Origin of the sequence: Achromobacter spanius (assembly GCF_003994415.1) — a bacterium.
GTDB lineage: Bacteria > Pseudomonadota > Gammaproteobacteria > Burkholderiales > Burkholderiaceae_B > Achromobacter > Achromobacter spanius_C.
The window spans coordinates 1,193,970-1,306,878 of sequence record NZ_CP034689.1; the positions used below are offsets into that span (position 1 = coordinate 1,193,970).

The 112,909-nt window shown below is 64.4% G+C and carries 102 protein-coding genes, 3 tRNA genes, 4 pseudogenes and 1 riboswitch (2 of these 110 only partly in view); of the genes and pseudogenes, 59 read left to right on the forward strand and 50 right to left on the reverse strand.

What is annotated here, in order from left to right:
- Positions 1–39: the end of a sugar kinase gene (locus ELS24_RS05355; protein WP_127183604.1), read on the forward strand. It extends 900 nt beyond the left edge of the window; 39 of the gene's 939 nt are visible here — the last part of the coding sequence; the start codon falls outside the window, past its left edge; its stop codon occupies positions 37–39.
- Positions 40–226: 187 nt separating this feature from the next.
- Positions 227–355 (forward strand): hypothetical protein, encoded by a 129-nt coding sequence (locus tag ELS24_RS31495; RefSeq protein WP_006226408.1) that lies wholly within the window; start codon positions 227–229, stop codon positions 353–355.
- An 84-nt stretch (positions 356–439) separates the two neighbouring features.
- On the opposite strand, the gene ELS24_RS05360 is transcribed toward ELS24_RS31495, so the two are convergent.
- Positions 440–1,402: a LysR family transcriptional regulator gene (locus ELS24_RS05360; protein WP_127183605.1), complete on the reverse strand. Its 963-nt coding sequence runs from the start codon at positions 1,400–1,402 to the stop codon at positions 440–442.
- 225 nt (positions 1,403–1,627) lie between these two features.
- Between ELS24_RS05360 and ELS24_RS05365 the strand changes: the two genes are divergently transcribed.
- Entirely contained in the window at positions 1,628–2,563 is a 936-nt protein-coding gene (locus ELS24_RS05365) for a glycosyltransferase family 2 protein (RefSeq protein WP_050448941.1), read from the forward strand.
- Here the strand turns inward: ELS24_RS05365 and ELS24_RS05370 are convergent.
- From ELS24_RS05370 to ELS24_RS05435, 14 genes are all read right to left on the reverse strand, one after another.
- On the reverse strand, positions 2,560–3,336 hold the full coding sequence (locus tag ELS24_RS05370) for an ABC transporter ATP-binding protein (protein ID WP_127183606.1): 777 nt from the start codon (positions 3,334–3,336) through the stop codon (positions 2,560–2,562). The two genes, ELS24_RS05365 and ELS24_RS05370, sit on opposite strands and share 4 nt — an antisense overlap.
- Positions 3,336–5,129: an ABC transporter permease subunit gene (locus ELS24_RS05375; protein WP_127183607.1), complete on the reverse strand. Its 1,794-nt coding sequence runs from the start codon at positions 5,127–5,129 to the stop codon at positions 3,336–3,338. Before ELS24_RS05375 ends, ELS24_RS05370 begins: the two co-directional genes overlap by 1 nt.
- Positions 5,126–6,166, reverse strand: coding sequence for a branched-chain amino acid ABC transporter permease (locus tag ELS24_RS05380; RefSeq protein ID WP_100852972.1), 1,041 nt, complete (start codon positions 6,164–6,166; stop codon positions 5,126–5,128). Before ELS24_RS05380 ends, ELS24_RS05375 begins: the two co-directional genes overlap by 4 nt.
- A gap of 18 nt (positions 6,167–6,184) precedes the next feature.
- Positions 6,185–7,336: an ABC transporter substrate-binding protein gene (locus ELS24_RS05385; RefSeq protein ID WP_050448937.1), complete on the reverse strand. Its 1,152-nt coding sequence runs from the start codon at positions 7,334–7,336 to the stop codon at positions 6,185–6,187.
- Positions 7,337–7,520: 184 nt separating this feature from the next.
- Positions 7,521–8,249 (reverse strand): SDR family NAD(P)-dependent oxidoreductase, encoded by a 729-nt coding sequence (locus ELS24_RS05390; RefSeq protein ID WP_050448936.1) that lies wholly within the window; start codon positions 8,247–8,249, stop codon positions 7,521–7,523.
- A gap of 35 nt (positions 8,250–8,284) precedes the next feature.
- Positions 8,285–9,070, reverse strand: coding sequence for a cyclase family protein (locus tag ELS24_RS05395; RefSeq protein WP_100852969.1), 786 nt, complete (start codon positions 9,068–9,070; stop codon positions 8,285–8,287).
- Positions 9,071–9,162: 92 nt separating this feature from the next.
- Positions 9,163–10,404, reverse strand: a complete 1,242-nt coding sequence (locus tag ELS24_RS05400) for an SDR family NAD(P)-dependent oxidoreductase (protein WP_127183608.1) — start codon at positions 10,402–10,404, stop codon at positions 9,163–9,165.
- Positions 10,401–11,570 carry a thiolase family protein gene (locus ELS24_RS05405; RefSeq protein WP_127183609.1) on the reverse strand — a complete coding sequence of 390 codons (1,170 nt, stop codon included), beginning with the start codon at positions 11,568–11,570 and terminating at the stop codon, positions 10,401–10,403. Before ELS24_RS05405 ends, ELS24_RS05400 begins: the two co-directional genes overlap by 4 nt.
- Positions 11,567–13,201, reverse strand: a complete 1,635-nt coding sequence (locus ELS24_RS05410; protein ID WP_127183610.1) for an AMP-binding protein — start codon at positions 13,199–13,201, stop codon at positions 11,567–11,569. The genes ELS24_RS05405 and ELS24_RS05410 overlap by 4 nt, the downstream gene beginning before the upstream one ends.
- Positions 13,202–13,210: 9 nt before the next feature.
- Positions 13,211–13,702: an aromatic-ring-hydroxylating dioxygenase subunit beta gene (locus ELS24_RS05415; protein WP_050448931.1), complete on the reverse strand. Its 492-nt coding sequence runs from the start codon at positions 13,700–13,702 to the stop codon at positions 13,211–13,213.
- The gene (locus tag ELS24_RS05420) at positions 13,699–15,018 is read right to left on the reverse strand and encodes an aromatic ring-hydroxylating dioxygenase subunit alpha (protein WP_127183611.1); all 1,320 of its coding nucleotides are present in this window, start codon (positions 15,016–15,018) and stop codon (positions 13,699–13,701) included. Before ELS24_RS05420 ends, ELS24_RS05415 begins: the two co-directional genes overlap by 4 nt.
- Before the next feature lie 31 nt (positions 15,019–15,049).
- A complete protein-coding gene (locus ELS24_RS05425; RefSeq protein ID WP_050448929.1) occupies positions 15,050–16,027 on the reverse strand; it encodes a PDR/VanB family oxidoreductase in 978 nt (325 codons plus the stop codon).
- Between the two features lie 42 nt (positions 16,028–16,069).
- On the reverse strand, positions 16,070–17,614 hold the full coding sequence (locus ELS24_RS05430) for an indolepyruvate oxidoreductase subunit beta family protein (RefSeq protein ID WP_050448928.1): 1,545 nt from the start codon (positions 17,612–17,614) through the stop codon (positions 16,070–16,072).
- 13 nt (positions 17,615–17,627) lie between these two features.
- Positions 17,628–19,853 carry an indolepyruvate ferredoxin oxidoreductase subunit alpha gene (locus ELS24_RS05435; RefSeq protein WP_127183612.1) on the reverse strand — a complete coding sequence of 742 codons (2,226 nt, stop codon included), beginning with the start codon at positions 19,851–19,853 and terminating at the stop codon, positions 17,628–17,630.
- A 369-nt stretch (positions 19,854–20,222) separates the two neighbouring features.
- Here ELS24_RS05435 and ELS24_RS05440 point away from each other — a divergent pair, with 369 nt between their 5' ends.
- The 6 genes from ELS24_RS05440 to ELS24_RS05465 all read left to right on the forward strand — a co-directional run bounded on the left by ELS24_RS05440 (position 20,223) and on the right by ELS24_RS05465 (position 26,443).
- Positions 20,223–20,729 (forward strand): MarR family winged helix-turn-helix transcriptional regulator, encoded by a 507-nt coding sequence (locus ELS24_RS05440; protein ID WP_050448963.1) that lies wholly within the window; start codon positions 20,223–20,225, stop codon positions 20,727–20,729.
- A gap of 200 nt (positions 20,730–20,929) precedes the next feature.
- Positions 20,930–22,501: an ABC transporter substrate-binding protein gene (locus ELS24_RS05445; protein WP_127183613.1), complete on the forward strand. Its 1,572-nt coding sequence runs from the start codon at positions 20,930–20,932 to the stop codon at positions 22,499–22,501.
- A 64-nt stretch (positions 22,502–22,565) separates the two neighbouring features.
- Positions 22,566–23,555 carry an ABC transporter permease gene (locus tag ELS24_RS05450; RefSeq protein ID WP_127183614.1) on the forward strand — a complete coding sequence of 330 codons (990 nt, stop codon included), beginning with the start codon at positions 22,566–22,568 and terminating at the stop codon, positions 23,553–23,555.
- On the forward strand, positions 23,555–24,469 hold the full coding sequence (locus tag ELS24_RS05455) for an ABC transporter permease (RefSeq protein WP_050448924.1): 915 nt from the start codon (positions 23,555–23,557) through the stop codon (positions 24,467–24,469). Before ELS24_RS05450 ends, ELS24_RS05455 begins: the two co-directional genes overlap by 1 nt.
- 7 nt (positions 24,470–24,476) lie before the next feature.
- On the forward strand, positions 24,477–25,457 hold the full coding sequence (locus tag ELS24_RS05460) for an ABC transporter ATP-binding protein (RefSeq protein ID WP_050448923.1): 981 nt from the start codon (positions 24,477–24,479) through the stop codon (positions 25,455–25,457).
- Positions 25,454–26,443, forward strand: a complete 990-nt coding sequence (locus ELS24_RS05465) for an ABC transporter ATP-binding protein (RefSeq protein WP_050448922.1) — start codon at positions 25,454–25,456, stop codon at positions 26,441–26,443. Before ELS24_RS05460 ends, ELS24_RS05465 begins: the two co-directional genes overlap by 4 nt.
- 52 nt (positions 26,444–26,495) lie before the next feature.
- Here the strand turns inward: ELS24_RS05465 and ELS24_RS05470 are convergent.
- Positions 26,496–27,013: pseudogene (locus tag ELS24_RS05470) on the reverse strand (hypothetical protein).
- 307 nt (positions 27,014–27,320) lie between these two features.
- On the opposite strand from ELS24_RS05470, the gene ELS24_RS05475 reads away from it, so the two are divergent.
- Positions 27,321–28,247, forward strand: a complete 927-nt coding sequence (locus tag ELS24_RS05475; protein ID WP_050448920.1) for a DMT family transporter — start codon at positions 27,321–27,323, stop codon at positions 28,245–28,247.
- 86 nt (positions 28,248–28,333) lie between these two features.
- Positions 28,334–30,007, forward strand: a complete 1,674-nt coding sequence (gene ettA, locus ELS24_RS05480) for an energy-dependent translational throttle protein EttA (RefSeq protein ID WP_050448919.1) — start codon at positions 28,334–28,336, stop codon at positions 30,005–30,007.
- A gap of 48 nt (positions 30,008–30,055) precedes the next feature.
- Here the strand turns inward: ettA and ELS24_RS05485 are convergent.
- A protein-coding gene (locus ELS24_RS05485; protein ID WP_428839657.1) for an IS3 family transposase occupies positions 30,056–31,404 on the reverse strand; the annotation gives its coding sequence in 2 pieces (ribosomal slippage) (positions 30,056–30,934 and positions 30,937–31,404; 1,347 coding nt in all).
- A 317-nt stretch (positions 31,405–31,721) separates the two neighbouring features.
- Here ELS24_RS05485 and ELS24_RS05490 point away from each other — a divergent pair.
- Positions 31,722–32,255: an isochorismatase family protein gene (locus ELS24_RS05490; RefSeq protein WP_127183615.1), complete on the forward strand. Its 534-nt coding sequence runs from the start codon at positions 31,722–31,724 to the stop codon at positions 32,253–32,255.
- Between the two features lie 191 nt (positions 32,256–32,446).
- Positions 32,447–32,671 carry a glycine zipper 2TM domain-containing protein gene (locus tag ELS24_RS05495; RefSeq protein WP_039882797.1) on the forward strand — a complete coding sequence of 75 codons (225 nt, stop codon included), beginning with the start codon at positions 32,447–32,449 and terminating at the stop codon, positions 32,669–32,671.
- A 74-nt stretch (positions 32,672–32,745) separates the two neighbouring features.
- Here the strand turns inward: ELS24_RS05495 and minE are convergent, their stop codons facing one another.
- From minE to ELS24_RS05515, 4 genes are all read right to left on the reverse strand, one after another.
- A complete protein-coding gene (minE, locus tag ELS24_RS05500) occupies positions 32,746–33,003 on the reverse strand; it encodes a cell division topological specificity factor MinE (RefSeq protein WP_050448917.1) in 258 nt (85 codons plus the stop codon).
- Between the two features lie 3 nt (positions 33,004–33,006).
- Positions 33,007–33,822 carry a septum site-determining protein MinD gene (minD, locus tag ELS24_RS05505; RefSeq protein ID WP_050448916.1) on the reverse strand — a complete coding sequence of 272 codons (816 nt, stop codon included), beginning with the start codon at positions 33,820–33,822 and terminating at the stop codon, positions 33,007–33,009.
- Between the two features lie 155 nt (positions 33,823–33,977).
- Positions 33,978–34,898, reverse strand: a complete 921-nt coding sequence (gene minC / locus ELS24_RS05510) for a septum site-determining protein MinC (protein ID WP_127183616.1) — start codon at positions 34,896–34,898, stop codon at positions 33,978–33,980.
- A gap of 162 nt (positions 34,899–35,060) precedes the next feature.
- A complete protein-coding gene (locus ELS24_RS05515) occupies positions 35,061–36,830 on the reverse strand; it encodes a glutamine--tRNA ligase/YqeY domain fusion protein (protein ID WP_050448962.1) in 1,770 nt (589 codons plus the stop codon).
- 136 nt (positions 36,831–36,966) lie between these two features.
- On the opposite strand from ELS24_RS05515, the gene ELS24_RS05520 reads away from it, so the two are divergent.
- Positions 36,967–38,310 (forward strand): cytochrome ubiquinol oxidase subunit I, encoded by a 1,344-nt coding sequence (locus ELS24_RS05520; protein WP_127183617.1) that lies wholly within the window; start codon positions 36,967–36,969, stop codon positions 38,308–38,310.
- Positions 38,307–39,359, forward strand: coding sequence for a cytochrome d ubiquinol oxidase subunit II (locus ELS24_RS05525; protein ID WP_127183618.1), 1,053 nt, complete (start codon positions 38,307–38,309; stop codon positions 39,357–39,359). The genes ELS24_RS05520 and ELS24_RS05525 overlap by 4 nt, the downstream gene beginning before the upstream one ends.
- 308 nt (positions 39,360–39,667) lie before the next feature.
- On the opposite strand, the gene recQ is transcribed toward ELS24_RS05525, so the two are convergent.
- Together recQ and ELS24_RS05535 are read right to left on the reverse strand one after the other, a co-directional pair.
- Positions 39,668–41,497 (reverse strand): DNA helicase RecQ, encoded by a 1,830-nt coding sequence (recQ, locus tag ELS24_RS05530; RefSeq protein WP_050448912.1) that lies wholly within the window; start codon positions 41,495–41,497, stop codon positions 39,668–39,670.
- Positions 41,498–41,606: 109 nt separating this feature from the next.
- On the reverse strand, positions 41,607–42,935 hold the full coding sequence (locus ELS24_RS05535; protein WP_127183619.1) for a fimbrial protein: 1,329 nt from the start codon (positions 42,933–42,935) through the stop codon (positions 41,607–41,609).
- A gap of 218 nt (positions 42,936–43,153) precedes the next feature.
- Between ELS24_RS05535 and ELS24_RS05540 the strand changes: the two genes are divergently transcribed.
- The 5 genes from ELS24_RS05540 (at position 43,154) to ELS24_RS05560 (ending at position 48,775) form a co-directional block, all read left to right on the forward strand.
- Positions 43,154–43,855 carry a response regulator gene (locus ELS24_RS05540; RefSeq protein WP_050448961.1) on the forward strand — a complete coding sequence of 234 codons (702 nt, stop codon included), beginning with the start codon at positions 43,154–43,156 and terminating at the stop codon, positions 43,853–43,855.
- Complete coding sequence (locus ELS24_RS05545; protein WP_127183620.1) at positions 43,855–45,465, forward strand: sensor histidine kinase; 1,611 nt, start codon at positions 43,855–43,857, stop codon at positions 45,463–45,465. Before ELS24_RS05540 ends, ELS24_RS05545 begins: the two co-directional genes overlap by 1 nt.
- Positions 45,466–45,580: 115 nt before the next feature.
- A complete protein-coding gene (gene ruvB / locus ELS24_RS05550; protein WP_050450393.1) occupies positions 45,581–46,654 on the forward strand; it encodes a Holliday junction branch migration DNA helicase RuvB in 1,074 nt (357 codons plus the stop codon).
- A gap of 97 nt (positions 46,655–46,751) precedes the next feature.
- Positions 46,752–47,717, forward strand: a complete 966-nt coding sequence (locus ELS24_RS05555) for a threo-3-hydroxy-L-aspartate ammonia-lyase (RefSeq protein WP_050450394.1) — start codon at positions 46,752–46,754, stop codon at positions 47,715–47,717.
- 137 nt (positions 47,718–47,854) lie between these two features.
- Positions 47,855–48,775, forward strand: coding sequence for a complex I NDUFA9 subunit family protein (locus tag ELS24_RS05560; protein WP_127183621.1), 921 nt, complete (start codon positions 47,855–47,857; stop codon positions 48,773–48,775).
- Here ELS24_RS05560 and ruvA read toward each other — a convergent pair.
- The 6 genes from ruvA to ELS24_RS05590 form a co-directional block, all read right to left on the reverse strand.
- Entirely contained in the window at positions 48,772–49,344 is a 573-nt protein-coding gene (gene ruvA / locus ELS24_RS05565) for a Holliday junction branch migration protein RuvA (protein WP_127183622.1), read from the reverse strand. The genes ELS24_RS05560 and ruvA overlap by 4 nt on opposite strands.
- Before the next feature lie 141 nt (positions 49,345–49,485).
- Positions 49,486–50,034 carry a crossover junction endodeoxyribonuclease RuvC gene (gene ruvC / locus ELS24_RS05570; RefSeq protein WP_127183623.1) on the reverse strand — a complete coding sequence of 183 codons (549 nt, stop codon included), beginning with the start codon at positions 50,032–50,034 and terminating at the stop codon, positions 49,486–49,488.
- Positions 50,034–51,623: a bifunctional phosphoribosylaminoimidazolecarboxamide formyltransferase/IMP cyclohydrolase gene (purH, locus tag ELS24_RS05575; protein WP_050450398.1), complete on the reverse strand. Its 1,590-nt coding sequence runs from the start codon at positions 51,621–51,623 to the stop codon at positions 50,034–50,036. Before purH ends, ruvC begins: the two co-directional genes overlap by 1 nt.
- 104 nt (positions 51,624–51,727) lie before the next feature.
- A complete protein-coding gene (locus tag ELS24_RS05580) occupies positions 51,728–51,967 on the reverse strand; it encodes a helix-turn-helix domain-containing protein (RefSeq protein ID WP_006217670.1) in 240 nt (79 codons plus the stop codon).
- A gap of 36 nt (positions 51,968–52,003) precedes the next feature.
- Positions 52,004–53,029 (reverse strand): tRNA dihydrouridine synthase DusB, encoded by a 1,026-nt coding sequence (gene dusB, locus ELS24_RS05585; RefSeq protein WP_050450399.1) that lies wholly within the window; start codon positions 53,027–53,029, stop codon positions 52,004–52,006.
- A 153-nt stretch (positions 53,030–53,182) separates the two neighbouring features.
- On the reverse strand, positions 53,183–54,349 hold the full coding sequence (locus ELS24_RS05590) for a UbiH/UbiF/VisC/COQ6 family ubiquinone biosynthesis hydroxylase (protein WP_127183625.1): 1,167 nt from the start codon (positions 54,347–54,349) through the stop codon (positions 53,183–53,185).
- A 91-nt stretch (positions 54,350–54,440) separates the two neighbouring features.
- Here ELS24_RS05590 and ELS24_RS05595 point away from each other — a divergent pair, with 91 nt between their 5' ends.
- Positions 54,441–54,905, forward strand: a complete 465-nt coding sequence (locus ELS24_RS05595) for a TM2 domain-containing protein (protein WP_127183626.1) — start codon at positions 54,441–54,443, stop codon at positions 54,903–54,905.
- A 7-nt stretch (positions 54,906–54,912) separates the two neighbouring features.
- Here the strand turns inward: ELS24_RS05595 and ELS24_RS05600 are convergent, their stop codons facing one another.
- Complete coding sequence (locus ELS24_RS05600; protein WP_127183627.1) at positions 54,913–56,256, reverse strand: aminopeptidase P N-terminal domain-containing protein; 1,344 nt, start codon at positions 56,254–56,256, stop codon at positions 54,913–54,915.
- Positions 56,257–56,391: 135 nt separating this feature from the next.
- Positions 56,392–56,557, forward strand: a riboswitch (yybP-ykoY riboswitch).
- A 79-nt stretch (positions 56,558–56,636) separates the two neighbouring features.
- On the opposite strand from ELS24_RS05600, the gene ELS24_RS05605 reads away from it, so the two are divergent.
- From ELS24_RS05605 to ELS24_RS05625, 5 genes are all read left to right on the forward strand, one after another.
- Positions 56,637–57,644, forward strand: coding sequence for a sodium:calcium antiporter (locus ELS24_RS05605; RefSeq protein WP_050447312.1), 1,008 nt, complete (start codon positions 56,637–56,639; stop codon positions 57,642–57,644).
- 459 nt (positions 57,645–58,103) lie between these two features.
- The gene (locus ELS24_RS05610) at positions 58,104–58,442 is read left to right on the forward strand and encodes a hypothetical protein (RefSeq protein WP_127183628.1); all 339 of its coding nucleotides are present in this window, start codon (positions 58,104–58,106) and stop codon (positions 58,440–58,442) included.
- 429 nt (positions 58,443–58,871) lie between these two features.
- Positions 58,872–61,676: a magnesium-translocating P-type ATPase gene (gene mgtA / locus ELS24_RS05615; RefSeq protein WP_127183629.1), complete on the forward strand. Its 2,805-nt coding sequence runs from the start codon at positions 58,872–58,874 to the stop codon at positions 61,674–61,676.
- A gap of 62 nt (positions 61,677–61,738) precedes the next feature.
- On the forward strand, positions 61,739–62,845 hold the full coding sequence (locus tag ELS24_RS05620; protein ID WP_127183630.1) for a porin: 1,107 nt from the start codon (positions 61,739–61,741) through the stop codon (positions 62,843–62,845).
- Positions 62,846–62,943: 98 nt separating this feature from the next.
- Positions 62,944–63,816 carry a cytochrome c oxidase assembly protein gene (locus ELS24_RS05625; RefSeq protein WP_127183631.1) on the forward strand — a complete coding sequence of 291 codons (873 nt, stop codon included), beginning with the start codon at positions 62,944–62,946 and terminating at the stop codon, positions 63,814–63,816.
- 31 nt (positions 63,817–63,847) lie between these two features.
- Here the strand turns inward: ELS24_RS05625 and galU are convergent, their stop codons facing one another.
- A complete protein-coding gene (galU, locus tag ELS24_RS05630) occupies positions 63,848–64,699 on the reverse strand; it encodes a UTP--glucose-1-phosphate uridylyltransferase GalU (RefSeq protein ID WP_050447308.1) in 852 nt (283 codons plus the stop codon).
- Between the two features lie 57 nt (positions 64,700–64,756).
- On the opposite strand from galU, the gene ELS24_RS05635 reads away from it, so the two are divergent.
- Positions 64,757–66,280: a M48 family metalloprotease gene (locus tag ELS24_RS05635; protein ID WP_050447307.1), complete on the forward strand. Its 1,524-nt coding sequence runs from the start codon at positions 64,757–64,759 to the stop codon at positions 66,278–66,280.
- A gap of 54 nt (positions 66,281–66,334) precedes the next feature.
- Here the strand turns inward: ELS24_RS05635 and ELS24_RS05640 are convergent, their stop codons facing one another.
- From ELS24_RS05640 to ELS24_RS05650, 3 genes are read right to left on the reverse strand one after another with little or no spacing between them, the layout of a single operon-like run.
- Positions 66,335–67,435: a YheT family hydrolase gene (locus tag ELS24_RS05640; RefSeq protein WP_127183632.1), complete on the reverse strand. Its 1,101-nt coding sequence runs from the start codon at positions 67,433–67,435 to the stop codon at positions 66,335–66,337.
- 17 nt (positions 67,436–67,452) lie between these two features.
- Complete coding sequence (locus ELS24_RS05645) at positions 67,453–67,875, reverse strand: YybH family protein (protein ID WP_050447305.1); 423 nt, start codon at positions 67,873–67,875, stop codon at positions 67,453–67,455.
- Positions 67,876–67,915: 40 nt separating this feature from the next.
- Positions 67,916–68,134 (reverse strand): zinc-finger domain-containing protein, encoded by a 219-nt coding sequence (locus tag ELS24_RS05650; RefSeq protein WP_050447304.1) that lies wholly within the window; start codon positions 68,132–68,134, stop codon positions 67,916–67,918.
- 311 nt (positions 68,135–68,445) lie between these two features.
- Here ELS24_RS05650 and ELS24_RS05655 point away from each other — a divergent pair, with 311 nt between their 5' ends.
- The 3 genes from ELS24_RS05655 to ELS24_RS05665 all read left to right on the forward strand — a co-directional run bounded on the left by ELS24_RS05655 (position 68,446) and on the right by ELS24_RS05665 (position 71,388).
- On the forward strand, positions 68,446–69,195 hold the full coding sequence (locus tag ELS24_RS05655; protein WP_164741219.1) for an AzlC family ABC transporter permease: 750 nt from the start codon (positions 68,446–68,448) through the stop codon (positions 69,193–69,195).
- Positions 69,192–69,527, forward strand: coding sequence for an AzlD domain-containing protein (locus ELS24_RS05660; protein ID WP_050447302.1), 336 nt, complete (start codon positions 69,192–69,194; stop codon positions 69,525–69,527). The genes ELS24_RS05655 and ELS24_RS05660 overlap by 4 nt, the downstream gene beginning before the upstream one ends.
- A gap of 382 nt (positions 69,528–69,909) precedes the next feature.
- A complete protein-coding gene (locus ELS24_RS05665; RefSeq protein WP_127183633.1) occupies positions 69,910–71,388 on the forward strand; it encodes a DEAD/DEAH box helicase in 1,479 nt (492 codons plus the stop codon).
- Positions 71,389–71,464: 76 nt separating this feature from the next.
- Here the strand turns inward: ELS24_RS05665 and ELS24_RS05670 are convergent, their stop codons facing one another.
- Positions 71,465–71,848 carry a thioredoxin family protein gene (locus ELS24_RS05670; RefSeq protein ID WP_127183634.1) on the reverse strand — a complete coding sequence of 128 codons (384 nt, stop codon included), beginning with the start codon at positions 71,846–71,848 and terminating at the stop codon, positions 71,465–71,467.
- A 64-nt stretch (positions 71,849–71,912) separates the two neighbouring features.
- On the opposite strand from ELS24_RS05670, the gene ELS24_RS05675 reads away from it, so the two are divergent.
- The 3 genes from ELS24_RS05675 (at position 71,913) to ELS24_RS05685 (ending at position 74,558) form a co-directional block, all read left to right on the forward strand.
- Positions 71,913–72,722 carry an EI24 domain-containing protein gene (locus tag ELS24_RS05675; protein WP_050447300.1) on the forward strand — a complete coding sequence of 270 codons (810 nt, stop codon included), beginning with the start codon at positions 71,913–71,915 and terminating at the stop codon, positions 72,720–72,722.
- Positions 72,723–72,753: 31 nt separating this feature from the next.
- A complete protein-coding gene (locus ELS24_RS05680) occupies positions 72,754–73,569 on the forward strand; it encodes a competence/damage-inducible protein A (protein WP_050447299.1) in 816 nt (271 codons plus the stop codon).
- A gap of 125 nt (positions 73,570–73,694) precedes the next feature.
- Positions 73,695–74,558 (forward strand): IclR family transcriptional regulator, encoded by an 864-nt coding sequence (locus tag ELS24_RS05685; protein ID WP_050447298.1) that lies wholly within the window; start codon positions 73,695–73,697, stop codon positions 74,556–74,558.
- Between the two features lie 76 nt (positions 74,559–74,634).
- Here ELS24_RS05685 and ELS24_RS05690 read toward each other — a convergent pair whose 3' ends face one another.
- Complete coding sequence (locus ELS24_RS05690; RefSeq protein ID WP_050447297.1) at positions 74,635–75,612, reverse strand: tripartite tricarboxylate transporter substrate binding protein BugD; 978 nt, start codon at positions 75,610–75,612, stop codon at positions 74,635–74,637.
- Positions 75,613–75,995: 383 nt separating this feature from the next.
- Between ELS24_RS05690 and ELS24_RS05695 the strand changes: the two genes are divergently transcribed.
- Entirely contained in the window at positions 75,996–76,574 is a 579-nt protein-coding gene (locus ELS24_RS05695; protein WP_050447296.1) for a phasin family protein, read from the forward strand.
- A 157-nt stretch (positions 76,575–76,731) separates the two neighbouring features.
- Here the strand turns inward: ELS24_RS05695 and ELS24_RS05700 are convergent, their stop codons facing one another.
- The 5 genes and pseudogenes from ELS24_RS05700 to ELS24_RS05720 form a co-directional block, all read right to left on the reverse strand.
- Positions 76,732–77,775 (reverse strand): quinone-dependent dihydroorotate dehydrogenase, encoded by a 1,044-nt coding sequence (locus ELS24_RS05700; RefSeq protein ID WP_050447325.1) that lies wholly within the window; start codon positions 77,773–77,775, stop codon positions 76,732–76,734.
- Between the two features lie 64 nt (positions 77,776–77,839).
- A complete protein-coding gene (locus tag ELS24_RS05705; RefSeq protein ID WP_050447295.1) occupies positions 77,840–78,574 on the reverse strand; it encodes an arginyltransferase in 735 nt (244 codons plus the stop codon).
- Between the two features lie 40 nt (positions 78,575–78,614).
- Positions 78,615–79,387 (reverse strand): annotated as a pseudogene (aat, locus tag ELS24_RS05710) (leucyl/phenylalanyl-tRNA--protein transferase).
- The gene (locus ELS24_RS05715; RefSeq protein ID WP_050447293.1) at positions 79,384–79,965 is read right to left on the reverse strand and encodes an NUDIX hydrolase; all 582 of its coding nucleotides are present in this window, start codon (positions 79,963–79,965) and stop codon (positions 79,384–79,386) included. Before ELS24_RS05715 ends, aat begins: the two are co-directional and overlap by 4 nt.
- Before the next feature lie 10 nt (positions 79,966–79,975).
- Complete coding sequence (locus ELS24_RS05720; protein ID WP_050447292.1) at positions 79,976–80,908, reverse strand: LysR family transcriptional regulator; 933 nt, start codon at positions 80,906–80,908, stop codon at positions 79,976–79,978.
- Between the two features lie 130 nt (positions 80,909–81,038).
- Between ELS24_RS05720 and ELS24_RS05725 the strand changes: the two genes are divergently transcribed.
- Positions 81,039–81,440, forward strand: coding sequence for a DoxX family protein (locus tag ELS24_RS05725; RefSeq protein WP_127183635.1), 402 nt, complete (start codon positions 81,039–81,041; stop codon positions 81,438–81,440).
- A 21-nt stretch (positions 81,441–81,461) separates the two neighbouring features.
- On the opposite strand, the gene ELS24_RS05730 is transcribed toward ELS24_RS05725, so the two are convergent.
- The 3 genes and pseudogenes from ELS24_RS05730 to ELS24_RS05740 form a co-directional block, all read right to left on the reverse strand.
- Positions 81,462–82,052: a DUF2946 family protein gene (locus ELS24_RS05730; RefSeq protein WP_050447290.1), complete on the reverse strand. Its 591-nt coding sequence runs from the start codon at positions 82,050–82,052 to the stop codon at positions 81,462–81,464.
- Positions 82,053–82,054: 2 nt separating this feature from the next.
- Positions 82,055–82,414, reverse strand: a complete 360-nt coding sequence (locus ELS24_RS05735) for a hypothetical protein (protein WP_370641163.1) — start codon at positions 82,412–82,414, stop codon at positions 82,055–82,057.
- Positions 82,415–82,502: 88 nt separating this feature from the next.
- Positions 82,503–83,551: pseudogene (locus ELS24_RS05740) on the reverse strand (cyclase family protein).
- 66 nt (positions 83,552–83,617) lie between these two features.
- On the opposite strand from ELS24_RS05740, the gene ELS24_RS05745 reads away from it, so the two are divergent.
- Both ELS24_RS05745 and ELS24_RS05750 read left to right on the forward strand, forming a co-directional pair.
- Complete coding sequence (locus ELS24_RS05745) at positions 83,618–84,394, forward strand: IclR family transcriptional regulator (protein WP_127183636.1); 777 nt, start codon at positions 83,618–83,620, stop codon at positions 84,392–84,394.
- Entirely contained in the window at positions 84,391–85,368 is a 978-nt protein-coding gene (locus ELS24_RS05750; RefSeq protein ID WP_050447286.1) for a Bug family tripartite tricarboxylate transporter substrate binding protein, read from the forward strand. Before ELS24_RS05745 ends, ELS24_RS05750 begins: the two co-directional genes overlap by 4 nt.
- Before the next feature lie 67 nt (positions 85,369–85,435).
- Here the strand turns inward: ELS24_RS05750 and ELS24_RS05755 are convergent.
- From ELS24_RS05755 to ELS24_RS05765, 3 genes are all read right to left on the reverse strand, one after another.
- Positions 85,436–85,509 (reverse strand) — tRNA-Cys (locus tag ELS24_RS05755).
- Between the two features lie 55 nt (positions 85,510–85,564).
- Positions 85,565–85,640: transfer RNA gene (locus ELS24_RS05760), tRNA-Gly, on the reverse strand.
- Positions 85,641–85,755: 115 nt separating this feature from the next.
- Positions 85,756–86,835 (reverse strand): GlxA family transcriptional regulator, encoded by a 1,080-nt coding sequence (locus tag ELS24_RS05765; protein ID WP_127183637.1) that lies wholly within the window; start codon positions 86,833–86,835, stop codon positions 85,756–85,758.
- Between the two features lie 293 nt (positions 86,836–87,128).
- On the opposite strand from ELS24_RS05765, the gene ELS24_RS05770 reads away from it, so the two are divergent.
- From ELS24_RS05770 to ELS24_RS05815, 10 genes are read left to right on the forward strand one after another with little or no spacing between them, the layout of a single operon-like run.
- Complete coding sequence (locus tag ELS24_RS05770) at positions 87,129–88,406, forward strand: serine hydroxymethyltransferase (protein WP_050447284.1); 1,278 nt, start codon at positions 87,129–87,131, stop codon at positions 88,404–88,406.
- A gap of 29 nt (positions 88,407–88,435) precedes the next feature.
- Positions 88,436–89,437 (forward strand): dipeptidase, encoded by a 1,002-nt coding sequence (locus ELS24_RS05775; protein WP_050447282.1) that lies wholly within the window; start codon positions 88,436–88,438, stop codon positions 89,435–89,437.
- Positions 89,434–89,955 (forward strand): 4-vinyl reductase, encoded by a 522-nt coding sequence (locus ELS24_RS05780; protein WP_050447281.1) that lies wholly within the window; start codon positions 89,434–89,436, stop codon positions 89,953–89,955. Before ELS24_RS05775 ends, ELS24_RS05780 begins: the two co-directional genes overlap by 4 nt.
- Before the next feature lie 8 nt (positions 89,956–89,963).
- A complete protein-coding gene (locus ELS24_RS05785) occupies positions 89,964–92,027 on the forward strand; it encodes an NADH:flavin oxidoreductase (RefSeq protein ID WP_127183638.1) in 2,064 nt (687 codons plus the stop codon).
- 2 nt (positions 92,028–92,029) lie between these two features.
- The gene (locus ELS24_RS05790; protein WP_127183639.1) at positions 92,030–93,931 is read left to right on the forward strand and encodes a (Fe-S)-binding protein; all 1,902 of its coding nucleotides are present in this window, start codon (positions 92,030–92,032) and stop codon (positions 93,929–93,931) included.
- Positions 93,928–95,034 carry an electron transfer flavoprotein subunit alpha/FixB family protein gene (locus ELS24_RS05795; protein WP_127183640.1) on the forward strand — a complete coding sequence of 369 codons (1,107 nt, stop codon included), beginning with the start codon at positions 93,928–93,930 and terminating at the stop codon, positions 95,032–95,034. The genes ELS24_RS05790 and ELS24_RS05795 overlap by 4 nt, the downstream gene beginning before the upstream one ends.
- The gene (locus ELS24_RS05800) at positions 95,027–95,788 is read left to right on the forward strand and encodes a hypothetical protein (RefSeq protein WP_050447277.1); all 762 of its coding nucleotides are present in this window, start codon (positions 95,027–95,029) and stop codon (positions 95,786–95,788) included. The genes ELS24_RS05795 and ELS24_RS05800 overlap by 8 nt, the downstream gene beginning before the upstream one ends.
- Before the next feature lie 9 nt (positions 95,789–95,797).
- Complete coding sequence (locus ELS24_RS05805) at positions 95,798–97,075, forward strand: aromatic ring-hydroxylating oxygenase subunit alpha (protein ID WP_230693398.1); 1,278 nt, start codon at positions 95,798–95,800, stop codon at positions 97,073–97,075.
- Positions 97,076–97,084: 9 nt separating this feature from the next.
- Positions 97,085–98,200: a hybrid-cluster NAD(P)-dependent oxidoreductase gene (locus ELS24_RS05810; protein WP_050447275.1), complete on the forward strand. Its 1,116-nt coding sequence runs from the start codon at positions 97,085–97,087 to the stop codon at positions 98,198–98,200.
- Between the two features lie 16 nt (positions 98,201–98,216).
- Complete coding sequence (locus ELS24_RS05815) at positions 98,217–99,281, forward strand: GlxA family transcriptional regulator (protein WP_083447390.1); 1,065 nt, start codon at positions 98,217–98,219, stop codon at positions 99,279–99,281.
- A 14-nt stretch (positions 99,282–99,295) separates the two neighbouring features.
- Here the strand turns inward: ELS24_RS05815 and fdhA are convergent, their stop codons facing one another.
- The gene (gene fdhA, locus ELS24_RS05820; protein WP_127183642.1) at positions 99,296–100,492 is read right to left on the reverse strand and encodes a formaldehyde dehydrogenase, glutathione-independent; all 1,197 of its coding nucleotides are present in this window, start codon (positions 100,490–100,492) and stop codon (positions 99,296–99,298) included.
- Between the two features lie 247 nt (positions 100,493–100,739).
- Here fdhA and ELS24_RS05825 point away from each other — a divergent pair, with 247 nt between their 5' ends.
- Genes ELS24_RS05825 through ELS24_RS05840 form a run of 4 tightly spaced genes read left to right on the forward strand, consistent with a single transcriptional unit; the run spans position 100,740 to position 105,890 of the window.
- Positions 100,740–101,984 (forward strand): sarcosine oxidase subunit beta family protein, encoded by a 1,245-nt coding sequence (locus ELS24_RS05825; RefSeq protein WP_050447273.1) that lies wholly within the window; start codon positions 100,740–100,742, stop codon positions 101,982–101,984.
- 15 nt (positions 101,985–101,999) lie between these two features.
- On the forward strand, positions 102,000–102,278 hold the full coding sequence (locus ELS24_RS05830) for a sarcosine oxidase subunit delta (protein ID WP_127183643.1): 279 nt from the start codon (positions 102,000–102,002) through the stop codon (positions 102,276–102,278).
- Entirely contained in the window at positions 102,275–105,295 is a 3,021-nt protein-coding gene (locus ELS24_RS05835) for a sarcosine oxidase subunit alpha family protein (protein ID WP_127183644.1), read from the forward strand. Before ELS24_RS05830 ends, ELS24_RS05835 begins: the two co-directional genes overlap by 4 nt.
- A complete protein-coding gene (locus tag ELS24_RS05840; RefSeq protein ID WP_050447267.1) occupies positions 105,285–105,890 on the forward strand; it encodes a sarcosine oxidase subunit gamma in 606 nt (201 codons plus the stop codon). Before ELS24_RS05835 ends, ELS24_RS05840 begins: the two co-directional genes overlap by 11 nt.
- Positions 105,891–105,964: 74 nt before the next feature.
- On the opposite strand, the gene ELS24_RS05845 is transcribed toward ELS24_RS05840, so the two are convergent.
- A tRNA-Gly gene (locus tag ELS24_RS05845) sits at positions 105,965–106,040 on the reverse strand.
- A gap of 68 nt (positions 106,041–106,108) precedes the next feature.
- The gene (locus ELS24_RS05850) at positions 106,109–106,762 is read right to left on the reverse strand and encodes a cytochrome b (RefSeq protein ID WP_050447266.1); all 654 of its coding nucleotides are present in this window, start codon (positions 106,760–106,762) and stop codon (positions 106,109–106,111) included.
- A 338-nt stretch (positions 106,763–107,100) separates the two neighbouring features.
- Between ELS24_RS05850 and gspG the strand changes: the two genes are divergently transcribed.
- The 8 genes and pseudogenes from gspG to ELS24_RS05890 all read left to right on the forward strand — a co-directional run.
- A complete protein-coding gene (gene gspG / locus ELS24_RS05855) occupies positions 107,101–107,529 on the forward strand; it encodes a type II secretion system major pseudopilin GspG (RefSeq protein WP_127183646.1) in 429 nt (142 codons plus the stop codon).
- A gap of 25 nt (positions 107,530–107,554) precedes the next feature.
- Positions 107,555–108,001: pseudogene (locus ELS24_RS05860) on the forward strand (lytic transglycosylase domain-containing protein).
- A 1-nt stretch (position 108,002) separates the two neighbouring features.
- On the forward strand, positions 108,003–109,196 hold the full coding sequence (locus ELS24_RS05865; protein WP_050447263.1) for a type II secretion system F family protein: 1,194 nt from the start codon (positions 108,003–108,005) through the stop codon (positions 109,194–109,196).
- A 41-nt stretch (positions 109,197–109,237) separates the two neighbouring features.
- Positions 109,238–110,836: a GspE/PulE family protein gene (locus tag ELS24_RS05870; protein ID WP_050447322.1), complete on the forward strand. Its 1,599-nt coding sequence runs from the start codon at positions 109,238–109,240 to the stop codon at positions 110,834–110,836.
- Positions 110,817–111,572 (forward strand): hypothetical protein, encoded by a 756-nt coding sequence (locus ELS24_RS05875; RefSeq protein ID WP_050447261.1) that lies wholly within the window; start codon positions 110,817–110,819, stop codon positions 111,570–111,572. Before ELS24_RS05870 ends, ELS24_RS05875 begins: the two co-directional genes overlap by 20 nt.
- On the forward strand, positions 111,560–112,087 hold the full coding sequence (locus ELS24_RS05880) for a hypothetical protein (protein WP_127183647.1): 528 nt from the start codon (positions 111,560–111,562) through the stop codon (positions 112,085–112,087). Before ELS24_RS05875 ends, ELS24_RS05880 begins: the two co-directional genes overlap by 13 nt.
- Positions 112,084–112,656 carry a hypothetical protein gene (locus ELS24_RS05885; RefSeq protein ID WP_127183648.1) on the forward strand — a complete coding sequence of 191 codons (573 nt, stop codon included), beginning with the start codon at positions 112,084–112,086 and terminating at the stop codon, positions 112,654–112,656. Before ELS24_RS05880 ends, ELS24_RS05885 begins: the two co-directional genes overlap by 4 nt.
- Positions 112,656–112,909, forward strand: the 5' portion of a protein-coding gene (locus ELS24_RS05890; RefSeq protein WP_127183649.1) for a hypothetical protein. 214 nt of this gene lie beyond the right edge of the window; only the first 254 of its 468 coding nucleotides appear in the window; the start codon lies at positions 112,656–112,658; the stop codon falls past the right edge of the window. Before ELS24_RS05885 ends, ELS24_RS05890 begins: the two co-directional genes overlap by 1 nt.

The window sequence follows — 112,909 nt, forward strand, 5'->3', positions numbered from 1 at the left end:
GAACAGGTTCGGGAACGGCTGAAATCGCCAGGCGGCTGAACACCGTCCGGCAGGAAGAAGCGGTAACGGGGACAGGTTCAGTTCCGATCCTGATCGTCCCTTTTCCCTGCCATTGGCGCAGCCTTTGAATTTCAGGCTAAAATGCCAAGTTATCCGAATTTTTTCCGCCAGCCAGATTTCCGGTTGTGCGGTGACTTTTTTCCGCAAAATCAACAGGAGAATCAACATGGCTGAACGCAAACGCGTGCGTCGTAACACCCTGGAACGCCGTTGCCTGGGCAAGGCCTTCAAGCGCTTGTTCGTCAAGTCGCCCAAGGGTGTTTTCAAGATGCTGGAAAAGATCAAGCGCGTCTAATCAACGCTCCTGGTTTTGAAAAATCCCCGCAGGGCTCGCGCCTTGCGGGGATTTTTCTTTGTGGAAACGCTGCGGCGTTTCGCGTCAACCGCCCGCCGGCCCCAGTTTCGGGGTGATGAAATCCATGAACGCGCGCGTCTTCGCGGGTTGGATGCTTGACGGGAACACCACGTAGATCGAGATCGGGTCCACGGACCAGCCCGGCAGCACCCGCTTGAGCGAGTTGCGTTTGATGATCGGATCCAGCGCCTGGCAATGCGGCATGCGCGTAATGGCCAGGTCCAGCCCGGCCAGCATGCCGGCAATGCTCATGTTGTTGGCCGCCAGGTGGCCGCTGACCGGCACCACTTCGCTGACCGAGCCGTTGTGCAGCGTCCAGTTCGAATGGGCGTCGTCGATGGTGGTGCGCAGGCACTGGTGTTGCGTCAGTTCGCCGGGTGTCTTGGGTTCGCCGTGGCGTTCCAGGTAGCGGTCGGACGCATACAGGTAGTTGTCCAGCGACACCAGTTCCTGCACCACGGCGCCGGTCGGACGCCCGGAGGCGCCATTGCCATTGCCCGGGTCGATCGCGCCCGTGGAAAAATCCGAGTCCCGGCCAAAGCGCAGCACCACGTCAAACGGCGTGCCTTGGGCGTCGGACGCGGTCATCATGCTCAGGTCGAATTCGCATTCCACGTCCGGGTAGCGGTCGGTGAAGTCCTTGATGGTTTCGGGCAGCAGCCAGATCGCCAGGCTGAAAGGCATGGACACGCGCAGGTTGCCCGACGGGCCGCCCGACAGTGACAGCAGTTGTTCGTGCGCCAGCCGCGCCTCGTCAATCAGCCCTTGGCAGCGGCGCATATAGGCCGCGCCCGCCTCGGTCAGGTCCAGCCGGCGCGTGTTGCGGTTGATCAGCCGCAGGCCGATGGCGCGTTCCAGTTCGCTGATGCGCCGCGACAGCGTGGACGTGGGCATATCCAGCGCGCGCGCCGCCAGGCTGAAGCTCTTGCGCTTGGCCACCTCTACGAACAAGGCGATGTCATTGAGCTGGACGGTCGAAGCTTCCATAGGCATTCCGGTTTTTTGGCCGCACGAGTTTACGCCACTCCCGTCGGTGCCCTCATTCAAAAAAAACGTGATTGCTGCCCAAAAAATCCACGGGTTGACAGATTTGATTGCAAATTTGCATGCCGTGGCATCGGTTAGGCTGGGCATATCCCCTACACTTCAGGCGAAAAGAAGCAGACCAAGACCGCAGCGGTGGCATGAAGATCGCAAAGGGGCACAGCAGGCATGACCGATACACCAACGTTTTTCACCGTTCTGACGCCCACCTACAACCGGGCGGGCACGCTGCACCGGGTGTATGAATCGCTTTCCCGCCAGACATTCAGGGACTTCGAATGGGTGGTGGTGGATGACGGTTCCACCGACAACACGCACGAGTCGATTCTGGCCTGGCAGGCGCGCGCGGATTTTCCCATCCGCTATATCTGGCAGAACAACCAGCACAAGAAAACCGCCTTCAATCGGGGCGTGCGGGAAGCGCAAGGCCAGATGATCGTGGCGCTGGACAGCGATGACGAAATGCCGCCCGATGCGCTGGCCATCTTCAAAGAAGCGTGGGACGCCATCCCGCCCGCGCGCCGCGAGTCCTACGTGGCGATCACGGGCCTGTGCGCGCGTCCCGATGGCAGCATCGTGGGGGACCGTTATCCGCAGGACGTGTTCGACAGCACGGCGGTGGATGTGTATTTCCGGTATCGCATCAAAGGCGAAAAATTCGGCTGTATGCGTACCGACGTCCTGCGCAAATACCCCTTTCCCGAAGACGTCGCGGGGTTCGTGCCAGAAAGCCTGGTGTGGTGGGCGGTGGCGCGCGCGGGCTATCTCAGCCGCTTCATCAACCGCGTGGTGCGCACGTATCACGACACGCCGGGCGGCCTGTCACAAGGCGCCGTCTCGGTGGGCAGCAACGCACAGGGCCTGTATCTGCTGGCCTGGGACATGCTGCAGCACCACCTGGAATTCTTCCGCTACCGGCCGCGCGAATTCATCATGGCGGCCGCGCGGTACACGCGCTTTCGCCTGCACCTGAAGCACTCCGGCGTGCCCACGGCGGTGGGCGCGTACCGGCTGACCAACCCCATGGCGACGTTCATGGTGGCGGCGATGTGGCCCTTGGGCTATGCGCTGTACCGCCGCGACCGACGCCGCGGCGTGGCTTAGGGCGCAGTGGTCGCAGTGGGTGCGGTGGGTACGGCAGGCGCAGGCGCGCCATGTCCCAGGCCCAGGTACACCTCGACCACGCGCGGGTCCACCGCCACCTCGGCGGCGGGGCCCTCCAGCGTGACGGCGCCCGTTTCCAGCACATAGGCGTAGTCGGCCACTTGCAGCGCCGCGCGCGCGTTCTGCTCGATCAGCAAAATCGAAACGCCCATCTCGCGCAGCCGCGCAACGATGTGGAACACTTCGCGCACAATGCGCGGCGCCAGCCCCAGGCTGGGCTCGTCCAGCATCAGCAACCGGGGTTTGGCCATCAGCGCGCGGCCCACCGCCAGCATCTGGCGTTCGCCGCCTGACAAGGTGCCAGCCAGTTGGGCATGGCGCTCTTGCAGGCGCGGAAATAGTTCATAGACTTCCGCCAGCGTCTTGTCCTGGTCGCGCACCCCGCTGCGAAAGCGGTGAAAGCCGCCCAGCATCAGGTTGTCTTCCACCGTCATTTCGGCGAACAGCTCGCGCTTTTCAGGCACCAGGTTCATGCCGGCCGCCACCATTTCCTCGATCTCGGCATGTTCTTGCGGCTTGCCGCCGAAGACGATGCGGCCGGTGGACGGCAGCACGCCCATGATGGCCGACAGCAAAGTGGTCTTGCCCGCGCCATTGGGGCCGATCACGGTCACGATCTGGCCTTCGCCCACCGTCAGGCTGACGCCCGATATGGCTTCCACCTTGTCGTAGGCCACGCGCAGGTCGCGCACTTCCAGCAGATTCGCGCTCATCATTCCACTCCGCCCAGATAGGCTTCAAGCACCGCGGGGTTGTGCTGGATCTCGGCGGGCAGGCCCTCGGCGATCTTCTCGCCGAAGTCCATCACCACCACCCGGTCCACCAGGCCCATCACGAAGTCCATGTCGTGTTCAACCAGCAAGATGGCCATGCCCTCCGCGCGCAGCTTCTTCAGCAGGTCGGCCAGTTCACATTTTTCTTGATAGCGCAGCCCGGCCGCGGGTTCGTCCAGCAGCAGAATGCAGGGGTCCGACGCCAGCGCGCGCGCAATTTCCAGAATGCGCTGTTGGCCCAGCGCCAGCGAGCCGGCTTCGTCGTGCAGGTGCTTGCCCAGCCCCACCCGCTCAACCTGGCGCGCGGCTTCGGCCAACAGGCGCGCCTCTTCGGCCCGGTCCAGGCGCCAGGCGGCCGGCAGCACGCCGCGATGACCGCGCAGGTGCGCGCCGATGGCCACGTTTTCCAGCACGCTCATGCGGCCCAGCAAGCGCACGTGCTGGAAGGTGCGGGACAGGCCCAGCCGTGCGATCTTGCGCGCGCCCGCGCCAGCCACGGACTGGCCCAGCAGCGTCACTTGCCCCGACGTGGGCGTGTCCACCCCCGAGATCTGGTTGAACATGGTGCTCTTGCCCGCGCCATTCGGGCCGATCAGCGCCAGGATTTCGCCTGCGCGTATCTCCAGGTTCATGGCGTTGTTGGCGACCAGGCCGCCAAACTTGCGCGTCACGTCCACCGCCTTCAACACCACCTCGCCGCGCGCCGGCATGGGTTTGCGCGGCAGCGGTTCGGCATCCATGTCCAGGCGGCGCACGGGCTTCTTCACGCGGATCCAGCGCGTCAACAGCGGCCACAACCCGGTGCGGGCGCGGTGCAGCAGCAGCACCATGCCGAAGCCGAAGACGATGACTTCAAAGTTGCCCGTCTGGCCCAGCACCTTGGGCAACCAGTCTTGCAGCCATTGCTTGGCCACCGTGAACACGCCCGCGCCGACCAGCGCGCCCCAGACCTGGCCCGCGCCGCCGATAACGGTCATGAACAGGTATTCAATACCCATCTGCAAGCCGAAGGGGTTGGGGTTCACGAAGCGCTGCATGTGGGCGTACAGCCAGCCCGATGCGCAGGCCTGCAATGCCGCGATGATGAAGATCACCATGCGCGAACGCGCCGTGTCCACGCCCATGGATTCCGCCATCACGCGCCCACCCTTGAGCGCGCGGATGGCGCGGCCTTCGCGCGAATCCAGCAAGTTCTGCGTGGACCAGACCGCCACCAGCAGGAACGCCCAGATCAGGTAATAGATGTTGCCGCCGTCATGCAGCGACCAGCCGAACAGGCTGATGGCGGGAATGTCGGGAATGCCGGTGTGGCCGCCCAGTCCTTCGACGGAGCCGAAAGCGAAGTACAGCGACAAGCCCCAGGCAATCGTGCCCAGCGGCAGGAAATGGCCGGACAGCTTGAGCGTGATCGCGCCCAGCAAATAGGCGATGACCAGCGTCAACACCAGCCCGGCCAGCAAGGTCAGCCAGGGCGAGGCGCCCAGCCATGCCAGCCACGACGGCAGGGAGTCGGCGCGCGTGGTCAACAGCGCCGTGGTGTAGGCGCCCACGCCCACGAAGGCGGCCTGGCCGAAGCTCGTCAAGCCGCCCACGCCGGTCAGCAGCACCAGGCCCAGCGCCACCAGCGCGTACAGCCCGATATAGTTCAGCAAGGTCACATAGAACGGCGGCAGGGCCAACGGCCCCAGCGCCAGCAGCGCCAGGAACACGAAGAGGATGATGCGGGGATTCATTCGTCTTCTTCCTCGACGTGGTGGCTTTTCAACGAGCGCCAGAGCAGCACGGGAATGATCAGCGTGAAAACGATGATTTCCTTGTAGGCGCTGGCCCAGAACGACGAGAACGCTTCGATCAGGCCGACCAGCACCGCGCCGGCCGCGGCCAGCGGGTAGCTGACCAGGCCGCCGATGATGGCGCCCACGAAGCCCTTCAGGCTGACCATGAAGCCGGAATCGAAATACATGGTGGTGATGGGGGCGATCAGGATGCCCGACACCGTGCCGATCAGCGCGGCCAGAAAGAACGTGGCGCGGCCCGCGAAGATGGGCGAAATGCCCATCAGCCGCGCGCCCAGCCGGTTGAATGCCGCCGCCCGCAAGGCCTTGCCGTACATCGACCGTTCAAAGAACTGGTACAGCACGATGATCAGCAGGGCCGACACCGCCACCACCCAGAGCGCCTGGCTGTTGACGTTGATGGGCCCCAGCGCCAGGCTGGCGTCGGAGAACGGCGCGGTGCGCGCGCCCTCGGCGCCGAAGGCCAAGAGCCCCAGGCCCACCAGCGCCAGGTGCACCGCAATGGACACGATCAGCAGCACCAGCGTCGAGGCCGAGGCAATCGGCTGGTAGAACAGCCGGTACAACTGCGGCCCCATCGGCACCACCAGCAACAGCGTCAACAGGGCCTGCACGGCCATCGGCAGTTGCGCCAGCGGCAGCCGGTACAACAAGGCCGCCAGGATCAGCGGGTAGATCGCCTTAGCCGCGATGCGCCAAAGCCCACGGGACCGGCCCGGGCGCTTGGCCCGGGCCATGAGGTCGGCCACGGCTTCGGCCAGCGCGAACGCCAGCAGCAACCAGACCAGCAGCACGGGCTTGCCGGCCTGGATGGCCGCCATGGTCAGCGCGCCGAAGGCGACGAACTCGCCCTGGGGGATGAACAGCACGCGGGTAACGGTGAAGACCAGCAGGATCGACAACGCCAACAACGCATAGATCGCGCCGTTGGTGATGCCGTCCTGCCCGAGTATCAAGGCGATCTGAGCATTCATGCGAAAAGGTCCAAGCCGTTACTTCACCAGCGTCCAGTTGCCGTCTTTGACGGTGATGAGCTCGCGGCCGCGGTCATCGAAACCGCTGTGGTCGGCGGCGCTCATGTTGTAGACGCCCTGCGTGCCCACCAGCTCCTTGGTTTGCTCCAGTGCGTCGCGCAAGGCGCTGCGGAATTCCTTGGTGCCCGGTTTGCCGGCTTTTTCCGCGATGGGCACGGCCTTTTCCAACAGCAGGCCGGCGTCATAGACGTTGGCGCCGAAGGTGGCGGGCTTGGAGCCGTTCAGCTTTTCGTACGCGGCGATGTAGTCGGTGGCGACTTTCTTGGACGGGTTGCTGTCGGGCATTTCCGGCAGCACCAGCATCAGGCTGGCGGCCAGCACCGTGCCTTCGACCTTCTTGCCGCCCAGCTTCAGGAAGTCGGGCAAGGCCGCGCCGTGGGTCTGGTAGAACTTGCCCTTGTAGCCCTGATCGAACAGCGTGGTTTGCGGCAGCACGCTGGCGGCGCCGGGGGCGGCCACCAGCACGGCGTCGGGCTTGGCGGCCAGGATCTTCAGCGCCTGGCCGGTTACCGAGCTGTCAAAGCGCAGATAGCGTTCGTTGGCGGTGATCTTGATGCCCTTGGCGGCGGCCAGACCCGAGAAAACCTTGTACCAGTTCTCGCCGTAGGGGTCGTTCAAGCCGATGAAGCCCACCGTCTTGATGCCGGTCTTGGCCATGTGGTCGACCAGCGCGCGGGCGATGATGTCGTCGTTCTGCGTGGTCTTGAACACCCACTTCTTCTGTTCGTTCATGGGCAGCACCACGGCCGCCGTACCCACCGGCGCCAGCATCGGCACGCCGGCTTCGGCGGCGAACTGGATCACGCCCATGGCGTTGGGCGAACCCGACGGGCCGATCAGCGCGTCCACGTTCTGTTCCGAAATCAGCTTCTTGAATGCCGTGACCGAGTTGGTGGAATCGCTGGCGTCGTCCAGCGAGATGTATTCCACCGTCAGGTCGCCAATTTTCTTGGGCAGGAGCGGCACGGTGTTCTTCTGCGGAATCCCGACCAGGGCGGTCGGGCCAGTGGAAGACGTGACGACGCCGACCTTCATTTGCGCCAACGCGGGCAGGGCGAACAGGGCGGCAACGGCGGCGGCCGTGACCAGGGGGAGTTTCTTCGACAGCATGGCAAAACCTCCGGATAGGGAGCAGAGTGGGGGTGCAGCTGAAAAGCGGAGAAAACAGAAACAGCGGGAACGCGGGAATTACTTGTTGCTTAAAATTTCTAACCTGCAAGGATCAGCACTGTAGACGGGCTCTGGGTGCTTACCTATCCGTCAAAACCCGAAGCAAGCATTGCGCGCAGCCCGCTCAGATGGTGATGGAGCTGACGCTGGCGCCACCACAGACGAACAGCGTCTGGCCGGTAACGAAGCTGTTGGCCGGGTCGGCAAAGAACATCACGGCGCGCGCCACGTCGTCGGATCGGCCCAGGCGCTTGACCGGAATGCCGTTGGCCAACTGCTTTTCGCGTTCGCTGCCGGGTTCGATCACTTCGTAGAACATGTCCGTCTGGATGGGGCCGGGCGCCACCACGTTGACCGTGATGCCGTAAGGGGCAAGTTCCAGCGACCAGGTGCGCGCCATGCCGACCATGCCGGCCTTGGTGGCCGAATAGGCGGTGCGGGTAGGCAGGCCCAGCGCGCCGCGCGACGACATCATCACAATGCGGCCGAAATGGCGTTCCTGCATGCCGGGTAGCGCCGCCTGCACCAGGCTGATCGCCGCGCCCAGGTGAATCTGGGTCAGGCCGTGCAGTTCTTCCTGCGTGACTTGCGGCAGCAGATTCGGCCAGATCACGCCCGCGTTGTGGATAACGTGGCTGATGGGGAATTTGGCGGCCGCTTCCTGGCCCGCTTGCGCGGTGGCCTCGGCGTCCAGCAGGTCCACCTGCATGTTGTGCAGGCGCGGGTGGCTGAAGTCGGCGGCGCGGCGCGCCATCGAAATCACTTCATAGCCGGCATCCAGCATGCTGCGGCAGATCTCGGCGCCAATGCCGGCGCTGCCGCCGGTGACCAGCGCTACGTGTGGTTGAGTCATGCGTGTCCTTGGTTACGTTGCCGTCTTCGTCAGGCTCAGGCTTTCGGCGCCAGCGCCAGCACGCGCAGCGGGCTGCCCGAGCCGCTGCGGATCTTCAGCGGGGCCGAGAAAATCACCGCGCCGGTGGGCGGCAACTGGTCCAGGTTGGTCAGGCATTGCAGGCCATAGCGGTTGTTGCCGTGCATGTAGTAGTGGCAGGGGTAGGGCGGGTTCAGGTGATGGGCCTGGCCGGCGTCGGTGCCCACGGACTCCGTGCCGAAGCCGTGCACGTCGCGCTCCTTGATCAGCCAGGGCACCACGTCCGCGTCCGGCCCCGGCGAATGCGCGCCGTCTTCCTGCATGTTCAGGTATTCAACCGGCTTGGCGCGCTTGGACCAGTCGGTGCGCATCAGCACCCACGAACGCGCGGGGATGCGGCCATGCTTCTCTTCCCAGGCCTTGACGAAGTCGATGGTCAGGAGAAAGTCGGGGTTGTCGCGGGCCTCGGCGGAACAGTCGATGACGCAGGCGCTGGCAATGAAGGCGTCGATGGGTATGGTGTCGACGGTGTTGTCAGGCTGGTCCTTGCCGCTGACCCAGTGGGCGGGCGCGTCGAAGTGGGTACCCGTGTGTTCGGAACACGAGAAGTTGTTCCAGTACCAGGCGGGGCCGCGCTCGTCATAGCGCGAGATTTCTTCCATGCGGAAGGGCCAGGCCTGGCCGAACTCCGGCGGCAGCACGATGGTGGGGAATTCCGGCGTCAGCGTCTCGGTCAAGTCCACCAGGCCGATGCGGCCGGTGACGAGTTCCGTCATGAATTGGGCAAGAATGTTCTGGCTCATGCTGCGGCTCCTGGGTGTGGGCGCGTCGCTTGCGCGATGCGCCGGAGGGAATCTGGGGCGTTGTCTTGGGGGCAGTGGCGTGGTGGGCGCGGTCAGGCGCCCAGCTCGCGTTCCAGCCCCTTCGGGTTGTCGGCTAGGCGTGCACGGAATTCTTGCGCCACGTCACCCACGTACACGTCTTCCACACCGTCCTTCAGCGCCCGCACGATGGCGGAGGCGATGGCGGCGGGGGCAACGCGCGGCGGCGGCGTGCGCTGTTCCCATTCGTGGTCGACCGGACCGGGGAATACATTCACCACCCGTACGCCCGCGCCGCGCATTTCGGCGCGCAGGCATTGGGCCAGCGACAGCGCGGCGGCCTTGGAAGCCGACCACATGCCGCGCGACGGCAGGTTCATGTGCGCGTAGATGGACAGCACGTTGACCCAGGCGGTGGCGTTGTTCACGCCGTCGGCGGCGCGGCCGCACAGGGCGGGGCCGAAGCTTTGCGCCAGGCGCATCAGGCCCAGCACGTTCACGTCCATGGCGTCGCGCGCGGTGTTCACGTCCTTGCGGTATAGCAGGCCGCCTTCGCGTTCCAGGTCGGCCGTGTTCACCAGGATTTCGACCTTGCCGCCGATGGAGGCGGCCAGCCGGTCCACGGAATCGGAGTCCGTCACGTCCAGGGCAACCGACTGCACGCGCGGGTCGGCGGCCAGCGCGTCAAAGGCGGCGTTGCGCTTCCAGGACTGCGCGTCGCCCAGGAATACCGTGGGGCAGCCCGCGTCCAGCAAGGCCCGCGCCACGGCCTGGCCCACGGCGGTCTTGCCGTCGGTGACCAGCGCGCGGCGGAATTTCGGGTCGCACGAGGTTTCGCGCAGGGTCTTGTCGTCTTCCATGTTGGGCGTGTTCCTTTCAGGCAGGGCGATCATCACGGCTTGGCCGCTGCGGTCCAGTTTCAGGGCCAGCCGCACGCGCGCGCCGTCAGCGCAGTCCTGGTGCACATGCGCCACGACGGACGGGCCGGCGTCCATCACGACGGTGCCGACGCGCCAGGGCAGGCGTTCGCGGAAATACAGGTCGTTGCTGTGATGCAAGGTGGTGCTGACCAGCAGCACGCCGTTGGGGTCGGCAGGGCGCCAGGGCAGGTGTTCCGACAGGCAGTGGCCGCAGACTTCGCGCGGCGGATATTGCACCGCGCCGCAATCGGCGCAGGTTTGCAAATCAAAGCGGCCTTCGGCGGCGGCGGCCGTCAGCCCCAGGGCCGTGCGGCTGCGCAAGCCGGGCGGCAAGGTGGGCTGGCGGGTGCGCGCAACCGGATTCTTCCGGGGCGGCTTGGCTAGCGGCTCGGTCATGCGTCGCTCCTTGCCAGAATGGCCGCGGCGGTGCACAGCCCACGGTCGTAATTGATCATGCCGAAACCGCTGACCATGCCGATGCGGGCATCCGGAACTTGCGTGCCGCCCGCCGTGCCGGTCAATTGGCGCAGCGCTTCGACCATGCCCAGGTAGCCGCCGGCGGCGCCCGCCTGGCCCACCGACAATTGGCCGCCGTTGGTGTTGAAGGGAAAGCTGCCATCCACGGTGAACGTGTGGTCGCGGACGAAGGCGGGTGCGGCGCCTTTTTCGCAAAAGCCCAGGTCTTCAATCTGCATCAGATTGATGACGGGGTAGTCGTCATAGGCTTGCAGGAAGTCCATGTCGGCCGGCGTGGCGTTGGCCTGGCCGTAGAGTTCATCCACGTCCATCGTCCAGCCGCCGCGCGTCTGGATCGGGTCGTCGATCCAGGCGTTGTGGCGTTCGATGGTGGACAGGATGCGGGCGTGGGGCAGGTTCAAGGCGCGGGCCTGCTCCTCGCGCATCACCAGGAAGGCGTCCGCGCCCGCGCAGGGCATCACGCAGTCGAACAGATGGATGGGGTCGGTGATGACGCGCGCGTCCAGGTATTGCTGCAACGTCAGCGGCTTTTTCATCAGCGCGTGCGGGTAGCGCAGCGCGTTGTCGCGTTGGGCCACGCACAGCTTGCCGAAGTCTTCGCGCGTGGCGCCGGTGGCGCGCATGTAGTGCGCGGTCAGCAGCGCGAAGCTGGCGTTGGGGCCGCCCGCGCCATAGGGGTAGACGGCGTCTTGTGCAAAGCGCGAGAACTGGCTGACGGTGTTGCGAAACGAGTCCACATGGTTGGTGTCGCCCGCGATGCAGGCCACGATGTTGGCGTCGCCCGCCTGCACGGCGCGTGCCGCGCGGCGCAAGGCCGCCACGCCGCTGGCGCCGCCCATGGGGATGTGGTCCAGCCAGCGCGGGCTCATGCCCAGGTGCTGGACCAGGCCCACGGCGGTGTCGGGCGCCAGCGTGAAGCTGGATACACACAGGCCGTCGACATCGGTCTTGGCCACGCCGGACTGCCGGATCAACGCTCCCAGCGCGCGACCCAGCCACCAGTGCGCGGCATGGGTGGAATAGCGCTCGTACGGAATGGTGACGGGCAGGGCCGCCACGATGCCGTCGTATCCCAGTCGGCTCATCGGGCAGGCTCCTGGCGTTTTTTCATGGCGTTGGTGTCGATGCAGCGCGCCGTGCCGGGCAAGGTCGGCGCCAGCGTTTTCATTTCGCCGCGCTGGATCTTGTTGGTGGTGGTCAGCGGCAGGCTGTCCACAAACGCCACATAGCCGGGCGCCTTGTAATAGGCCAGTTGTTGCAGGCACCACTGCACGATGCCGCGCGCGGCCTCGGTCATGGCGGCGTCATCGGCGGGCAGGGTTTCGGGCACGACGCAGGCCAGCACTTCGTCGCCACGCACGGGGTCGGGCACGGCGGCCACGGCCACGGCCTTGACCAGCGGATGCTGCATCAGCACGCTTTCCACTTCCACGGCCGAGATGTTTTCGCCGCTGCGGCGGATCACGTTTTTCTTGCGGTCCACAAAGCGCAGCGCGCCGTCGGCTTCGCGGCGCACGATGTCGCCGGTGTGAAACCAGCCGTCCTGCCAGGCCTCATCGGTGGCGGCTTCGTCTTTCAGATAACCGGCGAAGAATCCGTAACGCGGATCCTCACCCGCGTGGCGCACCAGCAGTTCGCCGGGTTCGCCCACGGTGGCGGGCTGGCCGGCGTCGGTCACGATGCGGACCTGCACATCGTCTTCCTCTCGGCCGAAGCTGCTAGTGCCGATGTAGCGGGGTTCCTGGTTGGCGATGATGACGGCGCCCGCGCCGGTCTCGGTCATGGCCCAGGCTTCCAGCAAGGGGAAGCCGAAGCGCGCTTCAAAAGGCGCGTGCAGGGTGCGGTCCACGCCCGCGCCAAAGCCGAAGCGGATGGCGGGCTGCAAGTCGCTGTCGGACGGCGCGGCCTTCATCAAGATGGCGGGCATCACGCCCAGGTAATGCAGCACGGTGGCGCCGGAGTTGCGCACGCTGTCCCACCAGGTCTTGGGATGGAAGCGGTCCAGCGGAATCAGGCAGCCGCCCGTCAGCACCATGGCCATGGCCGAATACGCCATGGCGTTCATGTGTACCAGCGGCAGCGGGGTCAGCATGCGTTCCTGACCGGGGCGCAGCGCGGCCAGCCCGCCGATGCGCGAATACCAGCCGCCCGCGTGCAGGAAATAGCGGTTGGGCAGGATGCAGCCCTTGGGTCGGCCCGTGGTGCCGGAGGTGTACAGCAGCGCGCATTCGCTCAGTTCGGTAGGCGCGGTGTCAGCCAGCGGCGCGGCGAAGGACGCTGACGGGGGCGCGTCGTCCGGGCCCATCACACGCAAGGGGCGGCCGGCGCGCTCGGCGGCGGCCATCAGGTCGGCGTGGCGCTGGGGCAGGGCGACGGCCAGGGCGATCTCGGAGTGGCCCGTCAGGTATTCGAGTTCGGCCGCGCGCAGGTCCGGGTTGATCGGCACGACCGACACGCCCAGCGCATTCAACGCGAACCAGTGCAGGAAGAAGGCGGGGCGGTTTTCCAGCAGCAGGCCCACGCGGTGGCCGTGGCCGTAGCCCGCTGCCGCGTAGGCGGCGCGCAGCGTTTCAATGGCGTCGGCCGCGCGACCATACGACAGTTCGCCAGCGGCTATGCCATAAACATCGGCCGTTTCCGGCAGGATGCACAAGAAGGGCTGGGCGCCATAACGGGCGGCGGTGTCGCTGAAAGCCTGATGGACGGTGGTGTTCACACGCCGCTCCTACATGAACAATTGGATGTTGCCGAAGGCGGCATCGCAGTTGACCAGGTCAACGCGCTTCAAGCGGATGCGCAGCGCGCCGTCCTGTTCCACCAGGTGGTGCGTGGCCCAGCCGGCGAACAGCGTCTGCGTGTCCTGCCGGGTTTCAACATAGTGAAAGGCGGTGCGCACCACATGGCGGCCTTCGGCGGGCGCGGCATCAGGGTGGTCGTGTTCCACCGTGGGCGCTTGCAGCAGATGATGGCAACGGCTTTTTGGCTGCTGCGAAAACGTGCGCTGGCCGGCCAGCCGTTCCACGCGCACGCGCAACAGCAGCTTGTCTTCGTACATCAGGGAAGCGTGCAGCTTCGGATCCGTCTGGCCATGGGCCAGCGGCATCCAGTAGTAGCCGTCTTCCGTGTACAGGTTCAGCCAGTCCTCAAAGCGCAGCTCGTCCAAGAGGCGCGCTTCGGCGTAGACAAAATCGATCAACTCGCGGTCGCTTGCGCTCATACCGACTCCGGTCCGGTCATGTAGCGGCCCCATGCGCGGTATTGGTTGCGCATCTGCCATTCGTTGGTGCCGTTGGTGGTGACGTTTTTCTGGCCGGCCTCATCGGGCGTAAACAGCCGGCCCACGTTGACCCAGTCACGCGCGCGCGAATTCAAGCCGTCTTGCGCGCGTTCGTACATTTCCAGGTCGTCATGGCCGACGACAGACGTGGGCGCGTTGATCAACCGGTTGTACATCAGCGTGCGTTCCAGCAGCAGGTCGGGCGCGCCGACCAGGCGGAACGTCCACGACTCCACCAGCGTGCGGTCGGCGGCGATGGGCTTGAAGATGCGCAGCGTCTGGATCGGGCCTTTCACCATGATGTTGGGGAAGTACACGGTGTTGTGGCGCACGTCGCCCAAAATTTGCTTGGCGCGTTCCTCGCCGTAGGCGGCAACCATCGAATCCCAATAGCCCGGCACGCCGGAGTACGAGGCATGGATGGAGTCCGACACGCCGGTATGGCCGTGGCCGTTTTCCCACACGCGGATGCCCATGTTCTCGAAGAATTCATAGGGCGAGATAAACGGCGCGAACAGTTCCACCGCCATGGGCTTGGGCGTGCCTGCGGGCGCTTGCTCCCAGACCTTCACGGCGGTGCCGGCCGACGATTCGTGCGCCACCATCGGGTGGCAGGTGTCGGTCTGGTTGTCGACCAGCATCTTCCAGTTGCAGCGGTGCATATAGCGCAGCACACCGCCGGCCACTTCCAGCCGGCCCTCGGGCGAGCGGTCAACCATGTTGTCCAGCGTGGACAAGGATTCGCCAAAGAATTCTTCGAACGACTGGCCTTCCGGGTTCAGGCGGCAGAACACGAAACCGCGATGGTTCTTCACATCCTTGACGGCGGCCATGCCCTGGCTGGCTTCGCAGTTTTCCAGGCCGGTGTTCTCGTAGCCCTTCTTCAGCGGTATCGACAGCAGGCTGCCGTCGGTCTTGAAGGTCCACGCGTGATAGGGGCAGCGAAAGAACTTGCCGGTGTTGCCGCAGGCCTCGCCCGCCACCATCGTGCCCTTGTGGGGGCAGCGGTTGTGCAGCACGCGCACGCTCTTGTCGCTGTGGCGCACCATCACCACGGGCTGGTTGCCGATGGTGGTGGTGATGTAGTCGCCGTTGTTCGGCACCTGGCTGTCGTGGCCGACGTAGACCCAGGTGTTGGCGTACAGGCGCTCCATCTCCAGGTCGAACAATTCCTGGTCGATGAACAGGTCCTTGTGGACTTCCGTGTCGCGCAGCAGGGCGCGGATGGCGTCGGGGTTGTCGCGGTATTTGGCCATGGTCGCTTCCTTGTCGTCGGGGCCGGCGGCCTTACAGGTCCAGCACCAGGCGCGCGGATTTCGCGCGCGAGATGCAGATCTGGATGATCTTGCCGCTGGCCTTCTCGGTGTCCGAGAGGTAGTAGTCGCGATGGTCAGGCTCGCCTTCCAGCACGGTTGCCTGACAGACGCCGCATTCACCGCGCTTGCAGTCGTACATCGGGTCGCAGCCTTCTTCTTCCATGACGTCGACGATGGTCTTGTCGGCGGGGATGGTCAGCGTGCGGCCGGATTGGCGCAGTTCCACTTCAAAGGCTTGGTCGCCGGCTTGCGCGGCGGCGGTGACGAAGAGTTCGAAGTGGATGTGGGCATCCGGCCAATGGCGGGCCTTGGCGCCGGCGATGACGGCGTCGATCAGGCCCTTGGGGCCGCACACGTACAGGTGCTGGCGGGGGTTGGAGGCGGCCAGCAACGCTTGCAGGTCGAAGCGGCAGGCGGGGTCGTCGTCCGCGTGCACGGTCAGGCTGCTGCCTGCCAGCGCTTCGAGTTCAGGCAGGAAGGCCAGTTGATCCTTGCTGCGGCCACAGTAGTGCAGATGAAAGTCGCGGCCGGCGGCTTTCAGCGCGGCGGCCATGGAGGCCACCGGCGTGATGCCGATGCCGCCCGCGATCAGCACCACGGGTTCGTCGCCTGCCGGCGATTCATGCAGCGGGAAATCGTTCTTGGGGCCTTCGACGCCAAGCGTGTCGCCTTCGGCCAGCGCGTGCATGTGGCGCGATCCGCCCTGGCTGGTTTCCTCCAGCCGCACACCCAAGCGGTATTCCGTGGGCTGCGCGAACTGGCCGGCGTCGGGCGTCAGTTGCACCAGCGAATAGCAGCGCGGTTCGCGCAGGCCGGGCACGGTGACTTTCAAATGCGCGCCGGGGCCGAAGGCGGGCAGCGGCCCGGCGTCTTCGCGCGCCAGGCGGAAGGATCGAATCAGCGGCGACTCTTGCCGGACTTCGCGGATGATGAGTTTCAGTGTCTGCACGGCGTTTGTCTCTATCGGTATTCCGGTATTCGGGTCTTTGGATCAGGCCGCCAGCTTTTCAGCCATCTGGCGTTCCATGGGGGCGCAGCTTTCGTTGGCCAGCGCGGTCTCGCGCAAGGCGCGCAACGAGGCGGCGGCGTCAGGCCGGCCCACCAGTTGTTCAGCCGCCGCAAGCAACTGGCGGTACTTGCCGCCACCGCGCACATGCGTGTCGCTATAGCCCTTGACCAGGCGGCGGCAGTTCACGGTTTCAACCGCCAGCGCGTAGTCTCGTGGCGCGAGTCGGGTGATCAGGTCCAGCCATTGCCGCAGGCCTTCAGTTTCAATCTGATGGCGCAGCGTGCGGCGGCGAAAGCGGCGCATGCCGGCCAGCGAATACAGCATTAGGAAACCGCTCAGCGTGCCGCTTTGCATCAGCCGGCCCTTGCCCAACCGGCGTTCCACAAAACCGCCGAAGGCCTTGGAACTTTCCAGCCAGCGGCCCAGGCCCGTGGGCATCGTGCCGCAGATTTCTTCCAGGCGTGGGTGCATGTAGTCGGTGGTCATGACCAGTTGGTCGGCGCGCGCGCCCACTTCGCGACGCACTCGTTCAAAGCGCGTGCCGCGCGTTTTCAGATCGGCCACGCGGATCACGTCGTCGTAGGCCATGGCGGTGGCGACGTAGCGCGCGGCGGCACAGGTCAGCGCCCAGCCTTGGGCATCGCCGCCGTGTTGCGCATCCAGGTCGCGTAGCGCCTTCATGTGGCGCAGATAGTCGGCGGCGTAGGCGGCGTCCTGGAATTCAAGCTGGCGGCGCACGCCAGCCGTCAGCATGGGCTGCGCACAGGCGGGGAAGTCGCGCTTGATGGTGTCCAGCAGCGCTTGCGTCTTCGGGCTGGCGGCGCGTTCGGGCACGTCGGCCACGGGCCGCGTCAGGTCAATGGCGGCGGGTTGGGCGGGCGCCTGATGCGCCGCGTCGAAACCCAGCGCGAAGGCGCGCAGGCTGGCGTCCACGCCCAGGCCGGCGCGGCGCACGGTCGCTTCGAAATCTTCGCGCGTGAAGGGCAGGGCGCCGCTGCCGGCCACCGCGCCGAACAGGCTGGCGCTGATGACGCTGCCGGCGCGGTCTGCCAGGTCTTGCAAGTCAAAGCACAGGAAGCGCTTGGCGGCGGCGCGGCCGGCTTCCAGCACTTTGTTGGGGTCGGCAATGCCGTTGCCGGGCGCGGACTTTTCGCTGACGGCGTAGCTGCGATGTGATGACGACAGCAACACCGTGCGTTCCGGTGTGACCAGGCCGCGCTGGATGGCGCGGCCGCCTTCCATCAATTCGGCGGCCACGACCAGGTCCACGTCGCCGGGCGTGGGCATCAAGGCCAACGCGGGCGCGCGGCCGGCGCGTGCCACGTCGGCTTCGGGCAGCAGTTCCAGGTAGTAGATGGTGGCGCCCGTGCGCTGCGCCACGCCGGGCACGGAAGTCGTCTGCGCCCACCAGCCGGCGTGCTCGGCCATGTCGACGATCCAGTCGGCCAGCACGCCGCCGCCCTGGCCGCCCATGGCCAGGATGGCGATCTTGATCGGGTTGCCTTGCTGCATTGCCACCGGGTTCATGAAGGGCTAGTCCTTACAGGGCGTATTGGGCCAGCCGCGCGGCGCGGCGGCGTTGCAGGAAACCGATGACCGCGCCGCGCATGCGCGCCAGGAAGCGGTCGGTGCCGGTTGGGTTGTGCACGATGTCGGCGCGGTAGAAAGACGGGCACAGCACGGCGGCATGGGCCACTTCGCCGCAGTTGCCGCAGCCCACGCAACTGCTTTCCACGTGCGCCACGGGGTCTTCCTTCAAGGGGTCGCCGCTGTCCTTGATGGACAAGGACGGACAGCCCGACAGCCGGATACAGGCGTGGTCGCCGGTGCAAACATCGGGGTCCACGCCAAAGCGTTCCTTGACCATGCGGCGGCCTTCCTTGACGGCCTTGTTGAACAGCGGCTTCACGCGGCGCTGTTTGTTCAGCATGCATTCCGACTGCGCGATGATGACCTTGGGGCCCTTGATGTCGGTGGTCAGCGCTTCTTCGATCGTGGCGCGCACCTTGGCCACGTCGTAGGTGCGGTCCAGCGTACGGACCCACTTCACGCCCACGCCGCGCACGGCATGGTCGATGGGATTGTTGGTGGACCGGTCGGGGTTGTCGGCGCGCGACGACAGGATGTCTTGCCCGCCCGTGGCCGAGGCGTAGAAGTTGTCGACGATGACGATGACGCCGTCGTACTTGTTGAACACCGCGTTGCCGATGCCGGACGACAAACCGTTATGCCAGAAGCCGCCATCGCCCATGATCGAGATGGGCCGCTTGGCGGCGGGCACGTTGAACGCCGCCGCGCTGGACGCGCCCAGCCCGTAGCCCATGGTGGTGGCGCCCAGGTTGAAGGGCGGCAGGATGGAAAACAGATGGCAGCCGATGTCGCAGGAAATATGGTGCTGCCCCAGCTTTTCCTGCGCCAGCGTCAGCGCGGAAAAGATCGGGCGTTCGGGGCAGCCCGTACAGAAGCCGGCGGGGCGCGGCGGCACCACCGAGGCCAGGCCCTGCACCTGCTTGTGGAAGGTGATGGGCTGTTCAGCGGGCTTGGGAGCAGGCTTCGGCCGTGAGACTTCCGTGATTTCCAGTTGCCGGGCTTCGGCTTGTGCATCCACCGCCACCGCCGCATGCGTCTGCAGCGATTCCGGGCGATGGCGCTTCAGGAATTCGCGCAGGCCGTCTCGCATCACTTGCGTGGTGTATTCGCCCGCCATCGGCAGCACGTCCTTGCCGGACAGATGCGTGTCGATGCCCGCCTTGCGCAGCACGGCGTGCAGGTTCTGTTCAATGTAATCGGGCTGGCCCTCTTCGAGCAGCAGCACGGCGCGCTTGCCCCGGCAGAATTCGGTGACCTCGTCTTCGATGACGGGATAGGTCACGTTCATGACGTACAGCGGAATGCGACTGTTGCCGAAGTTGTCGGCCAGGCCCAAGAGTTGCAGCGAGCGAATCACGCCGTTGTACAGGCCGCCTTGCAGGATCAGGCCGATATCGTTCTGGTCGCCGTCGAAGTGCTCGTTAAGCTTGTGTTCTTTGATGTAGCGAATGGCGGCGGGCCAGCGGTCTTTGATTTTTTCCTGTTCGTGCAGGAAGGACGCTGGCGGCAGCACGATGCGGCTGGTGTCGCGCGCGGGGTTTTCCAGCGCCTGGGCCAGCGAGAACGCGGGCCGCTTGTTTTCCTTGGCGATGAAGCGGCCATGCACGTGGCAACCACGGATGCGCAGTTGCAGCATCACCGGCGTCTTGCTGGCTTCCGACAATTCAAAGCCGTCTTCCACGGCCTTGACCATGCTTTCCAGGTTGGGGCGCGGGTCCAGCAGCCAGATCTGCGATTTCATGGCGAACGCGTGCGAGCGTTCCTGCATGATGGACGAGCCTTCGCCGTAGTCTTCGCCCACGATCACCAGCGCGCCGCCCGTGACACCGCCTGACGCCAGGTTGGCCAGCGCGTCCGAGGCCACGTTGGTGCCCACGGTGGACTTCCACGTGACGGCGCCGCGTATCGGGTACATGACGGAGGCCGCCAGCGTGGCGGCGGCGGTGGCTTCCGAGGCGCTGGCCTCGAAGTGCACGCCAAGTTCTTGCAGGATCTCGTTGGCGTCCGCCAGCACGTCCATCAGGTGCGAGATGGGCGAACCCTGGTAGCCCGCCACATAGCCCACGCCCGATTGCAGCAAGGCCTTCGTGACGGCAAGTATGCCTTCGCCGCGAAACTCTTCGCCGGCGCCAATTCGCAACTGCTGGACTTCTTTCTTGAAAGACCTTTCAGCCATCTCGAACTCCTGGTCGGGCCGGTTTGCCGGTCCTCAAGCCTTGCTGCCATGCAGCATCGTCGTGTCACGAAACTTCCGTCTGAAAAATACTTTAGGAGTCAACGTTTTAGCTGTCAACAAAAAAGATGAAATTTCATGGAAATCAAAAAATATCACGCGAAAACAAGGATGTATATACTGGTTGTTCTCTAGCTTCGTGCCGGGTTTTCGTCCCCGGCATGGTGCAAAAATGGGTTGCGATTCGGGGTATACCCTGTGCTGCGCAACAGCATTGCGGCACATCATGGCGCGCGTTTGCGCCGTCGTGGTGCAATGCGCTTTCCGGCCCTGGGCCGTTCACGAAATTCCGGTGCGTGGAGGCACAGCAACATGCGGTTGGACAAGCAGCGGGACACCCTTTTGACTGGTCGCGGTACGTCGGGGCCGCGTTTCGTCGACGGCTATCTGGCCTATCTGCTGGCGCAGGCCAGCCAGCGCATCTCGGCCGAATTCCATTTGCAGGTGAAGGCAGCCGGCTTGTCGGTAACGGAATGGCGGGTGCTGGCCAGCCTGGAGGGCAGCCCCGGCGAAACCATTGGCACGCTGGCGGTGCTGGCCATCACCAAGCAGCCCACCTTAAGCAAGGTGGTGCAGCGCATGGAAGCCGAAGGGCTGGTGGCGCGCACGGGCGTGCGGGCCGACCGCCGGCAAACGCGGGTATGCATCACCACCAAGGGCACCCACCTGATCGCGGGCTTGTGCGAGCAGGCCTTGCAGCATCAAAAAGCGGTGCTGGCTCCCTTTGGCGAAGAGAAGGCAGCACTGCTGATCAACATGCTGGAAGTGCTGATGACCGAGCATGTGCCGCTGGAGTTGCCGATTGACGACGAGGAATGACCGGGCAGCATCCAAGTCCGTTGCGTCCGCGCACTTGAACATTGTTCGGCTCAATTATTTTGTTGGATGCTTATGCGTCCCTTAATGGGTTTCTCTCTGTGAAAAGGGGTCACGGTACGCATAAACCCTGAATTGACGCGGGTCAACCGGCTAGGCACACTCGCGCCGGTATTCAGACTAATGTCAGGAGTTAACCCACTATGCGCCGCACCTTGATTGCTATCGCGATCGCCGCCGCCGTGGCCGTGCCCTCGATCGGGCAGGCCAAGACATTCCGTTGGGCCGCCCAGGGCGACATTCTTACGTTCGACCCGCACTCGCAAAACGAGGGCATGACGATCGCCGCCAACAGCTACATCTACGAACCGCTGGTGGACTACGACAAGACGTTCAAACTGGCGCCACGCCTGGCCACGGAATGGGAACAGGTGTCGCCGACCCTGTACCGCTTCAAGCTGCGCCCAGGCGTGAAGTTCCATGACGGCGCGGCCTTCACGGCCGACGACGCGGTGTTCTCGATTCACCGCGCCATGGCGCCCACGTCGAACTACAAGGCCTACACCACCGGCATCAAGGAAGCGCGCAAGGTTGACGACCTGACGATCGAAATCGAAACGTCGGCGCCCAACCCGGTGCTGCTGCGCCAGTTGACCAACGTGTTCATCATGAACAAGGCCTGGGCCGAAAAGAACAACATCGCCAAGCCGCAGGACTACGTCAACAAGGAAGAAACCTTTGGCGCCCGCAACACCAACGGCACGGGTCCCTACAAGCTGAAGACGCGCGAAGTGGACGTGCGTACCGTCTTTGAAGAAAACAAGGACTGGTGGAACAAGGCCGGCAAGGTCGGCAACGTGACCGAAGTGGTGTTCACGCCGATCAAGCAGAACGCCACCCGCACCGCCGCGCTGCTGTCGGGCGAAATCGACTTCGTGCTGGACCCCGCCGCCCAAGACCTGCAACGCCTGCGCCAGGCGCAGAAGGTGGTGGAAGGCAACGAATACCGCACCATTTACCTGGGCCTGGACCAGAAGCGTCCGGAATTGCAGTATTCGAACATCAAGGGCAAGAACCCGTTCCAGGACATCCGCGTGCGTGAAGCGCTGTACCGCGCCATCGACGTGGATGCCATCAAGCGCGCCGTGATGCGTGGGCTGTCCGCGCCCACCGGCACGATGATCGCGCCGCAGGTGCATGGCTGGTCGGAATCGGTGCACAAGCGCGTGCCCTACGATCCCGAAAAATCCCGCGCGTTGCTGAAGGAAGCCGGCTACGACGGCACCCTGAACTTCACGCTGGACTGCCCCAACAACCGCTACATCAACGACGAAGCCATCTGCCAGGCCGTGGTCGGCATGTGGGCCAAGGTGGGCGTGAAGGCCACGATGAACGCCATGCCGCGTTCCACGTACTTCCCCAAGGTGCAGTCGTTTGACACCAGCGCCTACCTGTTCGGCTGGGGCGTGCCCACGTTCGACGCCATGTACACGCTGCAGAACCTGATCCGCACCAAGGGTGAAGGCGCCGACGGCATGTACAACCTGGGCGGCTACAGCAACAAGGAACTTGACGTGATCATTGATCGCATCAAGACCGAGACTGACCCCGCCAAGCGCGACGCCGACATCACCACCGTGCTGCAAGGGCACGCCAAGGACTTCGGCCACATCCCGCTGCATGACCAGGTCATCCCCTGGGCGATGCGCAAGAACGTCACGGTCATCCACCGTGCCGACAATCGCCTTGTTGCCGATTGGGTCACGGTTGACTGATCCCGGCTAACCAGACGGCGCGGAGCCTACCCGGCTCCCGCCGTTTTGTCTTGGTTGTTCCCCTATGTTTGCTTTCATACTGCGCCGCCTGTTGCAGGCCGTAGCGGTGATGCTCACCGTCGCGCTACTGGCCTTTGTGCTTTTTCAATACGTCGGCGACCCTGTCACCATCATGCTGGGGCAGGACGCCACCGATGCCGAGCGTATCGAGTTGCGTGAGCGCCTGGGGCTGAACGAGCCCGCCATTGTTCAATTCGGCCATTTCGTGGCCAACGCCGTGCAAGGGAATTTCGGCATCTCCCTGCGTCAGAGCGAACCCGTTTCCACCCTGTTGAAATCGCGCTTGCCGGCCACGCTGGAGCTGTCCATGGTGGCGGCCTTGCTGGCTTTGGTAGTGGGCGTGCCGCTGGGCGTTTACACCGCGCTCAAGCGCAACAGCCTGGTATCCCAGATGCTGCTGGCAGGTTCGCTCTTGGGCGTATCGCTGCCCACCTTCCTGATCGGCATCCTGCTGATCCTGGTGTTCTCCGTGCAATTGGGCTGGCTGCCCAGCTACGGGCGGGGCGACACCGTCAGCCTGGGCTGGTGGACGTCGGGCCTGTTCACGGCCACCGGCTGGAAGCACCTGATCCTGCCGTCCATTACCTTGTCGCTCTTCCAGATGACGCTGGTGCTGCGCCTGGTGCGTTCGGAAATGCTGGAAGTGCTGCGCTCGGACTACATCAAGTTCGCCCGCGCGCGCGGCCTGAAGCGCCGCGCCATCCATTTCGGCCATGCGCTCAAGAACACCATGGTGCCCGTCATTACGATTACCGGCTTGCAGTTGGGCGGCATCATCGCCTTTGCCATCGTCACGGAAACCGTGTTTCAGTGGCCGGGCATGGGCTTGCTGTTCATCCAGGCGGTGCAATTCGCCGACGTGCCGGTCATGGCCGCGTACCTGTGCCTGATCGCGCTGGTCTTCGTGGTGATCAACCTGGTGGTCGATCTTCTGTATTTCGTTGTAGACCCGCGCCTGCGTTCGGGAATGACTCGCGCCGGGGGGGCTCACTGATGCGCGCCGTACTCAAACGCTGGTGGGACAGCGACATCGCCTGGGCCTGGCGCCGGGCGCCCGTGGCCATTCTGGCGACGCTGCTGTTGGCCGTGTTGCTGATCGGTTCGTTCGGCGCCGGCTGGGTCGCGCCGCACAACCCCTTCGACCTGACCACGGTGGAACTGCTGGACGCATTGTTGCCGCCCGCCTGGGAGGACAACGGCCAGGCCAACTACCTGCTGGGCACCGACAGCCAGGGCCGCGATCTGTTCTCGGCCATTCTGTACGGCACCCGCGTATCGCTCTTGATCGGGTTGGCGTCGGTGCTGCTGTCGATGCTGATCGGCATTGTGCTGGGGCTGATCTCGGGCTACGCGGGCGGGCGCATCGACGCCTTCATCATGCGTGTGGCGGACGTGCAGTTGTCGTTCCCCGCCATTCTGATTGCGCTCTTGATCGATGGCGTGGCGCGGGCCGCCGTGCCGCGCGAGATGCATGAGCTGATCGCGTTCCCCGTGCTGATCGGCGCCATCGCGCTGGCCGGCTGGCCGCAGTATGCGCGCACGGTGCGCGGCTCCACGCTGGTGGAGAAGAACCGCGAATACGTGCAGGCGGCGCGCGTGATCGGCGTGGCTTCGCCCGTGATCATGTTCCGCCACGTGCTGCCCAATGTGCTGGGGCCGGTGCTGGTGCTGGCCACGGTGCACCTGGCCACCGCCATCATCACCGAGGCAACGCTGTCGTTCCTGGGGGTTGGGGTGCCGCCGACCGCGCCGTCGCTGGGCACGCTGATCCGCATTGGCAACGACTTCCTGTTTTCCGGCGAATGGTGGATCACCATTTTCCCGGGCGCGGCGCTGGTGCTGCTGGTGCTGTCGGTCAACCTTCTGGGTGACTGGCTGCGCGATGCGCTCAACCCGCGGCTGAATTGAGGTAAGCATGAGCGCACTACTGGAAGTCCGCAATCTGCGCGTGGAATTTCCCACGCGCCGCGGCACGCTACGCGCCCTGGACGACGTGTCTTTTTCCATCCAGGCCGGCGAAGTGCTGGGCGTGGTGGGGGAATCGGGCGCGGGCAAATCGCTGACCGGCGCGTCCATCATCGGCCTCCTGGAACCCCCGGGGCGCATCGCCGCGGGTGAAATCCTGCTGGCGGGCCGCCGCATCGACAACCTTCCCGACGAGCAGATGCGCCGCGTGCGCGGCCGCGAAATCGGCGCGGTGTTCCAAGACCCGCTGACGTCCCTGAACCCGCTGTACACGGTGGGCCGGCAGTTGGCCGAAACCATCGTCACGCACCTGGACATGACGTGGTCGCAAGCGCGCAACCGCGCGGTGGAATTGCTGGCGTCCACCGGCATTCCGGCCGCGCGCGAACGCATCGACCACTATCCGCACCAGTTCTCGGGCGGTATGCGCCAGCGGGTGGTGATCGCGCTGGCGCTGGCGGCCGAGCCCAAGCTGGTGGTGGCCGACGAACCCACGACCGCGCTGGATGTGTCCATTCAGGCGCAGATCATCGAACTGCTGAAACGCCTGTGCCGCGAGCATGGCACGGCGGTGATGCTGATCACGCACGACATGGGCGTGATCGCCGAAACCGCCGACCGCGTGGCGGTGATGTACGCGGGCCGCGTGGCCGAGATCGGGCCGGTGGCCGATGTGATCCACAAGCCGCGCCATCCGTATACGTCGGGGCTGATGGGATCGATTCCGTCCATGGACGGGCATACGGAACGGCTGGTGCAGATTGACGGCAGCATGCCGCGGCTGAACGCCATTCCGCCGGGCTGTGCGTTCAACCCGCGTTGCGGCCAGCGCTTGCCGCGCTGCGCGACCGAGCGCCCCGAATTGATGCCGGCGGGCACGTCTCGCGCGGCCTGTTGGTTGCATGACGACAAAGCGATGGTGGCCGCATGAGCACGCCCTTGGTGGAAGTGAAAGACGCGGCGCGCTGGTTCGATGTGTCGCCGCCCTGGTTGGAGCGCAAGCTGGCCGGCAAGCCGCGCGTGATGCTGCGCGCGGTGGATGGCGTGTCGTTCGACATCGCGCGCGGCGAAACGCTGGCGCTGGTGGGCGAATCGGGCTGTGGAAAATCCACGGTCGCGCGCATGCTGGTGGGCCTGTACGGGCTGACGCGCGGCGATATCCGTTTCGATGGCCAGCCGCTGTCGCGGATGTCTGAGAAAGGCGGGCGCAACTTGCGCAAGCGCTTGCAGATGATTTTCCAGGATCCCTACGCCAGCCTGAACCCGCGTTGGCGCGTGGGCCGCATCATTGCGGAGCCGATGCTGACGCATACGCAGATGACGGCCGACGAGCGCGTGGCGCGCGTCAGCGAACTGCTCAAGCAGGTGGGCCTGGACCCGGCGGACCAGGGCCGCTATCCGCATCAGTTTTCAGGCGGTCAGCGCCAACGCATTTCGATTGCGCGGGCGCTGGCGGTGAACCCGGAATTCCTGGTGTGCGATGAGCCCACTTCAGCGCTGGACGTGTCGGTGCAGGCGCAGGTGCTGAACCTGATGAAAGACCTGCAGCGTGAGCTGGGGCTGACCTATCTGTTCATTTCGCACAACCTGGCGGTGGTGCATCACGTGGCCGACCGGGTGGGCGTGATGTACCTGGGCCGCATGGTGGAAGTGGCCCCGCGCGACGAGCTGTTCGCGCGACCCCGGCATCCGTATACGCGCATGCTGCTGGAGGCCATTCCGGACATCAATGGGGCGGGAAAATCGCGCACGGCGGTGGCGGGCGAAGTGCCGAACCCGTTGAATCCGCCCTCGGGGTGTACGTTTCATCCGCGCTGCCCGCATGCGAACGAGCGGTGTCGGGCCGAAGCGCCGGTGGCGATGCTGGCGGGGGTGTCAATCGTGGCGTGCCACGCGGTGGAGGAAGGCCGGGTGTGATTGCGGGGGCGGGTCGGAATGGCGCACAAGCCGTCACCGGTCCCGCCTTGTTTCAGTGGCGAGGCTCGTGGACCGAGTCATACGGCGTGTCGTCGTCCTCGTCGTCCTCATCCTCGTCGTCTTCCTCTTCCTGTGCGGTCGGATCCGGCTGCGGTTCCTCGGTCAGGGCGAAGGGCAGCACGTCTTCCAGATTGTCGGACCACGCGGACTCTTCGCCGTCGTGGTCCAGTTTGATGAAGCGTTCGCCTTCGTTCAAGGAAATCTGCACGGCCCACAGGTAGAGGCAATCGTAGGTGTCGTCATCGGCATGCGGCAGGCCGCCGCGATTGCCCAGCAGGCGCGAGCCCGCGCCGCCCATCTGGACGTGGGTCTGCTCTTCGTCCGCTTCGGCGCCTTCGTCCAGCGGGACACCGAACGTGACCCACTCGGTGCCTTCATCGCCCAGGATCACTTCGGCCAGCACGGGCTTGCCCAGGTAGGCGCTGAGCGCATCGGCGGTCTTGGCCAGCATGTCCAGTTCGGAGGTACTGAAATGGGTCACGGAGGCGGGGGGGTGGCAGAGGCGGACATGAAGGGATTCCTGGGCGCGATGAAGCCGCGACGGCACGGCAAGATACATAAAGTCAGGCGCTATTGTCGCGCGATCGGCGTTGCGTTGCATCCGACGCTTGGATGACGCGGCGTGACAAGGCTGTCAGGCTGGCGCGGGCTTGGGCTGCAATCGTGATTCAGGCGTAATGCCCTGCGCCGTCGTTCCGGCATGCTCGGCCCGCGGCGCTATCCGGATGGTGTACGGCGACGACACACCGTCATTCGGACTGGGCCTACACTTGCGGCCTGTTCCGATATTCCCACTACGCATCACCGTCCTCCGTCCATGACGCCCTCAGAACCTTCCGCCATTCCCGCCCGCTATCTGCTGTTTCCGCTGCTGGCGGCCCTGATCTGGTCGATCAATATGATCGTTACCAAGATGGCCGCCGGCGTCATCTCTCCTGCCGTCATCGGGTTTTACCGCTGGGCGCTGGCCGGCGCCGTGCTGACCCCGTTCGCCTTGCGGGGCGTGTGGACGCAACGCCGCCTGATCTGGCCCTATCTGCCGAAATTCGCCGTGCTGGGCGGCTTGGGCATGGCGCTATACCAGGGGCTGGCCTATGTGGCGGCTTCCAGCACCACGGCCACCAACATGGGCATCATCACCGCCATGATCCCGCTCTTGACCATCGCGGTGGGCACGGTGGTGCTGCGCCAGCGGCCCACGCTGATGGCGATGCTGGGCGGTGTGGTGTCGCTGGCGGGCCTGGCCTTGCTGATCGGCGAAGGGGACCCCGCCCGGCTGTTGTCCGTGGGCGCGAACCCCGGCGACCTGCTGATGGGGCTGGCCGCGCTGGCCTATGCGCTGTACGGGGTTTTGTTGCGCCGCTGGGGCTTGCCGGTGGGGCCGTGGGTGTCGCTATACGTGCAGATCGGCTTCGGCGTGCTGTTCCAACTGCCCGCGTTCCTGATGGCCGCGCCATCGCCGCTGAATGCCGACAACGTGCCGCTGGTGCTGTATGCCGCGATTTTCCCGTCCCTGTTCGCGCCCTTCCTGTGGATGCAGGGCGTCAAGCACCTGGGCCCCAACCGCGCCAGCATTTTCCTGAACCTGATGCCGGTGGGTACGGTGGCCATCGCGTCGGTCTTCCTGGGCGAAAAGCCGCATCTGTTCCACATCGTGGGCGGTTTGCTGGCGCTGGCGGGCGTGATGCTGGCGCAGATGCGCACGCCTCGCCTGGGTGGGCGCGCAGGCAAAGCGGCGGGTTGACGGCGCTGTTCCGTCCCTGACGCGCGCCTGTCAGGGTTCCGGCCTACAATCGACGGTTCATCAGCTTTCTTTCCCTATACGAGCCCATGGCCCAATACGTCTACACCATGAACCGCGTCGGCAAGATCGTGCCGCCCAAGCGGCAGATTTTGCGTGATATCTCGCTTTCGTTTTTTCCTGGCGCCAAGATCGGCGTGCTGGGCCTGAACGGCTCGGGCAAGTCGACGCTGCTGAAGATCATGGCGGGCGTCGATAAAGAGATCGAAGGCGAAGCCATCCCCATGCCGGGCCTGAACATCGGCTATCTGCCGCAGGAACCGCAACTGAACCCCGAGCACACGGTGCGCCAATCGGTCGAAGAGGGCCTGGGCGCCGTCGTCACCGCCAAGAAGCGCCTGGACGAGGTCTACGCCGCCTACGCCGAGCCGGACGCCGACTTCGACGCGTTGGCCGCTGAGCAAGCCGACCTGGAAGCCATCATCGCCGCCGCCGCATCCAGCGGTTCGGACGACATCGAACACCAGATGGAAATCGCCGCGGACGCACTGCGCCTGCCGCCCTGGGACGCCATCGTCGGCAACCTGTCCGGTGGTGAAAAGCGCCGCGTGGCCCTGTGCCGCCTGCTGCTGTCCAAGCCCGACATGCTGCTGCTTGACGAGCCCACCAACCACTTGGACGCCGAAAGCGTGGAATGGCTGGAGCAATTCCTGCACAAGTTCCCCGGCACCGTGGTCGGCGTGACCCACGATCGCTACTTCCTGGACAACGCCGCGGAATGGATCCTGGAACTGGACCGTGGCTACGGCATCCCCTGGAAGGGCAACTACAGCTCGTGGCTGGAACAGAAAGAAGACCGCCTGAAGCAGGAAGAGTCCTCGGAATCGGCCCGTCAGAAGACCATCAAGAAAGAACTTGAATGGGTGCGCCAGAACCCGAAGGGCCGTCAGGCCAAGGCCAAGGCGCGTCTGGCCCGCTTCGAGGAACTGTCGTCCTACGAATACCAGAAACGCAACGAAACCCAGGAAATCTTCATTCCGGTGGGCGAGCGCCTGGGCAACGAGGTCATTGAATTCAAGAACGTCAGCAAGGCCTATGGTGACCGCCTGCTGATCGACGACCTGAGCTTCAAGATTCCGCCCGGCGCCATCGTCGGCATCATCGGCCCCAACGGCGCCGGTAAGTCCACGTTGTTCCGCATGATCGCGGGCCGCGAGCAACCGGATTCGGGCGAAGTCAGCATCGGCCAGACGGTGAAGCTGGCTTATGTGGACCAGTCGCGCGATGCGCTGGAAGACAAGAAGACGGTATTTGACGCGGTGGCCGACGGCGCCGACATCCTGACCGTGGGCAAGTTTGAAATGTCGTCGCGCGCCTATCTGGGCCGCTTCAACTTCAAGGGCGGCGACCAGAACAAGGTCGTGGGCCAACTGTCGGGCGGTGAACGCGGCCGCCTGCACATGGCCAAGACGCTGATCGCCGGCGGCAACGTCCTGCTGCTTGACGAACCGTCCAACGACCTCGACGTTGAAACGCTGCGCGCGCTGGAAGACGCCTTGCTGGAGTTCCCCGGCAGCGTCATGGTCATCAGCCACGATCGCTGGTTCCTGGACCGTATCGCTACTCACATCCTGGCATTCGAAGGCGATTCGCAAGTGGTGTTCTTCGACGGCAACTACCAAGAGTACGAAGCCGACAAGAAACGCCGCCTGGGCGAAGAGGGCGCCAAGCCCAAGCGCCTGCGCTACAAGGCACTGAAGTAAGCCAAAAAATCCCGGCGATGAACTGACCCCCAGAAGTTGGACGGTCAACTAAAGCCCGAAGGTCTGAGCTCGGTATTGCACCGGGCTCAGGCCTTTTAGCTTGAGCTTGATGCGATTGTGATTGTAGTAATGGATGTACTGCCGGATGCCGGCCTGCAACTGCTCGATGCTCTCGAAGCGGTTGAGGTGGAAGAACTCTGCTTTGAGCGTGCCGAAGAAGCTTTCCATGGCGGCATTGTCCAGGCAGTTGCCCTTGCGTGACATGCTCTGCGTGACGGACCGGGCGGCCAGCATGCGCCGGTAGATGGGCTGCTGGTATTGCCAGCCCTGGTCGGAGTGCAGCACGGGGCGCTCCGTCGGCCGCAGCCGCGCCAGCGCCTTCTTCAGCATGCTGCCCACGAGCTTGAACACCGGCCGCAGAGCGGTCTCGTAGGCCACGATCTCGCCGTTGTACAGGTCCATCACCGGCGACAGGTACAGCTTCTCGCCACGCACGTTGAACTCGGTCACGTCGGTGACCCACTTCTCGTTCGGACGCTCGGCCTCGAAGCGACGCGCCAACACGTTGGCCGCCACATGATGCGACTGACCTCGGTATGACCGGTACTTCTTGGCGCGCACGAGCGACTTCAAGCCCAGCGCCTGCATCAGCTTCTGCACCGTCTTGTGATTCACCAGCTCACCTGCCTGGCGCAGCACCGCCGTGATCCGGCGGTAACCATAGCGGCCCTTGTGCTGCGCATAGACCGCGTCGATGCGCTGCTTGAGCTCGGCGTACGGGTCCACGGCGCCAAGCGCCTTCAGGTGGTAATAGAACGTGCTGCGCGACAGCTTGGCTGCTCTCAGCAATAGCGCCAGCGGATGACGATGCCTCAACCCTTGGACCATTTGCGCTTTTTCACCAGCGCTTCGGTCCGTTCCGCTTGGATCAAGGCATCGAGTTTTTTTAGGTAATCGAGCTCCGCTCGCAGGTACGCGTTCTCTTCGCGCAACTGCTTCTCTGTCATGTCCTTGGCTGTTGGCTCGGGTGGATACTTGTGTGGCATGGCGGGGCTATCTCGACGTCTGGGCGCCAATGCGCCCATTCCGCCCTCATCATACCCACGACGCCATTTGCCGATGGCCCCGGAATCGCCCAAGTTGTAAACCGCCACAGCCTGCCTGTCCGACAAGCCGTCCTGCTCGATGCGCTTCAACACCTCAAATTTGAATTGCGCCGAATACCGCTTGCGCGGCCTGACTAAACCAGCCCGTCCATGCAGTTGGTAGACAGCCACCCATCGCCGCAGCAACGCATAGTCCACGCCGACCTCCCGCGCCACTTCCGCATAACTATGCTGTTCAGACAGATACCGCCGGACAGCGTCCAGCTTGAACTGCTCGTCGTACTTTGCCATGCAAAAAACCCCCGAAGGATGGATCAAAGTCCAACTTTCGGGGGTCAGTTCACGACGCCGGGATTTTTTTGTGGGCCTATCCCTTGTAGGATGGGTGAAGCGCGGTACGGTTTGCACAAATACCCCGCCGCCCAACGCGCGCAACCCATCACGCAACCCATCACGCAACCATCGCGTTATGGCCAATCTCCCTCATGGTCCACCGTTGCTTGATGGGTTGCGCGCGTTCGATATCGCATTCTTTTCTTTGTCGTGTCGCGCTTCACCCATCCTACGACCTGCTGTAGATTCTAGGCACCACTTGGGAGCCACTCATCATGCTGCTGCAAGCCTCCGATTCCACGTTACTCATCGTCGATATGCAGGGCCGGCTGATGCCCGCCATCCACGATAACGAAGCCGTGCTGCATAACGCGCACAAGCTCGCGCAAGCCGCGCGGATACTTGATGTGCCGGTTGTCGCGACGGAACACCACGGCAAGATGCTTGGCGTTACCGTAGACCCGCTACGTGATCTTGTGCAATCCACTTTCCAGAAAATGCACTTCTCTTCCACGCGCGAACCTGGCTTTGAAGCGTGGTTGCCGGCGGCGCGAAAAACAATTCTGGTGGCCGGTTGCGAAGCGCATATCTGCGTGCTGCAAACGGTGATCGGCCTGGCGGACATGGGCTACAACGCGGTGCTGGTGTCGGACGCCGCGGGGTCGCGCAAACCGTCGGACCATCATGCCGCGCTGCGTCGCGCGCGGGCGCATGGCGCGGATATCGTCACGTCGGAAATGGCCATATTTGAGTGGATGGAAACTTGCGAGCACCCGCGTTTTCGCGATGTGTTACGTCTGGTCAAATAGCCGACGCGGCTTGCAACATCGTCCCTGGGGCGTGCAAAGATTCTCTCGCTGTTTGACACAATTCCTGGGCAAACCTAACACCCCGGCCCCCGATATTTTGAGATCCTGAAGCTTCTAAACCCAAAAGGGGATCGCGCGCTCGCGTCAGATCCATGGTGCGGCCCCCGGGGTACAAGAATAGGAGCCTCATCATGAAAATCGCATCTCTTTCCAAAATCTGTGTCGCACTGGCGATGACCGCCGCCATGGCTGGCTGCTCGTCCTGGGACGGCATGAGCCATCGTCAAAAGAGCACGGTGGGCGGGGCCGCGTTGGGTGGCGTCGCGGGCGCCGTGATCACCAATGGCGGCGTGCTCGGTACGGTTGGCGGAGCAGCGATCGGTGGCGTGATCGGCGATCAGGTCGGCAAGCACTAAACGCCTGCCCAATATGCAAAATGCCCGGCACTGCCGGGCATTTTTTTGTGGCCGCGCAGGGCAGCCAAGCCGCATCACGGTTCGTTTTGCGGCATCTCGATCTTCACTTCCAACACCTCAAGTGTGTCCTGGCGTTCCAGGTGCACCTTGATGTCTTCAGGGTTGATCTTCACGTATTTGGAAATCACCGCGATAAGTTCCTGCTGCAACTGCGGCAGGTAGTCGGGCGAGTCGCCGCGGCCCCGCTCGTGGGCCAGGATGATCTGCAACCGTTCCTTCGCAACGGAAGCGGAAGTTTTCTTTTGACCAAGCAGAAACGACAGGAAGGACATTGCTTACTTGCCTCCGAACAGGCGTTTCAGGAAACCGGGCTTTTCGTAATCGGTAAAGCGCAGCGCTTTGTCTTCGCCCAGGTAGCGGGCAACGACGTCCTTGTAGGCTTCGGAAACGTCCGTGTCTTTCAGATGAATGGCGGGCAGGCCTTGGTTCGACGCTTGCAGCACGGCTTCCGATTCCGGGATGACGCCAATCAGCTTGATGCGCAGGATGTCTTCGATATCGCCCAAGGACAGCATTTCGCCGTCGACCACGCGCTTGGGGTTGTAGCGCGTGAGCAGCAGGAATTCCTTGACGGGTTCACCGCCATCCACCGCGCGCTTGGACTTGGCCGCGAGGATGCCCAGGATGCGATCGGAGTCGCGCACCGACGAGACTTCCGGGTTCGTCACGACGAGTGCGTCGTCGGCAAAATAGGCGGCCATCAGCGCACCCGTTTCGATACCGGCGGGCGAGTCGCAGATGATGTATTCGAAACCCATTTCCTTCAGGTCGTTGATGACCTTTTCCACGCCTTCCTGCGTTAGCGCGTCTTTGTCGCGCGTTTGCGAGGCGGGCAGGATGAACAGGTTTTCAAGCTGCTTGTCCTTGATCAGCGCCTGGTTGAGGGTGGCTTCGCCCTGAATCACGTTGACGAAGTCGTACACCACGCGACGCTCGCACCCCATGATGAGGTCGAGATTGCGCAGGCCGACATCGAAGTCGATGACAGCGGTCTTGTGGCCCCGCATCGCGAGGCCCGCGGAAAAACTGGCGCTCGTCGTGGTTTTACCCACGCCGCCTTTGCCGGAAGTCACCACAACAATGCGTGTCATGACGATCAAACCCTTATGTTCGAAGAAACCGCGTTATCGTAAAGCAAAAAGCCTGTGTAAGGCTTCTTACAGAATGTGTTGAGACTTGATGTTCGATGCTGATGTTCGACGCTGCGATACCGCGTTGGCGCGCACGCCAAGCAGCGGCCACTGCTTCAGCTTTTCAAGGCTTCGATCCGCAGCGTGTCGCCATCCAGGCGCACCAGCGCCGGCTGGTTGTGCAACGTGCGGTCCAGCTTGTCTTCCACGACACGGTACACCCCTGCCACGGCCAGCAGCTCGGCGTCCAGATGCGTCGTGAAGATGCGCGCGGAGGTATCGCCGCGTGCACCTGCCATGGCCTTGCCGCGCAGAGGGCCGTAAACGTGCACATTGCCATCGGCAATGACTTCAGCGCCCTGGCTCACCATGCCGATCACGACCAGGTCTGTGTGGCGCGCGTACACGCGCTGGCCCGAACGCAAGGGCTTGGTAATGACCAATGCCGACGCCGAGTGCGGCGTGGCCTGCGTGGGCGTGGGCGCGGAGGTGGTGCTGCTGGCTTCGCGCGCGGGCATCGGCTCGGCGGCGGGCTTGGCAGGCGTGTCGGTGGAGTCGCTAGCCGTGGCCGCGTTATCGGTGGCCGCTTTATCCGTGGCGGCGTTATCCACCGTCGACGTGTCGGTGGGCGCGGGCGCGGTTTCAACGGCGGCAGCCGGCACCGACGGCACGGGCGTTGCCACATCATTGGGCGGCGCCGTATCCACGACCGGAGCGGGGCGCGCGGGTGGGGTGGAAAGCTCAACCGGAGCCAGGCCGGCCTCGCGCGCGGCTTTCAGGTTGGCGCCTTCGGCCACCACGCCGATCGCGGGCAGGTTGTGCGCGCGCAGCGCGTCGACCAGCGCCTTCCAATCGACTGTTTCTTCGACGCGGCTGGCGTCGATGACCACGGGTTCGTTTTCAAAGAAGCTGCCGGCATCCGCCATGCGCTTAGCCAGCGCGGCGGCGAGGCGTTCGGGGTCCGCGCTGTGCAGAACCACGCGAATGGCGTAAAGGGTGGCGCTTTTGAAGTCCAGGGCTAGGGATTCAGTATTCATCTTGATTGTGGCTGGCGGTCCGGCGCCAGGAAAACGGCGCGCGCAACCGGCTGCGGGATGTCGGGCATGATAACCCGCGCCGGGGTGGGGTGCGCAGGGGGTAAGACGAAAGAAAAAAGCGCCCGAAGGCGCTTTTTCCCGTGTTACGCACGCGCGGCGGACTTAGCCTTGCGCCCAGGAGTCGCGCAGGGTAACGATGCGGTTCAGCACCGGAGCGGCTTCGGTGGAATCCTTGAGGTCGGCCGTGAAATAGCCCAGTCGCTCGAATTGCCAGGTGGCGCCCGGCGTGGCGACGGTGCCCGGTTCCAGCCAGGCCGTGACGGTCTGTTTGGAGTTCGGATTCAGGCAAGTCAGGAAATCCTTGTCGCCGCCGTCGGGACGCGCGTCGGCGAACAGGCGGTCGTACAGGTGGATCTGGGCGGCCACCGCATGGGCGGCGCTGACCCAGGTGATGTTGCCCTTGACCTTGACGCTGTCCGCGCCCGGGGTGCCGCTCTTGGTCTCGGGCAGGTATTCGGCCTGGACTTCAACGACTTCGCCCGCTTCGTTCTTGGTGAAGCCGGTGCAGCGCACCACGTAGCCGTACTTCAGGCGCACGGTGTTGCCCGGGAACAGGCGGAAATACTTCTTCGGCGCTTCTTCGCGGAAGTCGTCGCGTTCAATCCAGAGCTCGCGCGACAGCGGAAATTCACGCACGCCGGCTTCCGGGTCGTGCGGGTTGCGCGGGGCGGTGCAGAGTTCGGTCTGGCCTTCCGGGTAGTTGGTGATCACCAGCTTGATCGGATCCAGCACGGCCACCGAGCGGGCGGCGATGGGGTCGAGGTCGTCGCGCACGGCTTGTTCGAGCAGGCTGTAGTCAATACGCGAATCCGACTTGGACACGGCGGTGCGGTCGCAGAACAGGCGGATCGAGGCCGGCGTGTAGCCGCGCCGACGCAGGCCGAAGATGGTCGGCATGCGGGGGTCGTCCCAGCCGTCCACATGGCCTTCGCGCACCAGTTGCAGCAGCTTGCGCTTGCTGGTGACGACGTAGCTCAGGTTCAAACGAGCGAATTCATATTGATGCGGCAGCGGCTGGGCCAGCTTGCCCAGCTCGGCCAGGCGCGCCAGGATCCAGTCGTAGAACGGGCGCTGGTCTTCGAATTCCAGCGTGCACACGCTGTGCGTGATGCCTTCCAGCGCGTCTTCCACCGGGTGCGCCCAGCTGTACATCGGATAGATGCACCATTGGTTGCCCGTGCGGTGGTGGGTGGCGTGGCGCACGCGGTACATGACCGGGTCGCGCAGGTTGATGTTGGGCGACGCCATGTTGATCTTCGCGCGCAGCACCAGGCTGCCGTCCGGATGCTTGCCGTCGCGCATTTCGCGCAGCAGGGCGATCGATTCCGCGGCCGGGCGGTTGCGCCAGGGCGAATCAGTGCCGGGTTCGGTCAGCGTGCCACGGTTGGCGCGGATTTCTTCGGGGCTTTGCGCATCGACGTAGGCATGGCCGGCTTCGACCAGGGCTTCGGCGAACTCATACATATAGCCGAAGTAGTCGCTGGCGAAGTACAGGTTTTCCTGTCCGTCGGCGGCCTTCCAGTCAAAGCCCAGCCAATGCACGGCTTCCATGATGGCGTCGACGTATTCCTGGTCTTCCTTTTCGGGATTGGTGTCGTCAAAGCGCAGATGACAGACACCGCCGAAGTCGCGCGCCAGGCCGAAGTTCACGCAGATGCTCTTGGCGTGGCCGATGTGCAGATAGCCGTTGGGCTCCGGCGGAAAGCGCGTGCGGATGCGGGCCGGATCGGCCGTCCCCTGCGCCTGCACGTCGGCCGGGCCAGGCTTGCCCGCCCAGCGTTTGCCCTGGAAGCGATTGGCTTCAAGGTCGTCCTGGACGATGTTAAGCAGGAAATTGGATGCAGCTGGGGTCGGCGTCGTGGCGGAGGTCATTCTTGAAAGAATAGGAAAAAGCGGCGACAAAGCGTCAATTTTGCCACGTTCCGCCACAGGGGCCTTTTTGAACCCCATGCAACCGGTTTCAAACTGTCCCCACAGGCATGTAACTGGCTCTACACTACGGGCCATCATGGATATATCCACCCTTTCCCTGGCCCGTGCGCAGTTCGTGGCCAGCCTGAGCTTTCTGGCGCTGTTCCTGGCGGTTTCCCTGGCCCTTGCCTGGGTGCTGCTGTTTTTCAAGGTGCGCGCCCGCTGGTCCGGCCGCCCGGGCTGGACCGCCGCCTACCGCTTCTGGGTGCGTATTTTCGCGCTGGCTTTCGTCCTGACCCTGGCGGCCAGCGTGCCCGTGCTGATCCAGATCGGCAGCCTGTGGGCTGGCCTGATGGACAAGATCGGTAATGTGGCCGGCCCCTTGCTGGGCTACGGCATCCTGTCGGTCTTCATCCTGAAGTCATGCTTCCTGGGCGTGATGCTGTTCGGCCAGCGCCGCGTGTCCGATGGCGCGCACACGCTGGCGGTGCTGATGGTGGCGGTGGGCCAATTGGTGGCGGTGTTCTGGGTGATGGCCCTGCAATCCTGGATGCAGACGCCCGACGGCGCCATTCTGGTCGACGGACGCTACCAGGTCTATGACTGGGTCGCCGTGGTGCTGAACCCGTCGGTGGGCTGGCGCATGGCCATGGTGGCGGTGGGCGCGGCGCTGTCCGTGTCGTTCCTGATGATGGGCGTGACGGCGTTGCAGGCCCTGCGGCGTCCGCTGGGCGATGGCGAGCGCAATACGTTCAAGACGGCGCTGGTGATTGGCGTGGTGGCCGCGTTCCTGCAGATTCCGGTCGCCACCGGTACTGGCCACCTCATGGCCAAGCTGCAACCTGCCAAGGCGGCGGCTGCGGCGGGTTTCTGGAACAGCGGCACCGAGCCGCAACTGGTGCTGTTCGGGTGGCCCGATGCGCGCGCCCATGCCAATGTGTCGGACCTGACCATCCGCAACGCGGGTGGCGCCTGGCTGCATCGCAATGCTGAAGGCACCTACGAAGGTCTGGATAAATTCTCCGGCATGTTGCCGCCCGTGGCGCTGACGTTCTGGTCACTGCGCGTGGCCGTCGCCCTGGGCCTGCTGATGCTGGTCGTGGCCTGCGTCACGTTTCTATGGACGTTCCGGCGCGGGCTGGATCCCTCGACGTTGCCCGTGTGGTGGCAGCGCGTGCTGTGCGGCATGATGTTTTCGGGCGGTATCGCCGTGGTGGCGGGCTGGTGGGTGTCCATCATCGGCCTGCAGCCCTTCGTGGTGAACGGCACCGTTACGCAATCCGAAGTGCTGGGGCCGGTGCCGTCCAGCACGGTTCTTTATGGCTTGGTGGGCTATGGCCTGCTGTATGCCCTGTTACTGGCCGCATTCACGGGCATGCTGTTCCACGCGGCGCGCTACGGCGTGGTGCCGGTGCGTAAATTGGGCGGAGGATCGCCATGATCGCCATGTTGGCCGCGTCGCAGGGACTCAGCCCCGAAGACCCATCGTTCTGGATGCCGCTGGCCTTCATGGGGCTGTTGTTCGTGGTGATCGCCGCGGGCATGGTGCTGGATGGCTTTGATCTGGGGGTGGGCATCCTGCTGCAACTGGCGCCCGAACACGAGCGCGGCCGCATGATGTCGCTCTTGAGCCCCTGGCGCGACGCCAACGAATTCTGGCTGCTGTTGGGCATGGGCCTGTTCGCCTCGGCCTTTCCCTTCGCGTGGGGCGCGGTGCTGGGCAAGCTTTACGGGCCGCTGACCTTCATGGTGCTGGGCGTGGTGTTGCGCAGCGTGTCGTTCGAATTCCGCATCCGCGCGCGCAACGAGATGAAGCCGCGTTGGATCTTCGGGTTCTGGGCCGGTTCCATCATTACGGCATTCGGGCAGGGGATGCTGCTGGGGCGCATCGCCACCGGCTATCAATCCGACGCGGGCTATGGCTGGTTCGCGCTGTTCGTGGGCCTGTGTGCCGTGGCGGCCTACGTGCTGCTGGGTGCATCGTGGTTGGTCATGCGAGTGGATGGTGACCTTCAACGCCGTGCGTCCTACTGGGCCCGCCACGCCATCCGCTGGACGGCGGTGGGCATGGTGGCGATTGCGGTGACGCTGGGGCTGGCCAACGCGGGCATCTTCTACAAGTGGAGCAACATTGCCCACCTGAGCCTGGCCGCAACGGTCTGGGTGCTGATGCTGGCGGGGTATGTCGCGGCAGAAATGTTGCTGGCCCGCTTACCCGGCCGGGCGGAGCGTTTCAGCTGGCTGCCGTTCGTGCTGTGTGTGGGGCTGTTCTTGCTGATGTTGAGCGGCCTGGCCTATAGCCTGTTCCCGTATCTGATCCTGGACGACATGACGCTCTGGGACGGCGCGGGGGCGTTGGGTTCGATGCGCCTAGTCATGGCTGGTGCGGTGGTGGGAGTTCCGGTGGTGCTGGTGTTCAACATCCTGGCGTACCGATCGGTCTTCGGCAAGGAACGCGCACCGGTCCCGCTATTGCCGCCACCCTCTTAGTAGGATGGGTGAAGCGCGCAAAGATCAATGCAAAATCCCCGGCATCGATCGCGCGCAACCCATCATGCAACGCCGAATTTTTCGCAACGGGCGGCTACGTCGGGGTGGCCGCCTGATGGGTTACGCGCGATTCAGGCCAGCATTCTTTTATGCGGCCTTGCGCGCTTCACCCATCCTACAATTCCCGGATCACGGCCACGGATCGCGGATCACGGATCACGGATCGCGGACCACGGGCCACACCCTCGGCCATACCCCCGCCCCTTGACGACGCATCCACGTCCGCACACGCCGCGGACGTCCTACGATCACATCACCGGTCTTGCCACGCGTTGCAGGATCTCTTCGCCGTAGGCTTCCAGCTTGCGGGCGCCCACGCCGCTGATGTGGCTCAGGGCGTCCATCGAATCTGGCTGGGCCAGGGCGATTTCGCGTAGCGTGGCGTCGTGGAAAATGACGTAGGCGGGCACGCCGTGGCTTTTGGCGACTTCACCGCGCCAAGCGCGCAGCGCTTCAAACACCGGTTGCAATTCAGCCGGCAGGTCAATCGTTGCCGCCTTGGGACGGCCACTGCCTGTCTTGCCCGACCGGGTTTTCTTCTCGGACTCCCGGCGCAGCATCAACTGGCGTTCGCCCTTGAGCACGGCGCGGCTGCCTTCGGTCAGCGCCAGGGTGCCATAGCCTTCGGCGTCCACGGTCAGCAAACCCTGCGCCAGCAACTGGCGCAGCACGCCGCGCCAAGCCGTGTCGCTCAGGTCTTCGCCCACGCCGAACACGCTTAGGGTTTCATGGCCGTGCTGCTTGGTGCGGTCAGTGACCTTGCCTCGCAGGATGTCGATGATGTGGCCCGCGCCGTAGCGCTGCCCACGTTCCTTCCACAAGCGATAGACGGCCGACAGCACTTTTTGCGCCGCCACGGTGCCGTCCCAGGCTTGCGGCGGTTCCAGGCAGACGTCGCAGTTGCCGCAGGCGGTGATCTGCTGGCCGAAGTACGCCAGCAGCCGCACCCGGCGGCATTCCACGGTTTCGCACAGGCCCAGCATGGCGTCCAGTTGCTGGCCCAGCCGACGGCGGTAGGATTCGTCGCCGGGGGACTCGTCGATCATGCGGCGCTGCTGCACCACGTCTTGCAGGCCATAGGCCAGCCACGCCGTGGCGGGCAGGCCGTCGCGGCCGGCGCGGCCGGTTTCCTGGTAGTAGCCTTCAACGGATTTGGGCAGGTCGATGTGCGCCACGAAGCGCACGTCCGGCTTGTCGATACCCATGCCAAAGGCAATGGTGGCCACCATGACCACGCCGTCTTCGCGCAGGAAACGGGCCTGGTTGGCCGCGCGCACTTGGGGGCTGAGGCCGGCGTGGTAGGGCATGGCATCGATGCCCTGATTGCACAGGAATTCGGCCGTCTCTTCGACCCGCGCTCGCGACAAGCCATACACCACGCCGGATTCGCCGTCGTGTTCGGTGCGGATCATGTCCAGCAATTGCTTGCGCACCTCGTTCTTTTCGACGATGCGGTAGCGGATGTTGGGGCGGTCGAAGCTGGACACGAAATGCCGAGCATCGTCCAGCGACAGGCGCTGCGCGATCTCGGTGCGCGTGTCCGCCGTGGCCGTGGCCGTGAGCGCGATGCGCGGCACATCGGGCCAGCGCTCGTGCAGCATCGACAGGCCCAGGTATTCCGGCCGGAAATCATGCCCCCATTGCGACACGCAATGCGCCTCGTCGATGGCGAACAGGGCGATGCGGCCGCGCTCAAGCAGTTGCAGGCAGCGGTCGGTCAGGAGCCGTTCGGGCGCGACGTAGAGCAGATCTAGTTCGCCCGCCAGGAACGCCTGTTCCACGTCGCGGGCCACGCGCCAATCCTGCGTGGAATTCAGGAAGGCCGCGCGCACGCCCAGTTCCGTCAGGGCGTCGACCTGGTCCTGCATCAGCGCAATCAGTGGCGACACGACGATGCCGGTGCCTTCGCGCACCAAGGACGGAATCTGGTAACAGAGCGATTTCCCTCCGCCCGTGGGCATGAGGACCAGCGCGTCACCGCCGTCGATCACTTGTTCGACAATGGCTTGCTGGTCGCCGCGGAAGGATTCGTAACCGAAAACGCGCTGCAGGACGCCAAGGGCGCGCGCGTCAGACATGGGGGTAGGCCGAAAGCATCATGGCGGGGATTTTAAGCCGCAATTGCGGGCCGGCCATTTTCAGAGAGATATTTCCGTCCGGCTCGCGGCTTGCAGGCCCCCTGGCCCGCTACCAGCTCAACCAGGTGCCGCGCATGAAGGTGTCCACCGGCATGCTGAGGTTGGCGCGCCATTCGTAGTTGCCCGACACGATGTCGCGGTCAGCACCCACGGCCAGTTGCACCTTGGGCGCCACAAACATGCTGTGCGACAGGCCGACACGCTGCTCGGCCAGGGCCGAGCCTTCGCGCAGCCCTGAATAGGTTCCGCTGAAGGTGCCCCAGCCGGTGATGGGCACGCCCGCCGACAGGGTGTTGCGCGTTTGCGCCGCCGAGGCCACGCCGCCGGAGTAGGTCGACAGGTCACCAAAACCCGCCCCGATCTGTTCGTTGGTGTAGCCCAGGTTGACCATATCCGCCACGTCCACGTTGTAGCCGAAGCGGTAACGCCAGGCGTTGGAGGCGTCGAACGAGCTTTGCGTGGCGCCCGCCTGGAACGTGCCGTATTCGCCCGCGGCGTAGGTCGTGCCCAGGCCGCGCGTGGTCAGGGCGGGGGCGCTTTGCATCTGGCCTTCCAGGGTAAGCACCGGGGTCAGCCCGTAGCGCACGCTGCCGGAGCCGACCGACGCGCCGTAGTCCACCGGACCCGAGCGGGCGGCCGGATCCATCCGGTTCAGTTTGCCAACCGACGATGAATAACCGAAGCTGCCTTCAGGCACGGTGGCGGCGGAGCCTGCCCAGTTTGCAATCTGCAGCCCGCCCACCGGCGCGCTGCTGCCCCATACGGGGGCATTGGCGTTGATGTTGCCCACAGTCAGCGACGGGCCGGCGGTGTTGCGGTAAACCCAGTTGCGGTCGCCACCATAGCGCAGGCCGTCCTGGCCGCTGACCGACGCGAACCAGGGGCGGGTCGGTCGCGATACGCCCGAGATCACCACCACCGGCACGCGCGGAATGTCGCTGTCTTCCAAGGCGAAGGAATAGTCGGGCATGCTGTCTTCAACGATGGCTGTCGGCTGGGTCTGGCATTCCGGCGTCATGCCCTGTGCGCCACCCGACAGGCCCGTGCCCAGTCCGGGAATGACGTCGGAGCCGTCGTCTTCGCCGCCGCGCACGCTGGTGTCCAGGGCCGGTTCGGCGGCCTCCAGGCCGCACAGGGGCGGGTCCAGGGGTACGGCGCGCGCCGCGATCGACGGCGCCGGGCGCACAGGAATCGGCTGCACCGGCGACAGCACGCCGATGCCGCGTGCCATCAGCACCGGCGCGCTCTGCGCGGGCGATGGGACAGAAAATGGGGGCGCATCAAGCGTGTCGGCCAGGGCGGCAGGCAGCGGGCAAACCACGCCCGCCGTCAGCACCACGTGCAACAGCCGTCTGCGCCAGATTGCAGGGGCGACCATAAAAATCAGTGTAGAGAGGGGACGCTGCCGTAGCTGTAAACGATTTTTAGTAAACCGGACCAGGGGCAAGACCAGGGGCTTCATTTTAGGGCCGGCCGGGCGCGCCTGGAAGGAACTTGAGGGATGCGCCACAAGACGCCGTACATCATGCAACAGGTCTATTTCAGTTGATTTCTTGCCCCTTGCGGTCAGGCGCGCCGCGCCGCACTATGGCGACCATGGACAATCCTCATACCAAGCTGCTGGTCGTCGACGATGACCCGGCCCTGCGGCAATTGCTGGCCGACTACCTGAATCGGCACGGCTACGACACCTTGTTGGCGCCGGACGCCACCGACCTGTCGACGCGCATCACCCGCTATGCCCCCGACCTGCTTGTGCTGGACCGCATGCTGCCCGGCGGCGACGGCGCCGACGCCTGCCGCCGCCTGCGCGAGCAAGGCGAAGACATCCCCGTAATTTTGCTGACCGCGCGTGACGAAGCCGTGGACCGCATCATCGGCCTGGAAGCGGGCGCTGACGATTACGTCGGCAAGCCCTTTGACCCGCGTGAACTCTTGGCCCGCATCGAAGCCGTGTTGCGCCGCAAACGCGGTCCGTCCGCCTTGACCAAGGATGCGCCGGTCACCTTTGGCCCGTTCCTGTTCGACCCGTCCACCCGGCAGTTGTCGCGTGATGGCACGGTGGTCAAGCTGACCGGTGGCGAAATCAACCTTCTGGAAGCGCTGGTGCGCAACGCGGGCAAGCCGCTGTCGCGGGAACGTCTGCTGGCGCTTGCGCGCGACGATGACGCCGGCGAACGCAACGACCGCGCCATCGACATCGCCATCCTGCGCCTGCGCCGCGTGATCGAAGATGATCCGAAACAGCCGCGCTGGATCCAGACCGTTTGGGGCATTGGCTACCGGTTCTCGCCCTGATGCGCTTTCTTGCCCGCTTCCTGGTGCCGCGCTCGCTGCGTGCGCGCCTGATCCTGCTGATCCTGGGTTCCGTCCTGCTGACGCAAGCGGCCACGCTGGTGACGGTGTCGTACTTCCGGCACAAGTTCATGGAAGACGTGGCGATCGGCTATATCGTCACCACCATTCGCACGCTGCGCGCCGCCTTGTCCGAAGTGCCCGCTGAGGACCGTGCCGATTTCGTGCGCACGGCGTCGCAGAATCAATGGCGCCTGTGGTCGCGGGTGCTGCCCGCCGAAGCCAAGCTGCAACGCTTCAACGGACGGCGTCCGCCGCCGCCGCCCCGAGCCACGCCCCGCCCGCCGCCACCGCCGCCCTCGGACGCCCGGCCCGGCGACAGGCCACCGCCGCCCTCGGACGCCCAACCTGGCGACAGGCCACCGCCGGACGGGCACGGCGACGAGCACGAGACGGGCGCCGACCAGGTGGACACGCGCACTGCCCAGCAGCGCGAGGCCGACCGCGTGGCGCACGAAGAGCGCATGCGGCGCCACAACAAGCCCGAGCCCGACGACATCCGCCGCGACCTGAAGGCGCTGGTGCAGTTGCTGAACGAACGGCTGAACGACGGCACCCGCGTAGCGCTGTCGCGCGGCCCCACGCCCGAAATCTTCATTTCTTTGGCGCCCAATTCGGCCAGCGAAGACGTGCCGCGCCTGCGGGAATGGCTGGTCATCCCCCTGGAACGATTGGACCCGCCCGTGGCCACGCCCTTCATCGCCGCCTGGTTGGGCGGCTTGGGCCTGTTGTTGTTGCTGGCCGTGGGCTTTTCCTGGCACATCACGCGCCCCATTACCCGGCTGGCGGACGCGGCTGACCGCCTGGCGGCCGGGCAGCCGCAGCGCGTAGAGCCCTCGGGGCCGCACGAAACCCGCGCCTTGGGCGAACGCTTCAACGCCATGCTGGACGCGCTGGCCGAATCCGACTCGGTGCGCCGCACGCTGCTGTCCGGCTTGCCGCACGACCTGAAAGGGCCGTTGTCGCGCATGTGGCTGCGGATTGAAATGGCCGACGATTCCAAGCTGAAGGAAGGCCTGCGCACCGATCTTCAAGACATGCAACACATGGTGGACCAGTTCATCGGCTTTGTGCGCGGCACTGACCCGGCGGCCTACCGCTATGCGCCCATCGTGCTGTCCGAATGGCTGGCCGAGCGCGTTGGCGCCTGGCACGGCGCGGGTACGGACATCCACCTGAAGTCGGTGGACGATGATGCGCCGCTGGTAGTCCAGGCCGACGCGGTGGCCTTGGGCCGTTTGCTGGACAACCTGATCGGCAATGCCCTGAACCACGGCGCCCCACCGGTGGATGTTGGCCTGCGCCGCGAAAACCACGAAGCGGTGCTGGACGTGGCGGACCATGGTCCCGGCATCGTGCCCGAGCGCCGCCAGGAGGCGCTGCGCCCCTTCAGCCGGCTGGACGACGCGCGTACGCGCACTGGCAGCGTCGGCCTCGGCCTGGCGCTGGCCGAGGCCATCGCGCGCGCGCACGGTGGTTCGCTGGAGTTGCGCCAGGCGGATTCCGGCGGCCTGTGCGTGCGGGTAAGGCTGCCGCTGTCGGAAAGCGCTTAGGGCGCGGCCATCTGCAAGGGTGGGGCCACAAGCCGGCCCCCCTAGCCGGCGCCCCTAGCCAGCGCCACCATACGGTACGATGCATCCTGCTTCGTCCCTTGTCGTTTTCCGCACCATGGCCATCCAGTCCGATTCCCTTTCCTCTCGTCCCGACGCCCCCCGCATTGTGGCGCCGCAGCCGGTATCGCCCAACGAGGAATCGATCGAACGCGCCTTGCGGCCCAAGGCGCTTCAGGAATATGTGGGCCAGCAGCGCGCGCGCGAGCAGCTTGAAATCTTCATCGCCGCGGCGCGCAAGCGCGGCGAAGCCCTGGACCACGTACTGCTCTTCGGCCCGCCCGGGCTGGGCAAGACCACGCTGGCCCACATCATCGCGCATGAAATGGGCGTGCAACTGCGCCAGACTTCCGGCCCCGTGCTGGAACGCCCGGGCGACCTGGCCGCGTTGCTGACCAACCTGGAAAAGAACGATGTGCTGTTCATCGACGAAATCCACCGTCTGTCGCCCGTGGTTGAAGAAATTCTCTATCCGGCGCTGGAAGATTTCCAGATCGACATCCTGATCGGCGAAGGCCCGGCCGCGCGCAGCGTCAAGCTGGACCTGCAGCCGTTCACGCTGGTGGGCGCCACCACGCGCGCGGGCATGCTGACGAACCCGCTGCGCGACCGCTTCGGCATCGTGTCGCGGCTGGAGTTCTACAACGCCACCGACCTGGGCCATATCGTGACCCGCAGCGCGGGCTTGCTCAACGCCGTCATCACGCCCGACGGCGCGGCGGAAGTGGCGCGCCGCGCGCGCGGCACCCCGCGTATCGCCAACCGCTTGCTGCGCCGCGTGCGCGACTACGCCGAGGTCAAGGCTAGCGGCACCATCGACGCCGACGTCGCCGGCCGCGCGTTGGCGATGCTGGAAGTCGACCCCCAGGGCCTGGACCTGATGGACCGCAAACTGCTGGAAGCCATCATCCACAAGTTCGACGGCGGCCCCGTGGGCGTGGACAGCCTGGCCGCTGCAATCGGCGAAGAGCGCGACACCATCGAAGACGTGATCGAGCCCTACCTGATCCAGCACGGTTATCTGCAACGCACGCCACGGGGGCGCACCGCCACGCTGTCCACCTGGCGCCATCTGGGCCTGGCGCCTCCCGCCGGCACGGCCACCGGCAGCGGCGAGCTCTTCAACAAGTAGGCGAAGCGGATACCGGGTAGCAGGTACGGCGCAATCGGCGCGGCGGGTTTATGATCCTGGGGTTTCGACACCCCCGCGATCAAAGGACCGGATTCCCATGCTGCCCGAACTGCCTACCTATGATGACGTCGTGCGCGCCAGCGAGCGCCTGGCCGGCAACGCCCACCGCACGCCCGTCCTGACCTCTGCCACGGCCGACGCCATCAGCGGCGCGTCGGTCTTCTTCAAGTGCGAAAACTTCCAGCGCATGGGCGCCTTCAAGTTTCGCGGCGGCTACAACGCCATCGCGCGCCTGACGCCCGAACAGCGCGCCGCCGGCGTGGTCACGTTTTCGTCGGGCAACCATGCGCAAGCCATTGCGCTGGCGTCCAAGCTGCAGGGCGTGTCGGCCACGATCATCATGCCGCTGGACGCGCCGGCGGCCAAGCGCGCGGCCACCGAAGGCTACGGTGGCAAGATCGTCACTTATGACCGTTACACCGAAGACCGCGAACAGATCGCGCGGCGTATCCAGGCCGAAACCGGGGCCACGCTGATTCCGCCCTACGACCACGAAGACGTGATCACGGGGCAGGGCACGGCGGCCAAGGAATTGTTCGAGGAAGTCGGTGAACTGGATTATCTGTTCGTCTGCCTGGGCGGCGGGGGCTTGTTGTCGGGGTCGGCCTTGTCGGCCTTTGCGCTCAGCCCGCGCTGCCTGGTGTACGGCGTTGAGCCCGAAGCCGGCAACGACGGCCAGCAGTCGCTGCGCAAGGGTGAAGTCGTCCGAATTCCCGCCCCCAAGACCCTGGCCGATGGCGCGGCGACTACCCACCTGGGCAACCTGACCTTTCCGCTCATCCAGAAATATGTGCGCGACATCGTCACGGTGTCGGACGCGCAACTGGTCACCACCATGAAGTTCTTTGCCGAGCGCATGAAGATGGTGGTGGAACCCACGGGTTGCCTGGCCGCGGCCGCGGTCATGCAGAACGTGGTGCCGGTGCAAGGCGCGCGGGTCGGCGTCATCATCAGCGGCGGCAACGTCGACCTTCCGGCCTACGCCAAGCTGCTGGCGTCCTGACCGCCAGGCTGACACGCGAATGACACCCGTATGACGCGCATCAAGCGGCCCGCGCCTGGGGCTGCCGATGCGTGCTTGCGGTTGTGGTCCGTGCAAGGCAGAATCGGGTCTCGATCCTGACGAACAGGGGCTGCGGCATGCGTATCCTTGTCATCGGCGGCACCGGTTTCATCGGCCGCCATCTGATTGCCCGGCTTTCCGGCGACCTGCACCAGATCATCGTGCCTACCCGCCTGTTGGCGCGCGGCAGCGAACTGCAAGTCCACCCCACGACCACGCTGATCCAGACCGACATCCACGACGATGCCGCACTGGACCGCCTGGTCACCGGCTGCGACGTGGTGGTGAACCTGGTGGGCATCTTGCACGGCAACGTCGGCAAGCCATATGGCTCTGATTTTGCGCGCGCGCACGTGCATCTGCCGCAACGCATTGCGCGGGCGTGTCAGCGCCATGGCGTGCGCCGCCTGTTGCATGTCAGCGCGCTGGGCGCCGACTCGCAGGGCGACAGCATGTACCAGCGCTCCAAGGGCGATGGCGAAGCCGCCATCAAAAGCGAATTTCCATCCGGCAACGACGGGGGCTGGACCATTTTCCGCCCGTCGGTCATCTTCGGTCCGGACGACAATTTCACCAATATGTTTGCATCACTGGCGCGTTGGCTGCCGGTCTTGCCCTTGGCCGGCGCGCATGCGCGCATGCAGCCGGTGTATGTGGGCGATGTGGTGGCGGCCATGGCGACGGCGCTGGGCGATACCCACACCTGCGGCAAAACCTATGAGCTGGGCGGCCCGCAGATCTACACCCTGGGCGAGATCGCGCGCTTGTGCGCCGTCTGGAGTGGCAACCCGCGCCCGGTGGTGCCGGTGCCCATGGGGGTGGGGCGCTTGCAGGCGCGCCTGTTTGAGTGCATGCCTGGCGAACCGCTGATGTCGCGCGACAATCTGGATTCCCTGCGACGCGACAATATCTGCGTGGGGCCGATCGCGCCCGAATTGCATGTGGTGCCGACCGGCCTGGAGGCCGTGGCGCCCCGCTATCTGCAGCGCAAGTCTTAGCGCACCAGTGCTTTCAGCGCCTGTTTGATGCCATCGGACACGCCCACGCCTTCGGGCAGCGTCTTCAACGCCGACAGCGATTCCTTTTCCGAATAGCCCAACGCCAGCAGTGCGTTCAGGATGTCCGACTGGTTGTCCGGCGTGGCGTGCGAGGTGGCGCCGATATCCGCGCCGAGCTTGCCGCGCATTTCCAGCAACAGCCGTTCGGCGGTCTTCTTGCCGATGCCCGGCACGCGCGTCAGACGGCCGGTCTCCTGCAAGGTGATGGCCTGCGCCAGGTCGGCCACCGACATGCCGGACAGCACCGACAGCGCCGTGCGCGCCCCAATGCCGCTGACTTTGATCAGCTCGCGAAACGCGCTGCGTTCGGCCGCGGTGCCAAAGCCATAAAGAATGTGCGCGTCTTCGCGCACCGTCAGGTGCGTATACAGCGTGACGCGCGCGCCGGTCTCCGGCAGCGAGTACAGCGTGCTCATGGACACGTCGATGTCATACCCCAAGCCGCCCACATCCACGCAGATGGTGGGAGGCAGCTTTTCGATCAGGGTTCCGGTAATGCGTCCGATCATGGTGATGATGGCCTGGTAGCAATGGCGCGCGCGGAATGCGCGGCGAATGCGGGCATTCTATACGCGCAAGAGTCGGCGAGGCGGGTAGGGGGGATGTCCGGGCGCAGCGCTTGAACGCGGTGCGGCCTGGCGGGCAGGGAATCAGCCGATCAGGCGGCCGTTGCGGATGCGGGTCTTGCCGCCCATGCGCAGTGACGTGCCCAGTCGCTCCAGCTTGTCCTGCAAGGGCCCGACGTGCGCGTGGCAGATGGCGCAGGCCAGCGCGTCGGCGGAGTCAGGCGCGGGCACACCGTCCAGGGACAGCAGGTGCTGCACCATCATCTGCACCTGCTCCTTGGCGGCGCGGCCGGTGCCCACCACGGCCTTCTTGATCTGCAAGGCGGTGTATTCGTGCACCGCCAGCGAACTGTCCGCCAAGGCGCACAGCGCCGCGCCCCGGGCCTGGCCTAGTAGCAGCGTGGATGCGGGATTGGTGTTCAGAAAGACGATTTCAAGCGCGGCGACATCGGGTTGCGTGTCGCGCGCCACTTCGCGCAGATTGTCCAGAATGACTTTCAGGCGCTCGGCCAGCGTCAGCGCCGGCGGGACCACGATGGTCCCGCTGGCCACGTAACGCAACCGCGAGCCCTCGGCATCGATCACACCGAAGCCGGTGCGGCGCAAGCCGGGATCGATGCCCAGGACGCGCATCAGTGGCGGAAGTGGCGGGTGCCGGTCAGCACCATGGCAATGCCGTGCTCGTCGGCTGCGGCGATGACTTCATCGTCACGCATGCTGCCGCCGGGCTGGATGACGCAGGTTGCGCCTGCCGCCACCACCACGTCCAGGCCATCGCGGAACGGGAAGAAAGCATCCGACGCCACGGCCGAGCCTTGCAGCGTCAGGCCGGCGTTTTCCGCCTTGATCGACGCAATGCGCGCCGAGTCGATGCGGCTCATCTGGCCGGCGCCCACGCCCAAGGTCATGCCGCCGCCCACGAAGACGATGGCGTTGGACTTGACGTACTTGGCAACCTTCCAGGCGAAAGCCAGGTCGTTCATTTCCTGTTCGGTGGGCTGGCGCTTGCTGACCACCTTCAGCGCATCGCGCGGCACGTTGTAGGCGTCCGGGCTTTGCACCAGCCAGCCGCCGCCCACGCGCTTGATGTCGAATGCGTTCTGGCCCACGCCCATCGGCACTTCCAGCACGCGCACGTTCTTCTTGGCGGCCAGGATGGCCAGCGCGGCGCCGTCATAGGCAGGCGCCAGCAGCACTTCCATGAACTGGCCGCTGACGGCTTCGGCAGTGGCCGCGTCCACCGGGCGGTTAAAGGCGATGATGCCGCCGAAAGCGGACGTCGGGTCGGTCTTGAACGCTTGCTGGTAGGCGCCCAGCGTGTCGGCCGCCACGGCCACGCCGCAGGGGTTGGCGTGCTTGACGATGACGCAGGCAGGCGCGTCGAAGCTGCGCGCGCATTCCCAGGCGGCATCGGCGTCGGCGATGTTGTTGTAGGACAGTTCCTTGCCCTGCAGTTGGCGGTAGTTGCCCAACAGGCCGGCCGGACGCTGCGCATCCACATAGAAGGCGGCGGTCTGGTGGGGGTTTTCGCCGTAGCGCAGCGCCTGTTCCTGCTTGACCTGCAAGGTCAGCGTGCCAGGCCATTCGTTACGGGCCGGCACGGCTTCCTGAGCCGGTTCGGCTTCGGCCAGGCTGGTCAGGTAGGCGGCGATGGCGCCGTCGTAGGCGGCCGTGTGGGCATAGACCTTCGAGGCCAGCGCCAGTCGCAGGCCATAGGACGTGCTGCCGTTCTTGTCCATTTCGGCCAGCACGCGCGAATAGTCCACCGGGTCGATCACGACCGTCACGCCACCCGCTTCGGTGCCGTGGTTCTTGGCGGCCGCGCGCAGCATGGCCGGGCCGCCGATGTCGATGTTCTCGACCGCGTCGGCGAACGTGCAATCGGGCTTGGCCACGGTTTCACGGAACGGATACAGGTTCACCACCAGCATGTCGATGCGATCGATGCCCGCCGCCTTGATGGTGTCCATGTGCTCGGCGCTGTCGCGACGGGCCAGCAGGCCGCCGTGAATCTTCGGGTGCAGCGTCTTGACGCGGCCATCCAGAATTTCCGGCGAACCCGTGTGGGCAGCCACTTCGGTAACGGTCAGGCCGGCGTCGGCCAGCAGCTTGGCGGTGCCGCCGGTCGACAGCAGGCGCACGCCACGCGCGGCCAGGGCGCGGGCAAATTCAACGATGCCGGTCTTGTCGGACACCGAAAGCAGGGCGGTTTCGATTTTCATGGTGGGGGACGGGAGTCGGGCGGTGCGCCTTTCTCGTTCAGGTCAGGATGGGAAATCGGCGTGGGAAAGGGCAGTGCCGCCGGTGGCCTGCCCTTGCGTAAAAGCTATACCTGGATATTGTGCGCCAGCAACTTCTTGCGCAGGGTGTTGCGGGTGATGCCCAGCATTTCAGACGCGCGCGACTGGTTGCCGCCCGATCGCTCCAGCGCCACTTCAAGCACCGGGCGTTCGACGCAGCGCATCACCATGTCCCACATATCGTGGGGCTCGGATTCACCCAAGTCTTCGAAATAGCGCTCCAGGCTGGCGCGCACGCATTCTTCCAGGACATCTTTCTTGCTCATTTGAGTACAGATATTTTTATGTTGGTGTTGAGGCGGTCATGCCGCCAGCAGGGCTTCTGCGACCGGCGCCGGGTGGGGCTCGCCGTCGCGCGAGAGGGTATCGAACCAATCCGACACCGCCCGCCACTGGTCGCGGGTATTGTCGATCAGGTTCATGCGGGCGCAGAACGAATCCGCGCCCGGCAGGCCGTCCAGGTACCAGCCGATATGTTTGCGCGCCGTGCGTACGCCGGTGTGCTCGCCATAGAAGCGGTAGTGGTCGTCGAGATGTTCAAGCAACAGCTCGCGCATTTCCCCATGGGAGGGCGGGGCCAGTGATACGCCCGTGCGCAAATAGTGATCGATTTCGCGGAAGATCCAGGGACGGCCCTGGGCCGCCCGGCCAATCATGACCGCGTCGGCGCCAGTGTAATCCAGGACGTGCTTGGCTTTTTCAGGAGAGTCGATATCTCCGTTTGCGATCACGGGGATGCTCAGCTCGGCCTTGACGGCGCGGATAGTGTCATATTCCGCCTCGCCCGTATAGAGGTCGGCGCGGGTGCGGCCGTGCAGGGTCAGGGCCGCGATGCCGGCATTTTCGGCCAGCTTGGCCACGCGCAAGGCGTTGCGGCTGTCGCGGTCCCAACCCGTGCGGGTCTTCAAGGTGACCGGCACGCCCAGCGGCGCACAGGCCGACACGACGGCGTCCAGGATGCGGACGATCAGGTCTTCATGGCGCAGCAGCGCCGACCCCGATGCCACGTTGCACACTTTCTTGACCGGGCAGCCCATGTTGATGTCGATGATGCGCGCGCCCTTGCCGGCATTGAAGACGGCGGCCTCGGCCATCATGGCCGGGTCGGCGCCCGCGATCTGGACCGAAATGGGGGCGATTTCGCCATCGTGGTTCAGGCGGCGCGACGTCTTGACGCTGTCCCACAGCTTGGGGTTGCTGGCGGCCATTTCGGACACGGCATAGCCCGCCCCCAACTTCTTGCAAAGTTGTCGGAACGGACGGTCCGTCACGCCCGCCATGGGCGCGACTAGAACGTTGTTGGGAAGGGTCCACTGGCCTATGCGCATGGTCACATTTTAACCGGCTCGATCAAGCCCCCATTTTTCGAGGGTGCTCGCTTGGTAACAAGAAGGGAGAAATCAGGCGGATCCGGCCCCATTCCGGGGGCCGATTTCCGGACCTGTCTCAGGGCCGGATCGCGAGATCGGATAGCGGGGGGATCAGGTCCGAAAGCCCTGCAACAAATGCTGGGCCAGCGGGGCACGCAACGGCGAAGCCAGATCCATTCCCAGCAAGGCCAGCCCGCAGGCATGTTCCACCGGGGCCAGGCCGGTCGCGAACACGCGTGGCATCAGGTCAGTCAGGCCCGCGGTGATGGCGCGGTCGACATAGCGGGCCTGGGCAAACTCGGTCAACAGGGAAGTGGGGCTAAATTCGGGCCGGGCCAGCCAGCCGGCCAGCGTCTGGGCCAGCCTGGCGGCATCGCGCAAGCCCAGGTTCAGGCCCTGGCCGGCGACGGGATGCAGCGTCTGGGCGGCGTTGCCGATGGCGGCCACGCGCCCTTGCACCTGGGCGCGGCGGGCGGCCAGCGCCAGCGGAAAAACGTGGCGGGGCGCTTGGCTGGACAGCCGGCCCAAGCGGTCGCCAAAGGCGGCGGACAGCGCCGACGAAAACGCCGCGTTGTCCAGCGCGGCCAGTTCCCGGGCCCGTTCGGGCGCGCTGCACCAGACCACCGAATAGGCGTCCGGCGTCTGCGGATGAGGCAGCAAGGCCAGCGGGCCTTCGGAAGTGAAGCGTTCCCAGGCCCAGCCTCGGCGCGGCAGCGTGGCGTGCGCCGTCGTCAGTACGGCATGCTGGCCATAGTCGCGGCGCACATCAGTGGCGCCCGCGCCGTCAGACTGCACGGCAACCCGGCACAGCAGGCTGTGGTCCCCTTGCGTAATGTGCACGCCGTCCGCATCCTGGCGTTCGATCACGGCAGCCGGGCCGGACAGCACGGTGACACCACAGGCCGCCACGCGCTCGTCCAACTTGGCGTGCAAGCCGGAATAGGCCACCACGCTGCCCAACTGCGGCACGCCGAAATCCGTGTTCTGGATAACGGCGCGGCCCAGGCGCCCACGCTGCGACACATGAATGTTGCGGATATCGGCCGACCGCTCGGGCCAGGCCTGCAACGATTCCAGCAATACGCGGCTGCCGTGGTTCATGGCCAGCACGCGGGGATCCGCGGCAGGCACGGCGGCGGAGGCGGCGGGCGTCGGCGCGCTGCCGGCGAGCAGGGCGATGCGCGCCGGGTCCGGCGCCACACGCGCCAGCATCAGGGCCAGCACGCGGCCCACGGGGCCAGCGCCAAGAATCGCAATGTCGAAGGCGGATGCAGTCATGCCGGGATTTTAACCGTCCACTACAATCCGGCACAGCCAGCGCGGTCGGTCGCGCCTCACCCTTTACAGTTGATTCCCAGGTTGATCCCCCATGACGCAGGTTCAGCTTTCACCTTCACTGTCCGCCGCCCCCGCCCGACGTCCGCGCGGCAAGGTCGCCGTGGGGCTGCTGGCTTGTCTGTTTGGGTGGCTGGGCGCGCACTGGTGGTATCTGGGCCGCCGATACGCCTGGGCCGTGACACTGCTGGCCGCAGTCAGCCTGTTCTGTGCGTTCCGCTATTACCCGGTCTGGTACGACAACCCCGCCTTCTTCCTGTTGTTCATTCCGATGATCGACGGCTTCATTGAAAGCGCTGTCTTTTCGCTGATGTCCGACGAGAAATTCGACCGTCGCTACAACGCAGCCCATGGCCGGCCCACGTCCACGGGCTGGGGGCCGGTGCTGGTGGCGCTGCTGGCGTGCCTGGTGGGGTCGGTGGTGTCGATGTTCGCCATCGCCATGGTGGTGGTGTACGTCTGGGTAGCCATGGGCTGGCTGGACGGCCTGGTGCTGTAGCCCGCGCCTATTCGCGCATCAATGCCTCGATCTCGCTGGCTTCCACCGGCACGCCGCGCGTGATCAGTTCACAGCCTTCATCCGTAACCAGCGCATCGTCTTCCGTGCGGATACCGATGTTCCAGTAGCTTTCCGGCACGTCGTCAGCCGGACGCACGTAGATGCCCGGTTCAATCGTCAGCATCATGCCGCGTTCCAGCTTGCGCCACGGGCGATCGCCGCCTTGCGCCGGCCCGGGCTGGCGGTAATCACCCGCGTCATGAACGTCCAGTCCCAGCCAGTGGCCGGTGCGGTGCATGTAGAAGCGGCTGTAGTCGCCGGACTCCAGCACGCCATCCAGCGACCCTTTCAACAATTTCAAATCCAGCATGCCTTGCGCCAGCACGCGCAAGGCGGCTTCGTGGCCGTCGTTGAACGTGCGTCCGGGCGCGGTCGCGGCCGCGGCGGCTTGCTGGGCCGCCACGGTCAGGTCATACAGCGCGCGCTGCGGGCCGCTGTAGCGTCCGTTCACGGGAAAGGTCCGGGTGATGTCACTGGCGTAGCTGTCGACTTCGCAGCCGGCGTCGATCAGGACCAGGTCGCCGTCGCGCAGCACGGCTTCGCCGGCCGGGTAGTGCAGCACGCAGGCATTGGCGCCGGCGGCCACGATGCTGTTGTAGGCCACGGCCTGCGCACCGTGGCGGCGGAATTCATACAGCAGTTCCGCTTCCAGTTCGTATTCGTGCATGCCGGGACGGGCGACCCGCATGGCGCGCGCGTGCGCACCGGCCGATATCTTGGCGGCGCGCCGCATGGTGGCGATTTCGGTCGGGTCCTTGACCAGGCGCATTTCCGCCAACCAGGCGCGGACGTCCTGCTGGCGGGCGGGCGGCGCGTGGCCCGCGCGGCCGGCGTCGCGCGCGGCGGCCAGCCAGCGGTGCAGACGCCCGTCATTACGTTTTTCGCCCGCCAGCGGCGCATAAAGCGTGGGATGGTCCAGCATCAGTCTGGGAATCAACTCATCCAGCGCATCGATGGGGTGCGCATCGTCAAAGCCGAAGTGCTCGGCCGCCGCCTCGGGACCGAAGCGCTTGCCTTCCCAGATTTCATGTTCCACATGGCGCGGCCGACAGAACAGCAACGCGCGTTCGGTGGCGCCCGCGATCAGCACCAGCCAGGCTCCGGGTTCGGTAAAGCCGGTGAGATAAAAAAAATCGCTGTCGTGGCGGTACGGGAATTCGGCGTCGCGGTTGCGGATGGCTTCGGGGGCGGTCGGCAGGATGGCGATGCCGCCGCCATCGGCGCGCATCCGTTCCATCAGGCGTTGGCGGCGGGCGACGAACGGGGCGATGTCGGCGGGAGGCAGGCTCATGGCGGGCAGGGGCGCGAACCCCGCGAAAGATGTGGATGCGGCTTACTTTACCCCGCTATCGCGCGCAAACAACAGCGGATGTGCATTGCGCGAAGCCCATGCGGGATTCACTGGACGGCCCGATTCGCGCTGCTACAATCGCGGCTCTGTCATTGGGGAGTAGCCATCCTTTGTCCCCAAAGGAGTTAGCGTCAACAGACTTGGTGGTTCAGGGCCGCGTAGCGGTTGCTAGAACTCCATGGCGCTAACGGTTTCCATGCAAGCGGCATCGCCCGCCGCATGGATCAGCCAGGCGAGACCTTTGGCCGCGTAGCGTTCACCCTAGCCGGGCGAGCCGTTGCGTCGCGCCAATTGGTTTCTGCTCGTCCGGCTGCGTATCTATGTTGCTCACCCTGTTTCTGTTTTTCCTGTCCGCGGCAGTGATTTACTTCGCCTGCGAATTCTTCGTCAACGGCGTTGAATGGGTCGGACACCGCTTCCACCTGGGCGCCACCGCCACCGGCACGATTCTGGCGGCCTTTGGCACGGCGTTGCCGGAAAGCGCGGTGACTTTCATGGCGGTCGTCTTCGGCGACACCCCTGAACAGAAAGACATCGGCGTCGGCGCGGCCATGGGCGGCCCGCTGGTATTGGCCACCCTGGCCTACGCGGTGGTGGGTATTGCCCTGTGGCGCGCACGCCGCGGCGGCCAGCCGGAAAAAGCCAACTGTATTAACGCGGACCAACGCCGGTTGGCCCGCGACCAGGCCTGGTTCATGGGCATCTTCCTCTTCAAGGTGGGGCTGGGTCTGCTGGCCTTTGCGTGGAAGCCCTGGCTGGGCATCCTGTTTCTGGCCACTTACGGCATGTACGTCTGGCGCGAACTCAGCCATGACGAGGCGCGCGCCGACTGCGAAGACCTGGAGCCGCTCAAGCTGCGGCCCAGCGACACCGACCCGTCCATGTTCTGGGCCGCCACGCAAACCATCCTGGCGCTGGTCGTGATTGCCGGCGCCTCGCACGTGTTCGTGAACCAGATCGAGCTGCTGGGCATCGCCATGGGTGCGTCGCCACACGTGGCCGCCTTGCTGCTGGCGCCGGTCGCCACGGAGCTGCCCGAAATCATGAATGCGCTGATCTGGGTGCGCCAGGGCAAGGAACGCCTGGCGCTGGGCAATATCTCGGGCGCGATGATGATCCAGGCGACCATTCCCAGCTCATTGGGGATCTTCATGACGCCCTGGTTGCTGGATGCGCCGCTGCTGGCGGCCGGCCTGTTCACCATGTTGTCGATCGGTCTGCTGTGGCTGCGTTTCCGCCGCTCGGTGATGACGGTGCCCGCGTTGTCGGCGGTGGGCGGTTTCTATGCCTTGTTCGCGACCTATTTGGTGTGGCACTTCTACGCCTGACGCGGGAACGGAAAGACGGAAAAGCGGCGCAAGGCTGACACGCTTTGCGCCGCTTTATCTTTTTTGCGCCGTTGTGACGTTAAACCGCAAAAACCTTGTCCATCAGTGGAAACCCGCGTAAAATCCGTCCGTTATCCATCTCAGGAGCAGTCTTCGTGAATACCGATTCCGGCGAAAGTAGTCGATCTTGCATCGACATCGCTGTCTGACAGGAAACACGCAGAGCTCCATCTGCCGCATCCTGTCATACAGGTTGCGGCGTATCCCAAGCCCTGGGCTTCTACCCGGGCAATAGCGCAGGCCTTCGGCTTGCCGGGAAATTCCCCAACATAAACCGCCAGAACCGCCGCTAGTCGCAGCGTCAGCGTTCGTGCACGTCTTTTGTGCACGTTGCCATGCGCCGCGTCCGGCTGCTCGCGTACTCGCGATACCGCTCCCCATCTTGCAATGGAGGTCGTTATGCGTTTCTTCGACTTGTTCCTACGCCGCGCTGGCGTAGACCGTGCCACCGCCCTGAGCCGCCGTCGCGGCACGTCGCGTTTGACGGTCATTTGTCCGCGCGACGAATTGGGCGCCTTGCGCAAGCAGATCTGCCTGGACTTCAGCGCCGCCGGCCTGGACGTCTCGCAAGTGCAGGTCGACCAAGGCCGCGACCCGAACATGGCGTCAGCTTGCATCACCGTCAATTGCCCGCCCGAACTGCGTGCTGAATTGATGTCGCAAGCGCGCCGTCTCAGCGCCAACCCTGCCGTTCGCCACGTGCATTTCGGCGCGCAAGCCGCCGCGATGGCCGCTTGAACGGCACCCGTTCCACAGGAGAGATCATGCCTAGTGCCTTAGACCCCGACCCTCGATTGCGCCCTGTGTGTGGCGCCGGCATGACTGTCTGACCTGTCTTCTCTTCTGAGCCGACCGGCCGGACAGCATCCCGGTTCTGGCGGACTCCGCAGCAATGAATCCCCGGCCAAGGCCCCGTCTTTGACGACGGACGCGTCCCAGGCGCCGGTCTCGATTCCTAGCTAGCTCCTTTCCGTTTTCCGCACTCCGGCGCGACTTCACCGCGATCCGGACACCGGCAACGTTGCCCCGGTGCCTGCGCACGCCCATCAGGGGCGGCTTGACGGCTTTCAGCGTGAAAGTCGCGGCCCGTCGCTGTCCGCGTGCCTGGCCCAGGGTGGGCGCGCCCGTGTCTCCGACAAGAAATCAAACAAGAACCGGAGCACTCCGATGTTTTTCTTTCTGAAGTCTTTTTTTTCGTCCGCCGCGAGCCGGCGGCGCGCAAGCCGGCATTTCCGGCGCACTCCCATTCTTGAACAGGGCAGCCAAAACGGCGCCGTGTCGACGCCGTCCGAGGCCTCGCGGCAGGCCAACCGCCAGATGCTGGAACGGTCAAGCATGGGGCTGGATGCCTTGTTCTCACTTTTGGCCAGCGGCCGGGGCGGCCTGTCGGAAGCTCAGGCGCAAGCGGCGCGCGAACGACACGGCGCCAACGAGGTCGACCACGAAAAGCCGCTTTCCTGGGTTTCCCATCTGTGGCTGTCCTATCGCAACCCTTTCAATCTGCTGCTGACCGCATTGGCCGGTCTGTCGTGGCTGACCGATGTGCGCATGGCCGAGCCTGACGACAAATCGTGGACGGCGGTGGCAATCATCGGGTCGATGGTGGTCATTTCCACCGTGCTGCGTTTTGCTCAGGAATTACGGTCTAACCGCGCGGCCGAAGCGCTGAAAGCCATGGTGCAGAACACCGCCACCGTGCTGCGCGTGAACGCCGAGGCGCCGGCCGCCGGCAACGGTCGGCGATTGTTTGGCGCGCCCTTGCACGACTCCGGCTCGCACCAGATGGAAGTGCCGCTGGCCGAGCTGGTGCCGGGCGATGTGGTGCTGCTGTCCGCGGGTGACATGATTCCCGCCGACTGCCGGATCCTGAATGCCAAAGACCTGTTCGTTGCCCAAGCGGCGTTGACGGGCGAATCGCTACCGGTTGAAAAGCATGCCGTCCAGCGCGTAGAAACCCAGAACGCGCTTGAACTGGAAAACATGGCGTTCATGGGCACCAACGTGGTCAGCGGTTCGGGCAGCGCCTTGGTCATCGCCACGGGCGCCAATACCTATTTCGGCCAGTTGGCCGGCCGGGTGACGCAAGCCAGCCGCGCGCCGACCCAGTTTCAGCAGGGCATCAACCGTGTCAGTTGGGTGCTGATCCGCTTCATGCTGGTGATGGCGCCCATCGTCTTGCTCATCAACGGCTTCACCAAGGGAGATTGGCTGGAGGCGCTGCTGTTCGCGCTGGCCATTGCCGTGGGCTTGACGCCTGAAATGCTGCCGATGATTGTCACAGCCACGCTGGCCAAGGGCGCCTTGCGCATGTCGCGCCGTAAAGTCGTGGTCAAGCGGCTGGACGCCATCCAGAACCTGGGCGCAATGAACGTGCTGTGTACCGACAAGACCGGCACGCTGACGCAAGACCGCATCGTGCTGGAACGGCATACCGACGTCTATGGATCCAGCAGCGACGACGTATTGGCCTATGCCTATCTGAATAGCTACTACCAGACCGGCCTGAAGAATCTGCTGGACGTGGCGGTGCTGCAGCACGCGGAGCTCAAGCGCAGCCTGAACCTGGCGGCCAGGTACCGCAAAGTGGATGAAATTCCTTTCGACTTTTCGCGTCGCCGGATGTCGGTCGTGGTCAATGAAACCGAGAACGGCCGTGATCATCACGAACTGATCTGCAAGGGCGCGCTGGAAGAAATGCTGCTGGCCTGCACGCGGCTGCGCGTGGGCGACGCGGTGCTCCCGTTGACGGATGCGCGGCGCGCGGATATCCGGCGGGTGACGGCTGAGCTTAATCGCGACGGCCTGCGGGTGATCGCGGTGGGCGTCAAGGAGATGCCGCCTACGCAGTTGACCTATGGCGTGGCCGACGAATCCGACTTGGTGCTGGTGGGCTACATGGCCTTCCTGGATCCGCCAAAAGAATCGACCGGTCCGGCCCTGGCTGCGCTGAAGGCATCTGGCATCGAGGTCAAGGTGCTGACGGGAGACGCGGAACTGGTTACGCAGAAGGTCTGCCGCGAAGTCGGTTTCGACGTGCGCCGCGTCTATCTGGGCGCGGACATCGAGGCCATGGACGATGCGCAACTGGCCGTGGCCGTGCGTGAAGCCAATGTCTTCGCCCGGCTGACGCCCGCGCACAAAGAGCGCATTGTGCGCAGCCTGCGCGCGCAGGGCGACACGGTGGGCTTCATGGGCGACGGCATCAACGACGCGCCGGCCCTGCGCGCCGCCGACGTGGGCATTTCGGTGGATACGGCGGTGGATATCTCGAAGGAAGCCGCCGACATCATCTTGCTGGAAAAGAGCCTGATGGTGCTGGAGGACGGCGTGATCGAAGGCCGCAAGACCTTCTGCAATATGCTCAAGTACCTGAAGATGACGGCCAGCTCGAACTTCGGCAATGTGTTCTCGGTCTTGGTGGCCAGCGCCTTCCTGCCGTTCCTGCCGATGTTGCCCATCCATCTGTTGCTACAAAACCTGATGTACGACATTTCGCAAACTGCAATTCCGTTCGACAACGTCGACGAGGAACTGCTGAAGAAGCCACAGCAATGGGACGCGGACGGCCTGGGGCGCTTCATGGTGTTCTTTGGCCCGATCAGCTCGCTGTTCGACATCGCCATGTTCGCCATCATGTGGTTTGTGTTCCAGGCCAACGCGCCCGAGCATCAAACCTTGTTCCAGTCGGGCTGGTTCGTGGAAGGCCTGCTGTCGCAAACGCTGATCGTGCACATGATCCGCACACGCCGGATTCCCTTCCTGCAAAGCCGCGCGGCCTGGCCGCTGCTGGGCATGACGGCGATGGTGGTGGTGCTGGGCCTTGCGCTACCGTTCTCGCCTTTGGCTGAGTACTTCCAGTTGCAGGCCTTGCCGTGGGCGTACTTCCCTTGGCTGGTGGGGGTGTTGCTGAGCTATTGCGTGCTGACGCAGTTGCTCAAGGGTATCTGGGTACGCCGCTACGGCTGGCAATAAGACCGCGATAGGGTCACATCTGACAGGGCGGGCGCGGGTGTCCGCCCTGATAGGAGAAGAGCATGAAAAAAGCATTTTGCACCGCGCTCATGGCGGGCCTGAGCATGCCGCCGGCGCTGGTCGCCGCGGCGGCGGTCGAAGACATTGGTCTGCAGTTGTACGGCGTGGTTGACGCCGGCGTGACGGTAACCCGCGTATCCGGCCAAGGCAGCCAGGCCAGCGTCTTGAATGGGGGGCTGACGGATTCGCTGTGGGGCCTGTCGGGCACCGAAGATCTGGGCGGCGGCTGGCGTACTCGCTTTCGCCTGGAAAGCGGCTTCGATCCGTCCAGCGGCAAGGCGGAAGATGATGGCCGCCTGTTCAACTACGCGGCCTGGGTGGGCGCGGGCAGCGACCGCTACGGCGAGGTCCGCATCGGGCGCCAACACACCATCGGCCAGATCTATGGTTCAGCCTTGGAGATCGCCTCGTGGAAGGACATGGGCATGGGCGCCACGTTCAAGGCCTCGGACAACTTCCAGTTCAGCAATATGGTGAACGTTACGTCGGCGGACTGGAACGGTTTTCAAATCGGCGTCGGCTATTCCTTTGATGCCAACGACCAGAATCGTTTTCGGACCCAGCAGAACCCACGCGCCGCCAGCGCCGGCTTGAAGTTCGAAAGCGGCCCGCTGCTGGCCGTGGCCACCTGGGACCAGTTGCAACTGGCGGATTCCCCGGCAGGCAGTGGCAAGCGGCCCCGTGCCGTGCAATTGGGCGCGGCAGTCGACTTTGACGTGTTCAAGGTCTCGTTGGCCTGGTCGCGTCAGAAAAATGGCTATGTGGGCCTGAACGGGGGTGACCCCGACATGCCGGGCCAGGGGCTGGGTCCGGCCCCGTTTGTGCAGGGCGGGGCCATCAATGCCTGGCTGCTGGGCGCCAGCGTGCCCGTCGGCCCCGGCGCCGTGCTGGTGCAGTGGTCGATGGCGCGGCCCGACTGGCAATGGGACAACGGCATGACGGCGCGCAAGGCGCAGGTGGCGACCTTGGGCTATACCTATGCCCTGTCCGCGCGCACGACGCTCTACGGCTTTGCCGGCTATGAGTCCCACTACACGCTGGATACGCAGTTTGACCCCGCCCATTCCCACACCACGCGCGTCGGAGCGGGCGTTTCGCATCACTTCTGATCTTGCCGGCCCACCGGACCACGGGCCGGCGCGGTCTACTACAATTAGCGCACGGGTTGGCGCAAGTTGCCGCCTTTGTCTTCCCCGGTGTCTTTCGGATGGCCCGCATGGATAGTCTTGAATGGCTCATACCCTGGGAGTTCTCTCCCACGCTGGTCGCTTCCTTCGTGGTGGCGATCGTGCTGTTCGTGCGTGGCCAGCGTGTGCACCATGTGACCGGGGCGCGCCGCTTCCTGTTCTGGGCCGGGCTGGTGCTGTTGTATCTATCGCTGCACACCCGGGTGGATTACTACGCCGAGCGGATGTTCTTCATCCATCGCATCCAGCATCTGGTGCTGCACCACCTGGGCCCGCTGCTGGTGATGGCGGCCTTTCCGGGGCAAGTCATGCGCGCCGGCCTGCCGATGGCCTGGCGCATCCGTCTGCGTGATTTCCTGCGCACGCGCAGTGGTCGGGTCACGGTGGCGGTGCTGACCAACAAAATCTTCGTTCCGGCGCTGTTCGTCTTCCTGGTGCTGATCTGGCTGATTCCGTCGGTGCAGTTCTATTCCATGCTGGACTGGCGGCTGTATCGCCTGATGAACTGGTCAGTCGTGATCAGTGGCTTCATGTACTGGAACCTGATCCTGGACCGCCGGCCCGCGCCGCCCGCGGCCATGACGCCGGGCGGACGTGTCATCTCCCCCGTGCTGACCATGCTGCCGCAAATGGTGGCGGGCGCGGTCATCGCCTTTACCGAAAGCGATATCTATCCCTTGTTTGAACTGTGCGGGCGAGCCATTGCGATGTCGGCCCAAACCGACCAGACCATAGGCGGCTTGACGATGTGGATTCCCGCCGCGCTGGTCGAGGTGATTGGCTTGATGGTGGCGCTGGGCACGTTGATGCGCCTGTCCGCCAAGGGGCGGCTGCGCAAGGTGGACCGCGATGCGCGGGCCCGGGCCAAGGCGCGGGCGGCGCTATCGGGCTAGCGCGGGTTCGGACTCGGGTTCAGGCTTGGGCTTATTCCGGCACCAGGCCGTGGTATTTCTTGCCCAGCGCCACAGTGGCCTGGAACATGCCCGCCTTGTTGCCGCAGTCATAGCGCACACCTTCGAAACGGTGCGCGTAGACAGCGCGTTCGCGCATCATCGAGGCAATGCCGTCGGTCAACTGAATTTCATTGCCCGCGCCCATTTTGGTTGAGCGCAGATGGTCGAAGATGGCGGCTTCCAGCACGTAGCGGCCCACGACGGCAAGCGTCGAGGGCGCGACGTCGGGTTCGGGCTTTTCAACAATATGCGTGACGCGCTCGGTGCGGGGGTCCAGATGGGTTTCGCCGGCACGAGTTGCCACGATGCCGTACTTGCGCGTATCGGCGCGTGGCACGTCCTGCACGCCCAGCACACTGGCGTTCTGCGCAACGGCAACATCCACCAACTGCTTCATGGCGGGCGTGTCGGCGTCGATCAGGTCATCGGCCAGCAACACGGCAAAGGGCTCGTCGCCCACGGCGGGGGCGGCCGACAGCACGGCGTGGCCCAAGCCCAACGGGGCGGACTGGCGAATATAGAGACAATTCACATGCGCGGGTAGAATGCCCCGCACCATGGCCAAGAGCTCGTGTTTGGCCTTGCTTTCCAGGTCGGACTCAAGCTCGGGGGCGGAGTCGAAGTGGTCTTCGATGGCGCGCTTGTTGCGGCCGGTCACAAAAATCAGGTCAGTGATGCCGGCGGCCACGGCCTCTTCGACGGCATATTGAATCAATGGCTTATCGACCACGGGCAGCATTTCCTTGGGCATCGCCTTGGTGGCGGGCAGGAAGCGTGTGCCCATGCCGGCAACGGGAAAAACGGCTTTACGGACGGGACGCATTGAGACCTCGTTGGGAGTATCGATGAAACATTTTAAGCTCATCGCTATCATAGGCTTATGAACCGCAGGAAAATGCCATCCATTTGCGCTATTGCGAAACGAAGCGCGATTCTCGGCCTGAGCGCCGCCTTGATCGCCCCGTCCATTCCCGTCGCCGCCTGGGCGCAACCCGTCGGCCTGCCATCCATGGGCGCGGCGTCTGCCGCCGAGCTGTCCCCGATGCTGGAACGCAGCTTGGGCGAAGCCATCATGTCGCAGGGCAGGCGCGACCCCACCTACGTCGATGACCCCGAACTCAGCCAATACCTGACGACCATGGGCCGCAAGCTGGCCGCGTTTGCGCCCGGCGCCGTGCCCGAGGTGGAAATGTTCGGCGTGCGCGACCCCGAGATTAACGCCTTCGCCATGCCCGGCGGATTCATCGGTGTGAATACCGGCTTGATTGTGTCGTCGGCCAGCGAATCCGAATTGGCCGCTGTGCTGGCGCACGAAATCGGCCACGTCGTGCAGCGCCACATTGCGCGCGGCATGACGCAGCAGAGCCAGAACAGCATGGTGATGCTGGCAAGCCTGGCGGGCGCGCTGCTGGCGGCGTTGGCGGGCGGCGGCGGCGACCTGGCGATGGGCGTGGCGGCGTTTGGTCAGGCGGCGGCAATCAACCGGCAACTGGGTTTTTCGCGCGATGCCGAACGCGAGGCGGATCGCGCCGGCTTCCAGATGCTGACCAAGGCGGGCTACGACGCCGAAGGCATGTCGCAGATGTTCTCGCGCCTGATGAACGCATCGCGCCTGAACGAGGGCGCGGGCGGGGGCTCATGGGCCAGTACCCACCCGTTGTCCATCGAACGTATGTCCGACGTGCAGAACCGCGTGCGCTCGCTGCCGCCCTCGCGCCATATCGATAGTGACGACTTCTGGTACGTGCGCGCCAAGATGCGGGTGGTGCAGGGGCGCGATGCCGTCAGCCTGCGGTCGGCCGGGCAGCAATTGCAGGACGAGGCGCGCGCGCTGTCCGGCGTGCGCCAATCGGCGGCGTATTACGGGCTGGCCTTGCAGGCGTTCCAGCGCAACAACCTGGCCGAAGCGGAGCGGCTTTGGAACCTGGCTACGGCCGGGGGGCGCAATTCCGCTCAACTCGCCAAGCTCAGTGTGGACATCGCGCTGGCCCGAAAGGACTATCCGCGCGCGCTGGAGCTGGCCCAATCGGCCACCAAGCGCTGGCCCGACCAGCGTGCGTTGGGCATGGCCTATGCTCAGGCGCTGCAAAGCAATGGCCGCCATGCCGACGCGCAAGACTATCTGCGCGCGAAGATCAAGCAATGGGGAAGCGACGAACCCGGGCTTTATCAGATGCTGGCGCAAAGCGAAGAGCGCAATGGCAAGCCCGTGCAGGCGCGCCGCGATCTGGCGCGCTTTTATGTGATGACCGGCGCGTTTGCCGCCGCGGAATCGCAGTTGCAGCAGGCGCGCGGGCTGTCCACCGATTTCTACGAGCAATCGCAGATTGATGTGCAGATCAAGGAAGTGAAAGACAAGCTGGCCGAAGAGCGGCAACTGCTGGAACGCTTCAGGTCGGGTTGACGCGCACGCCATGCGCCCGGGGCGAAACGCCGGGCGCGTTTTGCCCGCCCTTGCCTACAAGCCCGTTTCGAAAAAGCGCCCCAGGCGTTGCGGCAGCCAGTTCAGGTGCGCGGGAAAAGCGCCGGTGGGAAACCCGGCATGCCCGCCGTCGCTGGGCTGGTGCAGCAAGATGACCGGCGAGCAGTCTTCCAGCTTGGGCAGCGAAGCGGCGGGGATGAACGGATCGTTGCGCGCATTGAGTACCAGCGTGGGCACCGAAATCTTGGACAGCCAGGGTTTGCTGGACGCGCGGGTCCAGTAATCCAGTGCGTTGCGGAACCCGTGCATGGGCGCGGTGTAGGTGTCATCGAATTCGCGCAGGTCATGCGCGTGCGCGATGCGCATCACGTCAATCGCGCCGGGGAAACGATGCGCCTTTTCCAGCACCTTGTGCTTAAGCGTTTTCAGGAAATGGGCCGAGTACACGCGCCGGTTGAATATGCCGGTGGATAGCGTCTTGCCGCAGGCAACCAGGTCCAGCGGCACCGACACGCCAGCGGCCGCAGTCAGCCACGTCGTATCTTCCTGGTGTTCGCCCAGGTACTTCAGCAGCGCATTGCCGCCCAGCGATACCCCCACCGCATGCCAGCGCGCGTGGGGAAGACGGTCGCGCACCGTATTCAGCAGAAAGCCGACTTCGGCGGAATCGCCGGAATAATACGCCCGGGCCAACCGGTTGGGCACCCCGGAACAGCCGCGGAAATGCGCGATCACCACGATCCAGCCGCGCGCGCGGAAATAGTGGGCGATGGACTGGGCATACCGGCTGTTGCTGCCGCCTTCCAACCCGTGCAGCAGTATCAGCGCGGGCGTGTCGGGCGTCTGGGGCAGCGACTGCCAGTCGGGCGCCGTCATCCAGCGCGCCGCGGCGGTTTTGCCATTGGCGACAGGTCCCTGTCCGCTGACGGGCGCGCCATCGGCGGCTTTGTGCGGAAACAGCCCGGGGCCGGTCCAGTCAAAGTCCACGAAATCAGTGTCGGGCGTGTCCACCCGATCCCGCACGAAAGCGATCCGATGGTATTGCGCGAACAGGGATGCGTAGACCGTCTGGCTGTCGCCTCCGGGCAACCAGGAGGGAACGGGGCAGGGGGACGAATCAAGACGAGCAGCGGCCAACTAAAGATCCACCCGATTCAATGCAGCATGTCGGGTACGTCGTGCAAGTCGAGCACCCCGGCTTCCGTGGGCGCCGAAGACGAATGGTGCATGACCATGCGCCAACCGGTTGGGCCCTTGTGGTAGATGTTTGTCGCGTAGCAGTTTGCGAACTGCATGCCTTCCCGTGTGCGTACGGCCACCTGCTCAACCAGCACATGCACCGCGCACATCATGCTAAGCATGACGAGTGGGCGCAACGGGCGTACGTGCAGCGGGCCGTTGGACAGCACCTGTTGCCAGGATTCCTGCACCGCCGAGTGTCCGACGATGCGCAGGCCGCCAGGGTGGATGCAGATGACTTCTTCGTCGTCGGCCCACACTTGCATCAGACGGACGCTGTCCCCCTGTTCGAGGGCTTCGTAGAATGCGTGTTCAGCTTCTTCGGGGGTGGCAAACATGGCTGCTGTGACGGTGGCGTTGTGCGGCGGGGCGGCGTGCTTAGTGGTGGCCGTGCAGCACGGTGCCTTCTTTCAGGCGATATTGCGCGCCACAGTAGGCGCAGCTGGCCGAGCCGGTGCGGGCAACGTCCAGGAAGACGCGGGGGTGCATGCTCCACAACGGCGCTTTCGGGCCGGGGCAGAAAACGGGCAGGTCTTCTGCGCCGACTTCAATGACTTCGTGAGCGTTGGGGACGGCGGCCGGAGCAGCAGCGGTCATGGATGTTCCTGAAAAAAAACCGATAAACGGCAGGTTGGGGCAATATGCGGCCGGCCTGCGGCCGCTCGCGCGAATGAAGGATCAGAATCGCATCTTACTTAGCCAGTGATGGTACTTCGGGACGCGGCCATTCACCATTGTCGATTTCGGCATGTGCCAGCCCGCTACCAGCCAAGAAATTCCAGGCGCGTATTGTATCAAGCAGCGGGGTTACAATATCGGCCTATTCGCGCACCGCCGTGGTGCCATTCGGCCCACGCAACCCGTAAGAGTTCCCATGTCGTCCTGTCCGAATCGCCAGGGGTCAGCCGTTGTCCTCTGAATCTGCGTTTCCTGAGTCTGAAGATCCCGGCGCGGTTCGCCAGCAACGTCTGAGCGCGTTTCGTGCTGGCGTCCATGCCATCGTGCCCGCGCTGATCGCCACGGCGACCTGGGGTCTGGTGACCGGGGTGGCCATGGTCAAGTCCGGCCTGACCGAATCCATGGCCCTGGCCATGACCTTGTTGCTGTATGCCGGCTCGGCCCAACTGACTTCACTTCCGCTGATTGCCACCGGTGCGCCGCTGTGGCTGATTTTTGCGGCCGGCTTCGTCGTGAACCTGCGCTTCATCATCTTCGGCGCGGCCTTGCAACCGTATTTCCGCCACCTGTCCTGGCCCAAGCGCCTGGGGCTGGGCTATTTCACCACCGACATGGGCTTCGTGCTGTTCATGCCGCGCTTTGGAGATTCGGCCGAACGCGGCACCCGCGAACAACTGTGGTTCTTCCTGGGCACGATTGTGCCGGGCTGGCTGGTCTGGCAGTCGTCTTCGATCGTGGGTATCTATCTGGGCACCATGGTGCCCACCGGCTGGTCGCTGGACTTCGCCGCGGTGCTGGCGTTGCTGGCAATCACCGTGCCTCTTGCCAGCTCCAAGCCGATGCTGGTGTCCATGCTGGCTGCCGGCGTGGTGGCCTGGACGGGCCAGGTGCTGCCGTTGCGGCTGGGCCTGGCGGCGGCCGTCGTGGCCGGTGTGGTGGCGGGCATGTGGGCCGAACGATTCTTCAAGGCGCGTCCATGACTCTCTGGCCCTCCGAGATCTACGTCTATTCGGCCATCCTGTTGCTGGCCTTGTGCAGCGTACTGACCCGCGCCGGCTTCATGCTGTTCGGCGACTACATTCCTTTGCCCGATGGCGTGCGTCGGGCATTGCGCTATGCGCCCGCTGCCGCGCTGACCGCCATCGTCGTGCCTGACCTGCTGCCTTGGAAGGCGGGTCTGGGGCCGGTATTCGACTACAAATTGGTGGCCGGCCTGGTCGCCATCATGGTTTTCTTGCGTACCCGCAGCGCCGTGCTGGTGATCGTGGCGGGCATGCTGGTGTTGTGGGGGTTGCGCTGGCTGGCCGGCTGATGTCCGGCCCTCAATCATGATTAGTCCATCTGGTGGACACTCCAAATCGCCTGGGAGCGGGCGCGCCCGTTGCTTGGCGCGGCTTGGGCCGCCGCCCGAAACCACGGTTTGACGTTGTGGTAAGGCGCCTGCGCTAAAATCCCTCGTATCCACAGCAATCCGGGCCTGGTACTGCCCTCATAAGTATCGAATCCAGAATGCGCCCGCTGGCCTGCAAGGCAGGGTGCCGATTGCCCGCGAAGCCCTATCCGCTTCGCGGCGATTTGCGTGCCGTCGCAACGCGACCACGTGTATTTAGATTGCCCCGATGCGTATGTAGTGCAGTGCATGTAGCACTCTCGTTTTGTTCTTTTTCACTGGTCCCGGTATCTGCCAAACCCTGATGACTGAATCCACTCAATCCGTAGCACCCACCGCCGACGCGCCCGCGCCGACGTTTGCCGATTTTGGACTGCACCCGCTGTTGTTGCAGTCCATCGCCGAAACCGGCTACACCATTCCGACGCCCATTCAGGCGCAAGCCATCCCTGTGGTGGTGGAAGGGCGCGACGTCATGGGCGCCGCCCAGACCGGCACCGGCAAAACGGCCGCGTTCACCGTACCCATCCTGCATCGCCTGATGCCCCTGGCCAACACCAGCGCGTCGCCCGCGCGGCACCCGGTGCGGGCGCTGATCCTCACGCCCACGCGTGAATTGGCCGACCAGGTATTCGAAAGCGTCAAGCGCTACAGCAAGCAAACACCGCTGCGTTCGGCCGTGGTGTTTGGTGGGGTGGATATTGGTCCGCAGAAAGAAGCGCTGCGCCGTGGCTGCGAAATCCTGGTGGCTACGCCCGGCCGCTTGCTCGATCACGTTGAACAAAAGAACGTGAACCTGAGCCAGGTCGGCATCCTGGTGCTGGACGAAGCGGACCGCATGCTGGACATGGGGTTCTTGCCGGATCTGGAACGCATCATCCGCCTGTTGCCCGCACAGCGTCAGGGCCTGCTGTTCTCGGCCACCTTCAGCAACGAAATCCGCAAGCTGGGCCGTTCGTATCTGAACCAGCCGGTTGAAATTGAAGTCGCGGCGCGCAACGCCACGGCCACGACCATCACGCAGATCGCCTACAAGATGCCCAGTGACGCCAAGCGCGCCGCGGTCGTGCATCTGGTGAAGTCGCGCGGGCTGAAACAGGTCATCGTTTTCTCGAACACCAAGATCGGCACGGCGCGCCTTGCCCGCGAACTTGAACGCGATGGCGTCAAGGCCGAATCGATCCACGGCGACAAAACCCAGGCGGACCGCATGAAGGCGCTGGAAGCCTTCAAAGCAGGCGATCTGGAAGTGCTGGTCGCCACCGACGTTGCCGCGCGTGGCCTGGACGTGGCCGGGGTGCCGTGCGTCATCAACTACGACTTGCCGTACAACGCCGAAGACTACGTGCACCGCATCGGCCGTACCGGCCGCGCGGGCGCCTCGGGCGAAGCCATTGCGCTGTTCACGCCCGATGAAGAACGGTTTTTGCTCGACATCGAAAAGCTGATCAAGCGCGAAGTGCCGCGCGGCACGCTCGACCTGCCGGCAGATGCCGTGGCGCGCAGCCACCGACGCAGCGAAGAGCGCTCGGGTTCGTCCTCGCGCGAAGGCCGCGAAGGCGGTCGTGAAAGCCGTGGCGACCGCGGTAGCCGTTCGTCGGATCGCCGTTCGGGCTACACCTCCAGCGGCCCCCGTCAGCCGGTGGACGATTTTTTCCTGAAGCCTTACGAGCCTTCGCCCTCGGCCACGCCCGCCGAAGAGCAGGCGCCCAAGAACGACAGTGGTTCGACTGCGCCCAAGCGCCAAGTGGCGGTACTGCTGGGCGGTTCGCGCAAGAACTGATCGCCAGCCACGACGCATGAAAAAACCCGCAACGCCCAACCATGGGCCTTGCGGGTTTTTCTATGTCGCGCGGGAATCAGGCCGCCAGCAGCTTGGGCAAGTCGGGTAGCTCGGTGTTGACCGCCGGGCTGTCTGCGTTCACGCTTTCAAGCAGCCGTTCCAGATGCCCGATATGCGGCAGCATGGGGCCGTAGAACACGACGCGCGATCCAATCCGCACGAGCAGCGTGGGGAAGTTCTCGACGTCTACGTCACCCAGCAGTTCGGCGTGGTCTTCGATGTCGATCCAGGCAAAGACATGCTGTGGCAGTGCGTCGGCCAGGGCTTCGAGCTTGGGCTTGTATTGCTCGCAGGTATCGCACCATGCCGCACAAAAACAGGCGACCAGCCAGGATTCAGGAGTGGTGCCAAGCCGAGTGCGCAGGGTGGTCAGGTCGGTGCCGGGTACGAGTAGAGACATGTGAGCAGATCGAGGCGTGTTTGACTATCATACCCGGGATGTCCACCCCCTTTTGCCAGCTTCCATGACTGCTTTGCGCACTGATACCGCCCCTCCCGGCAATGGCCGATACTCTGGCGCGGGCAGCGGCGCCGTCAGCGTCGGCCAGGCGTTCAAGCGCGCCCTGGTGTCCCAATGCCACCCGACGATGCTGTTCGCGGTGCTGCTTCCTTTCCTGATTGCGCTGGTTGGCGCGTTCCTGCTGCTGTACCTATTCTGGACGCCGTTGACGGACTGGTTGCGTGCCGAGGTATCGCACTGGGACATGGTCAATCGAGCCGACGAATGGATGATCGCCATGGGCTTGTTTTCGCTCAAGATCTATCTCATTCCCGTCATTGCCGCAGCCATCTTGTTGCCCGTGTCCGGCATTCTGGGCCTGGCGATCGCGGCGGTGTTCGTGATGCCGCTGGTGTTGCGCCATGTGGGGCAGCGCGAATACGCCACCGTGACACGACGAGGCAAGTTTTCAACGGCGGTCAGCGTGTGGAATGCCGTCTGGGTGTCGGCCGCGTTTGCCGTCGGTTGGGTGCTGACGCTGCCCTTGTGGTTGGTGCCCCCCATGGCGGTCATCCTGTCGATCTTCTGGTGGGCCTTTGCGTTCTCGCGCATGATGCGCGTGGACGCCATTGTTGAACACGCCAGCCCCGAAGAACGCAAGCTGATCCTGGATCGCAACAATCGTGGCTTCTGGACCATCGGCCTGATCTGTTCGCTGCTAAACCTCTTGCCGCCTGCCTGGATTATCCTGCCGGTGTTTTCGGCGCTGGTTTACGCCCACTATGGGCTGGACGCGCTCAAGCGCCTGCGCCAGGACAACGTCATCGACGTCTGACCGTATTTTTCTCTTACCTCTGGAATTGGACATGGCCGCAGAATCCGCCGCCCGTCGCATAGGCCTCATCATCGTCGGGGATGAAATCCTCTCGGGCCGCCGTCAGGACAAGCATTTTTCCAAAGTCGTCGAGCTGCTCAGCGCGCGCGGCATGCAACTGGGCTGGGCCGAGTTCCTGCCCGACGACCGCGACACACTGGTGGCCGCCTATCGGCGCAGCTTCGCCACGGGCGACGTGGTGTTTTCGTGCGGCGGCATTGGCGGCACGCCCGACGACCATACGCGTCAAGCGGCCGCCGCCGCGCTGGGCCTGCCGCTGGCCTTGCACCCCGAAGCCGAGCAAGCCATTGCTTTGCGCACCGCTGAAATGGCCGCCAAAGGGCAGGGCACGGCTGACATGAGCGCGCCCGAGAACCAGCAGCGCCTGCAGATGGGCATGTTTCCTGAAGGCTGTGAAATCGTACCGAACCCGTACAACCGCATTCCCGGTTTTTTCATTCAGGATCACACCTTCGTGCCCGGCTTTCCCGTGATGGCCTGGCCGATGCTGGAATGGACGCTGGACACCCGCTATCGTGCGCTGCAGCATGTGCGGGCCCATGTCGAGCATTCGTTCCTGGTGTTCAGCATGCCTGAATCACGCATCACACCGGCCATGGTCAGCGTGGAAAGCCGATGGCCGGACGTGCGCGCATTCAGCTTGCCCAGCGTGGGCGAAGCCGGCGGAACGCCCCATATTGAGCTGGGCGTGAAGGGCGAACCCGTCGGTGCCGCCGAGGCGCTTGAGTTCCTGCGCGCCGAGGTACTGCGCCTGGGTGGAAAGCTGGCGCCGCCAGCCGCCGCATAGGAAACCTTGCAAAAAGCCATTGCAAAATGGCGTCGTAAATTTCACAATACGGGAAAGGACTGTTTGCTGCGTTGCCGCAAGACCGGACTTTTTTCGGTGTTGCGGCGCTAGCCCTATCTAACCCTATGCCCCGTCTTTCGCCCCCCCGCACCCCCCTGGACGCCGAAACCGAAGGCGCATCCAGCCATCCCATCGCCATCCAGGTCATCGAGCGCGCCATGCGTCTGCTGGATGCCCTGGCCGCGCAGCAGGATCCCGTCACGCTGAAGGAGTTATCGGCCACCACCGGGCTGCACGCGTCAACCGCGCACCGCATTCTTAACGATCTGGTTGTGGGCCGCTATGTTGAGCGCGTCGACAACGGCCTATACCAGTTGGGCATGCGCTTGCTGGAATTGGGGTCGTTGGTGAAGGGCCGCCTGAATGTCCGCGAGGCTGCCATTTCGGCCATGCGTTCGCTGCACAAGCTGACCGGGCAAACCATCAACCTGTCGGTGCAGCAGGGGGATGAAATCGTCTATATCGACCGTGCCTGGAGCGAGCGTTCCGGCATGCAGGTGGTGCGGGCCATCGGCGGCCGCGCGCCTTTGCACCTGACCTCGACCGGCAAGTTGTTCCTGTCCACCGGCGATACACGCCAGGTTCGCGCCTATGCGCTGCGCACGGGGCTGGCTGGCCACACGCGCAACAGCCTGACCGACCTGGACCGCCTGGAACGCGAATTGGCGCTGGTGCGGCGCCATGGCTATGCGCGCGACAACGAAGAGCTGGAGCTTGGCGTGCGTTGCATCGCCGCGGGGATCTTTGACGACACTGGCAAGCTGGTGGCCGGGCTGTCCATCTCGGCGCCGGCCGAACGCCTGCAGGACGATTGGATCAAAGCGCTGGTCGACACCGCCGCCAGTATTTCCGAAGCGTTGGGATACGAACCGTCGGTGTCCACCGGCTTCAATGGCTTGGGAATGGCCGCGGAAGCCCTGCGCCCTTAAGCTCGGGCAGGCCCGGGTCTGGCCCCGGCCCGCGCCACGAGAAAAGCCCCTTGCGGGGCTTTTCTCGTCAACGGCGTTACTGGGGCTGAAGGCCTGCCTTCTTGAACAGCTCGGCCCACTGCGGGACTTGCTGCTTGACCTTGGCCTCAAGCGCCTGCGGGTTGGCTTCCTCGGTCAGCACCGCGGCGCCAAGCACCTTCATGCGTTCCTGGAACTTGGGGTCGGCCAGGCCTGCCTGCAGGCTCTTGACCAGCTTGTCCACCACGGGCTTGGGCGTGCCCTTCGGCACCCACATACCGTGCCAGATACCCACTTCGAAACCCTTGTAGCCGGATTCATCCATGGTCGGCAGCTTGGGCAGCGTGGGCACACGCTTCAGGCTGGTCACGGCGTAGGCCTTGACCTTGCCGCTTTCGATCTGCTGCGTGGTGTTGGTGGTCTGGTCGCACATCATGTCCACCTGCTTGCCCAGCAGGTCGTTCATGGCCGGGGCCGTGCCCTTGTACGGAATCGTCAGCAACTGGACGCCCAGCGCTTCAACCAGCATGGTGCCGCACAGGTGGCTGGCGGCCCCAATGCCAGCGTTGGCGAGTGACACCTTGTCCTTGTTCTGTTTGACGTATTCGGCCAGTTCCTTGATGTTGTTAGGCGGGAAGTCCGACCGCGCGATGATGGTCATGGGTACATCAACCACCAGGCCGATGGGTTCGAAGCCCTTGAACGGGTCGTAGCCGGGGTTCTTGTACAGCGACGGAGCGGTCGTGAAGCCCGCGTGCATCAGCAGGACGGAATAGCCGTCCGGCTGGGCGCGCGCCACTTGCGTCGTGCCGATCGTGCCGCCAGCGCCGCCCTTGTTTTCAACCACGACCGTCTGCCCCAGGCTTGGACGCATGGCTTCCGCCAGCGAGCGGGCAACGTTGTCGGTGGGACCACCTGCGGCGAACGGCACCACCATATTGATGGGGCGGTCCGGAAATTCCGCTTGGGCGGCGCCGGCCGCGAACATGGCGCTGGCCGCGAGCAGGGCCGAAAGCGTGCGGGGAATTAGGGTCATGAAGTCTCCAATTGCAGGGTTTTGCTTGCTGCGATTTAGTTATAGACCACTGATTTATGGTGTGTTTTTTCTGTCATCAGCGTGCAAGCAGTTTAGAAAAGAATTGATACGCCGTCATGTCCGGTATTTCCCGAATCATGGGAAAAACTTGTCGTGGATCAAAGACATGCAATCCCTTGCACCGTTAAAGTGCAAACACTTGTTGCGTTGCACAAAAACCGCTTGACAACAATTTCTGCCAGTCTAGAATGTGAATTGTGCAGTGCATCAAACGGGCCGGCGGTAGCTTGTAGTACCAGTTTCCGCGCACGTTTCTATCTTTCGTCGCAGACAACCAATCCTTCTTGCCGGAAAGCGTCCGGCTACCACTAAAGGAGCATTCTATGAGCGCAATTCCGCAACAAGTCCTGGACCGCCAAAAGGCCAGCATCAACACTTTCGTGGCTGCCCAGTCCGCCGTTTTCGCCGGCTTTGAAAAGCTGGTCGAGCTGAACATGAAGGTCGTGCGCGCCACGCTGGACGAAGTCGCCCAGAAGTCGCAGCAAGCCTCTGAAGTCAAGGACCCGCAGGAAGCCGCGGCGTTTGCCTCGGGCCTGCTGCAGCCGGGCGCTGAAAAGGCCATGGCCTACACCAAGCACGTGTATGACATCGTTGCCGGTGTGCAAGGCAGCCTGGTCAAACTGACCGAAGAGCAAATCGCTGAAAACCAGCAGCAACTGAGCGAAGCCGTCGACCAATTGTCGAAGAACGCTCCGGCTGGTTCGGAAAGCGCCGTCGCCTTGATCAAGTCCTCGCTGGCCACCGCGACCAGCGCCTACGATTCCGTGAGCAAGGCCGCCAAGCAGGCTGCTGAAGTTGCCGAGTCGAACCTGAATGCCGCCGCCAACGCGACCTTCAAGGCTGCAACGGATGCCGCCGACGCCGCCACCAAGGTTGCCAGCCGTAGCCGTCGCACCGCCTGATTCTTGGCGCGCGATGCTGCGCAAATCGCAGTAATGTAGTACTGTTGAGTGACAGAGCAGAGCTGGAATTAGGGCCACCCACAGGGTGGCCCCTTTTTTTGCCTGACGCTTTTTGTCCTGCTGCGCAAGGCCGGGGCCGCGCACCGCCCCTTGATGGCTAGCGTTTTGCCGTGGCTCGCACGCATTCGGTGACCAGAGCAGGGCCGCGATAGATCAGGCCGGTGTACAACTGCACTGCATCCGCGCCCGCGGCCATTTTTTCGCGCGCCTGCTGGCCCGACAGCACACCGCCCACGCCGATGATCGCCAGGCTGTCGCCCAGTTTTTCCTTCAGGCGGCGTATTACTTTCAACGACAACTCATGCACCGGCGCACCCGACAAGCCGCCGGCTTCTTCGGCATGCGCCTGGCCCGTGACCGCGTCGCGAGACAGCGTGGTGTTGGTGGCGATGACGCCATCAATGCCGTGCCGCGGCAAGGTATCGGCAATGGCGTCGATCTGTTCTTGCGTGAGGTCCGGGGCGATCTTCACCGCCATGGGCACGCGGCGCTGGTACTGGTCTTCCAAGGCGCGGCGTTTGTCGGCCAACTGCGCCAGCAGCGCCGACAGCTCGTCGCCGCTTTGCAGCGCCCGCAGGTTTTTGGTGTTGGGCGAAGAAATATTCACGGTGACGTAGTCGGCATGCGGGTACACCCCTTCCAGGCCGATCAGGTAATCGTCTGCCGCCCGCTCGATGGGCGTGTCGGCATTCTTCCCGATATTCAGGCCCAGGATGCCACCCTGCTTGCGCCACTGGCTGCGTTGCACGTTGGCCAGAAAGGCGGGCAGGCCCTGGTTGTTGAAACCCAGCCGGTTGATCAGCGCATTGGCGCGCGGCAGCCGGAACATGCGCGGCTTGGGGTTGCCGGGCTGCGCGCGCGGCGTCACCGTGCCCACCTCGATAAAACCAAAGCCCAGGTTGCCCAGCGCGTCGATATAGGCGCCGTTCTTGTCCAGCCCCGCCGCCAGCCCGATCGGGTTTTCCAACTGCATGCCCATCAGCGTGCATGGCGCCTTGGGCTGCGCATGCATCAGCTTGCGCGTGGCGCCGCATTCGTAAGCGCGTTGCAGGCCCGACAGCGTAACTTCGTGGGCGGTTTCCGCGTCCATGGCGAACAACGCCGGGCGGGCCAGGGGATAGGCGTGAAAGAGGATAGACATGGGGCGGAATTGTAGAGCGAATTTCACCGCGCTTGCGGCAAACCCGGGCCACTCCGCACGCAGGTCAAAGGGACGGATCGGGCTGGTCCCGCCATTGCCCATCCACCAGGAACTGCGCGGGATGGAAGCTCGACTTATAGGACATCTTGCGGCTCTCGGCGATCCAATAGCCCAGATAGAGCCAGGGCAGGCTCAGCGTGCGGCACTGTTCGATCTGCCACAGGATGCTGTAGGTGCCCAGGCTGCCCTCGACGTCGGGATCGTAGAACGTGTAGACCGAAGACAGCCCGTCATCCAGCACGTCGATGATCGACACCATCATCAGCACACCCTCGGGGTCACGGAATTCCACCAGGCGTGTGTTGACCCGGCTGGTCAGCAGGAATTGCGCGTACTGCGTGCGGCTGTCTTCGTCCATGCCGCCGCCGGGATGGCGACCCTGCTGATAGCGCGTATACAGTCGGTAATGCTCGGGCGACCAGGCCAATTCCGCCACGAATGACTGCAGGGATTGATGGTCGCGCCAGGCGCGCCGTTGGCTGCGGTTGGGCGCGAAGCCCGCCGTGTCCACCCGCACGGGTACGCAGGCGCGGCAGTTGTCGCAATGGGGACGATAGGTGAACAGCCCGCTGCGGCGAAACCCCTGCTCAACCAATTGCGAATAGGTGCCGGCGTTGATCAGATGGCCCGGCGCGGCAACCTGCGACCGCGCCTGGCGCCCCGGCAGGTAGCTGCACGGGTAAGGAGCGGTTGCGTAGAACTGCAGCGTGGAGAAGGGGAGTTCTTTGAGCTGGCTCATGGAGTCGTGCGCATCGCGCGGTACGTCCGCGATGAGATGGCTACATATTAACGCTTAAGTCGCCGCTGGATGGGGCGTCCGGCAACAGGCGCGCGGCGCTGTCCAAGGTGCCGCGCGTCCAGAACACCGGCGGCTGCGCGGTCGCGTGGCGGACGTACTGGAGGAACTGCGCGCGCGGTATGGGGCGGGCGCCCAGGCTGGCCAGATGCTGTGTCTGCTGTTGGCAATCAATGCGCTCGACGCCTTGCGCCGCCAGATAGCGCACCAGATAGGCCAGGGCGATTTTCGACGCGTTGGGCGCACGGGTGAACATGGATTCGCCGAAGAACATGCGGCCCAGGCTGATGCCGTAGAGGCCGCCGGCCAGTTCGCCGTCAACCCAGGTTTCAATGCTGTGCACATAGCCCGCCCGGTGCCAGTCCGCATAGGCCTGCTGCATGGCGCTGGTGATCCAGGTGCCCGGCTGCCCCGCGCGGGGGCGGCGCATTGCGCCATGACGTCCGTGAAAGCGGTATCCACGCGCACCTGCACGCGCGGTTGCGCGTCATGTTCCTGGCTGGCGATTTGCCGCAGCAGCTTGCGCAGTGAATGGGACGGTGCAAAGTCCTTGGTGGCCAGCACCATGCGCGGGTCCGGACTCCACCACAGCACGGGCTCGCCTTCCGAATACCAAGGAAAGATGCCGTTGGAATAGGCTTGTATCAGGCGGTCAGGGGACAGGTCGGCACCGGCCGCGAGCAGGCCGTCCGGTTCCGTCAGCGCAAATTCCGCGGGCGGAAACGGAGTGTCGACGGCAAGCCAGGGGAGCTTCAACGGTGCGATTCTAGGGTGTAGTGATGGGGAACGAACGCGCCTTGCTTGCGGTCGTCGAAGTAATGGCGCAACGTGCTTGCAACGGTGCGAAATGCCAGGTCATCCCAGGGAATGTCCGCTTCATCGTACCAGCGGGCTTCCAGGCTTTCCGGGCCGGGATCCAGCTCGGGGCCCAGCGCCTGGGCGAGATAAAACACATGCACCTGGTCGATCTGCGGCAGGTCGATCATGGTGTAGAGATCGCCCAGACGGATACGCGCGCCGGATTCCTCAAGGGTTTCGCGGGCCGCGCCCTGCGCCGTGCTTTCGCCCAGCTCCATGAAGCCGGCGGGTAGCGTCCAGGTGTTGTAGCGCGGTTCGATCGCGCGGCGGCACAGCAGCACGCGGTTTTCCCAGACGGGAACCGTGCCGACCACCAATCGCGGATTCTGGTAGTGGATGGCGCCGCAGTGATCGCAGATGTCGCGTTCACGGTTGTCGCCTTCCGGCACCCGGCGGTTGACGGGCGTGCCGCACTGGCTGCAAAAAAGCGAACGGCGGGGGGCGGGGAAGTATTCGATGGGCGATTTGGCAGTCATGGGGTTGATTCTAACGGCTGCGGCGAGGTCCGGCGCGTCCCACGGGAGCGGCCGGGGCGCCGCCACCGAAGCGCTCTTCCAGGTGCTCGACGAACGACCTCACCTTGGGCGACAGGAACCGGCGGTGGGGGTAGATGGCGTACATGGAAATCGGGGTGTGGGCGTAGTCGGCAAGCAAGGCCACCAGCCGGCCCGCGCGGATATCGTCGCCGACCAGGAATTCGGGTTGCAGAATAATGCCGTGGCCGGCCAGTGCGGCGGTGCGCAGCACGTCGCCGTTATTGGCCCGCAACGCGGCGGTGACGCGCACCAGATGCGTGACCCCGTCTTTCTCGAAATGCCATTCATTGCCGGTGCTGGCGTAGGCATAGTGCAAGCAGCGGTGCTGCTTCAGGTCTTCCGGTGTCTTGGGCGTGCCGTGGCGCTTCAGATAGGCAGGGGCGGCGCACACCCGCAATTGCTGCGGCGCCAGGGGGCGCGCCACCAACGACGAGTCCTGCAGCGGCCCGATACGCACGGCCACGTCGTACCCATCTTCCACCAGGTCCACCACGCGGTCATTCAGGTCCAGGTCGATGACAACGTCGGGATAGCGTTGCAGATACTCAGCAATGGCGGGCCCCAGGTGCAGAATGCCGAACGACACCGGCGCACTGACCCGCAGGCGGCCGCTGGGGCGCTGGCCCTCGGCCTGTAGCGACAGCTCCAGATCGGCCACTTCGGCCAGGATGGGGCGCACCCGCTCGTAGAACGCCCGCCCGGCGTCCGTCATGCTGAGTTTGCGTGTGGTGCGGTTCAGCAGGCGCACCCCGTACTTTTGCTCCAGATAGGCAATCTGCCGCGTCACCACGGAGCGCGCCTGGCCCATCTTGTCGGCCGCCGCCGCGAAAGAACCTAATTCAACGACCTTGGCGTAGGTCTGCATCGCGGTGTGTGTATCCAAGATTGTTTCCTAACGGGGAACAATAATTTGCAATTCTGCAGGTTTATCTTTGTTTTTGGAATCGCAAGAATAGCGCCCTTGAAAGGATCTCCCGTGTTGGGCGATTCCCCAACCGCAGAAGGAAACCGCAATGATCGATACCCGTACCGCACCCTATGCCGCGCTGCTGCTGCGCGTGGCGCTTGGTGTCATGTTCCTGGCCCACGGCCTGACCAAGCTGCTGGTGTTCACGCTGCCCGGCACCGCGCAGTTCTTCGCCAAGATCGGGTTCGCGGGGTGGCTGGCCTATCCCGTCACGTTCTTCGAAGTGGGCGCCGGCGTGCTGTTGATACTGGGCGTTGTGCCGCGCTGGGTGGCGGCGATCGCGGTGGTGCAGTTGTTCGTGGCGTCCACCGTGCACTTTGGCAACGGCTGGGGCTTCGGCAATGCTGGCGGCGGTTGGGAATACCCGATCTTCCTGACCGTTGCAGCCGCCGTGCTGGTGCTGCTGGGTGATGGCAAGTTCGCTTTGGTCAAGAGCGGGCGCGGCTGACAGAACCCGCGCAGGTGAATATCAGCCCGCCGGATTGGGATCGAACCCCAGGCTTCGCGCCACGTCCCGCCGCGTGATCGCGCGCAGTGGCGCGGCAGCGTAAACGCCAGGCCAGGACACCAAGATCGTTGTGTCCGGCGAAAGATCGGCCAAGGCCTCCAGCAGGGGGGCGCCATCCTGGGTCGATAGTTTTTCCAGCACCGCGGGCAGGTCGCGGTCCAGCAGCAACCCCGCACCTGCCTGGGTGACCGCATACAACTGGCCAGCATCATCCAGCCACCAACTATTAATGGCGTTTACGGTTACTTCCGTGTGCGTCAGCAGGCGCCCGTTATCGTCGCTCAGGCGAAGCACGAACGGCGCACCATCCAGACGCACGAAGACCCGCTGCGGCCCGTTCTGGAAATACCAGCGGCCAGCGTCGTCATGTTCATAGTTGCGGTTGATGAACTCCAGGATCTGCGCATTGGTAATGGATTCACCCGCGCCGCCTTGCCCGGCCTGGCCTTGCGGATGCAGGCGCCAGCGGCCGCGTCCGTCCAGTGACAGCCAGCCGTATACCGCCGGCACGTTGGGCCAGCGAGCAAGTGCGTCCTTTACCGATTGATCCATGTTCAGGGCCGAATGATGATGGAAGGCGGTGTGATGACAATGGCGGGGGCCGCCATCGGCACGACAACCTGAGGCTGTGCATAGTACCCGTGCCGATAATCATCGCGGCACTTGCGCTTTTCCTGGTATTCGCCGTTGCGCTTCCATTTGCGCTCGACCTTGCACGCGCCGTCCCAGTATTTTTCCTTGTACTCGCGTCCGTGGCGATGGTGATGGCGGTCGTTGTCGGCCTCGGCCGCAATCGGCGCAAGCGACAGCAATGCCGCGGTCGACAAGGCAAGCATGGGGGAGCAGGCGCGGGAATTCAGAGTGCGGTGCATAGCGTCGACGTGAGTGGAAAACGGCGTCACCTTAGCAATCATTCGATTGTCCGCGCGTAGGGATGCGTAACGAGTTGCGAGATACCGGGTGCAAGAGGGGCTCGACTGTACCGCGCCAGTCGAGCCTGGCTTACACCGTTGCCACGGGAGTGACCGGAGACCCGACAGCGCCCGGAAGATTCAAGGGGGCGCGGTCAGCAGGAAGCGGTTGCGGCCGTTGGCCTCCAGCCAGCGCGCCAGCTTGCCCAGATACCACATCTCGCCGATTGGCATTCCCAACTTGAAGATGCAGTGGTGGTGCAGCGGCAGGGCCGCGCAGCAGGCATTGGGCTTTTGCGTCGGATAGATCTCGAGCGCGTGGTTGTCGGAGGCCATGGCGGACACCTTCGAATCTGTTATCCACTGCAGCAGCTTTTCATCGCTGCCATCCAGGCCGGCGCAGATCTCGTGCAGGGTATGTGCATCGGGTTCGCGACGTCCTTCAAGCAAGGCGTCCCCGAACTCGGTGTGAAACAAGACGATATCGCCTTGTTCGATTTCGATCCGGTCCGCATCAAGAATGCGCATCAAATCGTCGTAGCCCACCGACTTCTGAGCGCGCCCGTAGTGCTTGGCCAGATCCACCATCACGCCTCGGCTCTGCACGCATGATTCCGCCAGCTGGGTGATGTCCAATTTCTTGGCGTTGGACGCCGTTCCCAGGCCAAGATCCGTCTTTGCGAAGCCGTTGGTCTCGTCGTAATCCACGGGGCTGACCACATGGTCATTGGGCCGATAGCCGTTGTAGTAGACACGCTCAGGCAGGCCATCGCCATTCGCATCGAACAGCGCACCCACGTGCGCCAACGAATCCCATTGAGTCGAATATTGCAGGCTCATCTCGACGATGTCGTCGCTCAGCACGTCCACGCAACCGGGGCGCAAGCGACCCAGCGGGAAGTTCATGTATTGGTCGCCGTCGCGTTCGGTGGGTCGCAGCTTGGGCGGGTGACGTCGGACATTCACGCCATTGCCGCCCGGATAGTCCAAAGGCAGGGACAGGCAGAAGCTCAGGCCCAGGCGAACTTCCTCGATGCCCTTCAGCACGTTCGCAGGGGTGATGTAATTCAGGCAGCCACGCTGATCGTCAGGGCCGAAGTCCCCCCAGTTCGATCCTTCGGGACGGTTCTTCCATCTCATGTGTCGCAACTCCTTGGCGTTGAAAGCGGATTGACATTAATTTATCACGTAGAGGATAATAAAATCATGGATGTGAAAACAGCGGGTAGAGTTCTGGACGTGCTGAGCCTGTTTGCCGAGGAACAGAAGCCGCTGCTGTACAGCGAAATCGCCGCGCAAATGGAGATACCGCTGTCCAGTTGCCATGGGCTGCTCAAAACGATGGTGGCTCGCGGATATCTCTATGAAATCGGCAAGAAGCATGGGTACTACCCCAGCCAGAAACTGATCCATGTCGCTACGCTTATTTGCCGTAGCGACCCTTTGAACGCCGTGTTCGAGCCCGTGCTGGAGCGGGTGCGCGACCTGACCGGAGAGACGGCCCTGCTGGCCAAGCTGGCGGATGACAAGGTGGTGTACTTGATCGTGGCCGAATCCAAGCAGACGATCCGGTTCTCGCATCAGCCCGGTGGGTTCAAGGCGGCGCACGCGACCAGTTCGGGCAAGGCGCTGCTGTCCATGCTGTCTGCCGAGGAGCGCCAGAAGTGGTTCAAGGCCTACGGCAGCTTCGTCTCCTACACCGACAGCACTATCACTTCCCGCGAGGAATTTGATCGCGACCTGCAAGCAGGGGTGGTCCGTGGCTGGCAGCGTTCGGTAGGTGAGAACGTTGAAGACGTGATGTCCGTATCCCTCGGGTTTCGAGCATATGAACAACCTTTTGCCATTGTGGTGGCCGGCCCTCTGGGGCGCATGCTGAAGAACGAAGCCACCACTGGAAAACAACTGGAAGAGGTCAAGGCGCTGCTGCACGCGGCGCTGCCCTCGGCCAGCCTAACCTTCGACGGAGAAGACAGTAGATGAACAAACGCAACTTCCTTATCGCGACATGCTCGATGCTTGCCGCTGTATTGCCGATCGCCGGCGCTCAGGCGCAGGGCAACTATCCAGACAAGCCGATCCGCGTGATCATGCCCTGGGCGGCGGGTGGCCCGACCGATGTAGTGGGTCGCGTAGTCGCGGTGCAAATGGGAGAGATCCTGGGGCAGCCCTTGGTTATCGAGACCCGTGCCGGCGCCAGTGGCACGATCGGCGCGGCCCAGGTGGCCAAGGCGCCCGCTGACGGTTACACGGTACTGATGAATCCGTCCGTGCAGGGTATTTACCCTGCCCAGTTCAAGAGTCTGAGCTTTGATCCGATCAAGGATTTTCGGATGGTTGGGGTGTTGGGCACGGTGCCGATGGTGGCCGTCGTCGCACCGACATCCCCGTTTAAAACGTTCTCCGACCTTATCCAGCGCGCGGGTTCCGAACCGGGAAAGTTGACCTTCGCCTCGCCTGGCGTCGCTACCTTGCCGCACCTGGTCGGAGAGCTGATCAACATTTCAACCAAGGCATCAATTGCGCATGTGGGGTACCGGGGAAGCAGCCCTGCGTTGACGGATGTTGCCGGTGGCCACGTTGACTTGATGTACGCGCCCCTGGCGCCGGCCCTTCCGTTGATTCAGAGCGGTAAGCTCATCCCGCTGGCTGTCACGACCAAAACGCGATTGGCCGAACTGCCGGACGTGCCGACGATTGCCGAAACCGTCCTGCCCGATTTCGATATCGTGACCTGGTACGGCATGTGGGTGCCCAAGGATACGCCCGAGCCCATCGTCGCGACCTTGAACAAGGCGATGGTCGAGGCGTCGAAATCGGCCAAGGTGGTCGAGGCACTGAAATCGCAGGGCACCCTTCCCAGCACAATGAGCTACCAGCAAGCCGAAGCCTTCAACCTGTCGGAAAGCGCTCGTTGGATCAAAGTCATGAAGGATGCCAATATTCAACCCGAGTAGAACTCGACTGAATTGGGTAGTCCGCAGAAAACAAAAAGGCTCGCATCGCTGCGAGCCTTAAAGATACTGGAGGCGCAAGCCGGAATCGAACCGACGTACACGGATTTGCAATCCGCTGCATAACCACTCTGCCATTGCGCCAGCACTTGCAAGAAAAAAGGAAGCGCGGTGTTGGCCGATGCTTCCTTCTTGTATTTGGAGCGGGAGACGAGTCTCGAACTCGCGACCTCAACCTTGGCAAGGTTGCGCTCTACCAACTGAGCTACTCCCGCGTCGTACTACTGTACTGCTGCTGATTTCATGAAAGATATTCAGCGCTTTTGGTGAAATTCGAGAAGCTTTTCTCAAAGGCCGTATTCACCAAAGACAGCGATTATACACAGAATCTCAGACTTGTGTAGCGTTAGGGGCGGGCCGGGAAAAAAAGGCGCCCGGGCCCGGATCCGAACCGCGCTGCACCCGCACGCCCGGCCCAAAGCGGTCATGGTCGAACGACTGCGGATTGCGCCGTTCAGAGCTGGGGGCCGCTCCATACAGGGCTCGGTAAGTCTTGCTGAAATGACAGGCCGACTGGAAACCGCAGGCCGACGTAATGCTGGTGATCGACATGGGCGTCTGGCGCAGCAGTGCGCGTGCGTGCCGCAACCTGAGGCTTAGATAGTGTTGCTTGGGCGTGGTGCCCAGGTGTTCGCGGAACAACCTTTGCAACTGGCGTTGTGACGCGCCCGACAGATGCGCCAGTTCGTCCAGCGACAACGGCTCTTTCAGGTTGACCTCCATCAGCGCAATGACTTCGGCCAGCGCGGGATGCGCGGCCGGCATGCGCATTGACGTAGGCATGCGCTGCTTGTCCTTGTGGTCACGCACGTGGCCGATCGTGAACTGGTTGGCGATCAAGGCGACGATGCCGGTGCCCACCGCTTCCCCTACCAGGTTCAGCATCATGTCCAGCGGCGCTGTGCCGCCCGTGCATGTGATGCGGTCGCGGTCAATCACGAACAGATCTTGCGACAAGCGGCTTTTGGGAAATTCACGCTGCAGCTTCACCAGGTCTTCCCAGTGCGTCGCACAGGTGTAGCCGTCGAGCAGGCCCGCCTGCAACAGCGTGCGAGTGCCCGTGCACAGGCTACCCAGCGTCACATCGCGCGTGGCCAGGTGTCGCAGCCATTGCAATGTGGCGTGGTCCCAATCGGCATTTGCGCGTGTGCCGCCGCAAACGAACACGGCGTCGGGCGGATCGGCATCGCTGAGCACGCTGGCGTGTACGGCCAGCCCATTGCTGGCCGCGACCGGCCCGGATGACGCGTTGATGATGGACCATCGGTAATAAGGCCGGCCCAGTAGATGGTTGGCCATGCGCAGCACTTCGATCGCGGTCATGAACGACAGCATGGTGAATTGCGGCAAGGGCAGGAAACCGAAGTGCCGAAGATGCAGGCGATCCGGGCTCTGCAAACGTGCAGGCATGGCGAGGCTCCTTGGTCGGATGTGGTCGCACTTGGATGCCGGCTCCGAGGATTCGGCATGTGACCGTTGCATCGTAGGCCAGCCTTGCGCCGCTGCCCTTAGGAGGAATACGAAAATTCGCAGAACATTGATGCACGAGGCTCTGCGCCCGACGGGTGATTGCCTTTGTCGCAATCGGACAAGATCTGGTCCGGTTCAGATAACAGCGTCCAGGGCCTTTGCGAAAGAATGCTCCAAAGGGCCGGTTCATGCCGGATATCTGAACGTCATTGCTACCGCAGGCAGGGGTCGTCATGTTCCAGTCCTCGTCTTCCTTTTTCTCCGCACCGCTGGCCAAGCGCGACCCCGTCGTAATGGCCATGCAGGAACGCGAGCTGCGCCGCCAACAGACGCAAATCGAATTGATCGCGTCTGAAAACCTGGTGTCTCGCGCAGTGATGGAAGCGCAGGGTTCGGTCTTGACCAACAAGTACGCCGAAGGCTATGTGGGACGGCGCTTCTACGGTGGCTGCGAACACATGGACGAGGTGGAATCGCTGGCGCTGCTGCGCGTGCGTGAGCTATTCCACGCCGATTACGCCAACGTGCAGCCGCATTCGGGCGCCCAAGCCAACGGCGCGGTCATGCTGGCTTTGCTGGAACCCGGCGATACCGTCCTGGGCATGTCGCTGGATGCCGGTGGGCATCTGACCCACGGTGCACGGCCGGCGATGTCGGGGCGGTGGTTCAACGCCGTGCAGTATGGCGTGCGCCAAAGTGACGGCCTGATCGACTACGACAGCGTCCGGCGCCTGGCGCTGGAACACCGGCCCAAGCTCATCATCGCCGGCTTTTCCGCTTACCCCAGGCAGCCGGACTTCGTCCGCTTTCGGCAAATTGCGGACGAAGCCGGGGCGTTGCTGATGGTGGACATGGCGCATATTGCGGGCCTGGTCGCGGCGGGCAGACATCCCAGCCCGGTTCCGCATGCGCACGTCGTGACCTCGACCACGCACAAGACGTTACGTGGTCCGCGAGGCGGCTTCATCCTGACCAACGACGGCGCCATTGCCAGGAAGATCAATTCCGCGGTGTTTCCCGGGTTGCAGGGTGGCCCGCTGATGCACGTGGTGGCCGCCAAGACGGTGGCCTTCGGCGAAGCCCTGCAGGCGGACTTCAAGCGCTACATCGACCGCGTCCTGGCCAATGCGGAAGCCTTGGGTCATGTGCTGATGGCCGGCGGCATCGATCTGGTCTCGGGCGGCACGGACAACCACCTTCTGTTGCTCGATCTGCGTTCCAAGGGGCTTAGTGGGGCCCATGTCGAGCGCTCCCTCGAGCGGGCGGGAATCACCTGCAACAAGAATGCCATCCCTTTCGATACGCAAAGCCCTTCAGTGACCTCCGGCATCCGTCTGGGCTCGCCGGCCGCTACATCGCGCGGCTTTGGCGAGGATGAATTTCGCGCCATCGGGGAAATGATCCTGCACATGGTCGACATGCTGGTCACCAGCCCTGACGAGCATGAAGCCACCGAGCGGCGCATTCGAAGCGAGGTCCAGGCGCTCTGTCAACGCCATCCCATCTACTGAACGGTACCTATCCCGGGGGGGTAAACCGCATGACTACGCTTCATCAGAAAAGTATGGTTATCGACGGCCTGATCATCTCGAAATGGGACCGGTCCGTGTTCGAAGACATGAAGCGGGGCGGGCTGACTGCCGCCAATTGCACGGTGTCGGTATGGGAAGGGTTCGAACAGACCGTCGCCAACATTGCCGCAATGAAGGCCCTGATCCGCGCCAACGATGACCTGGTGACGTTGGTACGCACCACCGAAGATATTCGGCAGGCCAAGCGTGACGGCAAGACAGGCATCATCCTGGGCTTTCAGAACGGCCACGCATTCCAAGACAACCTGGGCGCCGTGGAGGCCTTTGCCGACATGGGAGTGCGCGTGGTTCAGCTTTGCTACAACACCCAGAACCTGATCGGCACCGGATGCTATGAACGCGACGGCGGCTTGTCGGGCTACGGCCGCGAAGTCGTTGCCGAAATGAACCGGGTCGGCATCATGGTGGACTTGTCCCACGTAGGCGCCACAACCTCCGAAGAGGCAATTCTGGCGTCGTCCAAACCCACCTGCTATTCGCACTGCCTGCCGGCCGGACTGAAAGCACACCCACGCAACAAGAGCGACGCGCAGTTGCGCTTCATTGCAGAGCACGACGGCTTCATCGGCGTAACGATGTTTCCGCCCTTTCTCAAACGCGGTGTTCAGGCCACCGTGGATGATTATGTCGAGGCCATCGGCTATGTAGTCGACCTGGTGGGCGAAGACGCGGTAGGCATCGGCACCGATTTCACGCAAGGGTATGGCCAGCCGTTCTTCGATTGGCTGACGCACGACAAAGGCCGGCATCGCCGGCTGACGGATTTCGGCGCCATCCGCAATCCCGAAGGCATTCAGACCATCGGTGAATTTCCAAATCTGACCGCCGCCATGCAGCGTGCGGGTTGGAGCGAGATCCACATCCGGAAAATCCTGGGCGAGAACTGGCTGCGCGTGTTTGGCGAAGTCTGGCCCTTGGGCGTGCAGGCAGATCAAGGAGCGGTCAAATGAATCCCCAGCTTCCGATCAACGTCAATGAACAGACCGGCGTCTGGAGCACGGACGGCATGCCGATGCTGTATGTGCCGCGCCATTTCTTCATCAATAACCATGTGGCGGTCGAAGAAGCCCTGGGCCAGGAGGCCTACGCGCGCATTCTATATGGCGCGGGGCATCGTTCCGCTTACCACTGGTGCGAGCAGGAAGCACGCGAACATCGCCTGGCAGGCCTTGGCGTTTACGAACACTATCTGAAGCGGCTGTCGCAGCGGGGCTGGGGCTTGTTTCGGCTGACCGATGCCGACCCCGCCGCGATGACCGCGCGTGTCGTCGTGCGCCATTCCGCCTTCGTGCTGGGCCAGCCGCAGGCGGGCGGCAAATGTTGTCACATGTTCTCAGGATGGTTTGCCGGGGCCATGGACTGGCTGGCCGAGCAGCACGGCGGTGCCACGCGCGCGCAGTGCGTGGAAAGCCAGTGCGCCGCGCAAGGGCACGCCCACTGCGAATTCACCGTTAGCCCCATCGCCTGAGGCCGACCATGCGTTATCCCCATCTGTTTGCGCCGTTGACGCTGAACCGGTTGGTGCTGCGCAACCGCATCGTCAGCACCGCGCACGCCGAGGTGCATGCAGAACCGGGTGGCCTGCCCGGGGATCGCTACATCGCCTACTACGAGGAAAAGGCGAAGGGCGGCCTGGGCCTTGCCATCTGCGGGGGATCCAGCCCGGTGTCGCAAGATAGCCCGCAAGGTTGGTGGAGGTCGGTCAACCTGACGACCGATCGCGTCATCGAACCGCTGGCCAAGCTCAGCGACACCATGCATCGCCACGGTGCCAAGGTCATGATCCAGGCGACGCACATGGGCAGGCGCTCCGCCTGGCACGGTGAGCACTGGCCGCATCTGCTGTCACCTTCCGGCGTGCGCGAACCGGTGCACCGAGGCAACGCCAAGACCATCGAAGTGGAAGAGATCAGACGCATCATCGGCGACTTCGCCGCCGCCGCCAGGCGAGTACAGCAGGCTGGCATGGACGGCATTGAGATCTCGGCCGCGCACCAGCATCTGATCGACCAATTCTGGAGCCCACGCACCAATTTTCGCAACGACGCTTACGGCGGCAGCTTGCGCAACCGCCTGCGCTTCGGCCTGGATGTGTTGCAAGCCGTCCGCGAAGCCGTGGGCGCGGATTTCTGCGTGGGCCTGCGTATGTGCGGTGATGAATTCCACAACGACGGACTCGACCACGAAGCCCTGCGCGAGATTGCGCAGGCCATGGCTGAAACCGGCCTGATCGATTACCTGGGTGTAATCGGATCGGGGGCGGACACGCATAACTCGCTGGCCAATTGCATGCCACCGATGGCGCTTCCGCCCGAACCTTTTGCGTATCTGGCGGCGGGCATCAAGTCGGTGGTGCGAATTCCAGTGATGCACGCGCAGAGCATCCGCGACGCCGTCCAGGCCGAGCGCTTGCTGGCCGCGGGCCACGCCGACCTGGTTGGCATGACGCGCGCGCATATCGCGGACCCGCATCTGGTTCTGAAAATTCGCGACGATCGCGAAGACGAGATCAAACAGTGCGTGGGCGCGAATTACTGCATTGACCGGCAATACGACGGCCTGGACGTGCTATGCATCCAGAACGCCGCGACCGCCCGCGAAGAGACGATGCCGCACGTGGTGTCGCGTTCGAGCGGCCCGCGCAGAAAAATAGTGGTGGTGGGCGCCGGGCCGGCCGGCATGGAGGCCGCGCGTGTCTGTGCCGAGCGTGGGCACGACGTGGTGCTGTTCGAGCAGGGCGCGGCCGTCGGCGGTCAGATCCTGCTGGCGGCCAAGGCGCCACAACGCGAGCAGATGGACGGCATCGTGCGGTGGTTTGCACTGGAACTCAAGCGCCTGGGCGTCGACTGCCGGCTGCACGCGCTGGCCACCGAGGACATGGTGTTGGCGCAGCGGCCCGATATCGTCGTGCTGGCCACGGGCGGTTCGAGCCACGTGCACGAACAGCCGGATTGGGGCGTGGCGCGCGGGTTGGCCGTCAGTTCCTGGGACATCCTGTCGGGCGCGGTGGAACCTGCCCGCAACGTCCTGGTCTATGACGGCGTCAGCACGCATGCGGGGGCGGGCGTGGCCGACTTTCTGGCCAGCCGGGGCGCGCAGGTGGAGATCGTCACGCCCGACACCAAAGTGGCTGAAGACGTGGGCGGCACCACCTTTCCGATCTTCTATCGCCGCCTGTATGCCCAGCAGGTCGTGTTCACGCCGAATCATTGGCTTCTGCGTGTCAGCGCCGAGGGCGACAAGAAAGTCGCGCTGCTGCGCAACGAATATACCGAAGACCGCGAAGAGCGCCTGGTGGATCAGGTCGTCATCGAAAACGGCGTAACGCCCAACGACGCGCTGTACGGCATGCTCAAACGCAAGTCCGCCAACATGGGGCAGACCGACGTGCATGCGCTCTATGCGGCCGCCCCACAGCCCGCGCTTGGCCAGCCCTTGGGCGACGGCCGCTTCCTGCTCTTTCGCGTGGGCGATTGCGTGTCGATGCACAACATCCACGCCGCCATCTACGACGCATTGCGGCTGTGCAAGGACTTCTGATCATGCAACCGTTCGCCATCGCCATTACCGTGCTGTTCTGGCTGTCACTGCTGGCTCTGGGTGTGGGGGGCTGGCGTCGGGCCGCTCTCTGGCGCGTGGGGCGGTCCGCACCGGTGCGCTGGCGCGACCTGTTGGCCGTGCCCAAGAGGTACTTCGTTGATCTGCATCGCGTGGTGGCGCGCGACCCCTACATCGCACGTACGCACGTGGCGACGGCCGGCGCCGCGGTTGCCGCCATGACGCTGGTGGCGGTGAACTACGGCTTGGCGTTATATGTGCCGGCCTTGGACCATGCCATCGCCGTGGCGGCGCTAGTGATGCTGGGCGGCCTGCTGTTCGTCTGGCACCGGCGCCGCAAGCCGCCCGCGCGGCTATCGCGTGGTGTATGGGACCGCCTGCCCTGGATGCTGGGTGCTTTGGCCATGGGACTGCTCCTGCTTGGAGGGGTGTCGACGTCGTTGCTATCGGGCGCGGCTGGTGTTGCCACTGTGGCGCTTCTGACGCTGGGAGCGTGGGAACTGACGGTCGGCATGGCCCGTGGAGGGCCGATGAAGCACGCGCTGGCAGGCCTGCTGCATCTGGCCTTTCATCCCCGGCCAGAACGATTCGGCGGCGCGTCACCCGGTCAGAAGGCGGCCTTGCGCCCGCTGGCGCTGCTTGCCGACCCGGCTTCCGCGCCCCTGGGCGTCGGCAAGCCGGCTGCCTTCGCCTGGAACCAACTGCTGAGCTTTGATGCCTGCGTGCAGTGCGGCAAATGCGAAGCCGCCTGCCCCGCCTATGCGGCGGGCCAGCCCTTGAATCCCAAGAAGCTGATCCAGGACATGGTGGTGGGCATGGTGGGGGGATCAGACGCGGCTTACGCCGGCAGCCCCATGCCGGGCTTGCCCATTGGTGACAGCAAGGGCGGGGCCGACAGCGCCATCGTGCCGGGGCTGCTCGCCGCCGATTCGCTGTGGGCCTGCACCACCTGCCGCGCCTGCGTGCACGAATGCCCGATGCTGATCGAACACGTCGACGCGGTCATCGACATGCGCCGCCAGCAGACGCTTGAACATGGCGCGGTGCCGGGCACGGCGCCCGCGGTGCTGGCCAACCTGCGTGAAACCGGCTCTGCCGGGGGCTACGACCTGGGCGCGCGCTACCACTGGGCGGTGGACCTTGATGTCGCGGAGGCGCTGCCCGGCAAACCCGTGGACGTGTTGCTGATTGTCGGAGAAGGCGCATTCGGCTTGCGCTACCAGCGCAGTTTGCGAGCGCTTGTCAAAGCGATGCGCGCGGGCGGGGTGGACTTTGCGGTGTTGGGTGCTTGCGAGACCGATACCGGCGACGTCGCCAGGCGCCTGGGTGATGAAGCCACCTTCCAACAACTGGCTACCCGCCTCATGCGTACCTTGTCGCACCTGACGTTCGAGCGCATCGTCACGGGCGATCCGCACATCTTGCACTGCCTGCGTAACGAGTACCCCGCACTGGGCGGCCATTACAACGTGCAGCACCACACCAGCCTGCTTGCCCAACTGGCGGCCACGGGCCGTTTGCGGCTGAAACCGGCCGGCAGCGCTCTGCCCCTGACCTACCACGATCCTTGCTATCTGGGCCGCTACAACGGCGAGACCGAGGCGCCGCGCGAGCTATTGCGCCGCTTGGGCCTGACGGTCAACGAAATGACGCGCCACGGTCTCAACGGACGCTGCTGCGGCGGTGGAGGCGGGGCCGCGTTGACGGATATTCCCGGCGAACGGCGTATTCCCGATATCCGCATCCAGGACGCTCGCGATGTAGGGGCACACAGGGTTGCGGTCGCCTGTCCGAACTGCACCGCCATGCTGGAAGGCGTGGTCGGCCCACGGCCGGATGTGCGTGACATCGCCGAACTCGTGGCCGACGCTCTGGAGGCAGGATGAATCGCATACGAAGAGTTGATCCGCGCAGACCTCATGCCGTCACGGAAGCGGGAATCCGGCGCATCGTGCTGGGCGAAAGCATCCCGCTATCCAGGCCGGCCTTGCCAACCGAGACCGCGCGAAAGCCCTTGCGCGCCACCGAGGCGCAACGTTGCGTGCTAGCCGTGGCGCACAGCGCTCGGGGCCAACTGGACCCGCACGCGCGCCAGGCCGTGGCGGCCGCGGCCCTGCTTGCCGAACCGGACACCTTCGTGCATTTGCTGGTGTTCGGCGAATTCGACGGCGACGCCGGGGCATTGGGGGCGGACCGCCTCACTGTCATCACCGCTGCGCCCGCCTATGCGCCTGATGTCGAGCTGGCCATTCTGCTGGCGCTGATTGACAGTGAACGTCCGCTGCATGTGTTCCTGCCCGACAACGGTCTGCCAGATGGCGACCTGGGCCGGCGCTTGGCCGCCGCCACGGGCGCTACCGTAGCGGCCCATGTTCTGGAACTGAGCGCCGATAGCGTGGCCAGTTCCTACATGCGTGGGGGTTTGCGACGGGCGCGCCAGGCCTTGCCGCGCATTGTCCTGCTGGCCCCAGACGCCATTGATGAGCGCTTGCCCTTCGTTGGGCTGGGCGAGCGTGTGCCGGTCATGCCGTTGCCAATGAACTCGGCCTACCGCGATCATGGCACCCGCACGCTACCAGCGATGGAGGTGGGCCTGGAAGAGGCCGATCTGATCGTGTCGGCGGGCAACGGCGTCTGCGATCTGTCCGGTTTCCAGGCCCTGGCTGACGAGTTGGGCGCGGCGGTGGGCGCCAGCCGGGTCGCCGTTGATGACGGGCGCTTCTCGCGGACCCAGCAGATTGGCGCCACCGGCAAGACGGTCAGCGCCAGCGCCTACCTGGCATTCGGCATTTCGGGCGCGGTGCAGCATCTGCAAGGCATCAAAGACTGCCGTCACGTCATCGCCATCAACCTGGACGCCAGCGCGCCCTTGGTCAGGCGTGCGGATCTCAGCATCATCGACGACACCAAACGTGTGGCCGACGCGCTGCTGGCCGAAGTCAGGCAAGCGCGTGCGGCTGGTATCAATCATGAGGCCAGCCATGGCTAAGCCGCGCATCGTGGTGCTGGTATCGCTAGGCGAGCATCCCGTAAGCGGGGTGGCGCGTTCCAGCCGCAATGACACGCTTGCGCTGGCATTGGCGCGGAGGCTGGCGGGCGGTGAGGTGGATGTCGTCCACGCGGGTGATCCCGCCGCGCCGGCGCTGCGCGACTACCTGGCGCAAGGCGCGGCCGTGATCGAAGCGATTGACGTTCCCCCTGGCCGCGACGTGCTGGAAGCGTTGGCTGAGCATGTGCGCGGCTACGACGTGGTGCTGTGCGGCACGCGGTCGGAAAGCGGCGCGGGCAGCGGTTTGCTGCCTTATCTGCTGGCGCAGGCTTTGCACAGGCCGCTCTTGCCCGCCGTCTTGTCGGCTGAGATACACGCGGGCAGCATCGTCACGCAGCAATGGCTGCCCAAAGGCAGGCGGCGCGAAGTGGCCGCCACGCTGCCGGCGGTGGTGACGATGCATCCCCTGGCCACGCTGGACGTGCGATACGTCTATGCGCGGGAGCGCGCCGGCCAGATCGTGGCGCGCGTACCGCCGGTGGTGCCCGCGCCGCTTGCCGCGTTGCGGATCGAACCCGCGCAGGGGCGTCCACGCAAATTGGCCGCGCGCGAATCCCGGTCGGGCCATGCACGGCTGTTGGCCGCAATCACGATGGAAAGCCGCGGTGGGGCCGTCATCACCGAGGGCAGCCCCCATGAGAAGGCGCAGGCGGTCATCGCCTATTTGCGCACCCACAGCCTGATCGATTACTGAGGTGGATCAATGACCATCATCAAGCAGATGTCCGCTGTTCGCCCGCCCGCAGACGACCCGGTCCGCGCGATGATCGCCCGCCGTCGTCCGGGTTACAGCCTGGAGGCCGATTTCTATCTGAGTCCAGCCATCTTCGATATGGATATGGAAGAGATATTCGGGCGTCACTGGATATTCGTGGCCGTCGAGCCAGACATTCCCGAACCTGGCGACTATCTGGCGGTGGATGTGGGGCGGCATTCCGTCGTGCTGGTGCGTGACGACGACGGGCAGGTACGCGCGTACCACAACGTATGCCGGCATCGCGGCGCGCGCCTTTGCGTACAGCCGCAGGGGTCGGTCGGCAACCTGGTGTGTTCTTACCATCAATGGACCTACACGCTCAATGGCAAGCTGGCGTATGCCGAGCACATGGGCGATGGGTTCGACAAAAGCCTCTACAGCCTGAAGCCCGTGAGGGTCGAGAGCCTGAGCGGCCTGATATTCATCTGCCTGGATCCGGAAGCGCCCAGTGATTTCGGCGTGATGCGCGAACAGGTCGAGCCCTACCTGCGACCGCACCAGATACGCAACTGCAAGGTCGCCGCGCAGATTGACATCATCGAAGACTGCAACTGGAAACTCACCCTGGAAAACAACCGCGAGTGCTATCACTGCGCGGTGAACCATCCCGAACTGACCGTGTCGCTGTTCGAGTTCGGCTTTGGCTATCAGCCATCGCCGTCGAACGCCGAGCAGATGGAGCACTTCGAACGGATATCGGCGGAGCGCTGTCGGGAATGGGAGGCCGCCGGCCTGCCCTCCGCCGAGCTGGAAGCGCTGGACGGCTGTGTGACAGGATACCGAGTGCGGCGGTTGCCGCTGGACCTTGCCGGGGAATCGCAAACGCTGGACGGCAACGCCGCGTCCAGCAAGCTTCTGGGTACGCTGGCGCGGCGCGATCTGGGCGGTTTGTCGCTATGGACGCAGCCCAACGCCTGGTTCCACCTGATGAGTGACCACATCGTTGCGTTCTCGGCGTTGCCGCTGGGGCCGGAACGCACGCTGGTGCGCACCCGTTGGCTGGTGCACAAGGACGCAGTTGAAAACGTGGACTACCACGTCGACAACCTGACCGCCGTGTGGCGCGCCACCAACGCGCAAGACCGCGCGCTGGTCGAACTATCGCAGCAAGGAGTGCGCAGTCCGGCGTATCAGCCGGGGCCTTATTCACCTTTTACCGAGAGCCTGGTCGACAAGTTCTGCAACTGGTATATCGGCCGCCTGGCGGCCCGCTACCTGGATTAAGAGACCGCCATGCCGCATGCGCTTTTACGTATCCATCAGCCGGGGTTTTGGCAGCGGCTGCCTTCGCCGTGGGACAGCAATGTCGAGGAAACCCTGCTGTGCTGTCAGGTGCGGCAAGAGACGGCCGACGTAAAGAGTTTCTATTTCCGTTCGCGCGCCGGGCATGCGTTCCAGTTTTCGCCGGGGCAGTTCCTGACGCTCGAACTGGACGTCGATGGCGAACCGCTGAACCGCTGCTACACGATTTCGTCTCCGCCGACACGGCCGCACACCTTATCCATCACGGTCAAGCGCGTGCCGGGGGGCAGGGTGTCAAATTGGTTGCATGACCACCTTGAAGTTGGCGACGTGTTGCGGGTATTGGGTCCGGCGGGCGAATTTTCGTCTGCGCTGCATCCCGCCCAGCGATATCTTTTCTTGTCGGCCGGCTCTGGCATCACGCCCCTCATGTCCATGGTGCGCACCCACCGCGACCTCTGCGATGACCGCGATACGGTGTTCGTGCACAGCGCCCGCACGCCGGACGATATTATTTTCAGCCGTGAGCTGGCGCTGCTGTCAGCGAGCCAGCCCCACTTCCGCGCACACTTCGTCTGCGAAGCGCTGGGCCAGCACGCCGGATGGCACGGGCTGACGGGGCGCCTGAGCTTGCCGCTGCTGGAACTGATGGCGCCCGATTTCCTGCACCGGGAAATCTTCGTTTGTGGACCCGCGCCCTACATGCTGGCCGTGCGTCACATGCTGGAGTCCGCCGGCTTCGATATGGCGCGCTATCACGAAGAGAGCTTCTCGTTTGAATTGCTGTCCAAACCTGTCGCGGGCGCGGCGTCAACCGACGCGGCGCTGGCAAGCATGGTGGAACCCGCCTTCCGCATCCAATTCCGGAAAAGCCAGCGCACCATACAATGCGCGGCCGATCAGCCTTTGCTGGACGCGGCGCGTGACGCGGGCCTGCGGCTGGCGGCGTCATGTACCCAGGGCCTGTGCGGTACGTGCAAGGTGCGCTTGTTGGAAGGGCGGGTAGATATGCGGCATCAGGGCGGCATCCGCCAACGCGAGATCGATCAGGGCATGGTGTTGCTGTGCTGCAGTCGTCCCTTAAGTAATTTGCTCATCGATAAATGACAGGGGCCAAGAGTCAATGACTACGCACCGAGCTGTCGCGCGCCTTTCCGCTGAATCCTGGCCGGTGTTTCAGCCCGCTTCTCAGTCTGTATCGCGGTCGGAAACCGAGCCCCAGCGGCCCGCTGCCGGCGCACCGCAACTGCACTTCGGCTTCTTGCTGTTGCCGAAGTTCTCGATGATCGCCTTTTCCGGGGCGGTGGAAGTGCTGCGCATGGCCAACTACGTCAGTCGGCGCGAGCTCTACCGCTGGTCGGTCATGACCTTGGACGGAGGGGCAGTCGAGGCCAGCAACCACCTGCCGATCGGGCCTCTGGCCCCGGCCGGAAGGGAAGAGGGCTGGGACGCGGTATTCGTCTGCGGCGGCATTCAGGTGCAGGACCACGTCACCGAGCCCGTCGTCAGGCTGCTCCACGGCCTGGCCCGGCAAGGCGTGGCGCTGGGTGGAATCTGTACAGGCAGCTATGCGCTGGTCAAAGCCGGCCTGATGGCGGGATACCGTTGTGCCATGCATTGGGAGAACCTATACGCCGTGCGCGAGGAATTCCCTTCCGTTGAACTGACCGAGGAACTGTTCGCGATCGATCGCGACCGCCTGACCAGTTCGGGCGGCACGGCGCCCATCGATCTGATGCTGGGCATTACCGCGGAGCGCTTCGGGATGGCGCTGGCCGATGGTATTTCGGAACAGTTCGGCCTGGATCGGATTCGGGCGTCTACGGAGCCACAGCACATTCCCATGGTCGCCAGAGTGGGGTTCAACCGCGAGGAACTGGTCAACGTTGCGCAACTGATGGAAGCGCATATCGAAGAGCCGCTGACATTCAAGCAGATCGCGGGCCAGATTGGCCTGTCGCAGCGGCAGTTGCAACGGATGTTCAAGTATTACCTGGGTATGTCGCCCATGCGCTACTACCTGTGGTTGCGATTGCTGCGCGCCCGCGAACTGTTGCTGCAGACGCGCATGACCATCATGGGCGTGACCGTCGCCTGCGGGTTTCAGTCACCCTGCCATTTCAGCAAGGCGTACCGCGCCCGTTTTGGCCGCTCGCCCAGCAGCGAGCGGCGTTTCATCCGGGGCTAGGGCCAGGCGCGTGATCAGGCAGGCAGCATGGCGTGGGGGTCGATCACGAATTTCTTCGGGGCTCCTGCGTCGAAGGCCGCGTAGCCATCGGGCGCGGCGTCCAGCGTGATGACTTGAACCCCCACAACCTGCGCAATATTGATGCGGTCCCACAGAATGGCTTGCATCAAGGCTCGGTTGTACTTCAGCACCGGTGTCTGGCCGGTGTGAAAACTATGCGCCTTGGCCCAGCCCAGCCCAAAGCGCACCGACAGACTGCCGCGACGGGCGGCGGGATCCTCGGCACCCGGGTCGTCCGTGACATACAGGCCGGGGATACCGATGCGGCCGGCAACGCGGGTCACGTCCATCAGGGCATTCAACACGGCGGCCGGTGCTTCCGACTGCGAACCGGTGGCGCCGTGTCCGCGGGCCTCGAAGCCCACGGCGTCGATGGCGCAATCCACTTCCGGCGTACCCAGCAGCGCCGCAATCTGTTCGCCCAGCGTGGCGTCCAAGGACAGGTCGGCCGTTTGAATCCCGACCTGGCGCGCATGCTCAAGCCGCAAGGGGTTCATGTCGCCCACGATGACCACCGCGGCGCCCAGCAGGCGGGCTGACGCGGCCGCCGCCATGCCCACCGGACCGGCCCCGGCGACATAGACGGTGCTGCCGGGGCCGACGCCTGCACTGACCGCGCCGTGATATCCCGTGGGCAGGATGTCCGACAGACAGGTCAGGTCGCGGATCTTGGCCATGGCGTGGTCGCGATCCGGGAAGCGCAGCAGGTTGAAGTCGGCATACGGCACCATGACATATTCCGCCTGGCCGCCTATCCAGTCGCCCATGTCCACGTAGCCGTACGCGCCGCCAGCGCGTGCCGGGTTCACGGTCAGGCAGACGCCGGTGTCTTGTTCCTTGCAGGTGCGGCAGCGGCCGCAGGCCACGTTGAACGGGACCGAAACCAGATCGCCGGCCTTGAGCGTTTCGACGTCGCGTCCCGCCTCGATGACTTCCCCGGTGATCTCGTGGCCCAACACCAGGCCTCGCTGCGCCGTGGTGCGCCCACGAACCATATGCTGGTCGGACCCGCAGATATTGGTGGACACCACTTTCAGGATCACGCCGTGCTCGATCTTGCGGCCGCGTGGATCCACCAGTTTTGGAAAGCTGATCGACTGCACTTCGACCCGCCCGTCGCCCACATACACCACGCCTCTGTTCGCTGCCATGCCTGCGTCTCCCTGCCGGCTGGGCCGGATGGATGCGGACCCGTGCCCGCCAATGGCCGATTTTGACAAGCCGGATTGTGTGCCACGCGGCTTGGCGCGACAGGAACAAGCGGGTAGGCGACAGGTGGTTGGGAGGTCGGCGCCGGGGAGCGCGCGGCCCTTGGCGGAATCAGGCAAGTTCCCGTCCGGCGGGGGAAGGAGCGGCTAGCGCCTTCAGAGAAGAATGGGTTCCTGCCTAGGAGCCAAGATGAGCCGCTATTCCCTGTTCAGCCTGATCCGCAATGGGTTGTCGAACCACGCCCGCTGGCCCCGCGCGTGGCGCAGTCCCGAACCCCGACGCATGTACGACATCGTGGTCGTGGGCGGCGGGGGCCATGGCCTGGCCACCGCGTATTACCTGGCCAAGGAGCACGGGCTGAAGAACATCGCGGTGCTGGAAAAGGGTTGGGTGGGCGGAGGCAACACCGCGCGCAACACCACCATCGTGCGCTCCAACTACCTGTGGGACGAATCGTCCCAGTTGTACGAAAAGTCGATGCAGCTCTGGGAGGGGCTGTCGCAGGACTTGAACTACAACGTCATGTTCAGCCAGCGCGGCGTGATGAATCTGGCGCACAACCTGCAAGACGTGCGAGACACCCAGCGTCGCATCACCGCCAACCGCTACAACGGCATCGACGGCGAATGGCTGACGCCCGCGCAGGTCAAAGAAATCGTGCCGGCCATCAATCTCGATTGCCGTTACCCCGTGCTGGGAGCCTCGTTTCAAAGACGGGCCGGCGTGGCGCGCCATGACGCGGTGGCATGGGGCTATGCGCGCGCGGCGGACCGGCTGGGCGTGGACATCATCGAGAATTGTCCGGTCACCGGAATTCGACGCGAAGACGGCGAAGTGCGTGGCGTGGAGACGGGCCGAGGGTATATCCAGGCAGCCAAGGTGGCCGTCGTGGCCGCGGGCCATTCCAGCGTGATCGCGGACATGGCCGGCATACGCTTGCCCCTGGAAAGCCATCCGTTGCAGGCCTTGGTGTCCGAACCGCTCAAGCCGGTGCTGGACACCGTCGTGATGTCCAACGCCGTGCATGCCTACATCAGCCAGTCGGACAAGGGCGATCTGGTCATCGGCGCGGGCATCGACCAGTATGTGGGCTACGGACAGCGTGGCAGCTTTCACCTGATAGAAAGCACGTTGCAGGCCATTGTCGAGATGTTCCCTTCGTTCAGCCGCGTGCGCATGAACCGCCAGTGGGGCGGCATCGTGGACGTGTCGCCCGACGCCTGCCCCATCATTTCAACCACGCCCGTCAAGGGCCTGTATTTCAACTGTGGTTGGGGCACGGGTGGCTTCAAGGCAACGCCGGGGTCGGGATGGGTCTTTGCCTACACGGTGGCCAACAATGCGCCGCACCGCCTCAACGCGCCTTTCTCCCTGGCCCGTTTCCAAACTGGCCACTTGATCGACGAGCACGGCGCCGCCGCCGTCGCGCACTGATTGTGGAGCTTGATCATGCTGATGCTGACGTGTCCCTACTGCGGCCCGCGCGCCGAAACCGAATTCACCTGCGGTGGCGAAGCCGATATTGTCCGCCCCACGGATTGCGACGCACTCACCGATGCCCAGTGGGCGGACTATGCCTTCATGCGCAAGAACGTGCGTGGCCGGGCGCGAGAGCAGTGGCAGCATGCGCATGGCTGCCGGCGCTGGTTTCTGGCCGAGCGCGATACCATCAGCCACGAGTTCCATGCGTTCCACACGTTTGACCACGCGGCGGGAGATCGCAAATGACGCAATCCAACCGGCTGGCACGCGGCGTCAGCATCAATCCCGCGTCGTCTATCGAGTTCACCTTCAATGGCCGCACGTACTACGGCTGCCAGGGCGATACGCTGGCCTCGGCGCTGCTGGCCAACGGCGAGCATTTCGTGGCGCGTAGTTGGAAGTACCACCGGCCGCGCGGCATCATGACGGCTGGCGTCGAAGAACCAAACGCGCTGGTGCAGTTGGAAGAGGGCGGTCACACCGTGCCCAACCCCTGCGCGACGACGATCGAACTCTACGAAGGCTTGCGTGCCGTCAGCGTCAATGCGGCGCCCGACCTGGAGCGAGACCGCATGGCCGTCTTCCAACGGCTGGGGCGCTTTATTCCCGCGGGCTTCTATTACAAGACCTTCATGTGGCCCAAGCGTTTGTGGCCCCATTACGAGCGTCTGATCCGCAAAGCGGGCGGCCTGGGGCGCGCACCGCGGCAACCCGACCCCGATCACTACGACAAGCGCTACGCCCATTGCGACGTATTGGTGGTGGGCGGGGGGCCGGCCGGTCTGGCGGCGGCGATGGCGGCGGCAATGGCGGGGGCCCGCGTGATGCTCGTCGACAACCAGCCTGAACTGGGGGGCAGCCTGCTGTCCAGTCCGGCCTTGATCAATGGCGCGGCCAACCTGCACTGGATCCGGCAGGCACAGGCCGAGTTGCAAGCCATGAAAGAAGTCCGCATCCTTACGCGCAGCACGGCGTTCGGCTATCACGACCAGAACCTGGTGACCGTGTGCGAGCAAGTCACCGACCATCTTCCCCTGTCGCAGCGCCGGGGCGTGCGTCAACGGCTATGGAAAGTACGCGCCAGGCAGGTCGTGCTGGCGACAGGCGCGCATGAAAGGCCGCTGTTGTTCGGCAATAACGATCTGCCGGGCATCATGCTGGCTTCGGCGGTGTCAACCTACGTGCGCCGCTTTGCCGTGCTTCCGGGACGGCGAGTGGTGCTGTATACGAACAACGACGGCGCCTACCGCACCGCGCTTGACCTGCGCGAGCAGGGCGCGAACGTCACCGTGGTCGACCCGCGTCCGGCCGGACGCGGCGCGCTGCCCGATGCGGTGCGCAGCGCGGGCATCGACGTACGCAATGAAACGGTGGTGCTGCAGGCCCGCGGCGGACGGCAGGTGTCAGGCGTGGTGTTGGCGCCGTATACCGCTGGGCGGGCCGGCCCGCCCAACGCCAGGCTGCCCTGCGATTTGGTGGCGATGTCGGGTGGCTGGAACCCCGCCTTGCATTTGCACGCGCAGTCGGGCGGGCAGACGCGCTGGGACGATGTCCGGGCCTGCTTCGTGCCTGACGGTTCACCGCAGGCGCAGGCAAGCGCGGGCGCGGCAAACGGAGAATTTTCTCTGGCGCAGGCGCTGCATGGCGGCGTCATGGCGGGCGAGCTCGCGGCAAGCCGGGCCGGCGTGAACGGCGCCGCTTCCTTATCGTGGCGCACGGCCGACATCGCCGAAGATCCGCTGCTGCCCATTTGGCAGGTGGCAGACGGGCGCCGGCCCGGGCGCGGCGCCAAGCAGTTCGTTGATTACCAGAACGACGTGACCGTGGCCGACATCCACCTGGCGGTCCGCGAAGGCTACCACTCGGTCGAACACGTGAAACGCTATACCGCCATGGGATTCGGTACCGACCAGGGCAAGCTGGGCAACATCAATGGCGCAGCCGTGCTGGCCGCCGCGCTGGGCCAAACCATTGCGCAGACCGGAACCACCACCTACCGGCCCAACTACACCCCAATCACCTTCGGTGCGCTGGCGGGCTGCGAACTGGGCGACTTCTTCGACCCCATCCGCAAGACCTGCCTGCACGAATGGCACGTGGCGCACGGGGCCGTGTTCGAAGACGTGGGCAACTGGAAGCGGCCTTGGTATTTCCCGCTGGCGGGTGAAAGCATGCAGGCGGCCGTTGCCCGCGAATGCCTCGCCGTGCGTAACGGCGTCGGCATGTTGGATGCATCCACCCTGGGCAAGATCGACGTGCAGGGCCCGGATGCCGCAACCTTGCTGAACTGGGTCTACACCAACCTCTGGACCAAGCTGGAAGTTGGCAAGGGTCGCTACGGGCTGATGTTGGATGAAAACGGCATGGTGTTCGACGACGGCGTCACCATGCGCCTGGGCGAACAGCACTATCTGATGAGCACCACCACAGGGGGCGCGGCGCGCGTGCTGACCTGGATGGAGCGTTGGCTGCAGACGGAATGGCCGCATCTGGATGTGCACCTGACCAGCGTCACCGACCACTTCGCCACCTTCGCGGTGGCAGGACCACGGTCGCGCGAGGTTCTGCGCGCGGTCTGCCCGGATATTGATTTTTCCAACGCGGCCTTTCCCTTCATGACCTTTCGCGAAGGCACGGTAGCAGGCGCCGGCTGGTCCACCCCGGCGCGCATCATGCGCATCAGCTTTTCGGGGGAACTGTCCTATGAGGTCAATGTGCCCGCCAATCTCGGCCAGCGTGTGTGGAATGCACTGATGGAAGCCGGCCACGAATACGGCATCACGCCCTACGGCACGGAAGCCATGCACGTCCTGCGCGCGGAAAAGGGCTACATCATCGTGGGCCAGGATACGGACGGGTCGGTAACGCCGCAGGACCTGGGCATGGGCGGCATGGTCGCCAAGTCCAAGGATTGCCTGGGCAAGCGTTCGCTGTCGCGCGAACACACGGCCAGCAGTAATCGCAAGCAGTTTGTCGGCCTGCTGTCGCGGGATCCGGCCGTGGTGCTGCCGGAAGGCAGCCAGGTCATGAACCATGCCAACCGCGCGACGATGGCGTCGATCATGCCAATGGTTGGCCACGTCACGTCCAGCTATATGAGTCCCACCTTGAACCGTTCGATCGCGCTTGCTCTGGTCCAGGACGGCCAGCAACGCATGGGGCAGCAGGTCGAGGTGGCGTTACCCGGCGGCGGCTTCCTGCCGGCCACAATCGGTAGCCCGGTGTTCTACGACCCCGAAGGAGCACGCCAGCATGTGGACTGAAACGTATCTGGAATCGCCCCTGAAGGGCCTGGAACCCGTTCACCTGAGTGCCCAGACCGCGGACGCCCGGCGCTTGGGAATCATTGAGCGGCCATTCCTGGACCTGGCCGTGTTGCGCGGCAACGCGCGCTCGCCGGACTTTGCGAAGGCGCTGGAACGCACCTTGGGCACGGCGCCACCCCTGGCCCCCAACACCGTGGCGCATGGCCATCGGCACTTGCTGGTTTGGATGGGGCCGGATGAATGGTGGCTGCAATCGCTGGCGCCCGCGCGCCCCGAGCTGGAGCAAACGTTGCGTCCGGTGCTACAGGGCTTGTCCGCCTGCGTGGTGGATGTAAGTAGCGGGTACACGGTGCTGGAACTGTCGGGCGAGCACGCGCGCGACGTGCTGGCAAAAGGCTGTCCGCTGGATCTGCATCCGCGCGTCTTTGGTCCAGGCCAATGCGCGCAAAGCCACTATTTCAAGGCGGGCGTGATGGTGCGCGCGCTGGATGAAGGGGGAGTTGAAGTGGTGGTGCGCCGCAGCTTCGCGGACTATGTCGGACGCATGCTGCTGGAGGCGGGGCGGGAATACCTGCCGGCGGGCAGCAAATAAAAAAAGGCCAAAACAAAGTTTTGGCCTTTTTCAATCTTCCATGGACTGCTATGCATCTCCATGGAAAAAAATCCTGGAGCGGGAGACGAGTCTCGAACTCGCGACCTCAACCTTGGCAAGGTTGCGCTCTACCAACTGAGCTACTCCCGCAGGGGTACTTCTTTGCTTGCCGTACCGTCTTTCGACGTCGTTTTTTTGCAAGCGAGGCGGAAGTATACCTAATTTTTTGAAAAATGCACGCCGGCCGTTTGGGCTTGCCGCGGTGCGCGTGCGCGCGTGGGTTTGGCTGGCCCGTCATTGGCAAGCCGGCGCGCGGGGCGACGCCAGGCCATGCGCGCCAGGGTGTCATCCCGGAAGATGTAGTGGTGCCCCAGCGCCGCGACGATGTGCAACGCCAGCAGGCCGTACAGCGCCCAGGCAAGCAGGTCGTGGATCCATACCGTGGTGGCGACCAGGGCGGGGTCGGCCGAGACCAGCCGGGGAAACTCCAGGCCGGTGAATGGCACGGGCACGGCCAGGCCCTTGGCGTTGACGATCACCCAGCCCACCAGGCACGACGCGAAGATGAACGCATAGATGCACAGATGCACCGCGTGCGCGCAGGCGTCCTGCATGCAGAAGCCGTCGCCCACGGCGCGGCGGTGCGAGATGCGCACCACCGTCCGCACCAGCGTGACCGCAAGCAGCGCCATGCCGCAACCAATGTGCACGATCATCACCGAGCGCATGGACACGCCCGTCTGGGCCGTCAGCAGATGGCGCAACTCACCCGCAAGCACCAGGATGCTCATCAGGCTGACGCTCAGCCAATGCAGGGCGATCTGCGCTTTCGTGTAGGCCTGGGTAGCCAGGGTGGCGGGAGGGGAATGCATGGTCTTCCTTCTAGCGGGGTCAGCCTGCTCCCGCTGGCGGCGGGGCATGGCTTGAGAGGCGAGATTGAAGCGTCGCCACGGTTGCCGCGCCATCTTCCTCAACACTTCCTGAAGCCCGTCCAGCGCCTGCCGCGCTGCGATTTAGGCTCTCTTTAGAAACGTTGTTGGCCCATCGCCCGCGTGGAAATATGCCGGCCTGCGTAGAGATTTTTCCGCCTTTGATGCGCTCGGCCACGCCGACGCTCGGACCCGCATCGTTCCTCACGATGCTTGCCTCTGCCCGCACTTCACTCCAGGTCGCCGCCGCGCGGCGATCGCTCAATCAGAAAAGTGGACTCATGAAGACTCTTACCTTCCGACGCCGTCTTGGCCTGCAGCAGGGATTCACCTTGCTGGAATTGCTGGTCGTGCTGTTGATCATCGCGTTGCTGGCCGGCTATGTCGGCCCCAAGCTGTTTTCCCAGGTCGACCGCGCCAAGGTGCGCGCCACGCAGGCGCAGATGAAGACGCTGGGCGACGCCTTGACGCAATACCGACTGGACGTGGGCAGCTATCCCACCACCGAGCAGGGCCTGGAGTCCCTGGTGAAGGCGCCGCAGGGTGCGCCCAACTGGCACGGCCCGTACCTGGCCAAGGATGTGCCTGCTGATGCGTGGGGTCGTCCTTATATGTTGAACGTGCCCGGGCGCAGCTCGGACGCTGAAGTGGTTTCTTTCGGCGAAGAAGGCCGGGCGGGAGGCAGTGGTGAACTGGTTTATGGCCTCTAAGTCGGCGGCGGCCGTGCTCGTCGGGATGACGTTGTCCACCGCCGCCGCCGCCAGTTGCTGGCAGCAATCGGGCGACCGCCACGGTGTGGACCCCTTGCTGCTGTATTCGATCGCGAAGGTGGAGTCGTCACTGAACCCGCGCGCCATCAACAACAACACCAACGGCACCCAGGACGTTGGGCTGATGCAGATCAACAGCATCCATCTGCCCGGCTTGGCCAAGCGCGGCATCACACGCTAGCGCTTGCTGGACGAACCCTGTCTGTCCATCGACGTGGGCGCCGAGATCCTGGCGGGCTTCGTCAAACGATACGGCTACACCTGGCGCGCGGTCGGGGCGTACAACGCCGGCGGCGCGGCCAATCGCGAAGCCGCGCGCAAGCGCTACGTGAGCCGCGTGTGGCAACACTATCTGCAACTGAGCCAGGCGCGCGACGCCCGCTATCGCCAGTCGCAACACGCGGAGCGTTGACATGAACGAGTTCAGGATCCGCTTGCTCAAGCAGGGAACGCTGCGCGTGCACACCGTGCGCGCCTCAAGCGAAGGCGAGGCACGCGCGCAGTTGAGCGATGCCGACGGCATGGTTCTGGACATCCAACGTTCGGCCGTGCGCCGTGGCATCAAGTCGCGCGGCAAGAAGGCCTTTTCGCTAGGGCTGCTGCTGCAAGAACTGTCCACGTTGCTGGACGCCGGGCTGGCCTTGATCGAAGCGCTTGAGGCGCTGAGCGACAAGGCCGGTAAGGGCAACAAGGCCTTGCAGGCATCGCTGGGCCAGTTGCTGCGTTCGCTGTATCAGGGCCAGCCGCTGTCCAAGGCGATGGAGGCGCAGCCGCTGGTGTATCCCGCGCTGCTGGTGGCCACCGTAGCGTCCGCCGAAGGCAGCGGGCAACTGCCGGTGGTGCTCAGGCGCTATCAGTACTACGAAACGCGCATTGAAAACATCCGCAAGAAAGTGGTGGGTGCGCTCGTGTACCCGCTGGTGGTGATTGCGGTGGGCTTCGGCATTTTGCTGTTCATGCTGTTCTTTGTCGTGCCGCGCTTTGCGGTCGTGTTCGAAAGCATGCGCACCTTGCCGGCCACCGCCGAGGCCATGTTGTGGTGGGCGCGCCTGGTGCAGTCCGACGGTCATTTGCTGGGCGCGGGCATAGGCGCAAGCCTGCTTGCCGCCGCGTTGGCGCTGCGCACGCAGACGGTGAAGGCGGCGTTGATGAATCTGTTCTGGCGCCTGCCCAAGCTGCGCGACGTGGGCAACCTGTTCGTGCTGGCGCGCTTTTATCGCACCGTCGGTTTGTTGATCGAAGGCGGCACCCCCGCGTTGCAAGCCTTTGAACTGGCCGACCGCATCCTGCCGCCCGCTTACGGCGAACGCCTGGATCTGGCGCTGCAGGAATTGCGGGCTGGCCGCAGCGTGTCGGAAACCTTGGCACGCCATGGCTTGACGACAGCGGTGGCCGAGCGGCTGCTGCGTGTGGGCGAGCAAAGCGGCGACTTGGGCGGCATGTGCGAACGCATCGCGCAGTTCCACGATGGCACGCTGGACCACGCCATCGAAGTCTTTGGAAAGGTGTTCGAGCCGCTGCTGATGCTGGTCGTCGGCGGGCTGGTCGGCGCCATCGTCATCTTGCTGTACATGCCCATCTTCGAGATGGCCGGGAGTCTGGGATGAACCTAATGCATGAATTCGAAATCAGTCAGGAGGAGGGCGCAATGGAAAGCACGACCGTGGCCGACGAGGCATGGTGGCTGTGGCGCGAGCGCGCGGCGGAACTGAGCCTGTCCCTGGCCGACTATCTGGACGAGGAATTGGCACGCCGCCCGCAACTGCTGCCGGTGCTGGCGCAGGCCTTGGGCATGGAGCCCCTGACCGCCCAGCAATGCCGCCAGGCTACGCCGCGCTTTGACGTCTTGCCGCTGGCGGACGCCATGGCGTGCCGCGTGGCGCCCTTGCAGGTGGAGGGCGAATTCCTGCTGGCCATGGCCGCGCCGTTCTCGCGCGATGCGCGCCTGAAGCTGCAAGCCATGCTGTCCGGCCATGCGCTGCGCTTTGCCGTGTGCCCCACCGGCGTGGTGGATGCCTGGTTGAAACAGGCCGAAGCCACCGAGCGCGTGCTGGACGGCGTGGCCGTGGACATGGCGGACGACTCGCTGGCCAAGGCGGTCGAATCCATTTCCCTGGCCTCGCTGGCCAAGGACGAAAGCCCGGTGATCCGCCTGGTGAACATGACGCTCTATGACGGTCTGCAAAGCCGCGCCAGCGACATTCATCTGGAATCGGACGAGGAAGGCTTGTTGATCCGCTACCGCATCGACGGCGTGATGCTGCGCATCCGCAAGGTGCCGGGGCAGGTCACCGCCAACCAGGTGATGTCGCGTCTGAAAGTGCTGTCCAGCCTGGACATCGCTGAAAAGCGCGTGCCGCAGGACGGCCGCTTCAAGGTGGTGCTGCAAGGGCGGGAAGTGGATTTTCGCGTCTCCATCATGCCGGGTAACCATGGCGAGAACGCCGTCTTGCGTCTGCTCGACCGCTCGCAGCGTGGTGACAAGCTGAGTCTGGACACCTTGGGCTTCCCGGCGGAAACGGCGCGCCGCATCCGTGCGTTGGCGCAGCTTCCCTATGGGCTGACGCTGATCACCGGCCCCACGGGCAGCGGCAAGTCCACCACCTTGTACGGCGCCTTGTCGGAACTGAACAGCGGCGACGAAAAGCTGATCACCATCGAAGACCCGGTGGAATACGAGATGAGCGGCATCCTGCAGATTCCGGTGAACGAAAAGAAGGGCCTGACCTTTGCGCGCGGCCTGCGTTCCATCCTGCGCCATGATCCGGACACCATCCTGGTTGGCGAAATCCGCGATGCCGAAACGGCGGCGATTGCCGTGCAGTCGGCGTTGACCGGCCACCGCGTGTTGTCGTCGGTACACGCCAATGATGCGTTCAGCGTGATCGACCGCTTTCTGTACATGGATGTGGAACCCGCCACCTTCCTGGAATCGCTTAACGGCGTGGTGTCGCAGCGCCTGGTGCGGCGCTTGTGCCCGCATTGCGCGCCGCCGGGCGAGGCGCGTGCCGGCCCGGGTTGCGACGCCTGCCGCCACACGGGATTCCTCGGCCGCATTGCGCTGGCTGAAGTCCTGCGTCTGGACAGCCGCATGAAGACCGCGCTGCTGGACCGCTCGCCCGAACGCCGGTTAGAGGCGCTGGCGCAATGCGCCGACTATCAATCGATGCGCGACGCCGCCCACGAGGCCGTCGCGCACGGACTGACGACTTATCAGGAGGTTTGCCGTGCGGTCGCTATGGAATGAGCAAGCCGTTCTGATCGATGCGGAACAGGTCAGCCTGATGTCGCCGACGAAGGCGATGGGCGATCGTCTGCGGTATGGCCACGGCGGCGAACCGGCCGAGGCCGTGGCCGCCTTGCTGGCCACCTGCACGCGGCTGCGCCCGTGGTGGCGCAACCGGGTGCATGTCTGGCTGGGCTATCCGTGGGCGCACACGCTGCTGCTGCCCTGGCAGCCGGGTCTGCCTGGCGGCGATACGCACTGGCGCGGCTACGCCCAGGCGTTGCTGCGCGAACGCGGCATCACCTTGCAGACGCGCGTGCGGCTGGGGCCGGCGCGCCATGGTCATGCGCGCCTGGCCGTTGCGGCGGACGCGGTGATGCTGGACGCCCTGGAAGGCAAGCTGCGCGAACAGAAATGGACGCTGGCCGGCTGCCGCGACCTGCTGTCCGCAAGCCTGCAACGTTATCACCGCGCCTCGAGCACGGAAGGCGCATGCCTGGTGCTGGCGGAGGCAAGCGCGGTGACGTGCCTGTGGCCGTCGGCGCAAGGGTGGGAAGACGTGATCACCTTGCAGCGGTCGCCGGGGCAGTCGCACGCCTCGGCGGTTGCCGCCGCGCAGGCGCTGTGCAATCAGCCCATCGTGCCGGAATGCAACTGGACGTCAACCTTGGCGCCGCCCGACCTGTCCTTGCCGCCGCAGGCGCGTTGGCTGGGCTTTCCCCACGCCATGTTGGGAGCGCGATCATGCCCGGTCTGAAGATGAACAAGCTTGATTTCACCAAGCGCGGCGCCACGCGACCCTGGGCCGCCATCGTCGTGCTGCTGTTGCTGTGCGTGGCCCTGTTGAGCGCATGGCGGGAATGGAACCTGTGGGCATTGCGAGTGGAAGTCACCCGCTCCGAGAGTCAGTTGGTCGAGCGCCGCATGCAGCATGAACGCGAACAGCGCCGCGTCCTGGCGCAGTCGCCGGAGGAAAAGAGGGTTGATGCCATGCTCTCCGCGCAAAGCGCCGAGGACCGGTTGCGGCCCGTCCTGCTGCGCGCCATCGAGCAGGCCTGGAGCCCGCGCCTGGCCGTGATGAACCTGAAGATCGAGGGAGCTGGCAAGTCCGTCCAGCTTGAACTGATGACGGTGGACCTGACCGAAGTATTCGCCTTCGCGGTCCGCTTGAACGCCGAGCCCGGCTTGCGCGCCACGGTAATGCGCCACGGCATCAAGTCGGGTGATCCCAACCTGGCCACGATGTCTACCGTGCGGGTGGAGCTGCGATGAAATCCTTTACCGAAATTCGTCGCCGCCTGGCTGCGCTGCGCCAGCGCGAGGCCGGTTCACCCATCCGGTGGCACTGGCAGTGCTGGGCCGAGCGGCTTGGGCGTGGCGGGCTCCTGGCGCTGGTGGCCTTGTGGATCCTGATCGTGCATTTCGTCGTGGTGTTGTGGCCGGAAAAGGGCGAGCTGCAGTTGCGTGCCTTGGAGCTGCACGCAGAGATCCATGCCTGCACCCCGCACGTGGCCCCGTCCGGCAATGACATGGACGAGCTGCGCGTGCAACTGCGGCTGGACCCGGACGAACGCAAGCTGGCCGTGATGGAACAACTGGTGCGCTCCGGCTTGTTGCTGGTCGACATCCAGTATCAGGGCGAAGACACCATCCAGGGCCGCTTGCGCCGCACGTCGGTGGACGTCACCGCCGTGGGCTCCTACCAAGACCTGAGCGCGGGCTTGCGCAAGCTGACCGATGAGCCGCTGCTGCGCCTGGAGTCGCTGTCGCTGGACCGGCAACGGCCGGAGAACATGCTGGTGAACGTAAAGATGCGCTTGAGCATGTTGGGGGTGGTGTGATGAAGCGTTGGATAACCGCGGTGTTGGCCGCTCTGGCGCCCGCCGCCGCCGTGCTGGCCGAGCCGGCTCGCGAAGTGGATCTGTTTCCGTCGCAAAGCTGGGCCTCGTTGTTGGATCGCGGCAATGCCCAGGCGCGGGACGATGCCGCCGACGCCGTCACGGCGCAGAGCGACGTTCCGGCGCTTGACCTGGCCTTGCCGACCACGCCCGAGGGTAACGGCGCGGCCAGCATGCCGACGTTCACGGCCATCGG

Excerpts from the sequence above, each read along its gene's own strand:
- ELS24_RS05675 (WP_050447300.1), top strand. The coding sequence starts at position 71,913 with ATGACTGCTTTGCGCACTGATACCGCCCCTCCCGGCAATGGCCGATAC.
- ELS24_RS05700 (WP_050447325.1), bottom strand. The coding sequence starts at position 77,775 with ATGTCTATCCTCTTTCACGCCTATCCCCTGGCCCGCCCGGCGTTGTTC.
- ELS24_RS05580 (WP_006217670.1), bottom strand. The coding sequence starts at position 51,967 with ATGAGCAAGAAAGATGTCCTGGAAGAATGCGTGCGCGCCAGCCTGGAG.
- ELS24_RS05610 (WP_127183628.1), top strand. The coding sequence starts at position 58,104 with ATGCGTTTCTTCGACTTGTTCCTACGCCGCGCTGGCGTAGACCGTGCC.
- ELS24_RS05810 (WP_050447275.1), top strand. The coding sequence starts at position 97,085 with ATGCCGCATGCGCTTTTACGTATCCATCAGCCGGGGTTTTGGCAGCGG.
- ELS24_RS05405 (WP_127183609.1), bottom strand. The coding sequence starts at position 11,570 with ATGAGCCGACTGGGATACGACGGCATCGTGGCGGCCCTGCCCGTCACC.
- ELS24_RS05400 (WP_127183608.1), bottom strand. The coding sequence starts at position 10,404 with ATGACCGAGCCGCTAGCCAAGCCGCCCCGGAAGAATCCGGTTGCGCGC.
- ELS24_RS05775 (WP_050447282.1), top strand. The coding sequence starts at position 88,436 with ATGACTACGCTTCATCAGAAAAGTATGGTTATCGACGGCCTGATCATC.
- ELS24_RS05535 (WP_127183619.1), bottom strand. The coding sequence starts at position 42,935 with ATGGTCGCCCCTGCAATCTGGCGCAGACGGCTGTTGCACGTGGTGCTG.
- ELS24_RS05660 (WP_050447302.1), top strand. The coding sequence starts at position 69,192 with ATGACTCTCTGGCCCTCCGAGATCTACGTCTATTCGGCCATCCTGTTG.
- recQ (WP_050448912.1), bottom strand. The coding sequence starts at position 41,497 with ATGTCTGACGCGCGCGCCCTTGGCGTCCTGCAGCGCGTTTTCGGTTAC.
- ELS24_RS05690 (WP_050447297.1), bottom strand. The coding sequence starts at position 75,612 with ATGACCCTAATTCCCCGCACGCTTTCGGCCCTGCTCGCGGCCAGCGCC.
- ELS24_RS05685 (WP_050447298.1), top strand. The coding sequence starts at position 73,695 with ATGCCCCGTCTTTCGCCCCCCCGCACCCCCCTGGACGCCGAAACCGAA.
- ELS24_RS05735 (WP_370641163.1), bottom strand. The coding sequence starts at position 82,414 with ATGATTGCTAAGGTGACGCCGTTTTCCACTCACGTCGACGCTATGCAC.
- ELS24_RS05785 (WP_127183638.1), top strand. The coding sequence starts at position 89,964 with ATGCGTTATCCCCATCTGTTTGCGCCGTTGACGCTGAACCGGTTGGTG.
- ELS24_RS05605 (WP_050447312.1), top strand. The coding sequence starts at position 56,637 with ATGTTGCTCACCCTGTTTCTGTTTTTCCTGTCCGCGGCAGTGATTTAC.
- purH (WP_050450398.1), bottom strand. The coding sequence starts at position 51,623 with ATGAAAATCGAAACCGCCCTGCTTTCGGTGTCCGACAAGACCGGCATC.
- ELS24_RS05730 (WP_050447290.1), bottom strand. The coding sequence starts at position 82,052 with ATGGATCAATCGGTAAAGGACGCACTTGCTCGCTGGCCCAACGTGCCG.
- ELS24_RS05830 (WP_127183643.1), top strand. The coding sequence starts at position 102,000 with ATGCTGATGCTGACGTGTCCCTACTGCGGCCCGCGCGCCGAAACCGAA.
- ELS24_RS05770 (WP_050447284.1), top strand. The coding sequence starts at position 87,129 with ATGTTCCAGTCCTCGTCTTCCTTTTTCTCCGCACCGCTGGCCAAGCGC.
- ELS24_RS05805 (WP_230693398.1), top strand. The coding sequence starts at position 95,798 with ATGACCATCATCAAGCAGATGTCCGCTGTTCGCCCGCCCGCAGACGAC.
- ELS24_RS05525 (WP_127183618.1), top strand. The coding sequence starts at position 38,307 with ATGATCGCCATGTTGGCCGCGTCGCAGGGACTCAGCCCCGAAGACCCA.
- ELS24_RS05520 (WP_127183617.1), top strand. The coding sequence starts at position 36,967 with ATGGATATATCCACCCTTTCCCTGGCCCGTGCGCAGTTCGTGGCCAGC.
- ELS24_RS05840 (WP_050447267.1), top strand. The coding sequence starts at position 105,285 with ATGTGGACTGAAACGTATCTGGAATCGCCCCTGAAGGGCCTGGAACCC.
- ELS24_RS05560 (WP_127183621.1), top strand. The coding sequence starts at position 47,855 with ATGCGTATCCTTGTCATCGGCGGCACCGGTTTCATCGGCCGCCATCTG.
- ELS24_RS05635 (WP_050447307.1), top strand. The coding sequence starts at position 64,757 with ATGAACCGCAGGAAAATGCCATCCATTTGCGCTATTGCGAAACGAAGC.
- ELS24_RS05495 (WP_039882797.1), top strand. The coding sequence starts at position 32,447 with ATGAAAATCGCATCTCTTTCCAAAATCTGTGTCGCACTGGCGATGACC.
- ELS24_RS05540 (WP_050448961.1), top strand. The coding sequence starts at position 43,154 with ATGGACAATCCTCATACCAAGCTGCTGGTCGTCGACGATGACCCGGCC.
- ELS24_RS05460 (WP_050448923.1), top strand. The coding sequence starts at position 24,477 with ATGAGCGCACTACTGGAAGTCCGCAATCTGCGCGTGGAATTTCCCACG.
- ELS24_RS05375 (WP_127183607.1), bottom strand. The coding sequence starts at position 5,129 with ATGAATCCCCGCATCATCCTCTTCGTGTTCCTGGCGCTGCTGGCGCTG.
- ruvC (WP_127183623.1), bottom strand. The coding sequence starts at position 50,034 with ATGCGCGTCCTGGGCATCGATCCCGGCTTGCGCCGCACCGGCTTCGGT.
- ELS24_RS05745 (WP_127183636.1), top strand. The coding sequence starts at position 83,618 with ATGGATGTGAAAACAGCGGGTAGAGTTCTGGACGTGCTGAGCCTGTTT.
- ELS24_RS05620 (WP_127183630.1), top strand. The coding sequence starts at position 61,739 with ATGAAAAAAGCATTTTGCACCGCGCTCATGGCGGGCCTGAGCATGCCG.
- ELS24_RS05625 (WP_127183631.1), top strand. The coding sequence starts at position 62,944 with ATGGCCCGCATGGATAGTCTTGAATGGCTCATACCCTGGGAGTTCTCT.
- ELS24_RS05370 (WP_127183606.1), bottom strand. The coding sequence starts at position 3,336 with ATGAGCGCGAATCTGCTGGAAGTGCGCGACCTGCGCGTGGCCTACGAC.
- ruvA (WP_127183622.1), bottom strand. The coding sequence starts at position 49,344 with ATGATCGGACGCATTACCGGAACCCTGATCGAAAAGCTGCCTCCCACC.
- ELS24_RS05815 (WP_083447390.1), top strand. The coding sequence starts at position 98,217 with ATGACTACGCACCGAGCTGTCGCGCGCCTTTCCGCTGAATCCTGGCCG.
- dusB (WP_050450399.1), bottom strand. The coding sequence starts at position 53,029 with ATGCGCATAGGCCAGTGGACCCTTCCCAACAACGTTCTAGTCGCGCCC.
- ELS24_RS05430 (WP_050448928.1), bottom strand. The coding sequence starts at position 17,614 with ATGAACCCGGTGGCAATGCAGCAAGGCAACCCGATCAAGATCGCCATC.
- ELS24_RS05590 (WP_127183625.1), bottom strand. The coding sequence starts at position 54,349 with ATGACTGCATCCGCCTTCGACATTGCGATTCTTGGCGCTGGCCCCGTG.
- ruvB (WP_050450393.1), top strand. The coding sequence starts at position 45,581 with ATGGCCATCCAGTCCGATTCCCTTTCCTCTCGTCCCGACGCCCCCCGC.
- ELS24_RS05515 (WP_050448962.1), bottom strand. The coding sequence starts at position 36,830 with ATGACCTCCGCCACGACGCCGACCCCAGCTGCATCCAATTTCCTGCTT.
- ELS24_RS05885 (WP_127183648.1), top strand. The coding sequence starts at position 112,084 with ATGAAATCCTTTACCGAAATTCGTCGCCGCCTGGCTGCGCTGCGCCAG.
- ELS24_RS05435 (WP_127183612.1), bottom strand. The coding sequence starts at position 19,853 with ATGGCTGAAAGGTCTTTCAAGAAAGAAGTCCAGCAGTTGCGAATTGGC.
- minE (WP_050448917.1), bottom strand. The coding sequence starts at position 33,003 with ATGTCCTTCCTGTCGTTTCTGCTTGGTCAAAAGAAAACTTCCGCTTCC.
- ELS24_RS05395 (WP_100852969.1), bottom strand. The coding sequence starts at position 9,070 with ATGAGCCAGAACATTCTTGCCCAATTCATGACGGAACTCGTCACCGGC.
- ELS24_RS05780 (WP_050447281.1), top strand. The coding sequence starts at position 89,434 with ATGAATCCCCAGCTTCCGATCAACGTCAATGAACAGACCGGCGTCTGG.
- ELS24_RS05750 (WP_050447286.1), top strand. The coding sequence starts at position 84,391 with ATGAACAAACGCAACTTCCTTATCGCGACATGCTCGATGCTTGCCGCT.
- ELS24_RS05390 (WP_050448936.1), bottom strand. The coding sequence starts at position 8,249 with ATGACTCAACCACACGTAGCGCTGGTCACCGGCGGCAGCGCCGGCATT.
- ELS24_RS05420 (WP_127183611.1), bottom strand. The coding sequence starts at position 15,018 with ATGGCCAAATACCGCGACAACCCCGACGCCATCCGCGCCCTGCTGCGC.
- ELS24_RS05385 (WP_050448937.1), bottom strand. The coding sequence starts at position 7,336 with ATGCTGTCGAAGAAACTCCCCCTGGTCACGGCCGCCGCCGTTGCCGCC.
- ELS24_RS05725 (WP_127183635.1), top strand. The coding sequence starts at position 81,039 with ATGATCGATACCCGTACCGCACCCTATGCCGCGCTGCTGCTGCGCGTG.
- ELS24_RS05650 (WP_050447304.1), bottom strand. The coding sequence starts at position 68,134 with ATGACCGCTGCTGCTCCGGCCGCCGTCCCCAACGCTCACGAAGTCATT.
- ELS24_RS05680 (WP_050447299.1), top strand. The coding sequence starts at position 72,754 with ATGGCCGCAGAATCCGCCGCCCGTCGCATAGGCCTCATCATCGTCGGG.
- ettA (WP_050448919.1), top strand. The coding sequence starts at position 28,334 with ATGGCCCAATACGTCTACACCATGAACCGCGTCGGCAAGATCGTGCCG.
- ELS24_RS05765 (WP_127183637.1), bottom strand. The coding sequence starts at position 86,835 with ATGCCTGCACGTTTGCAGAGCCCGGATCGCCTGCATCTTCGGCACTTC.
- ELS24_RS05850 (WP_050447266.1), bottom strand. The coding sequence starts at position 106,762 with ATGCATTCCCCTCCCGCCACCCTGGCTACCCAGGCCTACACGAAAGCG.
- ELS24_RS05475 (WP_050448920.1), top strand. The coding sequence starts at position 27,321 with ATGACGCCCTCAGAACCTTCCGCCATTCCCGCCCGCTATCTGCTGTTT.
- ELS24_RS05670 (WP_127183634.1), bottom strand. The coding sequence starts at position 71,848 with ATGTCTCTACTCGTACCCGGCACCGACCTGACCACCCTGCGCACTCGG.
- ELS24_RS05645 (WP_050447305.1), bottom strand. The coding sequence starts at position 67,875 with ATGTTTGCCACCCCCGAAGAAGCTGAACACGCATTCTACGAAGCCCTC.
- ELS24_RS05445 (WP_127183613.1), top strand. The coding sequence starts at position 20,930 with ATGCGCCGCACCTTGATTGCTATCGCGATCGCCGCCGCCGTGGCCGTG.
- minD (WP_050448916.1), bottom strand. The coding sequence starts at position 33,822 with ATGACACGCATTGTTGTGGTGACTTCCGGCAAAGGCGGCGTGGGTAAA.
- ELS24_RS05415 (WP_050448931.1), bottom strand. The coding sequence starts at position 13,702 with ATGAGCGCAAGCGACCGCGAGTTGATCGATTTTGTCTACGCCGAAGCG.
- ELS24_RS05455 (WP_050448924.1), top strand. The coding sequence starts at position 23,555 with ATGCGCGCCGTACTCAAACGCTGGTGGGACAGCGACATCGCCTGGGCC.
- ELS24_RS05825 (WP_050447273.1), top strand. The coding sequence starts at position 100,740 with ATGAGCCGCTATTCCCTGTTCAGCCTGATCCGCAATGGGTTGTCGAAC.
- ELS24_RS05870 (WP_050447322.1), top strand. The coding sequence starts at position 109,238 with ATGGAAAGCACGACCGTGGCCGACGAGGCATGGTGGCTGTGGCGCGAG.
- ELS24_RS05880 (WP_127183647.1), top strand. The coding sequence starts at position 111,560 with ATGCCCGGTCTGAAGATGAACAAGCTTGATTTCACCAAGCGCGGCGCC.
- ELS24_RS05490 (WP_127183615.1), top strand. The coding sequence starts at position 31,722 with ATGCTGCTGCAAGCCTCCGATTCCACGTTACTCATCGTCGATATGCAG.
- ELS24_RS31495 (WP_006226408.1), top strand. The coding sequence starts at position 227 with ATGGCTGAACGCAAACGCGTGCGTCGTAACACCCTGGAACGCCGTTGC.
- ELS24_RS05465 (WP_050448922.1), top strand. The coding sequence starts at position 25,454 with ATGAGCACGCCCTTGGTGGAAGTGAAAGACGCGGCGCGCTGGTTCGAT.
- galU (WP_050447308.1), bottom strand. The coding sequence starts at position 64,699 with ATGCGTCCCGTCCGTAAAGCCGTTTTTCCCGTTGCCGGCATGGGCACA.
- ELS24_RS05380 (WP_100852972.1), bottom strand. The coding sequence starts at position 6,166 with ATGAATGCTCAGATCGCCTTGATACTCGGGCAGGACGGCATCACCAAC.
- ELS24_RS05545 (WP_127183620.1), top strand. The coding sequence starts at position 43,855 with ATGCGCTTTCTTGCCCGCTTCCTGGTGCCGCGCTCGCTGCGTGCGCGC.
- ELS24_RS05600 (WP_127183627.1), bottom strand. The coding sequence starts at position 56,256 with ATGAGCCTGCCTCCCGCCGACATCGCCCCGTTCGTCGCCCGCCGCCAA.
- ELS24_RS05800 (WP_050447277.1), top strand. The coding sequence starts at position 95,027 with ATGGCTAAGCCGCGCATCGTGGTGCTGGTATCGCTAGGCGAGCATCCC.
- ELS24_RS05440 (WP_050448963.1), top strand. The coding sequence starts at position 20,223 with ATGCGGTTGGACAAGCAGCGGGACACCCTTTTGACTGGTCGCGGTACG.
- ELS24_RS05595 (WP_127183626.1), top strand. The coding sequence starts at position 54,441 with ATGACGCAGGTTCAGCTTTCACCTTCACTGTCCGCCGCCCCCGCCCGA.
- ELS24_RS05790 (WP_127183639.1), top strand. The coding sequence starts at position 92,030 with ATGCAACCGTTCGCCATCGCCATTACCGTGCTGTTCTGGCTGTCACTG.
- ELS24_RS05865 (WP_050447263.1), top strand. The coding sequence starts at position 108,003 with ATGAACGAGTTCAGGATCCGCTTGCTCAAGCAGGGAACGCTGCGCGTG.
- ELS24_RS05795 (WP_127183640.1), top strand. The coding sequence starts at position 93,928 with ATGAATCGCATACGAAGAGTTGATCCGCGCAGACCTCATGCCGTCACG.
- ELS24_RS05365 (WP_050448941.1), top strand. The coding sequence starts at position 1,628 with ATGACCGATACACCAACGTTTTTCACCGTTCTGACGCCCACCTACAAC.
- fdhA (WP_127183642.1), bottom strand. The coding sequence starts at position 100,492 with ATGGCAGCGAACAGAGGCGTGGTGTATGTGGGCGACGGGCGGGTCGAA.
- ELS24_RS05450 (WP_127183614.1), top strand. The coding sequence starts at position 22,566 with ATGTTTGCTTTCATACTGCGCCGCCTGTTGCAGGCCGTAGCGGTGATG.
- ELS24_RS05555 (WP_050450394.1), top strand. The coding sequence starts at position 46,752 with ATGCTGCCCGAACTGCCTACCTATGATGACGTCGTGCGCGCCAGCGAG.
- mgtA (WP_127183629.1), top strand. The coding sequence starts at position 58,872 with ATGTTTTTCTTTCTGAAGTCTTTTTTTTCGTCCGCCGCGAGCCGGCGG.
- minC (WP_127183616.1), bottom strand. The coding sequence starts at position 34,898 with ATGAATACTGAATCCCTAGCCCTGGACTTCAAAAGCGCCACCCTTTAC.
- ELS24_RS05715 (WP_050447293.1), bottom strand. The coding sequence starts at position 79,965 with ATGACTGCCAAATCGCCCATCGAATACTTCCCCGCCCCCCGCCGTTCG.
- ELS24_RS05705 (WP_050447295.1), bottom strand. The coding sequence starts at position 78,574 with ATGAGCCAGCTCAAAGAACTCCCCTTCTCCACGCTGCAGTTCTACGCA.
- gspG (WP_127183646.1), top strand. The coding sequence starts at position 107,101 with ATGAAGACTCTTACCTTCCGACGCCGTCTTGGCCTGCAGCAGGGATTC.
- ELS24_RS05695 (WP_050447296.1), top strand. The coding sequence starts at position 75,996 with ATGAGCGCAATTCCGCAACAAGTCCTGGACCGCCAAAAGGCCAGCATC.
- ELS24_RS05360 (WP_127183605.1), bottom strand. The coding sequence starts at position 1,402 with ATGGAAGCTTCGACCGTCCAGCTCAATGACATCGCCTTGTTCGTAGAG.
- ELS24_RS05835 (WP_127183644.1), top strand. The coding sequence starts at position 102,275 with ATGACGCAATCCAACCGGCTGGCACGCGGCGTCAGCATCAATCCCGCG.
- ELS24_RS05665 (WP_127183633.1), top strand. The coding sequence starts at position 69,910 with ATGACTGAATCCACTCAATCCGTAGCACCCACCGCCGACGCGCCCGCG.